The organism is Janthinobacterium sp. MP5059B (assembly GCF_001758645.1).
Taxonomy (GTDB): Bacteria; Pseudomonadota; Gammaproteobacteria; order Burkholderiales; family Burkholderiaceae_D; genus Janthinobacterium; species Janthinobacterium lividum.
In genome coordinates, this window is the sequence record NZ_LRHX01000016.1 from 1,086,388 (window position 1) to 1,199,389 (window position 113,002).

The following is a 113,002-nucleotide window of genomic DNA, read 5'->3' on the forward strand; positions in this document are numbered from 1 at the left end:
ACCGATTTTGCCGCCACTATCCGGCACAGCATTGTCGAGGGACTGGCGCCGCTGACAGGCTTCATTGCCAGCCTGTGGTCGCAGCTGAAAACCACCTTCAGCGGCGGCATGGCCGGCATCACGGCCCTGATTATCAACTGGTCGCCGGTCGGCGTGTTCTATCAGGCGTTCGCAGGTGTGTTGAGCTGGTTCGGCATCGAGCTGCCGGCCAAATTTACTGAGTTCGGCGCCAACATCCTGCGCGGCCTGGTCAACGGCATCACCGGTTCCATGGGCGCCGTCAAGGACGCCATCAGCAATGCCGGTTCCAGCACCATTGCCTGGTTCAAGGAAAAGCTGGGCATCCACAGCCCGAGCCGCGTGTTTGCCCAGCTGGGCGACTACACCATGCAGGGCTTGGCCGTAGGCCTGGACCGCAGCGAGGGCGCGCCCATTGCCAAGGTTTCCGGACTGGCGCAGCGCCTGACGCAACTAGGCGCCGGCATCGCCATCGGCACAGCCACGGCGTTACCCGCCAGCGCCTTCGACACGCGCGCCCCGCTGTCCCAGGGCGGGTTCGGCGCCGGCATGACGATTCAGGGCGACAAGATCGAAATCACCATCCAGGCGCAAGCCGGTTCCGATCCGCAGGCCATTGCGCGCGCGGTGAGCGTCGCGCTCGATCAACGCGACCGTGAAAAGGCGGCACGCATCCGCTCGTCCCTGCGCGACCACGATTAAAGAAAGAAGCACACCATGATGATGATTTTAGGAATGTTCGTGTTCAGCCTGCCGACCCTGGCCTATCACGAGCTGCAGCGGCAAACGGAGTGGAAGCACGCCAGCACGGCGCGCGTGGGCCTGCGTGACGCGCACCAGTACGTGGGGCCCGGCGACGACACGATTACACTGTCGGGCTGGGTAGCGCCGGAACTGACCGGCTCCCTGTATTCGCTCGATGCGTTGCGCATGATGGCCGACACAGGCAAATCGTGGATTCTGATCCAGGGTACCGGCCGCATTCTCGGCTCCTACCGCATCACCAGCATGACGGAGGGGCGCACCCTCCTGGACGGCAGCGGCGGCGCGCGGCGCGTCGAGTTCTCGATTGCACTCAAGCGCGACGACGACGGCGTGCTGGCCATGGTCGGCCTGGGCGACATCGGCGACCTGAAAAACATGCTCAGCATCGACGGCATGACCAGCAGCATTGCCGGCGCGGCCAAGAACGCCGTGGGCAGCGTCGTCGGCAATGTGGTCGGCGGCATCACCTCGAAATACGGCGGCGTGGTCAGCGAGATGAAGGACAAGATCGGCGGCAGCATCAGCAGCGCCATCGGCAGCGCGGCGGACAAGTTCAAATGAGCGAGCATATCCCCGCCTTCAAGGTCAGCATCGAGGACAAGGATTTGACAGCCATCGTCTCGCCGCGGCTAATTAATCTGACCTTGACCCTGTGCCGTGGCGACGAGAGCGACCAGCTCGACATTTCCCTGGATGACAGCGACGGCAAGCTGGCCCTGCCGCCGCGCGGCGCGCAGATCGCCCTCGCGTTGGGCTGGCAAGCCACAGGCCTGGTAGACATGGGCAAGTTCACCGTGGACGAGGTGGAGCACAGCGGCGCGCCCGATACCATCACCCTGCGCGCCAGGTCTGCCAACCTGATCGACACCTTTAAACAGCAGCAGGAACACAGCTTTCACAAGACCACCCTGGGCGCCATCATCGAGGCCATCGCCTTCCGCAACGAGCTGGCGTCGGGCGTGTCGGCGCGCCTACGCGATACCGCCATCGAGCACATCGACCAGACCCACGAAAGCGATGCTGCATTCCTGCGCCGACTGGGCAGGAAATACGATGCGGTGGCTACCGTCAAGAACGACACCTTGCTGTTCATCCCCATCAACCAGAGCCGCACGGCCAGCGGCAAGGCGCTGCCCGTCATTCCCATCACGCGCGCCTTGGGCGACGGCCACCGCTACCACAGCGCCGAAAGCGACGCCTACACAGGCGTGCGCGCCTTCTGGCATGACGAGCGCTACGCGCGCCGCCGCAGCGTCGTGGCCGGCGTGCCCGGCAACAGCAAGCGCCTGCGCACCACCTTTGCCAACGAAACGGACGCGCGTGCGGCGGCCGTGGCCGAATGGCAGCGCATCCTGCGCGGCCTGGCCGCCTTTGAAATGAGCCTGGCCCTGGGCAACCCGGCCGTGTTCCCGCAATCGCCCGTGACCGTGAAGGGGTTCAAACCCGAGATCGACGCCACCGAATGGCTATCGGTCAAGGTCACGCACAGCCTGGGCGGCAGCGGCTTTACCACGCGGGTGGAGTTTGAAACAAAGACGGAAGCGGTGGAGGCCGAGCGCGAGGAAGAAAAAGACCCGGACGAAGGCATCACGGGCGTGGTGGCCAAGTGGAAGGATGTGGCGGCGAAGAAGAAAAAGGCCGGGCAGGAGCAGGCCGGCGCCACGGGCCAGGTCAAGACGCTGGAGCACGTCTACAAGAGCAAGCAGGCCGCGAAGCGGGCGGCCCTGCATGCGTGGCAGCATATCGAAGAGGTGCGGGACATCATCAGGGAGAACAGCGAGGAACCTTAGAAGCCTACGCAAGCTGTGGCCAGCTGAGAACCTGCATGAATGTATCGCGTTTAGCGACGCTCTACGGCTGGATTCGCCCCACTACGAAGGCTAGCTGCGGAAAAATCGATGGTCTGCTGACTAGCATGAAGGCAGATTTAGGCAGTCCGTCACTCGTTTCCTGAATAGTATATATAGCACTTAAGCTCAGTAAGTTCAATTCGTGCCAGTTACTTTACTTACATTACTTTCAGATCGGCAGCTTCCGACGACGGAACTTGAGGCGGATCCTCAACAAGATTAGCTTTGTTCAAATGTTCAAAAGGTTTAGCCTCGGGGTCATTCAAGATAGCATCCCAGTTTCCCCTATTTAGGCCCTCGACGTTTAGCCAAAGAAGAACTAGTTCGTACTGAGATAGTTGGGATTTTATAAGATCGTAATATCGTTTACGCTGAGTTGCGGTTGCCTCGATTTCTGGACTTTGGTCTTTCACGTGTTTAAACAAGTGATACACGGTCCTAAAATAATGCTCGACCTCCCAGCCATTAATTTTAAGGAAGCGCTGATACGCGGTAGTTAGAGGCACTCGGTCTCTCTGCGATATAGCAATAATATTCCGGTAAAAAAGATAGAAGCAATCGCGACCGTATCTAATGGTTGTAACGTTTGTTTTTTTATTGCTTGTTTGTCGATCAATAGACTGTAGTACCGATGCGTGCATCGAAAGCAGGGTAAAGAATTGGTGTTCAAACGCCTGCAGTTTCGCAGCCTGAGTTTGGCTGCGTAAGGTAGCAGCAATCAGAACGACAGAGATCAAGCCAAACAGTGGGTTGAGCAATCCCCCCATGTAGTCGCCGAACTGTCCCCATTCCGCAACAGTGCTAGAGATGTCCGACCTTCTGAAACTCAGAAAAAAAAACCCAAGTAAAACTGCAATTGCAGCTGTTCCATATCTAAAAGGATGACGCAAGAGTTGGTCGCTAATTTTCATATAAGTGGTAGATGGAAGAGAACAAGGCATGCTGCCGGATGTTGTAAATAGAAATGAGCTAGATTAACACGACCAAGAATTCTTGAAAACAAGGAAATTTCTAAGGATGGTGTTACAACTAGCCTCCCACGAAGAAAACGAAATTCGGCACCATATCCATCGGCAGATATTAGGAATATCTGACCAGGTGCGTTCCAAGGAAATATGGCTTAGGATTCTGGCGACAGCAAATCCCGAAACCATTGCAACTGCGCTAAGTACACAGCTCACGCATTTCAACTATCAGGAAGTGCTGCGCCGCAAACAATGCATCTGTCGTCGTTAATGCCCTCGATTAGCGGGAAGCCACATTGCTGGCATATCGCCAGTCGCGCCCACGCACTCAACGGGGACGCTTCCCCTAGATTTTTCAATATGCCCTATCGAGTAGGATTTTCCGGCAATGTAGCACTTACTATCTAAGGAAGAAGTGCTTGACTCCACGCTTACAGGAGACTTGTATAGGAGCCAGCCGCACGCCGCTAAAGACATGCTAAGCAAAATTAAACGTACCCTTGCAGTTCGTTGAAGTTTGCCGATGTTAGCGGCCCGCTCCTCACATACTTGGCAGGCATTATCAGCATTGCCTCCCACAACAGGTCGCGGTAATACAGGAATTTCTGACGGTGGCTTGCGTTGGTCTGCAGGGATATCGGCAGACTTGGCATCTTTTATCCAGGTCTCCAGTAGATTTTTTACTTCCGAGTACCTCTCAAGTGGTAGCTCCTTGATCTTCTTTAAACCGAAGTCTGTAATGATGATTCTGTACACGTCCAAGGGATGGTCGCCCGTAAGTGCGGACAGGTCTTTCACCAGTGCATTGATTCGACGTCGTTGGAAATCGGTAATTAATTCAACGTCAATTTTTTCTGCCCCCAAATGCAGTGTAACTACATTGTTCAGCCGGGGAGCTTCAACAATATTTCCAAAGACATTCTGCCCAACATCGCCGCTAAATTCTGGTCTATCCATTCCGAAATCCACATCTTTACAACTTATAATTTCAATTTAACAACATTTTTCACAAAATGAAGCCCTCTCACTGACTATTGGTGAGGAAAAACACCCCATCAAATGGGTTTCTTTTTACTCTTATTGGGCATTTTTACTGTATTTGGCCCAGTGATATTGCCGTAGATATTTTGTCCAATATCACCATGGTGCACTGGCTGCACAAGGTTTTGCGCCTGGTTCATTCCGCCGATTAAGCCAAGCACGCCAGCCCTTCCGCGAATATCCATCTTGCGGTATCCAGCAACAACTTCACTCTCATCCGCGCTCAAGTTCCCTGGCGTGAATTGGCCCGTTACAACATAGAGCACATCAACCCCAATCGCCGAAACAGCAGCTAAAAACTCCGCGTTTGGTACTTGCTTCCCTTGCTCCCAATCGATCTGCGTACGCTTTGAAGCGCCACCTACTGCCGCAAAATCAGCCTGGTTATAGCCAAGTCGTTCACGCTCAGCCTTAAGACGCACTCCAATAATTTCACGCAATTTCTCACCTTTTACTTTACAAGTGCGATTTTTCGCACTATATTTACGTCATTACCATGTGACGTATACAAATCATACCTTATGACAACTATCGCCCCAGTGACGCGGCAGCCAAAGAATCCGCTTTCGCAGCCCATTCCTATTCGTTTGCTCCCTCCTGAGATTGAGCGCGTAGAAAAGTTTGCGCAACAGGATTCTCGTTCAAGAGCGTCTTTCATGCGCTTGATGCTGCTGCGTGGCCTGAACTCTTACGAAGCCGAACTCGTCCAATTGTCCGTTGTCCATCACGCTTAACTGCACAGGAGCAGGCCCATGTACCCCGATGCAAAACGTATCCGTAAACATAAAGTCATGCTGCGCCTGGACGACTATGAGCACCAACTCGTTTCCTCGATCGCCAACTATCAGGGCGAAGAATTAGCCGTTCTGGTACGTCAGATCGTCATGCGAGAAGCTCTTGCGGCCATTGCTAATGACGACATCGACAGCGTACAGCGTCGCAGCGCTTAAACCGAGTCCCTGAATAGTAACTTTTGAGTAACTGAAAAGCTGCCGAACATGCCCGATCACGAAATTCATATCAATGACGAAGAACTCGCAGCGCTGGAAGTCGTGCGTCAACGGCAAGGACTGGCAAATATCGAGCAAGCGGCTGAATGGCTCGTCAAGTCGCGCTTACGCAAGCAGTCAAAAAACATGACAGGTCGCGGTCGCGCCCTGTACCAAGTGGAAAGAAAGCTGAAATGAGAGTCATCGGCCTGCCCTGCCCGCATTGCGAAAACACCGTCCGCGCCGTCAAAAGCCGCACGATGTCCGCCATGTTCAAGGAAATCACCTACATGTGCCAAAACCCGGACTGCGGGCACTCTTTCGTGGCAGGCCTGGAAGTGCTGCGCACCCTCTCGCTGTCCGCTATGCCCAAGCCGGATATCCGCATCCCGATGTCCCAGCATGCACGCGCGGCGGCCACCAGCCAGCTGGCCCTGGACTTGACTGCAGGCTGCTGATGACTATCCCGACCCTCGCGCCGCCGTAGCCCGGCTACCGTAACTCCCCCTCTTTTGCTGTGCCCTGCTGCGCTCCTTTTTGAGCGTGCGGGATTCGTTCAACCTGAAATAAGGAAAACCGATGGAAACCACGCTGCACGTCACCAGTCATGTCGACAAATCCATGGCATCGAGCACGATCCGCCCGACCTTGCAAAATTGTATTGTCCCCGTGGCACCAACATGTTTTCTGCTGCAAGCCGGCGCGGGCATCGGCATCGCCGCGCTGACCGCCCACATCCATGAGATTGCCAAGACCTATCACGCCTACGGCGCTGCCAATTTGACCTTCATCGTCAGCGATGCGCAGGCACTGGAGCGTGACGGCTTTTTTGCGCCAGCCAAGCAACGCGCCCTGGTAGGCAAGCTGCCCATCGAGGTGAACTACATTTTTGCCACTGAGGCGGGTTCCCGGCACTGCTGCGGCGCATCGCACACGCTCCCGTACTGGGCAGAACACTTTCTCAAGGCAGGGGCACGCTGATGCTGCGCCTGACCAAAACCTGCGGCATCTGGTTGCTGTCGCTCCTGATCGTCATTACCCCTGACGTGCTGCGGGCCATTGGCGCCATCAAGGACTGAACCATGCCGGCGTCCCTTATCGACAATCACTTGTCCTTCCAACCTGCCGCCGAGATTTTGGCAGCGCGCGACAAGGACATGCCGACGCCACCAGGCGCAGGGCATGCGCTGGCCGCCATCGCCGAAGCCAAGGCCCAGCTACGCAGCATCAAGCCGCGCAACCTGGCGCCCTTCATGGCCCAGGCCTGGGGATTGTCGCCGCGTGGCGCGCGCCGCTCCGTGCTGATCGCCGCCGGCATGGACGCCGACCGCTGGGAATCGCCCATCCATTCATTTACCAAGGAAGAGCGCATCGAGCTGCGCGCCGCCACCTCTGCCGCTATCCGCGTGTACGAAAGACTGTTGAATGCAATCTAAACAAATCCTGCTGCCTGCCCCACAGCGTCACGAAGCCTTTTTGCGATCCGCCCAGTTCGCGCCCGAGCTGGCCCGCATTCCGTTCAAGTGGCGCAACCGCGTCATCAACGCGGCCATGGCCAAGATGGCCTGGTCGTCCTGGTACAAAGTCTATGAGTCCGTCGCCACCAGCTTTGTGCGCGAGTTCGCCGAGCAATACGTGCCGGCCGGCGTCGATCTGTCGCAAAGCGACGCCGACATCGTGGCCACCGCCGAGCGCGCGGCGGCCGGCGTGACCAAAATGCTGTGGATGGCCGTGTCCGACACGCACGCCTTGCAGATCATGGAAGACGAATGTGCCTCGTATGGCATCGAGCTGCCCGAGTTTGACGCGCTGGCCGACACCATCGCCCGTCTAGTGGATGCCCGCTGGTGGCGCCGCCAGTTGCGCAAGCGCGTCAAGCGCGCCTTTGAAGCCGGCAATATCCGCCTGGGCTACGTGAACTATCGCGGCGAACCCTACGCAAGCAACGATGCCGTGCTGTCTCGCCTGGCGCAGAACCGCCGCAACGCAGCAGCGCTGGCCGCCACCCTGGTGCAGAACGAGAACGGCCAGCAATTCAGTATCGCCGAGCTGGCCGAGAAAACGACTGCGAATAAAGCCATCCGGCGCGGCGAGCTGATGTTGCGCATCAACGGTTTTGAGCAGATCGCCCGCGAATGCGGCGACCAAGGCATTTTCATCACCTGGACATGCCCATCGCGCTTTCACGCCATGCAGCACAGCGGCAAGCCAAACGACAAGTTCGACGGCTCCACGCCGCGCGAGGCCAATGCATATTTAGGCAAGATGACCTCGCTGTGCCGCTCTGCACTGGCGCGCCGTGGCATCGGTCTGTACGGCTTTCGCATCGCCGAGCCGCACCACGATGGCTGTCCGCACTGGCACTTGCTGCTGTTCGTGCGCCCCACCGCGAAATACAAAACGGCCCACCTGCAGGACGTGGCGGGCCGCGCCATCCGCATCATGAAGCGCTACGCCTGGCGCATAGACCGTGGCGAACCGGGCGCCTTCGCGCGCCGCCTGGACGTGAAACGCATCGACTGGGCCAAGGGTAGCGCTGCCGGCTACATCGCCAAGTACGTGGCCAAGAACATCGACGGCGTGGCCGAGCACAAAACCAAGGAAGGCTATGTCGTCACGGCCGACACCGAAGGCGATGTCGAGCTGACGCCATCGGCGCGCGTCGAGTCCTGGGCCGCGTGCTGGGGCATCCGCCAATTCCAGCAATGGGGCGGCGCGCCCGTCACTGTCTGGCGCGAACTGCGTCGCATCGAGGAAAGCATGCTCAACGAAGCCCCGGCCGCCATGCGCCGCGCCTGGGACGCCGTGCAAAAGATCGACGGCGAAAAGCGCGCCTGCTGGGCCGAGTACCTGCGTGCCCAGGGCGGCGCCCTGGTGCCGCGCAAGGAACTGGTCGTCACCTTGGCCAAGGACGAAAAGACCGTCATCGGGCGCTATGGCGAAACGCAACGCATCACGCCCTACGGCGTGCGATGCAGCGATCTCATCGGCGTGGTCTTCAAGTCCGTGCGCCATACGTGGACGCCGGTACAGGCCACAGGTGCTCACGCGGTGGCTGTTGGGGTTGCCGTTCCTCGGACTCGTGTAAATAACTGTACGCACCCCGACCGCCCTGCCCCGGCCACGCCGCCGGCGGCGCCCATCCCTGACCTGCCTGACGAGGCAAAAACAGCACTGATTGCAGCCTGGGCGGCCGTCAATGCCTGCCCGTATCCCCGGCTGATCGTCCCTGACTCCCCGCCCCTTGAAGGAGGTGGCACATGAGCACCTTTGCCGTGATCGTACGCACGCAAACCGAACGCTTTGAATTTTTTGAGGTTGCCGCGTCCAGCGGCGACGTGATCGACGCTGCCATCGACCGCTACGGCGTGTGCGGCGTTACCGCCAAACTGAAAGGAGCACCGCAATGCTAAACACCCTGACCAATTCGCCGCGGCAAATCGCCTTGGGCGACCGCGTGACATTCGATACCGCTGAGGACCGCCAGTCACGGATCGCCAACGAGCTGCGGGTTTTGCACGAAAAACGGCGTATGGCGTTCGAGTGCAAGGAGGGACTCATAGAGAAAATGCTTACCCAAATGTGTGGAATCCGGAAAACAGGCGTGTGCCAGGCAGATGTTTCTGCCGCACATGCAGACATCCATCAAATCGACGTCACCTTAAACATTCTGTACGCCCAAAAGTTGAAAGGAAGCCTGCAATGCTAAACAACTTGACCATCTCGTCGCCGCAAGTGGCTCGTGGCGACCGCGTAACGTTCGACAGCGATGAGGGGCAGCTGGCAGGCACAGTTAGCGATTTGCGCCGGGACGTAGGCAATGGTGAACTGCACGCCTGGGTACAACTGGACCACCAGTGGCCGGGTATTTTCCGAGCTGTGCCACTGGCGGCAATTGCTCCCGCAGTGATTTAAGGATGCGGCATGGCAAACCACACCACCGCAAATTCCACCTTCCTATCGATGGACGATATTTACGCCCTGACCGGCCGGAAGATGAAAACGAAGCAAATTGAGGCGCTGCGAAAGATGGGCCTCCCCTTTTGGGTAAATGCCATTGGGCGGCCAGTTGTTACGGTTGCTGCAGTAGAGGGGCGCAAGGAAGCGCCAAGGGAAAAAACATGGGTAATGCCAAGGATCAATAAAAATGGGCCGACGAAACACGCGTAATTTGAACATGCCACCAAACATGCACCCGCGCACCCAGCGCAGCGGTAGGGTGTATTACTACATGTACACGAAAGATAAACCACGTAAAGAAATCCCGCTTGGGCCCGACTTCATCCTGGCTCTGAAAAAATATGCTGAGCTGAACATCGTGGTGGAGCATATTGCCAACGCGACGTTCTCCGATGTGGAAACACGCTACCTTGTCGAGGCGGTTCCCAAACTCGCCGCCAGTTCGGCGCGCATGTACCGGTCAGACATCAAGCACCTGTTGGCAGCATTTTCAGAGGCCCCGCTCGAGCAGATCAAACCGATGCACATTCGACAGTTCTTAGATGACCACGCCGACAAGCCGACCACAGCTAACCGTTGCAAGCGAGTTTTCTCAACCATGTGGAACCATGCGCGCGGCTGGGGCTACACCGACTTACCAAACCCTTGCGAGGGCATCCAGGGCCACTCGCTGGCAAAGCGTACCGTCTACATTACGGATGCCGTTTTTTCCGCCGTGCGCATGCACGGCAGCGCACCGCTACGGGATGCGATGGACCTGGCCTACCTGACCGGTCAGCGACCAGCGGATGCGCTGCGCATGACTGAACAAGACATCATCGATGGGCACCTGATCATTACGCAGGAAAAAACTAAGCAGCCGCTGCGCATCACCATCACTGGGGAGCTGGCCAAGCTCATGGAGCGTATCCGAGCGCGCAAGGCAACACACAAGATCGTGACAGGTGCACTACTGACCAATATCCACGGCAAGCGCCTGACCGCGCCAGCGCTTCGCACCCACTTTGACGCGGCAAAAAAGCGGGCGGCGAAACATGTGCCGGAACTGGCTCAGGACATCATGGCATTTTGGTTTTACGACCTGCGCGCGAAGGCGGCCGATGATACTTCGGATGATCGTGGCGACCAGGCGGCCAGCGATCTTTTGGGACACGACAGCGTGAAAACAACCCAGCGGCACTACTTGCGACGAGGCAAGATTGTGGCCCCGACGAAATAGAGTTAAGACTTGGTCGGGTAGATCGTATGGAATTTAAGTACCAATAAATGTCCCTGTTTTACAAGCTTTCGTCGACTCGTACGGCGCGCCGCAACAGTCGCCTATTTGCCGCTGGCGCGCAAATAGGCTTCGGCTTTCGCCTTACGCGTTTGCTGATGTTCCTCATAGATCACAGAACGCTGCGTTCTCAGCGAACTGCCAGTAAGACCGGCTGCTTGTCGCACCGAAGCAAGTGCCAATTCCGCTTGGGCTATTGAAACGGACTTTCGTCGATCACGGTCATGAATTTCACTACTTACGTCAATCCCCATGGAGTTCAACACGTTGATCTGAAAGCGTATCTCGCAGGTTAAATCAATATTTCGCAAAACAGCCAACTGAAATAGTGCCTGAAACTTAGCGATCTCGGACATTTTTTCCACTTATCCACGTCTCCGATTTGGTTGTTTATTGCAAGAGCAACAATATGGCAAAAGAGCACCAATAAGCCACGAAATAGAACGTGGTCAACGCTGTATCGCTGCCCTTACCTGATCAACGGTGAGCCAACGTTTGGAAGAATGCACTACTCTATGGCAATTAGCGCAAAGTAGTGCCAGGTCACTGGCTTTCGTCTTCTCGCCGTCCATTAATAGAGTATGAAGAGGCTTAGTGTGATGAACATCAATAATCCCTGTGGCAATGTCCCCGTACTTTATTGCAAAGTCGAAACCACATGCTTCGCACACTAGCCGACCATGTTTTTTTAAAGCCGCCTTCTTGCATAGCTCGACTAGTGCTCGACTTCGCTCCCGGATACGGTGTATACGGGTAAGAACGCGCCCTTCATCCGCTTCCACAATACCTAGTTCATCCTCGCCGCTCAGTTCACCAGTTTGACAAATTTCCACAGCTACGCGGATTGCACTCACGACATCGCGCAAACGTGGCGCATCACCAGAAAATTCGGCCCAGACCAGTGCTTCGTCTTTATTTCCACGCGTCAGTCCAACTTTGCCATCGCTCGTGTAATCCGGATCAAAACGCCGAAAATTCATCAGCTTCATATAGACGCCATTCGAGTTTCGAAACGTCGCCGTCGTAGTTCGGCTAAGCGCTATGCCCATCCGGTTCAAAAATGCCGAAAGCTCAGCAATCTCCGGACTATCTTTTCCAGGCGGCGAGGCGCGGTATCGGAGGTAAAGATCAAGCGCAAGTATCAGCTCATCTCTAGACCAAGCGATATTTCGATGGGATGGCGTCTCGACCTCATCTGCCTTGAGCGATCCGACACTACTATCAGACCTATCTACCTCCAGGCGAAGGCCCCATTCACCGGAACCGATGCCGTCAATAGAGTAGAACAGCGGCTTGTTCTTAAACCCGTCAGATTCGGCGGCGTGATCCTGAATTGTGCGCTGAATGATTTGCTTCCAACTTCCCGGGAGCGGTGTTGCTCGAATCCGCTTTACCTCTGCATAGAGGTCGTCATAGTGCGCTGATCCACCCAAATTCTTGAGCGCCGTAATTATGTCTTTTTTCCAAGTCGCCATAGAATTTTCGTCTGCTTGATCGCATTGTGGAATGTTCGTCACGCTCATCCTCGACACCTGTTCCGGACAGAAAGCGGCTTCGAAGGATAGCAAGTCGCCAGACGGAAAAATACACACAATGTCACGAAAGAACAGCTCCCCGTGTCTGGTCGAAAATGAAACTATAGGAATTTAGCTCATCCGACAGTCGATGTCAGATTAAGCCCGAGCTGTCGTTTAGTGCAATTTTGTGGAGCGATTTTGACTTTGTGGAGCGGCGAAAACAGGTTTTTCGCCGTTTTTCATTGGAGCGGGTGAAGGGAATCGAACCCTCGTCGTAAGCTTGGGAAGCTTCTGCTCTACCATTGAGCTACACCCGCGAAGCCTGCATTTTACGCGGTATGGCAAGGACTTGGCAAACTTGTGCGGCGCGTCGAATTCATCGGGAATTCTCGCGGAATTAATAAAAAACCAATTCAGCCACATCGGTACGTCAGCGTTTTTTGTCGATAGAGAACAACATCGCGGGTAGCCAGGCACAGTGAATGCACTGGAATACGGCTAAAAAAAAGAAATTATTGCCGCCGCGAACGGTGTGGCGCAGACTAGCAAGAGAAATGTTGCTACAATCGCGTGACAGTTTAGCATTCCCGCTGTTCAACCTAAAAGGATATCCCATGAAGAAAATTCTGATCGCTTCGGCAATCCTGTGCTTCGCTTCCGCACAAGCCATGGCTCAAACGACGGCACCAGTTGGTGGAGCACCTGTTCCACCAGCAGCAGCACCAGCAGCTGGCGCTACCGGCGCTGCCGCCGGCGGCACTATTGCCGGCCTGAGCACGAGCGCCCTGATCGCAATCGGCGCAGCAGTTGCCGTTGTGGCCGGCGCAGCGAGCTCGGATTCGACCACCGCGCACACGACCCCAAGCCACGCCAAGTAATCTGTCGATGCCTTCGGCTGAAACAGACAAGACCAAGCCTGCGGATTGACGTCAAACCGCGAGACGCTGGCCTGGTCCCACGAGAAGCTGGCCTTGTCATACGAAGCGCCACTTCCTCGATAAAAGCCCTTTTCATTTTTTGAAAATGGGCTTTTTATTTTTCTTCAATCATGCGCGCGCTGTTAACGCCAGTCCTGCATATGCCTGATGCCTGACCCTCTCGATGTCCGAGCGATACGCATCTGTTTTCAGAAAGAGTCCCGGCCGTCAGGAACAAGAAACTTCCTGGCCAATCATGCATTGTTAATGAAAAACCTGCCCTTCCATAAACGCATGGGATTTGCCCTGCAAGGCTTGAGTGCCGCCTTCCGCACGGAATCGAGCTTCCGGCTGCAATGCCTTGCTGCCCTCATGGTATTGATCGTACTGGCCTGGAACCGGCCGGCCATGATCTGGTGGGCGTTGTTATTGTTTAACTGTGGCATGGTGCTCGCGGCGGAGCTCTTCAACACGGCACTTGAACATTTGATTGATCACCTCCACCCAGCCATCCATCCCAACATCAAGATCGTCAAGGATTGCGCCGCAGGAGCCGTGTTCATTCTCAGTATCAGTGCCATGTGCGTGTTTGTTGCTTTTTTGCTTGAAAACGTTGTGCGCCAATAAGAACACAGGGGTAGCAAACTACAATACAGGACGAGCTAAAGTACCTGCTTCTCAGATTCCATAGGGTCGGGAGAAAATACAAAGATTCCTGTAATTTATTAAAATATTGTCCCCATTAGCAATATTGATTTTTTTGACAGTACGTGCGCCGCCGCATACGAGCGGGGCAAGCGGGGCAAATTTTAATGCCTGCCGAATGACTGATGATTCAGCGCTATCCAATATTACATTTACATTAAAGCATAAATGACTATCCCCCTCCTACCGGTAATTCTTTGTGGTGGTTCCGGCACACGCTTATGGCCACTTTCGCGCGAGGCATTTCCAAAACAGTTTCTGCGCTTGTCGTCCAAGGGCAGCATGCTGCAACAAACGCTGCAGCGCCTGGCAGGTATGGATGCTGTGACGCCAGCACTACTGGTATGCAACGAATCCTCGCGTTTCATTGTCGCGGAGCAAGTGCGTGAAATCGGCCTGGAAAACAGCCGTATGTTACTTGAACCCATGCGTCGCAATACGGCACCGGCGATCGCCTCAGCCGCCTTGCATGCGATGGAGAATGGCGAAGATCCGCTACTGCTGGTGCTGCCGTCGGATCATGTCATTCTGGATACCCCAGCTTTCCATCGTGCCATCGCACTGGCGCGTACTGCTGCAGAGGCAGGTAATTTGTTAACTTTCGGCATCACGCCAACGGGACCCGAAACAGGATACGGCTATATTCGCGCCGAGGGCGCTGCAAGCGGGCAAGTTCAGCGCATCCTTGAATTCGTGGAAAAGCCGGCCCTGGCGCTTGCGGAACAATATATCGCCAGCGGCGATTACTTCTGGAACAGCGGCATGTTCCTGTTCCGGGCCAGCCGCTACCTGGCAGAACTGGAGCGCTTCCAGCCTGCCGTGCTGGCCGCGTGCCGCGCTGCCATCACTGCCGCAAAGAGCGACCTTGACTTCATTCGCCTGGACAAGGATGCCTACGCTGCCAGCCCCGATATCGCCGTCGACTACGCCGTCATGGAGCGCACCAGCCATGCCTCTACCATCGCCCTCGATGCAGGCTGGAATGATATCGGCTCCTGGAAAGCAGTACTCGAGGTGGCGGAAAAAGATGCCAGTAACAATAGCGCCAACGGCGATGTGCTGATTCAGGATTGCAACGATTGCCTGGTGCACAGCACTAGCCGCCTGGTCACCGCCATCGGCATGCGCAATACCGTTATCGTGGAAACGGCCGATGCCGTGCTGGTCATGGATGCGGATCAGGCACAACAAACAAAAACCATGGTCGCGCAGTTGATCGCCAGGGAGCGTCCCGAGGCCACCATACACCGTGAAGTCTTCCGTCCATGGGGTTCCTACGATTCCATCGGCACTGGCGACCGTTTCCAAGTCAAGCGGATCACTGTCAAGCCTGGCGCCAAGCTGTCATTGCAAATGCATCACCACCGCGCCGAGCACTGGATCGTGGTTTCCGGCACCGCCCAGATCACCAATGGCGACAAGGAATATTTGCTGACCGAAAACCAGTCTACCTATATCCCCCTCGGCGTCGTCCATTCCCTGGCCAACCCGGGCAAGCTACCGCTGGAATTGATTGAAATTCAATCGGGTAGCTACCTTGGAGAAGACGATATTGTCCGCTTTGAAGACCGCTACGGCCGCGCTTGACCGAGCAGAGACGTCATTACCACGCATGCAGCACCGCAAGAATTCACACTGAAGTTTATAAGGTTTAGCAAGTCATCATGAAACCAATCGAAGGCATCTTTTTACAAGAAGTAAAATGGTATTGCAGCAGTAGGGCAGAAAAATATTTTCTCACCTTTGCCGATGCACTTGCCATGCTCCTGGCCTTCTGGCTCGCGGGCAAATGGACGCTCGATGCCAGCGACTTGAACAGCTTCGGGCTGGATAGTTCGCGCCTGCTCAGTTACAGCCTGCTCTCCGTGGTCACTGTGGCGATCTTCAAGCTGAAGGGCCATCATGCCAAACGCCGTCCATACTCGAATGAAATCAAGGAACTCCTGAAGATCGCCATGGTCATGGGTCTGATCGACGCGGCCCTGGTGTTTCTCGACAAGCGAGACTCCTCGCGCGAGGCACTGTTGGCGACCTGGCTGCTGGTGCCGTGCTGTGTCTTGCTGCTGCGCGGCATGGTCAAATACCTGCTGACGAAAGCGGGTGGCTGGATACGCCCCATGGTCATCATCGGATGGGGTGACAATGCCTTGCAAACAGCACGCGCCTTCGATGAAGAAGCGTTGATGGGCTATCGCCTGATTGCGTTTCTGATACCGGAAGGCCAAGACCGCCTGGAACATCATTATGTGAACCGCAGCAAGCAAGCGGTGCCCTCCATTTCGCTGGGTGAGAACCCTGAGCAAACGCTCAAGCTGCTGGGCAATCCGCATACGGTTGTCGCCCTGGAGCAAGGCGGCATTGACGCCTATCAGGGCATGATCCAGCAAGTCAGCCGTTGCGTTGCCAATATGCAAGTTGTACCCGCCGTACGCGGCTTGCCCCTGTACGGCATGGAGGTCAACCATTTCTTTACACATGAAGTCTTGCTGCTGACCATGCGCAACAACCTGGCGCGGCCAGGCTTGCAACTGATTAAGCGCTGCTTTGATCTGGCGGCCTCGATCGGCGTGCTGATCATCGGCGCCCCCATCTTGCTGTGGATCGCAGCCAAGGTCATGGCATCGGGCCGTCCCATCTTCTACGGCCACAAACGCGTGGGCCAAAATGGCAAGCATTTTCTCTGCTACAAGTTCCGCACGATGGCCGTGAACGCCGACGTCTTGCTCAAGGAACTACTGGAGCGCGATCCTGAAGCCCGTGCCGAATGGGACCGTGATTTCAAGCTGAAAAACGACCCACGCATCACCTCGATCGGCCATTTCCTGCGCCGGACCAGCCTTGATGAATTGCCGCAACTATGGAACGTACTGAAAGGCGAAATGAGCCTGGTCGGACCACGCCCCGTTGTTGACGCGGAACTGGAGCGTTATGGCCTCCAAGTAGACTATTACCTGGAAGCGAAACCCGGTGTCACGGGCCTATGGCAAGTCAGCGGCAGGAACGACGTTAGCTACGATACACGCGTTTATCTGGATGCATGGTATGTCAAGAACTGGTCTTTATTCAATGACATTGTCATTCTGCTGAAAACGGTTAAAGTCATTTTCAAGAAAGATGGCGCGTATTAATCACACATAGCACCATTAATCCAACATCGTGACATTTCACAAATACTTATCCCCCTCGCGCTCAAACCAATCAGACGAGGGGGCATTGTGACAATGCTCCAGTAGAAAGATGGCAGCATGATTTTAGTGACTGGCGGCACCGGCTTTATCAGTTCCAACTTTGTACGCGTCGACAAACTGGCCTACGCTGCCAATCTCAGCAATCTGGCAATCCTGAAGCACGACCCGCGACATATCTGTATACGCGGCGATATTTACGATACCGCCCATATCTCCCGTCTGCTGGCAGAACACCAGCCACGCGCCATCCTGCATTTTGCCGCCGAGAACCATGTCGATCTTTCAATCCATATCATTCAACCAACGTCAACGGCCGCTTCAGCCTGCTCAAAGCAGCGCGCGCTTACTGGAGATTAGCGACGTCAACCTATTACTGCCCCTGAAAAAGAAAGCTTATGGTCAATAGCTGCTGCGTCTGTCTGACGACAAGATACTCCAAGATGCTTCTGACCCAGCACTACAGCCGCCGGGTGATTTCAGCCAGGGCAGGCTGTTAATCGTCTGGTGGAGATCATCTCCTCCACCTTGTTGATCATATAATTGCTGGCATAGAGCATCCTGATGACTCAGGGAGCTGGGAAAACCGATTCAATTCACAGCATCGTTTCTTGCACTGATGATTTTTTTTGTGCTTTTTCAATGAAGACACGCATATTTTCCTTGAAAATCGTCACAGAAAATGTTTCTGCGTGCGCACGTATCGCCTGAGAATCAAATTGCGCACGGTTTTGTTCATAATATTGAACAGCATCATTTAGGGACGCAACGGTACTTTCAAAAAAGAACACACCGGTTTTTCCAGCTACTACCGTTTCCATCGCACCGCCTTTACCCAGCGCAATCACCGGACGGCCAGATGCCATCGCTTCCAGGGGTACGATACCAAAGTCTTCCACGCCTGGAAAAATCAAGGCCTGACACTCCGCATACAGCTTTTTAATATTGGCAAATGATTGACGGCCAAGGAAGGTCACATTTGAACCCGCCAGTTTCTTCAGTCGATTCAATTCTTCGCCTTCGCCAACGATAATCAATTTCCTGCCGCTCTGATTGAATGCCTCGACCGCCAAATCAGCACGCTTATACGGCACCAGTTGCCCCAGAAGCAGATAGTAGTCCGATATTTGGGAAGCGATATAAAAATCATCACTGGAAACCGGTGGATGAATAACCTCGGTTTCACGACGATAGTACTTACGAATACGCTCTGCAACAAAACCTGAATTCGCAATAAAATTATCCACTCGCATCGAACTGAGCGCATCCCACATACGGATACGGTGCATCAATATCGGCATCAACAAGCGTTTTAACAAGCCCGCATTTCTTCGATACTCGTGGTACATATCCCATGCATACCGCATGGGAGAGTGGCAATAGCAGATATGCACCACGCCTGGCGGCACCACGATACCTTTGGCCGGGCCACTTTCGCTCGATATAACCAAATCATAGCCACTGAAATCGATCTGTTCCAAGGCCATCGGCATCAATGGCAGATAATTCTGATACAGACGCTTGGCAAACGGCAGACGAGAAATGAACGTCTCATATAATTTGTGACCAGGGAATTCTTTCTGTGCCATTTCCCGATCAATTACATGCGCATAAATATCGGCGTCCGGATACATTTCCGCCAGCGCCTGCAAGACGCGCTCGCCACCGCGCATGGTTAACAACCAATAATGAACCAGAGCCACCTTCATTTTTATTTCATCTTTCAACAAGGTCAGGCGGGATGGTACCGGCGATCATGCGCCAATATAAAAAATCCTACCTGCAATACCACATCCCCTCAGGGAAAATTTGAATATCGTACTTCTCCAGCCAGCTCGGAGGCATACGCAAGAAACACCGACGCACCATGGCCGGCACTCATCGATATTTCTACCTAGAGACACTCGCCAAGGCGCACCTGACTTTTTCGACGGTCGCCGGCCAGGAAAACCTGGCGGCTTGCAGCAGTCCCTTTGCGCTCAGTTCCTTACGCAAGGTTTGATCATTGCAAAGTGCCTCAATACCTTTCCCAATCTCTTCGATGGAATCCGGATTGACCAGCAAGGCAGCATCGCCAGCAACTTCAGGCAGCGATGTCGTATTGGCAGTCAGTACCGGTGTGCCACACGACATTGCCTCAATAACAGGCAAGCCGAATCCTTCGTACAGAGAAGGAAACACAAGACCCATTGCGCCACGATACAACCCTGGCAGATCCTCTTCCGCCACCCTGCCCACAAATACCAAGCGTGACTCGACACCCAGCGAGCGGGCCAGTTGCAACAACTCGTCGGTCGGCTTGCCTGTAAATAACAGGCGAACATCCACATCGATAGCGGCAGCCGCAAAAGCCTTGACGATACGTGGTTCGTTCTTGTGCGGTTTGCGATTACTGACACTCAACAAATAACGAAAGCCCGGCTGATACGCCAGGGCATGAACGTTGTAAGCAGGATCGACGCCATTATCGATATTGATGACCTTGGACGGCGCAATGCCGGCCCAATCAATGATGCGTTGCCGAGAAAATTCGGAAACGGTCAGTACGGCTGCAGCCTTGCGGCAGGCACGCCGCATGATCAGCGAATAATATACCGTTTTCAGGAAGCTGGAATTTTCTGGACGGTCGATATGGTTCAGATCATGAATCGTGAATACGAACGGACGCGATATGAATAATGGCGCGTTATAGCCAGGAGTGAACAAACCTTCACCGGCGGGAATGTTCTTCAGCGAAGCGAACCATAAAAACAGTGTGTCAAGTGGCGACGAAGGCGAGCCTTTGATATCAAGGTGGGGGAGTTGTAATGCCTCGTCCAATACCCGCGCCACACGCCCGATACCATGTTCGCCAATCCAGCGTGCATCATAAAAAAATCTCAAGATATCTTACCTTTATTATCAAACCCATTGAAGAACACAAATCAGCCAATCGCCGTATCTTTTTCTTCGGCACCAAATCTTGAAATTCCGATGGCAAAACCAAGAATAACCCAGATATAAAGGAAATAAAATTGAGTTCCGAAAAATATGCAAATTATCGGAATAAGAGAAATCGACTTGGGAACAGAGTAAATCAGTCTTTTGTAAAAATACCTGAAGGAGAAGGCAAATGCCAAAATTCCGAGCAGGCCATTTTCCACCTGAATTGTATACATGCCTAACCCTGTAAGGTCCCACTGATCGACCACCGGAAACAACCCCAGATAATCCGGATTATTTCGCACCAATGAATAATTTCCCAGTCCGACGCCAAAAATTGGATTATCAAGAATGATATTATAGCCAATAAAAGCACCGCTGATACGTCCCATCACGATATTTGGATCGTCTTCCCGTCCGATCAGAGATTGCTGGATATTCATTGAATCCATGATATATCCCATGACCAGATCACCGTAAAATACATAGCCGACAGCGGCGATCAGGAATGAAAACAGGATCGGAATCAACTTTTTCTTCATGCTTTGCTCGCTGAATAAAGCATAGATAAAGAAATATATCACCAGCAGAAAAATAGCTGCCTTGGATTGTGCAGCCAGGATGACGATGAGGAAAATAATCGACGAGATGGTGACTTTGCGATTCGCGACCAGATCCAGGCATAGCAACGAGGCATAGAAAACACCAAGCGGCCCACCTTCCACAAAAAACCCTTTCAGACGATGGCTTTTTCCATAAGTGAGGCCAAGATCAGCACCAGCATAAGCCAGTACCAGCGCGGCAATGAAAAACAAGCCGAATGCGGCATTTTGCCTCAAAAAAACATTCAAAATATCATGCGCATTCTTCAGCTTGCTGCACAGAATATAAACATAGACAAAAGCAACGGCGCATAACAACAGCTCAATGAAGCGAATCAAGGAAATCACATAAGATTCTTTGAAGAAATTATCTACTGCTGCCGGAGGATAAAAATCCACTATTGGGTTTTTTATCAATGTGCAGACAAACAGGAAAATGAACAGGTAGATGAATACCATGATTTTCGAGTTTTTTATGGCGCCAAGATTCAGTAAAACAAAAGGAAATGCCAGCAGGACAATCATTTCGCCGGCCTTGATGCCGTAAAAACCAACATCGGTTAATTGGCACATCAATACCAGGATAAACACGCCTGGATATTGCAAATCTAGAAAACGCTTGACCATTTTATTATGCCATTCAATATTTTTTTACGGACTCATCAAATTTCAGTGAATTCATGAAAATCAATCATTCCTGCTTTGTATTTCGAAAAACAGGTTGATATATTGATCAATCCATGCTTTTACATCCATAAACCGTGGCGCAGACTGCAATGCCGCCAGTTGCATTGCATCGAGTAATGCCGGCTGGGCCGCAATCTTCCTGATCAAATCAGCCAGTTCCTCCGGCCGGTCGGGGTCAAACAGGAAGCCATTCTTGCCATTCTCAATCATTTCAGGGATACCGCCGCGCGAGCTGCCAATAACAGGTACGCCATTGACCAGCGACTCGAATACCACGGTCGGCAGCGTGTCATTCCACAGCGATGGCACTACCAGCACATCGATATTACTGAAAAAAACTTCCGGCGAGCTGTAGCCCAAAAAGCGGAGATTGTCAGTTTTATATTGTTCCAGTTCGCGAACATAGTCCGATGACCCCGATCCGGCAATCACCAGGCTGATGTCGGTCAACCCGGCCAGATGCGAAAACGTCCGCAATAAAAGTTCCACGCCTTTCGCCGGCACCAGCCCGCCAATATAACCAAAGCGAACATTCTTCCGACCAGCAAAGGGCTTAGGCAAGGAGACGGACTTGAACGACTTTGCATTGATGATGGCGGTCTTGATCTTGGCTTGCGTAAACAGGCCATTGCGTAAATGATGCTTTAGTACAAAATCGCTGACGCCGACGATGCAATCGACATTGTTCGACAGCGTCTTGTGAGGTATTCTGAAAATCTTACACTTAGTACATTGTGTCTCGCAAGGCTGGCCGGCCTTGAACATGTTTGAATTGGGACACAGCGCGTATTGATCATGCAATACCTGAACAATCGGTACGCCGTGCTTCCTGATGACAGGCCAGATTGCCGCTGAGAAACCGACTACATTGTGCGTATTGACGACATCTGGCTGGAATTCGCGCATGATCTTGTCGACCATTGCCGCCATGCCTGCGTTATAAATATCGCGCAGATGCCAGAACAGGCGATGCAGGGCCGGTTTTTTATCAGCCTTGTAATTCCAGTAAATATTCTTGATACCCACCCGTATTACCTTGATGCCATCCACCATCTCGGTATGGATGCCCTCATCGGCACAGGTCGTCAGGACACAGACCTCATGACCGCGCTCTGCAACTCCTTCGACCAGCGACTTCAAAATAACTTCTGCACCTCCTCCAATATGCGGGGAATACAGGGTGTTGATAAATAATATTTTCATTTATTTTTGCTATCTAGCATATTTTCTGAAGGCAATTTTCTTGTGGTTAGCGGCCGCACGCTGATTTTTTTCGCCGGAATGCCACCCCATATTTCATAGGCCGGCACATCTGAAACCACGACGGCGCCAGCAGCAATAATAGCCCCCTGGTGGATGTTGATACCTGGCAGTATCACAGCATGCGAGCCGATCCAAACATCATCACCGATGCTCACGCCACATTTTTCGGTATCCCATGCCTGTTCACGGATCAGCGATGAGGACGTAATGCCATGGTTGCTGCCAATAACGGTAGCAAACTGGCCGAACAGGCAGTTATCGCCGATCTCGATGTGACAGCCCGATGCACGAATATTGCAATACTCATTGATTGCCGTGTTTTTTCCGACCTTCAACGCGGCCGCTGGAGAACCAGTGACGCTGTCCTTAGCAACGATTAACAGCGTCCCTACGCCAACCGATGTGCCTGCCCCCATCCGGAAAACGCAACCGGGATCGACAGCGAGTATCGTACTTCTTGAAATCCGTACGCCTTGCGCGCGCAGGTGAGCGCGACGCCCGGCAGCACGCAGATACGTGGACAGGTCGTGCAGGATCAGGGCAAAAAACAGGAATATGGGCTTCATTCTTATATCGTCAATCCGGGAAGTCGCCTGGCTCGAATTACATTATCTTGCGACAAACTGGGAATCCAGTTTTTCACGCGAATTTTTTGAAATGCCGAGTTTCAACGCGACATACAATGGACTGCTCAATCGCAGCAAGCCGGTCATCTGGTATATTCTGGGGTACGGCCTTAATGCGCCTTTGGCCAATTTGAAACGAAAAATTTCCAGCATTCTATCCCAGCGTTGCAGCCCGCCAAGATTATCTATCTGATAATTTTTATATAAAATAACGTGATCTTCCAAAAACTGCTGGTTCATGCCGGTTGCATTTCTTGCAGCAGAGATTGTGGTCTCGCTGATCCGGTATGCCACCAGGGGCTCGGCAAGATAAGCAAAGGTCTTTTTTTTGGCGAGCAAATTGAGCCACAATGGCCAGTCATCGAGGTGAAAGAATCGCCGATCGATGCCACCTACCTCGTTATAATCGGCGCGTCTGAGCAATATCCCGGGGGCAGGGATCAGGTTTCTTACATACAAGGCTTGCTGCAGCCCGCTTGAAGACCCTGCAATGATCTCGATGTCTTGCTGCCCAGGGATGACCCTATCCTTGGAGACATCTATCTTCGATGAATCAACAAACGGCAGGACCGCCGAGACGACCACGGCGCAATTGGTTTTCTGCGCGAATTCGACATAGCGGGCAATGGCACCGGGGAAAATAAAATCATCACCAGCGATCGGCTTGATCCATGCTCCTTTTGCTTCAGCATAGCCCTTGTGGACATTGCTGCAAATTCCCTGATTCGCTGCCGCGGCCAGTATGACCACGCGCTGAAAATGCTGTTCATTTTCAGCTATCCATTGTGTCGCCACCTCGACGGTATGATCTTTCGATCCATCATCGCAGATAATAATCTCTATTGGTGAATACTCTTGTTTTAACAAGCTATTCAATGTCTCCAGCAGGGTTGCTTCACTATTGAAAGTCAAGACAATAATGGACACCAGGGGGCACGTTTCCATGTCTTGGAATATCTCTTTTCCCGCTACTTCATGCATATTATTACTTTTCCAATCTTCTTTCAGAATACGAGGTACAGCCGGTCGCAATCGTCATCTCCGGAATATTCTTGTTGATCAACGTCGAAGCGCCGACGATGCTGTTGCGTCCAATCTGTACACCTTTAAGCACCGTCACTCTTGCCCCAAGAAAAACATTCTGTCCGATGACTACCGGTTTGGCGGTATGCTGGCCGGTGTGCCGGGTTTCCGGCTTCAAACCATGAAAATCGGAATCAAAAATACAGACTTCAGGGCCCAGCAAGGTGCCTTCCCCGATATGAATCAAACTGCGTTCGGCGATGATGCATGCTGAATTATTGATGTACACACCGTCGTCGATCACTACGTGCGAGCCATCTTCTCTTGCCTCGATATGCATGTAACCGGAGAAGAACAGTGGCGAGGGAAACGAACCCAATGTGCACTTGCCCAGCGTAATCGTGCCTTTTCCTGAAAACAGAACTGGCTGCAAAATCGTGGCGCCATGATCGATAACCACTGCAGTGCTGATCATGCGGTAAAACTTGATGCGCGGCCACTGAATCAAGGCGATCAATTCATGGTACAGGCGCCGTTTTAGACGAACATATAGGGTTTTCTTGCCTTTCATGCCGACTTCCTCTTCAGGCGCCATTCAATAACGATGCAATACATGGTAATGAAATGCAGAACATAGTTGATGGCATAGGCGATTGCCGCTCCCTTGAAACCGTATTCATGCGTCGAAAATAGTGTCAAAAAATACAGCGTGGCGGCAAAGATGATTTCTGTCGCTACCACCATTTTCATCATGGCTTTACCGACAAGAACATAGCCCAGCAGCCAACTGGCGGTCTTGATCACATCGCCAACCAGTTGCCAGCCCATCAATGTAGATACTTCCTGAAAATCCGGCGAGAATAAAATCCTGATCAGGATGTCGCGCAACAAATAGATTGTCAGCGCGATCACGGAGACGACCGGCACAATCAGTTTGAATGCATCGCCGATTTCTTTGCGAAGAACATTATCGTCCTTGACTTCTGAAATACGCGGCAGGTAATAGAGTGACAGAGTAGTGGTGACCAGGGCCAGATAGATCACGCTGATCTTATTGGTAGCATCCCAGTATCCGGCATGGGCGACATCGAAACTGTCGATCAAATGAGATCTGATCAGCATTTGCGCCAGCGGCGTTACAGCTGCCGTCACAACAGCCATCACGATAAACTTGCTCAGCAGCCTGACCGTTTCGCCATCCATGCGCCCGAAAAACACTGACGGACGCAACCAGGACAACTTTCCGCAGGCCAACAGCGTCGTCACTAGGGATAATGCCTGCCCCAAACTTAATGCTATCAGGGCACCACGCAGGCCCATGTACCAGGCCAGTCCACCGGACACCAGCAGGCCAACCAGCGAGCTGGCGATATTGGCCACCACATACCTGCGCACCTCTTTTTGTCCGGCCAGCACTGCCAGTAGCAGCCCATTCAAGCTGATCAACAACAAACACAAGGCGAGCCAAAGCATAGCTTCCGTGTAATCTTTTCCACCAAACAGCCATTGACTGAGCTGCTTGTTAAAAATCACTAACAAGATGCCACCCAGGATGCTCCCTATCAGGGTCAGTGTCCCGGCCGTACGAAACAAGCGTAGTTTCTTCTCCGGCGCGTCATGGTACTCTGCGGCGTACTTGGTCACCCCTGTATTAATGGCGCCTGCAGCAAACGCCGTCACCATGGCGATAAAATTTTGGAGTTGCCCAATTGCGGCAAAACCTCCGGGTCCCAAATAAATAGCAAAAATCTTATTCAAGACCAAACCAGTCCCCATGCGCACGCACACGGCAATACCATTCAACAGGCTGGTTTTTACCAAGCTCATTCAGCAGCCTGGTGCAATACGAAGTTACGAATGACTTCCACCACCTGGTCGACCTCGTCAAATGACATGGTCGGGCCCAGCGGCAAACTCAGTACTTCGGCATGCATCGCTTCCGCAATCGGGAACGCGCCAGCCGTGTAGCCGAGGTGGGCATAAGCAGGCTGCAGATGCGGTGCAATCGGATAGTGAATCACGGTACCGATACCGTGGGCCGACAGGTGCTGGGCCAATTTGTCGCGCTGCGCGTGGCGCACGACGAACAAATGCCATACCGAAGTACAGTTATTGGCCACTTCTGGCAACGTCAAGCCCGGCAGTTCACGCAAGCCAGCCATATAGCGGGCAGCGATCGCAGCGCGGTGGGCATTGCCCGCATCGAGAACAGGCAACTTGACACGCAACAGAGCAGCCTGCAGTTCATCAAGGCGCGAGTTGTAGCCAATCATTTCATTGTGGTACTTGACCTTGGAGCCATAATTGCGCAGCACGCGGATGCGTTCCGCCAGTTCTTTGCTATTGGTGGTAACCGCGCCTCCATCGCCCAATGCACCGAGGTTTTTTCCTGGATAGAAACTCCAGGTCACGGCGTCACCATGTGAACCCAAGCGCTTGCCAGCATATCGTGCACCATGCGATTGCGCGCCATCTTCGATCACTTTCAGATTGTGGGCTCGAGCAAAGCTGATGATCGGCCCCATTTCCGCAGGCTGTCCATATAGATGCACTGGCATGATGGCCTTGGTACGCTCTGTCAGCGCCGCCTTCAGCAGTTGAGGATCCATATTGGCGGTTCCGGTCACCGGCTCAACGGGGACTGGCGTAGCGCCGACATGACTAACAGCGAGCCAGGTAGCAATATAGGTATTCGATGGCACCAGCACTTCATCACCAGGGCCGATATCCAGCGCCCTCAATGCAAGGATCAGCGCATCCAGGCCGTTCGCCACGCCGACGCACTCCGCAGCCTCGCAATACGCCGCATATTCCTTTTCAAACTGCTTTACTTCTTCACCCAGGATATACCAACCGGATTCCAGAACACGGGAAAAAGCGGCCTTAAGCTCTTCGGCCTGTTGTAATTGAATGGATTTGAGATCTAAAAATGGAATCATAATTGTCCTGTCTGTATCGCAACCAGCACCGGGGTTAAGGCGATTGAATTTCTATATTTTTTTAAAATAACCATCATGCAGGTATGCAGCTAGGCAAGCTCGGCAAGAACTATCGCCACTTCGCATACGCTCTCAGCGACTGATAGCGGGCAGCGTTAGCCGGATCAGCTTTCATGTACAAGCGAACTTCGTTCAGAAATGCCCACAGGGTAGCCAATATGGCGGCAGCGACGCCCGCCATCAACACCAGCACGGCGCGCGATGGCTTGGATTTTTTTTCAGGAACAATCGCAGCGTCCAGGACTTGAATCAATGAGCCCTCCTTGGCTTCATCCACTTTTGCAAATTCAAACTGCTTGGCAAACATTTCGAACAGGGCCTCCTGATACTTTACCTCGCGAACAATTCTTGTATATTCCAGGCCCAGTTCCGGCACCGCGCGCACTGCCAGCGAGCTGTCGCCCTGACCAGCATTGACCCCGCTTTCGATCTTGCTCAATTGCATACGCAACCCGGCAAGTTCCTGCTGCGCGCGAATAAATTCAGCGCTTTTATCGGTAACAAAAGTACGCAAGGTACCGATTTCAATTTCCTTCGCAGCGATCATGGCTTTGATCGTGGCTGCAGCCTTGATCGCACCTTCTGCCTGCTCATTGAGTTTGACCACACCGGTTTTTTCTTGCATCGCGCGTAATGCGGTCTCTGCTTGAACCAGGTCAGCTTTGGTCTTCTCCAGCTGTTTCTCAAAGAACAAACGACGCCTGGATGCCTCGGTGATGGCCAGTGTCGACGTCATTTTTTGCATTTCTTCGATATATGCATTCGTCACCGCAGCGGCCAGCTTGGGATCAGTATGGGTAAACTCGATGGAGATCAGGTTTTCCTTGCTGCTCATGATTTTGCTTGCGCTTTGCAGGTACAGGCGGGCATCACTAGCAAACTTGACCCCATACACCTGCTGCAGTTTAAACCGCTCAATCAGGCTGTCGGCCATCGTGCGGCTATTCAAAATACCCAGATAGGTATCGTTCGGGTTTTTCAGCGAACCGCCAGTGAGGCTCCCTAGACTGCCAAGCTGCCCTAGCAAAGCATTGGCGCTCGATTGGGATTGCGGCGGCAATACCTGGGCACGCGCCGTAAATTTATTCGGTATCAATAGCGTAATACCTGCAGTTACCACCATAACAATTATGGTAAAAAACAAGATTTTCTTTTTATTTTTTACAATAATAATCAGCAAATCCAGCAGATTTACATTCGTATCGACTTCCGTAGCAGCCCCGCCACGTGGCAACTGACCGGACTCATTCACTAACGTTTTCTCAATCATTTATTTTCCCATTTCCGTACCAATTACCCAGGTCAGGCATACATCATTCCATTCAGATCATTCTGATACGATACTGAGAAATTCAGAGTAATCACGAATGTAGTCATTCGCATCGTAAGAATGTGAAGCAAATACCAGCAGTACTGCATCTGCAGAGTACTTGTATTGCACACCCCAGGTTTTCGGTGGCAGATAAATACCTAGATCAGGTGAATCGAGCACGAACTCCTGACGTACTTTTCCATCATCGGCGACAACGGAACACGATCCATGTACGCAGATTAAAAATTGATGGCAGGCATGATGAGCGTGCTCACCACGCAACTCTTTGCTGGGTACATCAAACACCAGGAAATAGCGCTCGGTATCGAATGGAATCTGTTTCTGAAACTCGCCGACCGACAGAGAGCCGCGAATATCTTTAATCAGAGGGAATTTATACAGGCGCACGCCAGCGACACGACATAGCGCGCCGTCTTTCGTAAAGGCTGACGCGGTTGGAAGACTGGCAGCCACTGTTTCCGGCGCCATGTCTGTCGAGTTGGTATACCCAACGACGCGGGCGGGGTTGCCCACCACGATGGCGTGGGGCGGAACGTTGCGGGTTACCACGGCACCGGCACCCACCATGGCGTTTTCCGCAATAGTAATACCATGCAGTATCACTGCGCCGGCGCCGATGGAGGCGCCGTTACGTATGATGGTACGGCTGGACTCTTCCGGATGTTGTTTATTTCTTGGAAATTTATCGTTCGCGAATGTTGCATTCGGCCCCACAAACACATCGTCACCGAGCGTGATGCCGTCCCAGAGCTGGACGCCACATTTGACCGTCACGCGGTCGCCAACCAATACATCATTTTCGACAAAAACGTTATCGCAAATATTGCATTGGTTGCCAATTTTTGCACCTGGCAATACATGAGCAAACGCCCACACATTGGTTTCCTCACCGATTGAAGCACCTGGCTCGACAATCGCGTGACTATGAATACGATTTTTTTGATTCATTTTTTTCATTAAATGATTAAGGCTGAATTAATATTGATTATCAGATAACATGAATGCGCCCTGCGATCGGCTGTAACCCGTCAAACGAAGATCATGGGCAAGCAACGGTCGTATTTGCCATTGCATTCGCCATAACGGGGAACGCAATATTCAACAGCTGGCCAGCTTAATCTTTCAACACTTTAAGAGCGGCCGCGCCCAGACCGAATTGATAGAAAATCGATGACCATTCCTTCAGGCTTTGCATGAACGTGCTGCGGTCAATTTTTTCCGGCACCACCACGGTATCGCCAGGATTGAGCTCGGTTCCGCCGATCCCACTGAACCAGCCGGAACTCTCGCCACTTTTCGCTACGCCATCAGCGCGAATCACATACATTTCCGACTTGTCGGCAGTCATGGTGAGGCCGCCAGCCTGTTTGACGTAATCATTGACCGTACGCCGTGGACGATAAACGAAGGCATTCTGCTGGAATACCGATCCAATGACATCGACCGTGCCCGGGCGACGTGGAATGACGATACTATCGCCATCCATCAGCGGTAAATCCGGCAAATTTTTCAGCTGTGTTTCGACGCCGGGCAAATCAAGAACGATGCGTCCCTCAGCCTTGATTTCACGCAGTCTCTCCACAATGCGACGTTGCTGCGTAACTTCCGCAGCCAGCTTGGCGGCATTCGCACCATCGGCCGAAGAACCCATGCGCTGCGACGCGTTCGACTCAAGATCGCGCTCAAAACGATCGGCCGCCTCATTGAGCTTGATCTGTTGTTGGCGACGTACCGATTCACGGTTCAACTGGGTCGCATACAGATAGCCGTTGTCGCTTGCTCCACCGACGCGTGAGACGAGTTCGCGCAGGGTCTCGCCTTTCTTCAGCAAGAAAATTCCGCTTTGCCTGACTTCACCGCCAACGCGCACGTATTCATTCTGGATTTGCGCCTGCACCGGCACGGCGCCTGGCGCGAATACTCGCAGGACATCAGTTGGCTTGACGGGAATAGCAGCCAGTTGGCTGCTATTGATGGCGCGGTCGGCAACCAGTTCGGCGATAGTCTTATACTGATTATCGACATTCTTTTCAACGATGACTTGCTTGGTTTCCGCCGCCGAATCGAAGCCGCCAGCCCAGGTCAGCACATCGGCGAGCGTAGTATTGCCCTTCAATTCGAAGATGGCGGGTACCTTCACGTTGCCGGTCAACGCGACCAGCGGACCCGTTTCCGGAATGTAGATGACGTCGCCGTCGCGCAAAGTTGCATCGCCGCTCTTGTCTCCTTTGACCAGCATGTCGTACAAGTCAAAGTTGCTGATGGTTTGCGCTCCACGCTTGAGCTGGATATTGCGCATGCTACCCGTCGCATCAGGGCCGCCCGATGTGAAGATGGCGTTCAGCAGCGTACTCATGGCGTTCAACGTGTAAGTTCCTGGACGCACTGCATGACCGACCACGTACACCTGCACGGCGCGCGTTTGCGCAATGCTGGCAGTCAGATCAAAATTGGTGTAAATCTTGCCAATGGCTTTCTTCAGATAGCCCTGCAGATCCTTGTATTGCACGCCGCTGACCTTGACGGAGCCGACGCGCGGGATAAAGATGGCGCCACTGCGATCAACCGTGGCGCTGACGTCGATGTCGACCATACCCCAGCCACGGATCTGGAGTTCGTCACCTGTGCCGATGACATAGTCCTGATTAACCTGGGCGCTGTCGAATGGTGCGAACGTGGACGGCACATCGCTGAACAGATCCCTGCCGAAAAGGCCCAGGCTTTGTCCCGTGACACCGGCAACATAACCCTGGAAGGGACCCAATTCTGCTGTACTACGCTTGGCAGGACGCGTCGCGAGGGGAGCGGGAGCCCTGCGTGGCTCGCCGCGGCTGCGGATCGATGGCTGGCCGGTGGTGGTTTCGGAGGTCTTTTCCTTGGCGAGGTCTTCGATATTCAGATCTTGTGCCGCAGCAAACGAAGAGCTTGCCCCCAGCAGGCAAGCCGAGAGAACTAGATGTTTCAAGCTAGACTGGGAAATTCGAAATTGCTTTTTCATGCTGGTCTTTGTCTGGAGAGAATGTTGTGTCAGTGTGCGATTCAAATTCAGAATGCACGCCTTTAGCTTCATGTACCGCTTAATACTTGCCCTGCCAGGTCACGCTGATTTCTTTCGGTCCGGGATTGATCGACAGGCCCGATTTGCTCTGGTCGCGCTGCGCTTGCCACAGCCAGCTGCCCATGGCGTAGCCGATAATGCCGCCGGCGACCGTGTCGGACACCCAATGCTTGCGGCCAAACACGCGGCCGGCGGAACCCACGGCGGCCACGCTGTACAGCCATGGCGCATCGTATTCCTTGGCAAACGGCGTCACGGCAGCAAAGCCGATCGCGGCATGCGCGGATGGAAACGAGGAATTCGAGCGGGAATTGCCGCTGCCGACGCGGCTCCACGTTCCGAGGTCTTCCTCAGGACGGGCGCGGCCAAACGCATATTTGCCGGCCACCGCCACGCCCGTTGCCGCGGCAACCGATTGCAGGGAAATGAGTCCCGTATTTTGCATGCGCTCATCGCCCAGGGCGAAGGCCGCGGCGGCCGCACCGACTGCCGCGTAGGGCATGGCTTTGCCCAGCTTGTCCCAATTGCGGTAGACCTTGGAATCTTCATGTTTCTTGACGAAACGGTCGACGGGTTTGTCGGCCAGCGCGGAAGCCACCACCACGCCGCCGACCAACGCCGTCGCCTTGAGCCATTCAGGGGCGCTAGGCGTAGCGGATGCGGATTGTTCCAGGCGCGCGCGCATGGCGGGCCACGGGCTGACAAACGGCCGGTCTGGCGGATTGACGGCAGGCAGGTGCTGTTCATCCGGGCGCTCGGCAAAGTTACCCAGGCCATCGTAGCTGTGCATGTCGGCGCGCGGGCGCTCGAACATGTCGTACAGGTCGCCTGGCGAAGCCACCATCTGCCCCACGTCGCGCGTCCATGGCGCAATGGCAAAGCCGGCCGTCGATTGCGTATCCATCGGCAACATGCTGTTCAGCGGCACGGACAGGAAGATACCGCGGTCCTGGTACGGCTTCGACGGCGTGCCAGGGCTGGTGATGTCGTTGCCATTCGTATGCGTGTACCAGGCGCCGACTTCGATGCCGGACTGGAAGCGGCGCTTGAATTCCACGCGCACACCCGTGTCTTTGGCCAGGAAGCGGCCTGCGCGCGCCGTCACGGTAATATCGTGCGGCAAGCGGTAATGCAGGGAGCCGATCGCCGTCACCGTCTTGTAGTCGCGCGAATCGAGCAAGCCCTTGAAACCACGCTGCTGCAAGGCATCAACGGCCACGTCGGCCGCCCAGCGGCTATCCTTCGGCAGATATAGCACCTGACCGCCCACACCGCGGAACATGTCTTCATACAGGCCAGCCGACATGCGGGTATACACGCGCTCGGCGGGATTGTTGTATTTGTTCAGCAAGACGCGGCTCAGCGAGAAACGTCCGCCGCGCAAATATTCCGCGATATCGGTACGCACGTGCGGCAAATTGCTGTTCGATGGCTGCTTGACGCCCGATACCGTTTCCAGCAACTGCAGGCTGGCGGCGCTATTCAGGTACAGGCCGTCTCCCAGGCGGCGGTCGTAGTTGGCCACGGCCGAAATCGAATAGCGGAAGGCGCCGCTCGGGTCATTGAAGAAGAAGCCCACCTTGGGAGCGATCTTGAAACGGTTCGCCTCCCGGTCCAGCGATTTGATTTGCACCACGTCGCCATCGACGCCAACGCCCACGGCCAGCTTGCCGTCGTCCTGAACGACATTCGCAGCCCTGGCGGACGGTGGCGCGGAAATGGCGGTTGCAGGTGCTGCAGACGCAATTGGCGCAACGGCAGTCGCGGCAAGCGCCGGCGCGGGCGCAGGTGTGGGCGCGGCGGCAACGACGGGCGCCGGCTTATCGAGGAATTCCTGCAGCCAGCCTTGCTGATCGTCCCGGATGACATCGCTTTTCTCCGGATAGCGCAGCAGTACGACGTCGAGGAAGGCCTTGCGGTCGATCCTGCCTGCCAGATAGTCGTTCAGTTTTGGCAAGTCAAAGAATTCGTAGGTGGCGATTGGCTGGTCCAGCTTGGTATACGTGATGCGCAGGGTCGTCACGCCCTTCGGTGTGAAGGCGACAGCCGTGCGTGCGGCGCGGCCAACGGCCCGCCCCATATTTGAAATACGGCTGTTGGTCAGGCTCAGGCTGAGGACATTGCCTTCTTGCTCGACACGGATGTTCTTGTAGTCCTGTTTTACCAGGGCATTGACCAGGTCGGCGCCATACACTGGGTCGCGGTGCCACTCTTCCTTGCTCGGCAGCGGTGGCGGATTCTTGTCGTCCACGAAATACGGCGGTTCATACACCTTGGGGACGAACTCGCGCTCGCCAAACGGAATGCTGACAAAGGCGTTCACGCTGAACTGGTCGCGGCTGCGTGCCGCTTGCACGGCAAGCCAGCCCCAGCGGTACTCCAGGCCCACGGAAGCGCCCTTGCGGCGCTTGCCGGCGTCCGTTTCACTGGCACGGAAATCGCGCAGATAATTGGTTGTATCGTATTCGGCCACCACCGACCAGCGCGGCAGCGCCGTCGGCGTCCAGCGCGCGCCAGCAAACACGCCGTCCGGGCGTTTATGGGCATAGCCCAGGCTCGCTTCGATATTCTTGCTGGCGCCAAATGTCTTGGTGGCAACGACATATTGCCCCTTGAACAGCTCGGTACCGAACAGATCCGTCATGCCGACGGCAACGGATGGCATCCACTCCGTTTCCGTCCACAGGCGCAATTTACTGTCGACGACTTTATCCTTGTAGCGACCATAGCCACTGCCATATTCACCGGGTACGTTGGTAAAACCAGGGATGCCCGTGATCGACACATAACGTCCCGTCATCTGCAGGAAAGGCAGGATATTTGCCGTGGCCCATAACTGGCCATACGGGCTGTCGTAGCTGTAGCCGACGCTGAAAGTGCCGTCCGTTTCCACCACGGCGCTGGGCATATTGATATAGCCGGACTGGCCTCCATGATTCGGGGTCGCTGCCATCACCGAAGGCGCGCCAAGCACCAGACAGCCACACCAGGTATATTTGATTGATTTTCTGAGTACGCTTAACAAATCCGGCTACCTAAAATATCCTGCACCTGGAGTTCCTGAGAATGTATTCAGAAAATCAATGAGCTTGGGGAAACGTGAATGAAACGAAAAAAGGCCAACCGACGGGCATGTTGCAATGCCGCGCATCAGTTCGCCACTAAAACTGGGCACTCCCGGGCAGCAGATCGTTGCTTAAGCATGCCTCAGGAATGTATGTCGCAGAATTTTAACATTGTTTTCTTGTAGCAAATGCTTAACTTGTTTCCCTTGCGCCACACCTGTCTATTCAGCGCAAACGCCGCCTGGAGCCGTGCGGCACGCTGGAACCATCACTTCAAACTGCCAAACACTTTACCGATAATCTTGCTGCCATACGCAAGCGGATTGCTGCGGATGGCTTTTTCTTCCTCGCCGATCATCAGGTACAGGCCGTCAAGCGCGCGGTCCGTGACATAACCTTCCACCGTCGATTGCTGCTGCGGCACCAGTCCCGTCTTTCCGATCTGGCTCATGGTGCTGTTGTACTTGCTGGCCAGGCCGGAACGGTCGGTAACGGATTTCACGATGGGCAGGAATTTGACGGCCAGCGGTGCCGAAGTCTTCTGGCGGAAGAAATCCGTCACGGAAGTATCGCCACCGGACAGGATGTTTTTCGCATCGCTCACGCTCATCGATTTGACCGCGTCGAGCAGCAAGGGCTTGGCCATGGGCACGGCCGACTCGGCGGCACGGTTCATCGCCACCACCAGGTCGTCCAGCTGCTGGCCGCGGCCCGTCATTTTCAGCAAAGGCTTGGCTTGTTCCAGGATGCCGGGCAACTTGATCTTGACCTTGTCATTGTTCAGGAAGCCATTTTCGATGCCCAGCTTGGCAACGGCAGCGGCCGAACCGGCTTCCAGTGCCGCTTTCAAGCCATTGCTGGCATCCTGGTTGCTAAGGGCATCCAGGGGACCGGCGGCGCCTGCGCCGGACGACAGCAACGCCAGCGCACACAGGATGGCGGCCGGACGGCCAGGGAAAGGGTTCAGGCGCATGGTTTTCCTTTTCTAAAGAATATACAGACCACCTTCTTCTGGAACCTTAGCACATCAAAACTGCAAATACCGCAGCAATTTTAGCGTCCAGGGGGAAACAAGGGGCGCCACAGATGGCGAAGGGAAAGGACTATACAGCACCTGCTGTTGTATCCGCGCACGCTAACGCCGGCGTTCAGCCTGCTATCGCCGCCAGTTGTTCGCGCACCCGCGCCAGATCCGTCTCGCGCATGCGCGCCGCCGTCTGGCGCAAGGATTTTTCCGCGCCCGACACGCCGGCCGCCGCCGCCATCGACAGCCAGATGTAGGCCTGCTGCAAATCGAGCGGGCCACCCTGGCCGCTGGCCGCCATCAGGCCCAGATTCATTTGTGCCCGCGCATGGCCCTGGCGCGCGGCCAGTGCATACCAGTCCCAGGCGGCGGCATAGTCCTGCGGCACGTCCTGGCCATTGTCATGCCGCAGCCCCAGCGCAAACTGGGCCAGGCTGTGGCCCTGCGCGGCGGCACGGCAATAACAGGCGCAGGCCAGCTGGCTGTCGGGCGCAGGACCATCATCGCGGTCGTGCAACACGCCCTGCATGTATTGCGCCGGCGCGTAATCCTGCTCGGCGGCGCGGCGGTACCACTCCAGCGCCAGCGACAGATCCTGCGGCACGCCCTGGCCATGTTCATAACGCAAACCCAGGTCGAACTGCGCCCGCACATGTCCCTGGTCGGCCGCCTTGCGATACCAGAAGATGGCTTCCTGCGCATCGGCAGGCATGCCCTGTCCATGCTCATGCAACAGTCCCAGCTGGTACTGCGCGGCGGGAAAGCCCTGCCCTGCCGCCTGGCGGTAGAACACCTGCGCCCGGGTATAGTCCTGCGCGCCATGCTCATGGTGCAGGCCCAGGTTGTGCTGGGCCGCCGCGTGCCCCTGGCCAGCCGCCTTCACGTACCACTCGAGTGCCGCCTGCTTATCGCAGGGCACGCCCTGGCCATTGTCATAGATCAGTCCCAGATTGAACTGCGAACTGGCGTGGCCCTGCTCGGCCGCGCGCCGGTACCAGGTGATCGCCTGCCTGCTGTCCTGCGGCAGCACGTCGCCATTTTCATAGCGCAGCGCCAGGTTGAACTGGGCCGGCGCATAGCCTTGCTCGGCCGCCTTGCGCATCCAGGCCGTCGCTTGCTGGCGGTCCTGGCGCACGCCCTGGCCATTGTCGTAGCGCAGGCCCAGGTTGAACTGCGCGCGCGCATAACCCTGGTCGGCCGCCTTGCGGTACCAGGCGATGGCTTGCACGAAGTCCTGCGGCACGCCCTTGCCATTGTCATACATCATGCCCAGATTATTCTGCGCGCCCGCGTCGCCCTGTTCCGCCGCGCGGCTGAACCACAGCATGGCTAGTGCGCTATCTTGCGCGAGCCCCTGGCCCTTGGCATACAGCCAGCCCAGGTTGTATTGCGCCGCCGCGTAGCCCTGCTCGGCCGCCTGCTGGTACCAGTGCGCCGCCTGCGCAAAATCCTGCGGCACGCCCTGCCCCTTCTGGCACATCACGCCCAGGTTGTATTGCGCGTGTTCGAGCCCCTGCGCGGCGGCCAGGCCATACCAGTGCAAGGCAAGCGCATAGCTTTGTTCTATCCCCTGGCCATTGAAATGCATGAAACCCAGGCTGTGCTGGGCGTTCGCATTGCCCTTCTCGGCCAGTCCTTTCAGGCGCAGGTAGTCAGCCGTGTAATGAGCAGCCGTGTAGCGGGGGTCGGCAAGCGGCACGGTCAAGCCTCGATGGCCAGCGTCTGGGACAACGCGGGGCCGGCGTTGGCGATCAGGCGGTTCTGTTCCTGCAGCACGCCGATGAAACTGCCCAGCGAAATGGGCCGGTGGTACAGATAGCCCTGCATCGTGGTGCAACCCTTGTCCTGCAGGTAGCGCGCCTGTCCTTCCGTTTCCACGCCCTCGGCGATCAGGTGCAGGCCCAGGCCGCGCGCGATCGAGATGATGGCCAGGATGACGGGGTAGTGCCCGTGCTCGTCGTGGATTTCCTTCACAAACGACTGGTCGATCTTGATGGTGTGGATGGGGAAGCGGTGCAGGTACGACAGCGAGGAATAGCCGGTGCCGAAATCGTCGATGGCGACCGATACGCCCAGCTGGCACAGCTTGTTCAACTGCTCGATCGCATACTGCGGGTTGCGGATGCAGATGTTTTCCGTGATTTCCACTTCGATCTTTTCAGGCGCGATGCCATAGCGCGTCAGCGCGCCGCGCATCTTCTCGAAAAAGTCGCCCCGGTCCAGGTATTGCGGCGACAAATTGAGCGACAGGCGCACGGCTTCGCCGCCGGCCGCGTTCCACTGCACCAGGTCGCGGCACAGGGCGCCCAGCATCCAGTCCGAGATCGGCAGCATCAAGCCATTTTCCTCGGCGAACGGCAAAAATTCGCCAGCCGTCAGCAATCCCCGCTGCGGGTGGTTCCAGCGCATCAGGCCTTCGGCGCCAACGATGCGGCCCGTCATCACGTCCACCTGCGGCTGGTAATACATCTCCAGCTGGTTCAGCTCCAGCGCCTTGCGCAGGCTCTGCTCGAGGGCGATCTTCTGGTGCGACACGTCGAGCATGGACTCGTGATAAAAACTGTGGCCATTCTTGCCCAGCGCCTTGACCTGGTACATGGCGATGTCGGCGTGGCGCAGCAGCTCGTCGATGGTCTCGCCATCGCCCGGATAGATGGCGATGCCGATCGAAGCCGAGATATGCACCTGGTTGCCATCGAGGTCGAACGGCTGGTGCAGGCATTCGAGGAATTTGTCGGCGATCAGGCGCGCATCCTGGCGGTCGCGCAGTTCCGGCAGCACGATGGTGAATTCATCGCCGCCTTGGCGCGCCAGGGTATCGCCGCGGCGCAGACAATCCTTCAGGCGCAGCGCCACCTGCTGCAGCAGTTCGTCGCCCTTCACATGGCCCAGGGTATCGTTGACCAGTTTAAAACGATCAAGGTCGATGAACATCACGGCCAATTCCGTCAGCTTGCGCCGCGCCTGGATCACGGCCAGGCCCAGGCGGTCCTTGAACAGCATGCGGTTCGGCAGGTCCGTCAGGATGTCGTGGTAGGCCTGGTAGGAGATGACTTCCTCGGCACGCTTGCGGTCGGTGATGTCGCGCGCCACGCCGTAGGTGCCGAAGTACTCCTGCTTTTTCGCGTCCTGATCGTGGCTGTGCATGCCGATCGAATTGAGCGGAATCGTCATCAGCGTGTTGTTGAAGGTACGGTCGCTGCCGCTGCCGCTATGGCACTTCAGGCGCAGTTCCACATTGCGCGAGGCCCGCTCGTCGAGGCGGCGCTCATTGAAGGCATAGCGCGCCCGCTCCTGGTCTTCATCGTGCACGAGGATGGAATAATGGCTGCCGATCAGCTCTTCGCGGCTAAAGCCCAGCAACTGGTGCACCCTGTCGTTGATGAAGGTGATGCGGCCTTCGTGGTTCAGGGTATAGATGATGTCGGGCGAGCTGTCGACCAGGTAGCGGTACATCTTTTCCGAGTTTTCCAGCTGCAGCGCGATGCGCTCGTTCTCCAGCGCCAGCTTGCGCTTTTGCAGCGCATTCTCCACCGTCTTGAGCAGCTCCTCGCGGCTGTACGGCTTGCGCAGATAATCGTAGGCGCCACGCTTCAGGGCGCCGATGGCCGCCTCGATGCCGACGTCGCCGCTCATGACGATCACGTCGCCCTCGATGCCGCGCCGGTTGATATGGTCCATGATTTCATGGCCGCTCATGTCGGGCAGGCGCAGATCGAGCAGGATCAGGTCGAAGCGCAGTTTCGACAACTGCGCCAGCGCTTCGCTGCCGCAGGTGGCCGTGTGCAGCTGGTAGCCGCGGTCCTTCAGCAGTTCGTGGAGGGAAGCGAGCAAACGGGGCTCGTCGTCGACCAGCAGGATGCGCGGGCTGTTTTCCAGGTCAAACGGAATGGCGGAGGAGTTCATGGACGTTACGAAGACAAGGCGGTATTGCCCGGCGCGGGCAGCGCGGCTGCAGCGCTCGTCGGCAAGGGAATGGGCAGTAAGATTTCAAACGAGGTGCCGGACTTGCTGCTGCGGCAGCCGATCATGCCATGCAGGCGCGTGACCAGGTCATGCACGATGGACAAACCCAGGCCGTGATGCGCCCCTTCCTTGCTGCTGCGCACAGGGGAAAACAGATTGGCCAGCACGTCGGGAGACAGGCCGGCGCCATTGTCGCTGACGCACAGCTCCAGGTACAGGCGGCGGTCGCGGTTGACGTGGCCACGGTTAGACACTTCGATGCGCCCGCCATCGGGCAGGGCTTCGACGGCATTTTTCAGCAGGTTGAGCAGGATTTGCTTGAGCGTGTCGGCATCGGCCTCCACCTCGCATGGCGCGTCCTGCATGCGCGTGACCACTTCGATCTTCGACGGCAGGAAGTCGGTGGCGCGGAACAGGCGCAGCACGTCGTCGACCACGCGCGCGCAATCGGTGACGCCACTGGCAGCCACCGGCTGCAGATCGGCCAGGCCGCTGATCAACTGGCCGACCCGGTCGATTTCCTCGTTCAGGATCGACATCTCGCCCGTGACCGGCTCCTGCTTCTCCAGCTTGTGATCGAGCACGCTCAGGTAATTCTTGATGATGGACAGCGGGTTATTCACTTCATGCACGACGCGGCGCGACGCGGCGCGGTATTCCTCGGCCACGTGATCGAGCTGGCGCCGCGCCAGACCGCGCGCGCTGATGGCCGTTTCCAGCGCCGTGGCGGCCTGGTTGGCATACGCGCGCAGGAAACCCTCGCGCTTCTGGCAAGCGGGAATCTGCCACGCCGCCACGCCGCCAATCAGCACGCCCAGGCTGCGCTGGCCCGCCACCAAAGGCACGCAGACCAGGCTGTCGGTACCGAGAATGCGGAACAGCTGCTCCTCGACGATGCCCAGCGCCGGCATGTCGCGTTTCAGGAACGCCAACTGGCACTCCAGCGCCGAGGCGGCCAGCGGGCCGCCCTTGGCCAGCGGGATCGAGAACCCCGCCAGACGCTGCTGATGCTCGCCCGCCGCCACGCCCACCAGCGCATGACCGGTGGGGTTTTGCAGCAGGATGATGGCGGTGTCGAAATCGAACAGGATGCGCGCCGAGCGCGTGATGGCTTCCAGCAGGCTGCTCTCGCCCTGTTGGCGGGCGAAAGTCTGCCCCACTTCGGACACCAGCACCATGTTGCGCACTTCGTCGGACAGGCGCTGCTGCACCGGATCGACGGACGGCGGCGCATACGCGGGCGGCGTGGCGATATCATCCGCGCCGGCCAGGTCGATGCCCAGGTGCTGCGCGGCCTGCTCCACCTGGCGCGCGACGCTGCCGGCCAGGTCTTCCAGTACCTCGACATCCAGCGCGCACAGGCTTGCCGCCTGCGTGATGGACTCGGCCTCGTCCGCATCGTCGGCATGGCTGCACAGCAGGTGTGCCAGGCGCACGATGCGGATCAGGGGATGGCTCGCTTCCAGGCGCGCCAGCGGTTCATGGTGATACAGCACGCTGTCGGCCAGGAAGGAATCGAGATGCCAGCGCTCGATCAGCCAGGCGCCCGCTTCGGCATGCGTGATCTGCAAGGTGCGCTGCTCCACCGCACACAGGGCGGCATCGTCGCGCGCCGTGAAATTGAAGGCGTATTCCTTCGGCGCCGTGGCCAGCAAGGCAAGGCGGCCCACATTGTGCAGCAATCCTGCCAGATACGCTTCCTCGACATGCGGATAGGCCATGGCCTTGGCCAGCGCGCGCGCCATGACGGCGGCCGACAGCGAACTTTTCCAGAAGGCGCGCAAATCCGTGCTGCCGGAATGGGGGAAGCTGTTGAAGGTCTGGAAGACGGATTCGCTGATGACCAGCGTCTTGATCATGTCCGTGCCCAGCGAGACGAGCGATTGTTCCAGGCTGACGACCTTGCTCTGGCGATGATAGGCCGAGCTGTTGGCCACGCCGAGGATCTTGCTGGTCATGCCCGCATCCTTGGCAATCAGGGCGGCCAGCTCCGGCATGCCGGCATCGTCGGCCTGCAGGTGGGCGATCAGCTTGAGGAGGATCTGCGGCATGGCCGGCAGGCGGGCAATCAGCAGGCGATTGCGAATATCTTGATCAGATTGATGCATCGTATCAGGCATTGCCGGTTCGAAAAGGATGAGCGCTCAGCAGCGAAGCGCGGCCACGTTCAGAGGAATCCTCCACTCCTGTAACCAAAAAATCTATTGCCTGAGAGGATGCCGGGAAAGAACTCATCTTATCATAAGCGCCGGATATTACTTGCAATATAGAAAATTAAGTTGAAATAAATCCAGCGTTCTACAGTGGAAACTTATGCCTTGAAGGAACCTAGCAAACGGTGGCGGAAGCGCCGCGATATCAGCCACAGCGCCAGCGCCAGGCCCGTAAACGCCAGTTGGCCCGAGGCCAGCCACAGCACGGAACTGGACAGCAGCGGCGAGATCACGCCGGCCACCACGGCGCCGAGCATGGTGCTGGCAAACGACTGGCACGAGGCCACCGTGCCGCGGATATGCGGGAACAGATCGAGCGCCAGCAGGGTCGCGCCGGGTCCCACCAGCGACATGCCGAAAGTGTAGAAGAACAGGGGCAGCACCGACCAGGGCAAGGATGGCGGCAGGAACAGGTGATACACGACATTGACGCTGGCGGCGCACAGCAGAAAGGCAAAGCCGATGCCGATCTGGCGCGCGAACGTGACCTTGCCGGCGATGCGGTTGGCCGCCGCAGCGCCCATGAAGATGCCGCTCACGCAGGGAATGAACAGCCAGCCGAATTGCGATGGCCCCAGGCCCAGCTGCCTGGGCAGCATTTCCGGCGCGGCCGTGATGAACAGGAACAGGCCCGCGAAATTGAGGGCGACGATGCCGGCCTTGATGTGGAACAGGGGCGAGCGCAGGATCTGGCCATAGCTCGATGCAAGGAAACGGGGATTGAACGGCTGGCGCTTGGCCAAAGGCAGGGTTTCGGGCAGGCGCCAGTAGCAGAACGCCAGCAGCACCACCGTGTAAAAGGCGAGGAACAGGAAGATCGAGCGCCAGTCGAACCAGATGACGATCCAGCCGCCGAGAATCGGCGCCACGGCCGGGGCGATGGAAAAGATCATCGTCACCAGCGACAGCAGCCGCGCCGCCGCCGCATCGGCATACAGGTCGCGAATGATGGCGCGGCTGATCACCACGCCGGCGCCGGCCGAGACGCCCTGCATGATGCGGAAGAACCACAGATAGTGCACCGTGTGCGCCGAGGCGCAGCCGAGCGAGCCGATCGCAAACATCAGCAGGGACACGAGAATGACGTTGCGCCGGCCGAAGGTATCCGAGATCGCGCCATGCCACAGCACCATGCCGGCAAAGGCCAGCATATAGAACGTCAGCGACTGCTGCACTTCCAGCGGCGACGCCTGCAGCGAACCCTGGATCGCCCCAAACGCGGGCAGATACGTGTCGATCGACAGGGGCCCCAGCATCGACAGCCCGGCCAGCATCATCGCCAGCGCACCGCGGCTCAGCGGCGCCATGTGGCTCGGCGTGGGAGGCGGAACGGGGGTAACCGGGTCGGGCGGCACATCGGCCGGAGGGGTGGGAAACATGGCGGGTCCAAAGTGGCGCGCGGACCAATTTCAGTCCGCGCGCGGGGTTACTGCGGGTGTCTTACGGTGAACGCTTACTGCTGTGGTTTGGGCTTGGCTTCTTCACGGCGGTTGTAGCCTGCGACCATGTCAAAGCGGAACAGACGGCATTCCAGCGCGCCATTGAAGAAAGGCGTCTTGCGCGCTTCCTTCAAACGCAGCAGCTTGGGCAGGCCCAGGTCGGCCGTGAACAGGAACACGGTCCAGCCGGCGAAACGCTGCTTCAGGGTCGTGCCCATGGCTGAATAGAAGGAAGTCGACAATTCATCTTCCGGGATGGTGCTGTCGCCACGCACGCCGATACGCTCGCCGTACGGCGGGTTGGTCAGCATGATGCCCGGCACCTCGCTTGGCGGCTTGACTTCCTGCGCCTCGATCTGTTTCAAGGGCACGTCGAAGCGCACGCCGGCGCAGCGCAGGTTATGCCGCGTCATGGCGACCATGTCGCCCGAGATGTCGCTGCCGAAAATGGTCGGTTCGGCTGGCAGCGGATTGACCTTGATGGCGTTTTTCATGGCATTCCACGGCGCCGGATCGAAGTCGTGGAAGTTTTCAAACGCGAACTGGCGCGAGGCGCCCGGTGGAATCCCCTGCAGCATTTGCGCCGCTTCGGCCAGGATGGTGCCGGAACCGCACATCGGGTCGAACAGCACCATGCCGGGCTTCCAGCCCGACACGCGCAGCAGGCCGGCGGCCAGGTTTTCGCGCAGCGGCGCGTCGCCCGTCTCTTCGCGCCAGCCGCGCTTGAACAAGGCCTCGCCCGAGGTGTCGAGGTAGACGGTAAACGTGTGTGCGTCGAGGAAGCCGACGATGCGCATGTCCGGCGTCTTGGTGTTGACCGATGGGCGCTCGTTGAACTGGTCGCGGAAGCGGTCGCAAATCGCATCCTTGATTTTCAAGGTCGTGAATTCCAGGCTGCGCAGCGGCGATTTGACGGCCGTGACGTCGACGCGGATCGTGTGGTGCACGCCGAACCAGTCTTCCCAGGATTGCGCCAGGGTCAGGTCATAGATATCGTTTTCCGTCTTGTAGCCGGAATGGGCCATGCGCATCAGCACGCGCGAGGCGATGCGCGAATGCAGGTTGATGCGATAGGAGTCCAGCAGGTCGCCCGAGCAGTGTACGCCGCCCGGTACCTGGTTGTGGACCTTCATGGTCGCACTATCCTGGGCGATCTCGCCCAGTTCCTCGGCCAGCGCCGCTTCCATGCCGCGCGGGCATGGGCAAAAATATGAAGCCATGGTGTACCTTTTATCCGTTGAAAAACAATTAACTAAAAATTTCAAAACCTGTCGGATTACGCGCGCAGCGCTAATCCGATCTACAACTTCTCCAGCGCCCGTTCGACAAAATCGAGGCGGTCCTGGCCCCAGTACCCTTCGCCATCGACGATATACCACGGCGAACCGAAGACGCTGGCGGCGGTGGCCGCTTCCGTATTGGCATCGTATTCGGCCTGCACGCTGGCCGTTTCCGACGTTTTCAGCAACTGGCGGCCATCGAAACCGGCATCCAGCGCGATCTGCACCAGGGTTTCCTCGTCGCCGATGTTGCGCTCTTCAGCCCACAGGCCGCGCATGATGGCGTGCGCCAGGTTCAGCGATGCTTCCACGCCGTGCGCCAGGCGCGTGGCGATGATCAGCTTGGCAGAAGCTTCCGGCGACACGGGGAAGAACTTGGGCTGCAAGGTCAATGGCACCTGCAAAAAGGCCGACCAGCGCGCCAATTCTGCCAGGCGGTACGCCTGGCGCTGCGGTGCGCGCTTGGCCAGCGGCAGGCCGCCCGAGACACTGAAGACCTTGCCCAGGTCAAAAGGGCGCACGTCGATCTGGGCACCAGTCTTCGCGGCAATGGCCATCAGGCGCGCATGACCCAGATAGGTCCATGGCGAGTGGGGGGCGAAGAAATACTGCACGACTTTGCTCTGACTTGCACTCATCTCGACTCCCTTAGAAAGGCTTGACCACGACCAGCACGACGACGGCCAGCAGCATCACCACCGGCACTTCATTAAACCAGCGGAACCAGGTGTGGCTGCGCTTGTTGAGACCTTTTTCAAACTTGCGCAGGATGGAACCGCAGGCATGGTGATAGCCGAGCAGCAGCACCACGAACGTCAGCTTGGCGTGCATCCAGCCCGGCATCTTCATGCGGCCCTCGCCCCCGCCGTACAGCATCCACATCAACGCCAGCCCCAGCACCATGGCCGGCAGCGCCAGCAGCGACATGAAACGGTACAGCTTGCGCGCCATCAGCAGCAGGCGCTCGGTGGCCACCGTTTCCGTCTCCATCGCCAGGTTCACGAAGATGCGCGGCAAGTAAAACAGGCCGGCAAACCAGGACATGACGAAGATGATGTGGAAGGCTTTGGTCCAGAGAAAGAGCATGGGGTTTCCAGTGTCGGAGGTGGAGAGAAACGAGAGCACGGGCCGCCTTGTGGGCAGCCCGCGAAAGAGACTATTTACGTACTTCGCCGTGGCCAAAGACCACGTACTTGAGCGAGGTCAAACCTTCCAGTCCCACCGGGCCGCGCGCATGCAGTTTGTCGTTCGAGATGCCGATCTCGGCGCCCAGGCCATATTCGAAGCCGTCGGCGAAACGCGTCGACGCGTTCACCATCACCGAGGCGGAATCGACTTCGCGCAGGAAGCGCAGCGCATCGCTGTAGTCTTCCGTGATGATCGATTCCGTATGCTTGGACGAATACTGGTTGATGTGGTCCATCGCTTCGTCGATGCCGTCGACCACTTTCACCGACAGGATCGCCGCCAGGTATTCGGTGGACCAGTCTTCCTCGGTGGCGGGCACCAGGTGCGGATAAGCGGCGGCAGCCAGGATCGCATGGCTTTCCGGATCGGCGCGCAGTTCCACCTGCTTGGTCAGGTACAGTTCGGCCAGCTGCGGCAGCACGGTAGCGGCGATGGCGCGCGACACCAGCAGGGTTTCCATGGTGTTGCAGGTGCCGTAGCGGTGGCACTTCGCGTTGAAGCCGATATCGATCGCCTTCCTGATATCGGCCTTGGCGTCGATGTAGACGTGGCAGATGCCATCGAGGTGCTTGATCATCGGCACGGTAGCCTCGCTCATCAGCCGCGCGATCAGGCCCTTGCCGCCACGCGGCACGATGACGTCCACGTACTGCGGCATGGTGATGAGAGCGCCGACGGCGGCGCGGTCGGTGGTGTCGATGACTTGCACGGCATCGGCCGGCAGGCCTGCTCCCTGCAAGCCCTCGGCCACCAGCTTGGCCAGCGCGCGGTTGCAGTGTATCGCTTCCGAGCCGCCGCGCAAGATCGTCGCGTTGCCGCTCTTGATGCACAGGCCGGCCGCGTCCACCGTCACGTTCGGACGGGCTTCATAGATGATGCCGATGACGCCCAGCGGCACGCGCATCTGCCCCACCTGGATGCCCGTTGGGCGGAATTTCATGTTCGAGATTTCGCCGATCGGGTCGGCCAGCGACACGATCTGCGTCAAGCCCTCGACCATGGTGGCAATGGCAGAGTCGGACAGGGTCAGGCGGTCGAGCATGGCCGGCGCCAGGCCGGCGGCGGCGGCCGCATCGAGGTCGCGCTGGTTGGCCGCGCGCAGCAGATCGGCATCGCGCACGATGGCGGCGGCGATCAGGCTCAAGGCACGGTTGCGCGTGGCGCTGTCGGCACGCGCCATGGCGCGCGAGGCGGCGCGCGCGCGCGTGCCCACGTCCTGCATATATTCTGTGATGTCCATGCTCGTATCCATATAGTAAAAAACTAGCCTCGGGCGATCTTCAGGCCCAGCTGCAGCATGGCATCCCAGGCATCGCCCGCGTAGCCCTTGGCGCGCAAGCCCTTGATCATCTTGTCCACCTGCGCCGCCTGCTGCAGCGCCGCTTCCAGCACGGGTAGCGAAATGCGCCGCAGAGCCGGTTCCATCATCCGCTCGCGCGGCCCCCAGATGCGGTATTCCTTCAGCAGCGCGCCCAATGGACGCCCTTGCGCCATGCCGGCCTTCAATTTTAACAGCGTGCGGATTTCTTCGGAGACGGCCCACAAGACCAGCGGCAGCGCCTCGCCCTCGCCTTTCAAGCCTTCAAGCATGCGCACCAGGCGCGCCGGGTCGCCGGCCAGCATGGCTTCGGACAGCTTGAAGACATCGTAGCGGGCCACGTTCAGCACCGCGTCCTGCACTTGCTCGTACGTCAGCTTGCCCGCGGCATGCAGCAAGCCCAGTTTCTGGATTTCCTGGTGCGCCGCCAGCAAATTGCCTTCCACCCGTTCGGCGATGAAGTCGATGCTGGCACGTTCGGCGCTTTGCCCCTGCGCCGCCAGGCGCTGGGATATCCAGGCAGGCAACTGCGCCCGTTCCACATTCGGAATGTCGATATACACGGCCGCCTGCTGCAGGCTGGCGACCCAGGCCGCCTTTTGCGTCGCCCAATCCAGCTTGGGCAAGGTGATCAGGGTCAGGTTGTCTGGACTGAGATTTTTCGCGTAGCTTTGCAGCGCCGCTCCGCCATCCTTGCCCGGCTTGCCGGTGGGGATGCGCAGCTCGATCATTTTCTTGTCGCCGAACAGCGACAGCTCCTGGTTCGCGGCCAGCAATTCTCCCCACTTGAAGCTGCGCTCCACCGTCAGCACGTCGCGCTCGGAGTACCCCTGCGCACGCGCCGCGCGGCGGATCTTGTCGGCCGCTTCCAGCGCCAGCAAGTGTTCGTCGCTGGTGATCACATACAGCTGCGCCAGCGGCTTGGCCACATGCCCATCGAGCGCGTCTATCCGCAATTGCATGGCGTCCCCGTTACTGCTGCGGCGCGACCGGCGTCACGGGCGCCACGGGCGCCACCGACATGGCCGGCAGCACCGGCTTGATGGCTGCCAGGCGGCGCATGATCTGCTGCACCAGGTCGTTGCGCATGTCGCGGTACAGCGCCGCTTCTTCCGTTTCCTTGGCCAGTACCTGCGATTCGTCGAAGGTAATCGGGCGCACCAGGCTGATGGTCGTCGGTGCCAGCAACTGGTTGCCGGCCTTGTCCACCACGCGGAAATTGATCGAGTAGCCGAGTTGGTACTCTTGCACGCGGCCGTTAGGGTTCAGCGACAAAATGGTCTTGGTACGATTCCTCTCCGGGTCGTTGAGCACTTCAAGGACGGCGTCGGCGCCATCCTTGGTGTTCACCACCTCCGTGCTGCCAATGGCGCGGATATAGCGTTTCAGGCTGATCGCCAGCGGCGACGTGTCGGGCAAGCCGATGTACATCGTCGCGAACGGCAGCATGAAACTGCCGTTCGAGCCGCGCAAGTGAAAGCCGCAGGCCGACAGCAGGACAGTCAGGCCCAGCGCCAGCACGGCACGGCGGCCCAACAGCGATACTTGAGAGGAAGTCGTCATGATTACACCACGATGCTGATTAACTTGCCTGGCACGACGATGATCTTCTTCGGCGTGGTCTCGACGTACTTCTGCACACTTTCGCAGGCCAGCGCAGCCGCTTCGATGCTGGCCTTGTCCGCATCCTTGGACACCGTGATCGAGCCGCGCAGCTTGCCGTTCACCTGGATCATCATCTCGATCTCGGACTGTTCCAATGCTTGCGGGTCGACCTGCGGCCAGGCGACGTTCAACAGGTCGCCGTGCACGCCAGCGTAGCCCAGTTCCTGCCACAGCACGTGGGTGATGTGCGGCGCGACGGGGTTCAGCAGGCGCAGGAAGATGGAGAAACCTTCGGCGATCAGCGCTTTCGACTGCGCGCTGTCATCGAGCTTGGCCGATTCCAGGGTGTTGAGCATCTTCATGCAGGCCGACACCACGGTGTTGTACTGGATGCGCTTCAAGTCGTAATCGGCTTGCTGCAGCAGCTTGTGCAATTCGCGGCGCAGGTTTTTCTGCGCGTCGCCCGTGGCAGGTGCGGCGCCGCCAGCCAGTGCGGCCTGGATCGTGGCCGACTGGGCGTAGCCGAAGTTCCACACGCGGCGCAGGAAGCGGTTCGCGCCTTCGACGCCGCTGCCCGACCATTCCAGCGTCTGTTCCGGCGGCGAAGCGAACATGGTGAACAGACGGGCCGTGTCGGCGCCGTACTGCTCGATCTGCGCTTGCGGGTCGATGCCGTTGTTCTTCGACTTCGACATTTTTTCCGTGCCGCCGATTTCCACCGGCTGGCCGTCGGCCACCAGGACGGCGCTTTGCGGACGGCCCTTGTCATCGAGGGACAGGCGCACGTCGTCCGGGTTGAACCAGGTAGTCTTGCCCACCGCGTCCTTGCGGAAGTAGGTTTCGTTGAGCACCATGCCCTGCGTCAGCAGGTTGACGAACGGCTCGTCGAACTTGACCAGGCCGAAGTCGCGCATGATCTTGGTCCAGAAGCGCGCGTACAGCAAATGCATGACGGCATGTTCGATGCCGCCGATGTACTGGTCCATCGGCATCCAGTAGTCATTGCGCGCGTCGACCATGGCGTCATTGCTGCCTGGCGAGGTATAGCGCATGTAGTACCACGACGAATCGACGAAGGTATCCATGGTGTCCGTCTCGCGGCGCGCCGGCTTGCCGCACTGCGGGCAGTCGCACTTGAGGAAAGCTTCGTATTTGTTCAGCGGATTGCCCGTGCCGTCCGGCACGCAGTCTTCCGGCAGCACCACCGGCAAGTCTTTTTCCGGCACCGGCACCACGCCGCAATCGGCGCAATGGATCATCGGGATCGGCGTGCCCCAGTAGCGCTGGCGCGAGATGCCCCAGTCGCGCAGGCGGAACGTGGTTTTCTTTTCGCCCAGGCCCAGTTCGGCCAGGTCGGCGGCCACCGCATCGACGGCGGAAGCGAAATGCAGGCCGTCGTATTTGCCGGAGGCGACGCAGACGCCATCCTTGCTGCCATACGATTCCTGCCACGCGTCCGTCGAAAATTCCTGGCCCTTGACTTCGATGACTTGCTTGATCGGCAGGTCGTATTTCTTGGCAAAGCCGAAATCGCGCTCGTCGTGCGCCGGCACGCCCATCACGGCGCCATCGCCGTAGGTGATCAGCACGTAGTTGCCGACCCACACTTCCACCTGTGCGCCCGTCAGCGGATGGGTGACGAACAGGCCGGTCGGCATGCCCTTCTTCTCCATCGTTGCCATATCCGCTTCGATCACGGAACCGAGCTTGCATTCGGCGTTGAAGGCGGCCAGCGCAGGATTGCTTTGCGCGGCGTGGATGGCCAGCGGGTGCTCGGCGGCCACGGCGCAGAAGGTCACGCCCATGACGGTGTCCGGACGCGTGGTAAACACATACAGCTTGCCGTCGCCGATCAGGGCGCCATTCGCGTCCTTGATCTCATGCGGGAAGGCGAAGCGCACGCCCGTCGACTTGCCGATCCAGTTGGTCTGCATGGTGCGCACGCGCTCGGGCCAGCCCGGCAGCTTGTCATCCACATAGGCCAGCAATTCTTCCGCGTAATCGGTGATGCGCGCGTAGTACATGGGGATTTCGCGCTTTTCGATCAGCGCGCCCGAACGCCAGCCGCGGCCGTCGACGACTTGCTCGTTGGCCAGCACGGTCTGGTCGATCGGATCCCAGTTCACGGTACCGGTCTTTTTGTAGATGATGCCTTTTTCCAGCATCTTGAGGAACATCCACTGGTTCCATTTGTAGTATTCGGGCTTGCAGGCGGTCATTTCGCGCGACCAGTCGATGGCCAGGCCCATCGATTCCATCTGCTGCTTCATGTGGGCGATATTCGAGTACGTCCATTGCGCGGGCGGCACGTTGTTGGCCATGGCCGCGTTTTCCGCCGGCATGCCGAAGGCATCCCAGCCCATCGGCATGAGCACGTTGTAGCCATTCATGCGCAGGTAGCGGTACATCACGTCGTTGATCGTATAGTTGCGCACGTGACCCATGTGCAGCTTGCCCGAAGGGTAAGGCAGCATCGAGCAGGCAAAATACTTGCCTTTTGGGAAACGCGGGTCGTGTTCGACGGCTTTATAGGCGTCGATCGCCTTCCAGTGCGATTGGGCGGCTTGTTCGACGTCGGCGGGACTATATTTATCTTGCATGATGTGCGGCCAATAGTGGATATGAACCGAGCATTATACTGGTTGTCGCCGCCCGATAGCGCGGCGCGCTGGCGGCCCGGTCTCGCATATTTTGACGGGCGCACAATTATGCTGTGTCGTATGCAACAATACATATGCAACAATATTCTTCTTTACTTCAAGTCCGGCCATGATCGTCTACCAGGAATATCCGCCCATCCCCGCCCTGCGGCCCTGGCTGGACTGCGTCTGGACGTGCCGCGTGCGAACGGGCGCCACGCCCCTGACGCACCAGGTCTTGCCCGACAATTGCATCGACATCCTGTGCCAGGACCAGCAGGATGCCAGCTTTGCCGTCGGCATGATGACGGCGCCGATCGCCGTCGTCAGCCAGGGCCTCGTGCAAACGGTGGCGGCCCGCTTCAAGCCGGGCGCGGCGGCCCGCTTCTTCCAGCTGCCCTTGTGTGAACTCAGCGATGGCCGCACGGGATTGCAGCAGCTGTGGGGCCGCGAACTGGCGGCGCGCCTGGCTGACGCCCTGTGGAGCGAGCCCTTGTCCAATGCGCAAAGAATTTCTATTTTGCAAGACTATCTGCTGCTGCGTCTGCGCAGCGCGCCGCCACGGCGTCAGCCCGGCGCGGCCGAACATGCCATCGCGGCCATCGAGCGCGCATGCGGCCAGGTGCGCGTGGATGGCCTGGCGCGGCAACTGGGCGTGTCGCGCCAGCACCTGGCGCTGCAATTTCGCCAGCAAGTGGGCATCAGCCCCAAGCTGTTTGCCCGCATCTGCCGCTTTCGCGCCGCCAGCCAGGGACTGACAAGCCTGGCGGGACAGCCGGACTGGGCGCAAGTCGCCTTGCAATTTGGCTATTTCGACCAGTCGCACCTGATCCACGATTTCCAGGATTTCGCCCGCAGCTCGCCCGAGGCGTGGCTTATGCACCGCCACCATTGAAACCTTCCATTTTTACAATCGCCACGCGCGCGCCGGTGGCATGATGGCGTTATTCTTCATTTACCAGGAGCAGAACATGATCAAGGGCTTGCGCACCGTCACCTATCCCGTCCCCGACCTGGACAAGGCCAAGGCCTGGTACAGCCAGGTATTCAATACCACGCCCTACTTCGACCAGCCGTTCTATGTCGGTTTTGCCATCGGCGGCTTCGAGCTGGGCTTGCTGCCAGACGGCCAGCCTGGCACCCAGGGCAGCGTGACGTACTGGGGCGTGGACGGCATCGAGCAGGAAGTCGAGCGCATCGTGGCACTGGGCGGCAGCCTGCACCACCCGATCACCGACGTGGGCGACGGCATCCGCACGGTGGAATTGCTCGATCCGTTCGGCAACCAGATCGGCCTGATCGACAATCCCCATTTCGATACCGGCAAGGTCGTTTAGGCGGCTTCACCCTGCAGCCATGCGCGCAATTGCTGCAGGGCCGTCTTTTCATGCGCCGTTTCAGGCGTGATCAGGTAATACGCCCGCTGGCCGCGCAGTGGGCGCTCGCATGCGATGCGCAATTCGCCACGCGCCAGCTCCGCTTCAACCAGCATGCGTGGCAGCAAGACCACGCCCTGCCCCTGCACGGCCGCCATGGCCAGCATGGAAAACAGTTCATAACGGGCGCCATAGTGCGCCCCATCGCGCCCCTCTCCCTCGACCTGCATGGCGTCAAACCACTGGCGCCAGGCGCCCGGGCGCGTACTTTGTTGCAGCAAGGTCAGTTCCAGCAAATCCTGCGGCTGCCAGGCGCTGCGCGCCGCCAGAAGGCGCGGACTGGCAACGGGCACGATTTCTTCATGCATGAGCAAGGTGGCGCGCGTCCCGGGCCAGCGCGCCAGCTGCTCGGGCGTGCCCGCGTACAGGGCGCCGTCGTATTCCGTATCGGCAAACATGAACGGTTTTGTATACGCGTCGATATGCACGACGATATCCGGGTGCAGTTGCGCCAGCGAAGACAGCCGCGGCATCAGCCAGCGCGTGGCAAACGTGGGTACCGAAGCCAGCTGCAAGGCGCCGCCGCCGCCCTGGCGCGCCATGGTGTCGAGCGTGTCGCGCTCCAGGCCGTCGAGACGGGCCGCGATCTGCCGCGCATACGCGGCGCCGGCGCTGGTCAGCAACACGCCATGGCGCGTGCGCTGAAACAATTGCACGCCAAGAAAAGTTTCCAAGGATGAAATCTGCCGCGACACGGCGCTTTGCGTCAGCGACAGTTCGCGCGCCGCATGCGTGTAGCTCTGGTGCCGCGCAGCCGCCTCGAAGCAGTTCAGGGCTTGCAGCATGGGAATTTTGCGTGACATGGGGGTATCCGGCCGGTGAAAGGTCCCTAGTATGCCGCAAGATATGCGCAACACGCATGTCTGGGTGCGAAAAAATCGTTTGCGCAAGGCTAGGCAAAAACCTACCATGAGCCATATTCAATCTTGCGCCGATCACCGGCGCTCACCTGCGAGGCCTGTGATGAGCAAAACCGTATTCAACTGGAATTCCCCCCTGCTGCTGGAAGAACAACTGACGGGCGACGAACGCGCCGTGCTGGAAGCGGCCCGCGATTATTGCCAGGGCAGTCTGGTGCCCAGGGTCCTCGAATCGTTCCGCCATGGCCGCACGGATGCCGCCATCTTCCGCGAAATGGGAGAGCTGGGCTTGCTGGGCACGACCATTCCCGAAGAATACGGCGGGGCCGGCCTGAACTATGTTTGCTACGGCCTGGCCGCGCGCGAAGTCGAGCGCGTCGATTCGGGCTACCGCTCGATGATGAGCGTGCAATCGTCGCTGGTGATGGTGCCGATCAATGCCTTCGGCAACGAGGAAACCAAGCAGAAGTACCTGCCGAAACTGGCGACGGGCGAATTCATCGGCTGCTTCGGCCTGACGGAGCCGAACCATGGTTCCGATCCTGGCAGCATGGTCACGCGCGCGCGCAAGGTACCGGGCGGCTATAGTCTCTCCGGCGCCAAGATGTGGATCACCAACAGCCCCATCGCCGACGTGTTCGTCGTCTGGGCCAAGGACGATGAAGGCGCGATCCGCGGCTTCGTGCTGGAAAAAGGCTGGAAAGGCCTGTCGGCGCCGGAAATCCACGGCAAGGTCGGCTTGCGCACCAGCATCACCGGTGAAATCGTCATGGATGAAGTGTTTTGCCCGGAAGAAAATGCCTTCCCCGACGTGCGCGGCCTGAAAGGCCCGTTCACCTGCCTGAACAGCGCCCGCTACGGCATCGCCTGGGGTGCGCTGGGCGCGGCAGAAGACTGCTACCTGAAGGCGCGCCAGTACACGATGGACCGCCAGCAATTCGGCCGCCCGTTGGCAGCGAACCAGCTGGTGCAAAAGAAACTGGCCGACATGTTGACGGAAATCACCATGGGCTTGCAAGGCTGCCTGCGCCTGGGCCGCATGAAGGATGAAGGCTCGCCCGCCGTGGAAATCACCTCGATCATGAAGCGCAACAGCTGCGGCAAGGCGCTCGATATTGCCCGCATGGCGCGCGACATGATGGGTGGCAACGGTATTTCCGACGAGTTCGGCGTCATCCGCCACCTGGTCAACCTGGAAGTGGTCAACACCTATGAAGGCACGCACGATGTGCACGCGCTGATCATCGGCCGCGCCATCACCGGCATCGCCGCGTTCAACTAATGGACGCCTTGGCTTCCACCCTGCGGCCCGCGCCGCTGACCGGCTTGCGCGTGCTGGACCTGTCGCGCGTGCTGGCCGGCCCGTGGGCCGGGCAAATGCTGGCCGACCTGGGCGCCGACGTCGTCAAGGTTGAACAGCCGGGCCGCGGCGACGACACGCGCTCCTGGGGCCCACCATACCTGAAAGATGCAGATGGCCGCGACACCGCCGAGGCTGCCTATTTCCAGTGCGCCAACCGCAACAAACGTTCCTTGTGCATCGACCTGGCCGCGCCCGAAGGGCAAGCCCTGGTGCGCCAGCTGGCGGCCGAAGCGGACGTGCTGCTGGAAAATTTCAAGCTCGATGGTTTGAAGCAATACGGCCTCGATGCGGCCAGCTTGCTGGCACTCAACCCGCGCCTCGTCTACTGCTCCATCACGGGCTTTGGCCAGGATGGGCCGTACGCGGCGCGCGCCGGCTATGACTTCCTGATCCAGGGCATGGGCGGCTTGATGAGCATCACGGGCGTGCCCGACGGCCAGCCGGGCGCGGGTCCGCAAAAAGTGGGCGTGGCGCAGACGGACATCCTGACGGGCCTGTACGCCACCATCGCCGTGCAGGCGGCGCTGGCCGAACGCGAACGCTCGGGCCTGGGCCAGCATATCGACCTGGCCTTGCTCGACGTGCAAGTGGCCGCGCTGGGCAACCAGGCGGCCAATTACCTGTGCGGCGGCAAGGTGCCGCAGCGCATGGGCAATGCCCATCCGAACATTGTGCCCTACCAGGACTTCCCCACGGCCGACGGCGACATGATTTTGGCGATCGGTAACGATGGCCAATTTTCGCGCTTTTGCGCCGTCGCCGGCCACCCGGAATGGGCGCAGGACGAACGTTTCGCCACCAATCCGCAGCGCGTGGCACACCGGGCGATCTTGATCCCCCTGATGCGCCAGACCACGGTCATGCGCACGACGGCCGAGTGGATCAGCGCCTTCGAGGCGCAAGCCGTGCCGTGCGGTCCCGTCAACCGCATCGACCAGGTCTTTGCCGACCCGCAAGTGGTGGCGCGTGGCTTGAAAGTGGAAATGCCGCATCCCACGGCGGGCACGGTGGCGCTGGTGGCCAATCCCGTGCGCCTGTCGGCTTCGCCGGTGCAATACCGCTTGCCGCCGCCATTGCTGGGGCAGCATACGGACGAGGTGCTGCAGCAGTGGCTGGGCCTCGATGGCGGCCAGATTGACGGCTTGCGCGAACGCAAGATCGTGTAAATGTTGGGTATGTCGGATTACGCGCTTGCGCGCTAATCCGACCTACTTCAATACCAGCTTCAACGCCGGCTTCTCGCCATAATCGTCATAGCGCTCATTGATGCCGGCGATACAGAACGTGATTTCTTCCAGCAAGTCCGGCACTTGCGCCTTCATTGCTTCCGCATCCTGCACAACAATGTCGAGCACTTCGTTCGGCTTCAAACGGAACTGCGTCATGTTTTCGTCATCGCGCAGATAGCTGAGGCAATCAACCCAGGCGTCCATGCTGTTGCCGTAGAACTCGGGGAAGCCGAAGGCTTGCACGCATTGCGCGTGAAAGCTCGCTGCGTCGGTAATCTCTTTGCCGTTCAGTATTGCAGTGGCCATGGTCTTCCTCAGTTCTTCAGCGACAGCACATCCTGCATGTCGAACAGGCCGGTCGGCTTGTCGGCCAGGAAACGCGCGGCGCGCAGGGCGCCGTGGGCGTAGGTGACGCGGCTGCTCGACTTGTGGCTGATCTCGATGCGCTCGCCGATGCCGGCAAACAGCACCGTATGATCGCCGACGATATCGCCGCCGCGGATGGTGGCAAAGCCGATGGTCGACGGGTCGCGTTCGCCCGTCACGCCTTCGCGGCCGTACACGGCGCATTCCTTCAGGTCGCGGCCCAGGGCGCCGGCCACCACTTCGCCCATTTGCAGGGCGGTGCCCGATGGCGCATCGACCTTGAAGCGGTGATGCGCTTCGATGATCTCGATATCGTAGCCTTCGGACAGGCTTTTCGCGGCCAGTTCCAGCAGCTTCATGGTGACATTCACGCCCACGCTCATGTTCGGCGCGAACATGATGGCCGTCTTTTCGGCGGCGGCGGCAATGGCGGCCTTGCCCGCATCATCGAAACCCGTGGTGCCGATGATCATCTTGATGCCATGCTCGGCGCAATACGCCAGATGCTGCAAAGTGCCTTCGGGACGCGTGAAGTCGATCAGGTAATCGGCGCCGGCCAGGCCGGTGGCCAGATCGGATGCGATCAGCACGCCGGCAGGCTTGCCCAGGAAGGCGGCCGCATCCTGGCCGACGGAAGGCGAACCAGCGCGGTCGAGGGCGCCGGCCAGCACGGCGTCAGGCGCATTGCTGACCGCTTCGATCAGGATATGGCCCATGCGGCCGCTGGCGCCAGCGATGGCAATTTTCAGTTCAGTCATTTTATTCTCTTACAGCAACTTATTTGGTGGGTTCGGCAGCAGGTGCAGGCTCGGCGGCAGGCGCAGGCGTCACTTCCGGCTTACTCACAGGAATGGCGGGCGCGGCATCGGCCGGCACGGGCACGGCGCTTGGCGCCACGGGCGATGGCACGGCGGCGGCAGGCACGTCGGCCTTGGCAACCTTGGCGAACGGCGACGGGCCGGCGATACGGTCGATGTATTCTTTCTCCGTCGGCAAGTTGCCGCCTTCGAAACGTTCAACCTTGCCATCCTTGCCGAAGTACACGACCACGCGGCTGCTGGTGGTTTCGCCACTGCCCCGGGCCAGGCGGAATGGATAATCCCAGCGGTCGGCATGGAAGATATCGGTCAGCAGCGAGGTGCCGAGGACGAAACGCACCTGGTCGCGCGTCATGCCCACTTTCAACTGAGCCAGCATCTCTTCGGAGACAAAGTTGCCTTGTTGAATGTCAGGACGGTAGGGCGAGAAAAACCACATGAATTTTTGCAGTGGCGTAATGGTGGTCGTTTGTGCGCCCTGTTCGGGGACCAGTTCCTTGCCTTCTTTTTGAGCAGCTGCCGGCTTTTCGCCAAGGATGCCACGGCTGGCGCAGCCGGACATGGCCAGCGCGACACAGACCATGCCTGCCACGACTGGTGCTCGAAATGAAATACGGTGCCAGAGAGATGGCAATACAGCCGGTGTTACGCGCATAAATGACCTCAATTTGATGAACAAAACGCCAGGAGTGGCCGGCCTGCCAAAAAATGCATATTTTGGCACTCCCCGCTAAAACGCTATATGATAAAGCACCTGACCCACATACGAGCAACAAACATGAGTAACAATCCTAGTGATCTCAAGGCAAGCGGCCTGAAAGCCACCCTGCCACGGCTGAAGATACTCGATATCTTCCAGAGTAGCCCGGTACGCCACCTGACCGCGGAAGACGTCTACAAGATTCTGCTGGCCGACAATATGGATGTCGGCTTGGCAACTGTCTACCGCGTCCTGACGCAATTCGAACAGGCAGGCTTGCTCAACCGCAACCATTTTGAAACCGGCAAGGCGATTTTCGAGCTCAACGAAGGTTCCCACCACGACCACCTGGTGTGCCTCGACTGTGGCCGGGTCGAAGAATTCTTCGACGAAGACATCGAAGTGCGCCAGCAAAAGGTAGCCGAAGAGCGCGGCTTCAAGATCGCCGAACACGCCTTGGCCATCTATGGCAACTGCATCAAGACGGCTTGCCCGCACAAAACCGCCTGACCACAGCTGGCCGCTCCCACGGGGCGGCTGGCGCGCCAGGCAGTACGATCAATGATGGCTGAGCGCGCTTGACAGCAACTTGGCCGTGATATCGACAATCGGGATGACGCGCTCGTAGGCCATGCGCGTCGGTCCGATCACTCCCAGCGTGCCCACGATCTTGCCGTTGACTTCATACGGCGCCGTCACCACGCTCATCTCATCCATCGGCACCAGGTTCGATTCGCCGCCGATGAATATCTGCACGCCCGTCGCCTTGCTCGATACGTCGAGCAGCTGCATCAAACCCGTTTTTTGCTCGAACATGTCGAACATCTGGCGCAGCGAATGCATATTCGATGACAGATCGCTCACGCTGAGCAAGTTGCGCTCGCCGGAAATCACCATGTCATCGCTATGGTCGGCCATCGCTTCGCTGCCCGCTTCCACGGCCGCCTGCATCAGGCTGCCCATATCGTCGCGCAACTGGCGCAATTCACCCTGCAGGCGCACGCGCACGGCATCGAATGACAGGCCGCCATAATTCTGGTTGATGTAATTGGCCGATTGCACCAGTTGCGCCGGCGTATAGTCGGCCTCCGTCAGCAATAAACGGTTCTGCACGTCGCCGCCGGGGGCGACGATGACGAGCAGGATGCGTTTTTCGGACAGGCGCAGGAATTCGATTTGCTGGAATACGGATTCGCGGCGCGGAGTGAGCACGACGCCGGCAAACTGCGACAGCGATGACAGCATCTGCGCCGCGTTGGCAATGGTTTTTTGCGGTTGCGGCGTCTGCAGGCGCATGCGCGACTCCACCAGATGCTCGTCCAGGTGCCGGACGGTCAGCAAGGTATCGACAAAGATGCGGTAGCCGCGCGGCGTGGGGATGCGTCCGGCCGAGGTGTGAGGGCTGGACACATAACCGAGTTCTTCCAGGTCGGCCATGATGTTGCGGATCGTGGCCGGCGACAGGTCCAGGCCGGAAATTTTCGACAAGGCGCGCGAACCGACCGGCAGGCCGTCGGCGATATATCGCTCGACCAGGGCTTTCAGCAGTGTTTGGGCACGTGTATCGAGTTGCATGGTGTTTTATTTAAGCAAGTATGTTGTTAAGCAAGCGGCAACGAAAGCGGCCGAACGTGCATCAACAGCACCTATTATGCACGTTCGCCCGCCCCGCGGCGATCAATCTTCCAGTTGCCCCTGCAGCCACAGCAGCAATTCATCGAAGTTGGCGCAGATGGCGTCGGGCTGCACGCCGGCGGCCAGATGCGCGTCGCTGCCCTTGCGGTTCATCCACACGGCGCGCATGCCCGCTCCTTGCGCTCCCGTGACGTCGAAATACAGGTCGTCGCCCACATACACGGCCTCATGCGGCGCCACGCCCAGCGCGGCGCAAGCGGCCAGGAAGATGCTCGCGTCAGGCTTGGCCACGCCGAAATCGCTGGCGGCGATGGAGACTTTAAAATGCTGTGCCAGGCCGATAATTTCAAGGTCCGCATTGCCATTCGAAATCGAGCCGACCAGCATGCGCTGGCCCATCCAGGCAAGGCCAGGCAAGACGTCGTCATACGGCTGGACGCGATGGCGCGCAGCCAGGAACTGCGCGATGGCGCCATCGACCAGGACAGGATCCTCGCCGGCCGCCTCGAAGGCGGCCAGCAAGCCGGCGCGGCGCAACTCGATCAGGTTGCCATGGAAATGCGGTTGTTCATGGAGCATGGCCAGGCGGTGCTGGCGCAGCACCTCGATGGAAAACTGCTGCGCCACCTTGGGCGCATGCGTGGCCAGCCAGTCGTGCAGCAGGGTTTCCGCTGCGGCAATCACGGGCGCGATGGGCCACAAGGTATCGTCGAGGTCGAACAGGATGGCCTTGGGCGGCACGGCAGGTTTTACAGGGGCAAGAGACATGGGATTCACGGTGGATGCCACGCCACAGTGCGCAGCCTGCCTCTATTGTCGCATTGATCGCCGCCGCCGGCATGGCTGCGCCTCCATGAAATGGGGCCGGGCCAGCGCTTCCCGGCGAAAAATTGTTACAGGGTGATACAAGGCAAGATCATTCAGCTTGCCAGATAGACTAAAATAGGCGCCATTCCAATGCGGCGCCAGCGTCCGCGTTGCGCTACCCAACCTAATTCGTTTTGGAGAATGTATGAAAAATTTGTACCTGCGCTCGATGCTGGCGGCGGCTTGCGCCGTCACACTGGCAGCCTGCGGTGGCAGCGGCGGCAACCTGTATCTGCAAGGCCAAGTCGTCGGCCTGGCCAAAGATGGCCTGATTCTCCTGAATGACGGGGAAAGCTTGCCGATTCCTGCGGGCCAGGCCAGCTTTGTTTTCACCAAGCTGGTCAAGAACGATGACCGCTACAATATCACTATCGCACAACAGCCCAAGGGTGCCGTTTGCACCATTATCAATGGCGTCGGCAAGGCATCGAGCTACTCCGTGACTACAGCCCAGGTGAACTGCCAGACCAACGCCTACCCGTTGAGCGGCACGGTCACGGGCCTGACCACGGATGGTTTGCGCCTGGTGATGGGCCCCAACGGCACCACCCTGCTGGCTGGCGCCACAACCTACGAATTCAAAAGCGTTGATGACGGCGCCTCGTACGGCATTTCCATACTGGCTCAGCCAACGGGCCTGACATGCCGCTTCCAGGGTTCCAGCAGTGCCGATGGCAGCGATACGGTCGGCAAGATGGGATCTGCCGCCACGACCGCAGCCACACTTGACTGCAAGCCGCAGTAATCCTTGCGATCCGTCACCTATTTTTGGAGAAATACATGAAGTTATCCTGCTTGCGCCCTATCGCCGCACTGCTGCTGACCTTGGGACTGGCCGCTTGCGGCGGCAAGGCCTCGTATGATGTCAGCGGCACGATCTCAGGCTTGAACAATGAAGGACTGATCCTGGTCAATAGCGGCGACTCCCTGCCGGTTCCTGCGGGGAAAACAGCGTTTACCTTTGCCAAGCGCATCGACTATGGTACCGACTACAACATCACCATCCAGCAGCAACCGGCGCACATGACTTGCAGCATCAGCGGTGGTTCCGGTTCGGCTGGTCATTACCTCACTATCAGCGCCGCTGTTGCTTGCGCGCAAAACAGATATACCGTGGGTGGCACGATTTCCGGCCTGACGGTGGACGGTCTGGTGCTGATTAACGGTAGTACAACAACAACAGTGGTCAAGGACTCCACGACCTTTACCATGGCCGGCTCCGTCGCCTATGGCGATACCTATGGCGTCAGCGTCTCCGTGCAGCCGAAGGGTCTGCTGTGCGTTGTACAGCCGGGCACAGGCGGCGGCACCATGGGCGAAGCGAATGTGACATCGGTAAAGGTCGCCTGCAATCCAGCCTAAGTTGCAGTAACGGTAGCCGCCAGGCGGCTACCGGGAAGAGATATCATGAAAATCTATATTTGATATTCAAAATATAAATTGGAGTTATATGTGGCGATGCAGCATAATGCATCTGTCTCCTCCAACTCTTCCAAGAATTGGATTTAGCCCGCTTTTACCAGCGGGCTTTTTTTTTGCCCAAAATTCCTCAGCCGGGTTTGTTCAAGCCCGGCTGCAGCATTTGCACGATGCTGGAGAAATCCTGCTGCGCATAACCGGCTTGCGCATGCATCTGATACAGCTGGCGCACCAGACCGCCCAGGGGCGTGGGCGCATTCGCCGACAGGGCCGACTGCTGCGCCAGGCCCAGGTCTTTCAGCATCAGCGCCGTGCCGAAGCCGCCCGTGTAATTGCGCGAAGCGGGCGTGCCGTCCATGACACCGGGCCACGGGTTGTACACTTCCAGGGTCCAGTTGCGACCCGAACTCTTGGCCATGATGTCGGACAACACTTTCGGGTCCAGGCCATGCGCCACGCCCAGGTTCAGGGCCTCGGCCGTACCGGCCATCAAAATACCCAGCAGCATGTTGTTGCAAATCTTCGCCACCTGGCCCGCACCCGCCTCGCCCGCATGGAAGATATTCTTGCCCATCTTCTCCAGCAAAGGCCGCGCCTGCTGCAAGGCCGCTTCGCTGCCACCGACGATAAAGGTCAGGGTGCCGGCCGCCGCGCCCGCCGTGCCGCCCGAGACGGGCGCATCGATCATGGCAAAGCCCCGCTCGCTGGCCGCCTGCGCCACCTGGCGCGCCACGTCGGCAGCGATGGTGCTGCAATCGATGAACAAGGCGCCCGGCTTGGCCGAGTCCAGCACGCCACCGGCCGCCAGGTACAGCTCCTGCACGTGCTTGTTGGCCGGCAGCATGGTGATGACGGCGTCGGCCGTCTGCACGGCCGCGCTGGCGGACGCCGCCGCCGTGGCGCCCGCCTCGACCAGCGAAGCCACTGCGGCTGGCGCCAGGTCGAACACGGACACGTGGAAGCCGGCGGCCACCAGATTGCGGGCCATCGGCGCGCCCATGTTGCCCAGGCCGATAAAAGCGATATGTTGCATGGTGAAAGTCTCCAGTTATTCTTTTATTTAATGTAGATCCGCCAATGGATGCTGTGTCCACGGCGCCGCAAAATACTCGTCCAGATGCGCTGCGCTGATGTCGGCCAGGCTTGCCGGCTGCCACTGCGGCGCGTTGTCCTTGTCGATCAGCAAGGCGCGCACGCCTTCGCGGAAATCGGCATGGGCGCAGCATTGCACGGCAACGATCAATTCCAGCTGGAACACCTGCGCCAGGCTCAGATGCCGCGTGCGTTCGCGCATGGCCCACACCAAAGCGGCCGAAGTGGGCGCGCCCTTGTCCAGCGAGTGGGCCGCCTTTTGCAGCCACGCCGAATCGCCGTCATACGCGGCAATGGCGGCCACCACTTCAGGCAAGGTGGGCGCTTGCGTCAGCGCGGCGATGGCGTCGAAGTTGGCGCGCACTTCCGAGACGGGCAACACCGTCGTTGGCGCCGAAAAGCCGCGCAGCAAGCGGTCCAGCTGTTCGCTGTTCTCCTGCGGGCTGGCTTGCCATTGCGCCAGTGCCAGCGCGTCGAGCACCATGGCCCGCTCTTCCTGGCGCAGGAAATAGTCGCCGAGACCCGCAAACAGGGCATCGGCCGCGTTCAATGGCGCGCCCGTCAAGCCCAGGAACAGGCCGCTGCGTCCCGGCATGCGGCCCAGGAACCAGCTGCCGCCCACGTCGGGAAACAGGCCAATGGTGATTTCCGGCATGGCGATGCGCGTGCTTTCCGTCACCACGCGGTGGCTGGCGCCGGCCATCAGGCCCAGGCCGCCCCCCATGACGATGCCGCCGCCCCACACCATCAGCGGCTTTGCATAGGTATGGATGCGGTGGTCGAGCCGGTATTCCTCGGCAAAGAAGGCCAGCGCCTGCGGGTTAGGCACGACGCCCGGCTGCTCGACGATGGCCGTGCGCAGGCTGCGCACGTCGCCGCCCGCGCAGAAAGCCTTGTCGGTCGACGATTGCAGCACCACGCAGGCAATGGCAGCGTCGCTGGCCCAGCGCACGAGAGCGCCATCGATGGCGCGGATCATGTCCAGGGTCAATGCATGCAAGGACTTTGGCGCATCGAGGGTGATGACGCCCAGCTTCATGCCGCCGGGACAGTCGCGTTCCTCGATTTTCACAGTTTCAATCAGGGTACTTTCAGCCATTCTTCCACTCCGCCGGACGTTTTTCCAGGAACGCTTGCACGCCTTCTTTCTGGTCTTGCGTATCGAACAGGCCCAGGAACAGGGTGCGTTCATCGGGCAGGGAGTTGACCAGCGGATGGCTGCGCGCGCCCTGGATCAGGGTCTTGCACGCCGTCACGCTGCTGGGGCTTTGACGGGCCACCTTGGCGGCCAGGGCCAGCGCTGTGGCGGCAGCCTTGCCGGTTGGCACGACTTCCTCGACCAGGCCGATAGCCAGCGCCTTGGCCGCATCGACCCGTTCGCCACATAAAATCATGCGCTTGGCCCAGCCTTCGCCTACCAGCCACGGCAAGTGCTGCGTGCCGCCCGCGCACGGCAGCAAGCCGACGGAGGCTTCCGGCAAAGCCATCTGCGCATGTTCTTCAGCAATACGGATGTCGCAGGCCAGCGCACATTCGAGTCCGCCGCCCATGGCATAGCCATTGATGGCGGCGATGCTGACGCCGCGAAACGCGGACAACGCCTCAAAAGCTTCGCCAAACACGGCGGCCATGGCGAACGCCTTGTCCTTGTTGCCATCGGCAAACACCTTCAGATCGGCACCGGCAGAGAAGAACTTGGCGCCGCCGCCCGTGATCACGAGAGCGTACACGTCCGGGTCGGCATTCAGGTCGGCCACCAGTTGCGTCATCGCGTTCAGGCTGGCCTGGGTCCACGTATGGGCGGGCGGGTTGTCGAGCGTCACCAGGGCCGTATGGCCATGGCGTTCCAGCAGCAAATTTGTATACACTTTGGTCATCGCAGATTCTCCGTGGCGCCGTCTTTCAAAATCGCTCGCGCGACGATCAGGCGCATGATTTCATTCGTCCCTTCCAGGATCTGGTGCACCCGCGTATCGCGCACATGGCGCTCGAGCGGGTACTCGCGGATGTAGCCATAGCCGCCATGCAATTGCAGCGCATCGTTGGCAACATTAAAACCCACATCCGTGGCGAAACGTTTTGCCATGGCGCAATATGCCGTGGCGTCGGGACTTTCCTGGTCCAGTTTCCACGCCGCCAGACGCACCATCTGGCGCGCCGCCACCAGTTCCGTCAGCATGTCGGCCAGCTTGAATTGCAAGGCCTGGAATTGCGCCAGCTCGCGGCCGAACTGCGTGCGCTCCTTCATGTACGCCTGCGCCCGCGTGAGGGCCGCCTGCGCCGTGCCCACCGAGCACACGGCGATATTGATGCGCCCGCCATCGATGCCCTTCATGGCAATGGCAAAGCCTTCGCCTTCCGCGCCCAGCAAGTTCGCTGCCGGCACTTTCACCTGGTCAAAGCTGATGATGCGCGTGGGCTGGCTGTTCCAGCCCATCTTTTCTTCCTTCTTGCCATACACGATGCCGGGCAGATTGGCCGGCACGGCAAAGGCGGAAATACCGGCCGCGCCCTCGCCGCCGGTTCTCGCCATGACGATCAGCATGTCCGTCTGGCCCGCACCCGAGATAAACGCTTTCGTGCCGTCGAGAACATAAAAATCGCCCTCCTCGTCGTTCACCCTGCGAGCCTTGGTGCGCAGGGAGGCCGCGTCGGAGCCCGACTGCGGTTCCGTCAGGCAATAGCTGGCCAGTTTCTGGCCGGCGGCCAGGGCCGGCACCCATTCGTCGCACAGGGCTTCCTGTCCCCAGCGCGACAGCATCCAGGTAGCCATGTTGTGGATGGTGATATAGGCCGTGGTCGAGGTGCAGCCACCGGCCAGCTCTTCAAACACGATGGCCGCATCCTGGCGGGAGAGGCCAAGGCCGCCCCAGCGCTGCGGCGTGTACAGGCCGCAAAAGCCCATCTCGCCCGCCTTGGCGATGGTTTCCACGGGAAAAATCGATTCCGCGTCCCAATGGGCCGCGTGCGGCGCCAGTTCGCCTTCGGCAAACGCGCGCGCCGCCTGCTGGAACTCGCGCTGCTCGTCGCTCAGTTCAAAGTCCATGCCAGCTCCTTATTTCAGGCTGATGGTGGTATTGACCTTGCCCACCGAGGCCGCGTCCGTGAACCAGCGCTGGGTGATCGTTTGCGTCTGCGTGTAGAACAGCACGACCTGCTTGCCGAACGGGCCCAAATCGCCCAGTTTCGAGCCGCGCGAACCCGTAAAGCTGAACAGGGGAACGGGCACGGGGATGGGCACGTTGATGCCAACTTGCCCCACGTCGATTTCTTCCTGGAAGTAGCGCGCGGCCGCGCCGCTTTGCGTAAACAGCGCCGTGCCGTTGCCGTTCGGATTTGCGTTCACCAGGGCAATCGCTTCATCCAGGGTATCGACTTCGACGACGATCAATACGGGGCCAAAGATTTCCTGGTCATACACGACCATGCCGGGTTTCACGCCGGACAGAATCGTCGGGCCGACGAAGTTACCGTTCGGATAGCCATCAACCTTGACGTCGCGGCCATCGAGGGTCAGCACGGCGCCCTGTTCGATACCCTTGGCGACCAGGCTGAAGACGCGCTCTTTCGCCGCGCACGAGATGACCGGGCCCAGGTCCGGATTGTCCTTGCCCGCGCCGACCGTCAGGGTTTGCGCCTTGGCCGACAATTCCGGCAGCCATTCACGCGCTTCGCCCACCAGCACGGCCACCGATGCCGCCATGCAGCGCTGGCCGGCGGCGCCGAAACCCGCACCCAGCAGCTGGTTCAGGGTCTGTTCTTTATTTGCATCCGGCAAGACGACGGCGTGGTTCTTGGCGCCCATCATGCATTGCGCGCGCTTGCCGTTCAGGCTGGCGCGCTGGTACACATGCGTGCCCACCTTGCTGGAACCGACGAAGGAAATCGCCTTGATGTCCGGGTGGTCGCACAGGGCGTTGACCACGTCTTCGCCGCCGTGAATGACGTTCAGCACGCCAGCCGGAATACCCGCCTGCAAGGCCAGGCGCACGAGCTTTTCCGTCACGAGCGGATCTTGCTCCGATGGTTTCAAGACAAACGTATTGCCGCAGGCAATCGCCATCGGGAACATCCACAGCGGGATCATGGCGGGGAAATTGAACGGGGTAATGCCGGCGCACACGCCCAGCGGCTGCATCACGCTGTAGGTATCGACGCCGCCAGCCACGTTTTGCGCGTATTCGCCCATTTGCAGGGTGCCGATATTGGCCGCATGTTCCACCACTTCCAGGCCGCGGAAGACGTCGCCTTCCGCATCGAGCAGGGTCTTGCCCTGTTCCATCGTCAAGGTGGCGGCCAGGTCGGCCATGTTTTCGCGGATCAGCTGCTGAAGCTTGAGGAAGATGCGCGCACGCGCGCCGATCGGCGTCTTGCGCCAGGTTTTGAAGGCCCGCTGGGCCGAGGCGATAGCCGCGTTGACTTCCTCCGGCGTGGCGAACGGCACCTTGGCCAGTACTTCCTGCGTGGCCGGATTGACGACGTCGCGCCAGACGGTGGTCTGGGATTCAACCCACTCGCCGTTGATCAAGAGGGGAACAGTTGGAATAGCGTTTTGCGTGGTCACTCGAAGTCTCCTGGTGTGGGTATAGGTCTGTTTGCATTATTCGCACAATAGCCGCCACAAACAAGGCGTGAAAATGCGAGATAATGCAAAGCTGAATCTGTTAATCTGCAAATGTTGTAAATTTGCAGATTCCACAAACCGGGGAAGAGGAAACGCGATGGCAAAGGTTTTCATGGGCGTGCGCCTGCAGCGGCTGCGCGAGGAACGGCGCATGACGCAGGTGGCGCTGGCCAAGTCCCTGGGCATTTCACCCAGCTACCTGAACCAGATGGAACGCAACCAGCGTCCGCTGACGGTGCCGATTTTATTGCGCATCGGCACCGTGCTGGGCGTCGATCCGCAAATCTTTTCCGAACACGACAGCGCCAGCCTGGTGGCCGACGTGCGCGACGTGTTCGGCGAATTACCCGATGCGCCGCCCACGTCGATGGCGGAACTCAAGATGCTGGTGGAAAACATGCCGGAGCTGGCGCGCTCGATTTTGCTCTTGCAGCGGCGCTACCGGGTCATGGCGGAACGGGCCGACACGCTGGCTGCGCGTCTCGACGACGGCAGCCGCGGCGCCAGTTCGGCGGCCCCATCCACGGACGAGGAAGTGCGCGAATACCTGAACCGGCGGCAGAACTACATCGATGAACTGGACCGGGCGGCGGAGCTGGTGGCCGGGGAATTCGATCCCGCCCTGCGCACGCCCGATGCGCTGCAAGGCCGCTTGCTGGAGCGCCACGGCGTCAAGGTGCAACTGTCCGATGGCGACGCGGGCATGGTGCGCAAGCACCGCTACGATGCCCAGCAACAGATATTGTGGCTACCCGACACCCTGACGGGCGGCCAGCGCGCCTTCCAGATGGCGGCGCAAATCAGCTTGCTCGAGCACAGCGACCTGATCGATGCCCTGGTGCTGGCGGCAGGATTCTCCGGTGCGGCCGCGCAAACAAGCGCGCGCCTGGCGTTCTCGAACTATTTCGCCGGCGCCCTGTTGATGCCCTACCAGCGCTTCTTGCAGGCGGCGGAAGCGCGCGCCTACGATATCGAGCGTCTGGCGCACCAGTTCGGCGTGGGCTTCGAAGCCGTGTGCCACCGCCTGAGCACCATGCAGCGCCCCGATGCGGCGGGACTGCCATTCTTCTTCGTGCGCGTCGACCGCGCCGGCAATGTCTCGAAGCGCCAGTCGGCCACGGACTTCCATTTTTCCAGAGTGGGCGGCACGTGTCCGCTATGGATCGTGTACGACGCCTTCAGCCATCCGGGGCAAGTGCTGACGCAGGTGGCCAGCATGCCGGACGGCTGCACATACCTATGGATAGCACGCCAGGTCAGCACGGCGTCGCCGGGCTTCCGGGCACCGGGCAAGACCTTTGCCGTGGCGCTGGGCTGCGACATCTCGCAGGCGCACCGATTGATCTATTCGAAGGGACTCGATTTGCACGACCCGAGCAGCGCCACGCCGATCGGCACGGGCTGCAAGGTGTGCGAGCGGCAGGCGTGCCCGCAGCGGGCGTTTCCATCCTTGCTGCTGGCGCCGCCACCCGCCTCGGCTTAAGAAGCGTCGACGACGCGCATGCGCAGCGCGTCGAATTCGCGCGTGAATTCCGCGCGCCAGTCGCGCCGCGTGGATTCATCGATCCAGGCCGCGTCGAGGCCATTCAGCATGAAGCCGCGCATGTCGTCCAGGCCGAAGCCGAATTCGCGCATCATCATCCAGGCGCCCGTCGGCGTCACGTGGTGCAGGGTCGGGTCGTCCGTGTTTGGGTGCAGTTTCAAGCCCAGCTTGGCCATGGCGCGGATCGGGTGGTCCAATGCCCAGCGCTCGGGCGCCAGGGTGCGCAGGTAATACGAATTGGTCGGCACCACGGTAAACACGAGGCCCCGCTCCACGCAGCGCTGCGCCAGTTCCGGATTGTCGACAATCGTGTAGCCATGGTCGACCCGGTCCACCTGTAATTCGTCGATGGCCGTCGCCACGTTCATCCACGGCATGCCGAATTCGCCCGCGTGCGCCGTGCATTTGAAGCCGGCCTCGCGTGCGGCGCGGTAGGCTTCGATGAAGAGCTCGGGCGGGCGGTCGTTTTCGCGGTAGTCGATGCCGATGCCGATGACTTCCGGCGCGCGGTGCGCCTTCATCCATTCCACCATCTGCACGGCTTCCGCGGGAGCGGCTTCGCGGTCGATGCTGGGAATCAAACGGCCGATCACGCCAAAATCGCGCTGCGCGTCGCGGATGGCGGCCACGATGGCGTCTTGCGCCGCGTCATAGCGGATGCCCGAGACGCGCACGGTGCCGGTGGGGTTCCAGAAGAACTCCGCATAGCGCACGCCATGGCCATGCACGTCTTCCAGGTATTCGTAGGCGAGGCAATACAGGTCGGTCGGCGAGACGATCAGGTGCGCGTCGAGCGCGCGCAGCACGCGCAGCACGCCGACGGGCTTGTCGCCGCGCGTATAGAACGCGTCGATGTCCTCGGGGGTGACGACATTGCCCGTCTTGGCGGCCAGCGCGCGGAAAGTAGCCTGGCGCACCGTGCCAAACAGGTGGCAATGCAGCTCCACTTTCGGCATGGCGCGTAAAAACTGTTCAATGCTCAGGGGTGAATTAGACATGAAACTCGTTTCGTAATGAAGTGAATCAGGCGAGAATGCCGGCCAGGCGCTGCATCAGCAATTCAATGGCGGCCGGGCCATCGGCCAGCATCGCCACCTGCGTGTTGATGGGGGCGCGGCGCGGCACGCGGAACTCGCACACCGTCATGCCGCGCGTCAGCTCGCCCGTCAATTCGATGGCCACGTGGGCCGGCTGGAACTGGAACAGCTGCGGCGCTTCCAGGTACAGGGCCACCACCGGGTCGTACATCGGCATGGGAACGGAACCATCGCTGCTGCGGATGCGCACATACGCTTCCAGGTAGCCAGCCAGCCGCTGGGCGCGCGGCGTGCCGATGGCGCGCAGCTGCGCCACCTCCAGTTTAGTGACCAGCAGCTGGCGGCACAGATTCAGGCCGAACATGCGCAGCGGGATGCCGGCCTGGAAGACCTGGGCAGCCGCTTCCGGGTCCGCATAGATATTGAATTCCGCCGCCGCCGTGTGGTTGCCCTGGTCGGTCGAGCCGCCCATCAGGATGATTTCAACGATTTTTTCCGCGATGTCGGGCGCGCGGCTCAAGGCCGTGGCCAGGTTGGTCATCGGCGCGATCGCCATGATGGTGATCTGGCCGGGATGCTTGCGCACGGCGGCGATCAGGGCGTCGACGGCGTGGCCGGCAGCGTCACTGGCCGCGCCGGGCGGCAGGATCTCGCCAGTGGTGGGCATGCCGCTGTCGCCCAGGATGCGCTGCGCCGTTTCGATGACGCCGGCCAGCGGCTCTTCGCAGCCGCGGTAGATGGGCACCGTCAAGCCATCATGGGCCTTGATGCGCAAGGCGTTGTCGTAGGTGATGTCGACGGGCGCATTGCCCGCCACCACGCTTACGCCCAGCCACTCGATACCGGGATTGCTGCCCAGGAGCAGCATCGTCAGCCAGTCGTCGAAACCGGGATCGGTATCGAGCCAGATCTTTTTCAAGGCTTGGGTCATGATGGTTTCCATTCAGAAATCAGGCGCCCAGCCACAGGGCGCTGTCGGACGGCAGCACGAAGGACACGGCCGTGCCCTCGCGCCAGGCGGCGCCGCCGGCCGCGCAAATGCCCTTGACCTGACCCAGCGGCGTTTGCAGCAGGTATTCGACGGTGTCGCCGAGGAAGCCGCGTGCCAGCACGGTGCCAGGGTATTGACCGGCCGCGTCGTCGGCCGCGCACACGCGCACCTTGTCCGGACGCCAGCCCAGCACCGTGGTGCCGGCAGCAACAGGAGACGTGTACGGCAGGCTGGCGCCCGCGTGGTGCAGCGCGCCGTCGCGGTAGTCGAACAGGTTTTCAAAGCCCATGAAGTTGGCAACGAAGCGCGTCGACGGCGTATTGAAGACGGCTTCCGGCGCGGCCAGCTGCTCGATGCGCCCGCCGTTCATGACGACGATGCGGTCGGACAGGGCCAGCGCTTCTTCCTGGTCATGCGTCACGTACAGCATGGTGATGCCCAGTTCGCGCTGGATGCGGCGCAACTCGGCGCGCATCTGCACGCGCAGCTTGGCGTCCAGGTTCGACAGCGGTTCGTCCAGCAGCAGCAGGGCCGGTTCGACGACGATGGCGCGCGCCAGCGCCACGCGCTGCTGCTGGCCACCGGACATCTGCGCCGGCAAGCGCGTTTCAAAGCCCGTCAGGCCGACGGCGGCGATCACGGCTTCCACCTTCGTTTTCAGCAGGGCCGGCGCCACCTTGCGCAGGCGCAAACCAAAAGCGATATTGTCATACACGTTCAGGTGCGGAAACAGCGCATACGACTGGAAGACCATGCCGATATTGCGCTTGTTCGGCGCCAGCTTGCCGATTTCGCGGCCGTCGAGCACGATGCGGCCCGACTGCAGCGGCATCAGGCCGGCGATGGCGCGCATGGTGGTGGTCTTGCCGCAGCCGCTGGGGCCCAGCAGGGAAATCAGTTCGCCCTGCTCGACGTGCAAGTCCAGGTCTTTCACGGATGTCGTGTTCTTGGCGTAGCCGAGGTTCAGCTTGTGCAGTTCCAGATAACTCATGGTGTGTTGCCTCTTACATGTATTTAGAAATGCCCAGCACCTTCTCGGTCACCATCACGAAGGCCATGGTGAACAAGACCAGCAAGGTCGACAGGGCAGCGATCGACGGATCGAAACTGTTTTCCATATGGCCCAGCATCTCGATCGGCAAGGTGCTGATGCCAGGGCCCGTCAGGAACAGCGAGACGGGCACCTGGTTGAACGAGGTGACGAAGGCGAGGAAAAAGGCGGCGATCACGGCGTTGCGGATATTCGGCAGCACGATCATGAAGAACGCCCGCAGGCGCGACGCGCCCAGCGTGATGGCCGCATCCTCGATATCCACGCGCAAATTCACCAGGCTGGCGTACACCACGCGCACCGAATAGGGAATCAGCAGCGCGATATGGCCGATCAGCAGGCCCACGTAAACGGGCGCGTTGATGGTCAGCACCAGGTGGTGCAGCAAGCCCAGGCCGACAAGGATGGCGGGAATGATCAGCGGCGACGTCAGGATCTGCCGGATGGCGCCGATGCCCGGCGGCGGCATGCGCGAAAACGCATACGCGACGGGTATGCCCAGCAGCAGCGCGATGACGGTGGCGATCAGGCCGATTTCCAGGCTGGTCTGGAAGGCGCGGCGGAACTCGGGCGCCGACCACACTTCGATGATCCAGCGCAACGAGTACGACTCGGGCGGGAACGCCAGCGTCTCGCCGCCGCTAAAGCCGGCCAGCACGACGATGGCGAATGGCCCCAGCAGGAACAGGAATACCAGCCATAAAACGGCACGTGAAAACAGGCTTTCTTTCATACGGAACTCCGGCTCGAGGAAATACGTTTAAGGCCGGCATTCACCAGCAAAGTCATGCAGACGAGAATGACGGCGATGACATTCGCCGCGCCAAAATCGCTCTCCACGCTGACCTTCTGGTACAGCAGGGTTTCCAGCATCAGCACCTTGGTGCCGCCCAGCAGTGCCGGCGTCACATAGGCCGTCACGCAGCCCGTAAACACCAGGGTACCACCGACGACCAGGCCTTCCTGCGTCAGCGGCAGGGTGACCTTGCAAAACACTTGCCATGGATTGGCGCCCAGGGTGGCGGCAGCTGGTTCCACGTCGCGCGGCAGGTTTTCCAGCGCGCCCGCCAGCGACATCAGCATCAATGGCAGCAGCAGTTGCAGCAGGCCGACAAACACGGCGAATTCGCTGAACAGCAAACGCAGCGGCTCTTCCGTGAAGCCCATGTTGACGAGTGCCGCGTTGACGGCGCCATTCCGGCCCAGCAGCACGATCCAGGCATAGGTACGCGCGATCGGCGAGACCATCAGCGGCAGAATCATCATGCCCACCACCAGCCCGCGCCACTTCGGCGACACGCGTGCCACAGCTTGCGCGGCCGGGTAGCCGAGGATGATCGACGCCAGCGTCACCAGCGCGGCAATGCGCAGGGTGCGCCAGAAGATGGTGCGGTTGAATTCCTGCGAGAAGAATTCGATGAAGCGGTCGAAGCCCCACTGCATGCCGTCACCGACACGGAAGGCGTCGACCAGCAAAGCCAGCACGGGCAGCAGGAAGCAGACGACGATAAAGATCAGCGCCGGCAGGACCAACAGCAGTCCCAGACGCTTTTTTGGATCAGCAAACATGGTGTTTTCTCCTCGTCACCACTATTTGCTCATGGCCTTGTTCCACTGCGTCATCCAGTTCGTGCGCTGCTTGAGGATGGTTTCCGGCTTGACGAATTTCAGCGAATTGATCTGATCGGCGCCATAGGTATTGAATTGCGCGGCCGCCACCGACAGGCGCACGTCCTTGTTGACGGGCGAGTCGACCAGGTTGGTGGCCAGCTGCGTCTGCACTTCCTTGGACAGCCAGAAATCCATCAGCTGGTAGGCCAGGTCCGCATTCTTCGAACCGGCGACGATGCCCATCACGTTCATGCCGGCCGCCTGGCCTTCGGCCGGGATGCTCCATTTCAGGGGCAGGCCCGTCTTGAGCATTTGCGACCACGTAAAGCGCGCCACGGGCGCGGCCCAGATTTCATCCTGGGCGAACAGGGCCGCCAGCTGCGCGCTGTTTTTCGAGAACGTGACGACGTTGCCCTTCATGCCGACGATCTTGGCAAAGCCGGTGGCGTAGTCGTCCGTCTTGCCGCCCCAGGCCGCATCGGCCATGCGCAGCATCAGGGGACCCTGCGTGGTGCTCACGTCGGGGAAGGCCACGCGGCCCTTTAGTTCAGGGCGCCACAGGTCCTTCCAGGACGTCAGCGGGGCGATCTTGTCGCTGCGGTACACCAGGCCGACCGAGTACAGCGTGTAGCCGACGGCGAAATTGCCGCCGATGGGGTTTTTCGCCACGTCGTACAGGGCTTTGTAATTGCTCAGCTTGGAGTAATCCATGGGCTGGATCACGCCCTTTTGCGCCGCTTCCAGCATGCCGGAATCGGACAGCAGCACCAGGTCGATCACCGGGTTCTTGCTGTGCACGACCAGCTTGGCGATACGGTCCGCGTTATTCCCCGTTTCCACCTTGATATCGCAACCGCATTTGGCCTTGAACGGCTCGTACACATACTTCATGAACAAGGGCTGGGCAATCGGATAGGCCGAAATGACCAGCTCGCGTTTTTCCGCGTGGGCGGCGTTAGCCAGCAAGCCTAGGCTCAACGCCAACATGAGGTGCTTTTTCAAGATGCTTCCTTTCAGGGGACGGCGCTGGGGGACAGCGCCTGTAAAGATGAATCAGACTCAGAAATAATGTCGCATGCCAACGATCAGCACGCTTTGCGTCTTGCCGCCCGAGGCGCCGAAGCCGAACACGCGGGCGAACGTCGCGTCGCCGGCCGCTTTCTGGTAGCTCCAGGTGATGGCGACATCGGTGCGCTTGGACAGGAAGTAATCGGCCTGGAAGTTGACCTGATGCCATTTCGGCGTCTTGTTGATCACGTCATATTTACCGGTGGTAAAGAAATACGACGCGCCCAGGTTCAGCGCTTCCGTCAGCTTGTGATTCACGTTCAAGTCCACGTTTTGCAAGGTCAGATTGCTTTGATCCAGGTAGTGGTAGCGCACGTTGGTGTACAGCGCGCCAAACTTGGTCTTGCCCACATTATAAAAGCCTCCCGTGCCGGCGATGGCCTGGCTGTCCACGCCCGCGCCCTTGACGGCGCTCTTGTTGAAAATCAACAGGGAGCTGCCATAGTCATTGCCGATGGCGCCATTCGGCGCATCGGGGCTGTTCGGGCGATCCATCTTGGTGTAGGCGACGGCCCAGCTGAAGGCATCGACCTTGTAGCCGGCACCCATGCTGTAGACGCGGTTGCGGTTGGAATCTTCCGGGTTTTCGCTGAAGCCGTACAAGCCCGTAAACGACAGGTTGCTGATGTTCGGGCTGACATACTTGACGGCATTTTGCACGCGCAGGTTGTTGTAGCCATTATCGTTGTCGCCGATATGCACGCCATTGCTGGCAATGACGACCGGGCCCAGCAGGTCCTTGACGGCTTCGTACTGGCGCCCCAGGGTCAGGGTACCCTTGTCATTGCTGGACAAACCCACATACGACTGGCGGCCAAACAGGCGGCCGCTTTGCGACGCCGTGCCCGTCATGACGTTAAAACCGTTTTCCAGCACGAAGATGGCCTTGGTGCCGTTGCCCAGGTCTTCCTGGCCGCGAAAACCGATGCGGGGATTCTGATTCGTGCCGCTCAACGCATGCGTGCGGCTGCCCTTGCCCTCATCCGACACATAGCCGATACCGGCCGACAGCAAGCCATACACTTGCACGCTGCTTTGCGCCTGCGCCACACCCTGCGCCGCCAGCAAGCCACCCACTACCATCGTTCCCGTCATCCATTTGTTCATCGCCGCCACCCTAAAAAGAAAAACCCTGAGTTTTTTTGGAATTATTTTATTGATGCGTCCCTTGCATGGCGTGCTAGCGCGAGTACCGGCGCCGCCTGGCAAGCGCTTCTCTGAAGATTGTTGCCTTCAAGACAAGTAAAGACCAGTCCAGAATATGGTAAATTGCGGGATAAGAAAATTTGTTTATTTTTATAAATCCATTACTTTTTCTAATAAGCAAACCCATGCATGAGTTGAGCAAGAAGATTTCCTTACGACATTTACAAGCGTTTTCCACCTTAGCCCGGGTAAACAGCTTCAGCAAGGCTGCACAGGAATTGTGCGTGACCCAGCCAGCCCTCAGTGCGTCGATCAAGCTGCTGGAAAATCAACTGGGGAAAAAGTTGTTTAACCGCACAACCCACCAGCTGGAACTGACGCGCGAAGGCAAGCTGGCGCTCGATTACGCCACGCATTTATTAAATACGGCGAGCAATACTTTTGCCGATATCCAGCGCGCCATCGGCAGCGGCCGGCACCGCATCCGCATCGGCGCCATCCCATCGGCCATGGCGATGACAGCCGTCGTGGTGGCACGCTACTGCGAGCAGCATGGCGACGAAGTGGAAATCGTCCTGTCGGACATGCCCAACGACGGCTTGCTGCACGCCCTGCATTCTGGCCAGCTGGACTTTTGCGTGGGTATCGAGGTGCCCGGTTCCGTGTCGCTGGAAAGCGTGGGCCTGTTCGAAGACGAGCTGGTGCTGGTGACGGCGGGGCGCCATGCGCTGGCGCCGCTCAAGGAAGTGCGCTGGGAGCAATTGGCGGGGCAGGAAATCGTCGTGTTTACCAAGGGCAGCATCTGGGAGTTCGCTTCGAGCGCCCTGCGCCAGCATGGCTTGAGCCCGTCGAGCCTGTACCAGATGATCCACAGCGAGTCGCTGTATGGCGTGGTGCGCGCCGGCATCGCCGTCGGCATCATGCCCAGCCTGTACACAACCTTCCTCAACGACGAGGACCTGCACGTGGCACCGCTGCGCCAGCCCACCTGCAAGCGCAAGATCGCCTTGATGCGGCGCAATGAGATCAGCCGCAACCACCATGTCGACGACTGTTTCTCAGCCCTGCGGCAGGATCTGCAGCAGGTCGACCAGTGGTTTTGAGTTAAACCGGGGGCTTAGGCCGGCGCCTTCAGCAAATTCGCCAAAGCCACATATTGCTCCAGGCCCACGGTTTCCGGACGCAGGGTCGGATCGATGCCGGCCGCCTTGACCTGCTCTTCCGTAAACATCCCGGCCAGGCAGTTGCGGATCACCTTGCGGCGCTGCGAGAACGCCTTCATGACGACCGCTTCCAGGGTGGCCTGGTCGCACGCCAGACGCTCGGCCACGGGGATCATGCGCACGATGGCCGATTCCACTTTCGGCGGCGGATCGAAGGCCGTCGGCGGCACGATGAACAGCAGCGACATGTCATAGCGCCATTGCAGCATCACGGACAGGCGGCCATATGCCTTGCTGCCCGGCTCGGCCACCATGCGCTCGACGACTTCCTTTTGCAGCATGAAATGCTGGTCCTGTACCAGCGGTGCGAAGTCCGCCAGGTGGAACAGCAGCGGGCTCGAAATGTTGTACGGCAAGTTACCCACGATGCGCAGCTTCTGGCCGGCCGGCACGGGGATTTGCGCGAAATCGAATTTCAGCGCGTCGCCCGAGTGGATCGTCAGCTTGGCCGGATTGAACGTCTTTTCCAGGCGCACGATCAGGTCGCGGTCCAGTTCCACCACGTGCATCTGCTTCAAATGGCGCAGCAGCTGCTCCGTCATGGCGCCCAGGCCGGGGCCGATCTCGACCATGGCATCGTCCGGCTGCGGCCCGATGGCGGCCGTGATGTCGTCGAGGACGAAGCGGTCATGCAGGAAGTTCTGGCCAAAGCGTTTGCGGGCAACGTGTTTCATATTCTGTTTTTCTATTCTAGGGGCGGTGTAGCGAGGTAAAACCGGTGGGCGATCAGGCGCGGCTGCTGGCGCGCAGCATGTCGAGCGCCGTTTGCAGGGCTTGCTCCATGCTGTGGCAATCGGCCAGCCCCAGCCCTTGCGCGGCCAGGTCCAGCGCCGTGCCGTGGTCGACCGAGGCGCGGATCAACGGCAAGCCCAGGGTGATATTGATGCCGCGCCCGAAGGTCGCGTATTTCAGCACGGGCAAGCCCTGGTCGTGGTACATGGCCAGCACGCAATCGGCATCGGCCAGGTATTTGTGCTGGAACAAGGTGTCGGCCGGATACGGCCCGCGCGCATCGATGCCGCGCGCTTGCGCCGCGGCAATCGCAGGGGCGATGACATCGATTTCCTCGCGTCCCAGATACCCGCCCTCGCCCGCGTGCGGGTTCAGGCCGGTGACCAGGATGCGCGGCGCGGCGATGCCGAATTTCTGTTGCAAGTCCGCCTGGATGATATCCAGGGTGACGGCCAGGCTGTCCATGGTGATGGCAGCGGACACGTCCTTCAATGGCAGATGCGTGGTGGCCAGCGCCACGCGCAGGGTCGGTTCGCCATGGCCAGGTTCGCCGGCCAGCATCATCACCACTTGCGGCGTGCCGGTTTTTTCTGCCAGGTATTCCGTATGGCCGGAAAAGGCCACGCCGGCATCGTTGATCGTGCTTTTTTGCAAGGGCGCCGTGACCATGGCGCCAAACCAGCCGGCCTGGACACCTTCCACGGCCGCGTCCAGGGTCGCGAGCACGGAACGCCCGTTTTCCTTGTCGAGTACGCCAGGAATGACATTGTTAACAGTGGGAATATCGATCACGGCCAGGCGGCCAGACCCGAACTGGGGCAGGCCGCTGTTGCGCACGGCTTGCAGCGACAGCGCCGCCAGGCGGATGTCCGGATCGATCAGGCTGGCCGTCAGCGCCAGGAAGGCGGCGTCGCCCAGCAGGATGCAGTTGACTTCATTGCGCATGGCCCAGGCCGCGCGTATGGAGATTTCCGGGCCGACACCAGCCGGCTCGCCACAGGTAATGGCGATGGCAGGCCGGCGTGCAAGGGGCAAGTTACTCATGCGCAATGAATCAGCCGCATTACTGGTCGTCCGCGCGGAATTCGACGTAGGCACGGTCGCGCACTTCGCGCGCCCAGTTTTCCGTCGCTTCTTCCAGCTTGCGTTCGCGCAAGGCATTGCGCGCAGCGGCGCGCTGCTTCTCTTTCGAGACGTCATCACTCTTGCGTTCCAGCACTTCGATCAGGTGGAAGCCAAAGCTCGATTCGATCGGCTCGCTCACTTCGCCCGGTTTCAGCGCATTCATCGCCGTTTCGAATTCCGGTACGGTATCGCCTGGATACAGCCAGCCCAGGTCGCCGCCCTTGGCGGCCGAACCGTCGTTCGAGAACAAGCGGGCCAGGTCTTCGAACTTGGCGGCCTTGTTATCGAGACGCTCTTTCAATTCCGACAATTTGCGCTTGGCTTCGGCCGCCGACAAGGTCGGCGTTATTTTCAGCAAGATATGGCGGGCATGCGTCTGCTGCACGGCGGCGACGGCTTGTGCCTCGGCAGCACTGCGGCGGTCCACCAGCTTGAGGATGTGGAAGCCCGTATTGCTCTTGATGATAGGCGTGATCTGGCCCGGCTTCAATTTCAGCAACTGTTCCGTGAACAGGGGCGGCACGCGGTCGCTATGGCGCCAGCCGATATCGCCGCCGCTCAGCGCATCGCTGGCGTCGGAATAGGTGGCAGCCATCTTGGCGAAATCGGCGCCCGTGCGCAGCTGGCGGCTGACTTCTTCGGCGCGCGCGCGGCGTGCGGCGATCTGTTCGGGGCTGGAATTTTCCGGAATGCGCACGAGAATCTGCGCCAGGTTCAGTTCCACCTGTTCGCTGGCGGCCGCTTTTTCCGCTTCCAGGAAGTTATCCACTTCGGAATCGGAAATCTGGATCTTGGCGTCGACTTCATGCTCGCGCAGGCGCTGCATGATGATTTCATCGCGGATTTCTTCGCGGAAGGTCGCAAACGGCGTGCCTTCTTTTTCCATCTGGTTGCGCAGCTCTTGCACCGTCATTTTTTGCTGTTCAGCAATACGGCCAATCGCGCGGTCCAGGGTCAGGTCATCCACGCGCACGCCCATTTCCTTGGCCAGCTGCATTTGTGCGCGTTCAACAATCATGCGCTCGAGCAATTGACGACGCAGGTCGGCAGGATCGGGCAAGGGCACGTTCTGCGCCTTCATGCGCTGCTCCACGCTCTTGATACGGGCCGCCACTTCATTGCGCGTAATCACCTCGTCATTGACGACGACGGCAATGGAATCGATGGTCTGGCCACTGCTCGAGGCCGGTGGCGTAAACCCCTTGACCGGCGCCGCGGCAGCGGGCTTGGCGGCAGGCGCTGGCGCAGCCTGTTGCGCCCAGACACTACTGGTCGTGGCGCCGGAAATGGCGCACAACAAGACCGTTGCAATTTTGAGTTGGTGCATACTGGCATTACGCATAATGTGTAGAGCGCTCATGAGTTCAGGTGAATAAAAAAACCGGTTTGTGCCGGCGCCGGGAACACCGGCGGCGGCAACGGTGCCTATCTTAACGGAGTGGCTGGCTCAGTGTCTGGTAACCGGGGATGGTTTTTGTAAAAGTTTCCAGGCCATTCGCGCCCAGACCCAGGCCATTCGACAAGCCCGTCAATTCCAGCTGGAAGAAGATCGGCGTCGAGACAGTCTTGTTCGTCGTCACGAAACGCTGCGCGCCCATGCGGAACACCCAGCAGTCGCCCTTGTATTCCAGGCCGACCAGGCTTTCCAGCATGCTGCGATCCTTCACGGAGTAACTGATGCGGCCTACGCCATACAGGCGGTCCGTCAACGGCCATTGGGTCGACACTTCAACATTGCGCCAACCAGCATCTCCACGCTGGAAACGATTGCCAAAATTCAATACCTTCTTGGCACCGGGCTGATATTGCAAGGCGTAGTTGTAGCTGACCAGCTGGCGGTCGCTGGGATTGTACTGCACCAGGCTGTCGGCGGTCCAAGTCTCGGACACGCGGCCCGTTGCTGCCAGCAGGATATCCGAACGCGACTGGTTGACGGGTGTGCTCGAATCGAGTTGCACGCGCTGGTCGGCAAAATAGAAACGCTGGCCGAAAGTCAGGCGCATGCGTTCCGTTCCATCGGACTGCAGGAAACGCGATACCAGGGCGGCCGTGACCTGGTTGGCATCGCCGATGCGGTCGCTGCCGACAAAACGGTTTTCCGTGAAGATCTGCGTCAGGTTGAACGTGCCAGCGGCCGTATCGAACGTCGGAAACTTCGACTGGTCGCGGTACGGCGTGTAGACGTAGAACAGGCGCGGCTCCAGGGTTTGCGTGCCGCCCTTGGCGCCAAACAGATTCGTGTCGCGTTCAAACACCAGGCCGCTGTCGACCGAGAAGGTTGGCACGGCGCGCGTAAACGACGTATCCGCAAACTTCGCCTTGGTCCTGGCGTCGTTATCGAGCTGATACGCGCTGGCATTGAGCATCAGCTTGGGCGTGACGAAGTAGCCAGGGCGCACGATGGGGAAACTTACCTGCGGCACGGCCACGAGGCGCGACCCCTGCACCAGGGTCGGGTGGGCGAAGCGCGTCGCTTCCGCGTCGAAGGTCCAGTCGAAGCCGCCCCAGACGTCGTATTTGCCAGCGTGGAAATTCACCGCCGGCAAGCGGTCATACGGGCGCGTAACGGTCAGGCTGGGATTGTTGACCGCATCGGGATCCTGCAGCACCTGGTAATTCTGCACGCGCGCCGTCAGGCTCCAGTCCTCGGTGCGGTAATCGGTGCGCAATTCGCGCAGCAACTGGCGCTCGGTAGCGGTGGCGACGGTTTTCGAAAAATCGTTCGGGTAATTATTGTCGGACGCCTCGCGCAGATCCCAGCTGTAACTCCAGCCCTTGGCCAGCGCCTGCTCATGCTTGGACTTGATCATGTAGCGGTTGGTCTTGGTCTGCTTGTCGTTAGGCAAGAACTCAAACGACGTTTCGCCCTGGTACAGGCCTGCATCCGTCTCGCCCATGTAGCGGCCCGCCGCACCGAGCTGGATGCCGCGCCGCTGTATGTAGCGCGGGAACAGGGTCAGGTCGCGGTTCGGCGCGATGTTCACGTAATACGGCATCAGCAGCTCGAAACCGTTCTTCGAGGCAAAGCCCGGCGTGGGCGCCAGCCAGCCCGAGCGGCGCGCACCCGACAGCGAAAACGAAATGCCAGGCGTGCCCAGGATCGGCACGTCCTTGAAATAGATGATGGTCTTGCTGCCGGTGCCCACGTCGCGGCCCGTATCGAGGTTCAAGGTGCTCGATTTCAGGTACCAGTCCGGATTCGGCCCTTCGCAGGTACTGTAAGTACCGTCGATAACAGTGGCTTCGTCGGGGTTGATGAAGTCGACGCGCTCGGCCTTGCCCTGGCCGCCGCCCACTTCGAAGCGGTACGTCGGGTTGAGCAGGAAACCCTTGCCGGTCTCCATGTTCAGCTTCAAGACGTCGCCCGTGTAGTAATCGCCGAAACGCCACATCTTGATATGGCCCTCGGCGTCGAACTGATCTTCAACTTGTTTGTAACAAGCTGTATCTGCCGTCATTTTTGTGGTTTTTCCGCGTTCAATCACGACATTTTTATCGAGATTGATCTCCCTTTCGGGGCGTCCGTTCATGCTGTTCGCCGTCATGACGGTGGGCGCGTCGGGATCTTCCACATGAACCGGGCGCGGCGCTTTCTGGGCGTGGACAGGCACCGTCGTGGCGGCGACGAGCGCGCTGATGGCGAAAGCCCAGCGCTGCGAAGGGGGGGAGGCCGAAAACCAGCTCATGAATTGGAAGGGGCAAGCACCATGACAGGCGATTTTTTGATTTGAATCCCTTATTATATGGGAATCTGCACCATCAACCCGATTCCACAGGCCGCTTAATGTCATTCTCCCCCAATTCCTCCACCGCGCCGGCCTTCGCCGACGCTCGCCTGACCCTGTTGAAAGCCTGGTTGACCTCGCTTAACCTCGTCGCGCCCGAATCCGCCCGTCCCGCTTCCAGCGATGCCAGCTTCCGCCGCTACTACCGTCTCGATGTGCTGCCAGGCAATGCAACATTGCCAGGAAGCACACTGATTGCCATGGATGCGCCGCCCGAGCGTGAAAACGTGCCCGCCTTTGTCAAGGTGGCCGGCTTGCTGAAAGGCGCCGGCGTGTCCGTGCCCGAGATCATCGCGCAAGACCTGGAGAATGGCTTCCTGCTGCTCTCCGACCTGGGCACGACCACCTATCTCGACGCCCTGAACCACGATAACGCCAGCGTGCTGTACGCAGAAGCGCTCGAGTCGCTGATGAAAATCCAGCTGGCCAGCCAGCCCGATGTCTTGCCCGAATTCGACCGCGCCTTCATCCTGCGCGAAATGAATCTGTTCCCGGAATGGTTTATCGGCAAACACCTGGGCGCCACCTTGACGGATGTGCAACAGACCCAGCTGGACAAGGTTTTCGAAGCGATCACGGCGAATATCTTGTCGCAGCAGCAAGTGTTCATGCACCGCGACTACCATTCGCGCAATTTGATGCACATCAACGATGGTTCCATCCCCAATCCCGGCATCCTCGACTTCCAGGATGCCGTCTTCGGCCCTGTCACCTACGACATCGCCTCGCTGCTGCGCGACGCGTATATCCAGTGGGATGAAGAACTGGTGCTCGACTGGGTGATCCGCTACTGGCAGCGCGCCAAGCAGCTGGGCTTGCCAGTCAATCCCGATATCGACGCCTTCTACCGCGATTTCGAATTCACGGCCCTGCAGCGCCACCTGAAAATCCTCGGCCTGTTCGCGCGCCTGAATTACCGCGACGGCAAGGATCTGTACATGGGCGACCTGCCAACCGTGCTCGACTACGTGCGCAAGACAGCCAACCGCTATACGGAACTCAAGCCGCTGGTGCGTTTGTTGGACGCCCTCGAAAACAAGACGCCGCAGGTCGGCTATACGTTTTAGGCACTTTCCCGCTGCGCGGCATACCCGCGCAGCCGACTTACCGATACTGAAAACGAATCCCCATGAAAGCCATGATCTTTGCCGCAGGCCGCGGTGAACGGATGCGTCCGCTTACCGATACCTGTCCCAAACCGCTGCTGAAAGTACGCGGCCGTCCGCTGATCGTCTGGCATGTGCTGAACCTGGTGCGCGCCGGCATCACGGACATCGTCATCAACCATTCTCACCTGGGCCACCTGATCGAGGAAACCCTGGGCGACGGCAGCGCGTATGGCGCGCGCATCGCGTATTCGCCCGAGACCACGCCGCTGGAAACGGCGGGCGGCATCGCCCAGGCGCGCCACTTGCTGGGCGAGGAGCCATTTCTCGCCATTTCAGGCGACATCTATTGCCCCTACTTTGATTTCAAGCAAGTACTCGACGTGCTGGCAGACAAGGATGTGCTGGGCACGCCGTATCCGGCCGACCAGCGCGACATCGCCTGGACTTACCTGGTGCCCAATCCCGAATTCCACCCACAGGGCGACTTCGGCTTGACCTTGTTCGCGATCAACAATACGGACGACACCAAGTGGACCTTCGCCAATATCGGCGTGTACCGCCCTGAGATGTTCGACGGCATCGCGCCCGGCAGCCACGCCAAACTGGGCGATTTGCTGCGCCGGTACGCGGACCAGGGCCGCGTGGGCGGCGAAGTCTATCCGGGCGAGTGGACGAATGTGGGCACGCCGGCGCAGCTCGACGTGCTCAATGGCGTTGCAGCGAAGGCGCCGGCGGCATGATGGCCAACTACGCGGCCCGGCGCGCGGCGCTGCTGGCGCAGATGCTGCCGGGCAGCGTGGCCATCCTCGCCACGGCGCCCGAAGTGCCGCGCAACAGCGATTGCGACTATCCGTATCGCCACGACAGCTATTTCTATTACCTGAGCGGCTTTACGGAACCCGATAGCGCCGTGGCCCTGGTGGCCGCCAGCGCCACGGCGCCGGCGCGCGCCATCCTGTTTTGCCGGGCAAAAAACACCGAACGCGAAATCTGGGACGGTTTCCGCCACGGCCCCGAGGCGGCGCGCGCCAGCTTCGGTTTTGACAGCGCCTTCCCCATCGAGGAACTCGACGTGGAAATGACGCGCCTGCTGGCCGACGTCCCCGCCATTTACTACGCGCTGGGCGGCAGCCTCGATGCGCAAGTCAAGGTCTGGCGGCACAACGTGCGGCAAAAGGCCCGCAGCGGCGTCACGGCGCCCGCCATCGCGCATGACATCAATGGCATGCTCGACGCCATGCGCCTGCTGAAAGACCCGGAAGAACAAGGCCTGATGCGCCGCGCGGCCGCCATTTCCAGCGCGGCCCACGTGCGCGCCATGCGCGCCACGCAGCCCGGCATGCACGAATACGCGCTGGAAGCGGAGCTGCTGTACGAATTTCGCCGCAGCGGCGCGCAGTTCCCCGCGTATTCCTCCATCGTGGCGGGCGGCGGCAACGCCTGCATCCTGCATTACAGCGCCAACAACGCCGTGCTGCAGGACGGCCAGCTGGTACTGATCGACGCCGGCTGCGAACTCGATGGCTATGCCTCCGACATCACGCGCACCTGGCCCGTCAACGGCCGTTTCAGCGGCCCGCAGCGGGCGCTGTATGAACTGGTGCTGGCGGCGCAACAGGCGTCGCTGGACATGGTGCGCCCCGGCTTGCCGCACAGCGCCATCCACGAGGCGGCCGTGCAAGTGCTGGCGCAGGGCATGCTGGACCTGGGTTTGCTGGACCGGCAGAAAAACGGCAGCGCGCAGGACGTCATCGCCGACAAGGCGTATATGCCCTTCTACATGCACGGCACCAGCCACTGGCTGGGCATGGACGTGCACGACGTGGGCGCCTACCGCGACACGGGTGCTCCGGGCAAGCCGTGGCGCGCTTTGGCACCGGGCATGGTGCTGACGGTGGAACCGGGCATCTATGTGCGCCCCGGTGCGGGCGTGCCGGAACAGTTCTGGCACACCGGCATCCGCATCGAAGACGATGTGCTGGTCACGCCGCAAGGCCATGAAGTCTTCAGCACGGCGCCCAAGAGCGTCGCTGAAATCGAACAACTGATGTCACAGGATTAACGCCGCCGCATGCATACACCGTCCACTTTCGATCTCGCCATCTGCGGCGCCGGCCCCGTCGGCATGGCGCTGGCCGCCCTGCTGGTGCAGCGCGGCAGCCGCGCCGCCGGCATCGCCCTGCTCGACGCCAAATCCATCGAGCAAGCCAGGCGCGACCCGCGCACCATCGCCCTGTCGCACGGCAGCCGCCAGATTCTCGAGGAAGCGGGCGCCTGGCCCGTGGAGGCGACACCGATCCACCAGATTCACGTCTCGCGCCGCGGCCAGTTCGGGCGCAGCCTGATGGACAGCAGCGAGCATGGCGTCGAGGCGCTCGGCTATGTGGCCCGTTACGGCGCCGTCGTCAGCGCGCTGGCCGACGTATGCGAACGCCTGGGCGTGGCCAGCCTGCGCCCGGCGCTGGTGACGGGCAGTGCCGAGGATGCCGATGGCGTGGCCGTGCAGATCGAACAGGACGGCGCGGCGTCGAGCTTGCGCGCCAGCCTGCTGGTGCAAGCCGAAGGTGGCCTGTTCGGCCAGCAGCAGGAACGCGCCGTCAGCCGCGATTATGGCCAAAGCGCCATCATTGCCCATGTGCGCACAAGTGCCCCCATCGCGCACCGCGCGTATGAGCGCTTCACCGACGAAGGCCCGCTGGCCCTGCTGCCGCAGGACGACGGCTACGCGCTGGTATGGTGCGTGCCGCCCACGCGCGCCGAACAATTGCTGGCGCTGGACGACGCTGCCTTCCTGGCCCGCCTGGGCGCCGCCTTCGGCAGCCGCCTGGGACGCTTTACCCACACGACGTCGCGCCTGGCCTATCCGCTGGGCCTGAACGCGCAGGGAGGCGGCACGGCGCGCACGGTCGCCATCGGCAATGCGGCGCAAACCCTGCACCCGGTGGCGGGACAAGGCCTGAACCTGGGCTTGCGCGACGCCGCCGTGCTGGCCCGCGTGCTGGGGCAGGACAGCAGCCCGGCCGGACTGGAACGCTACGCCAGCCTGCGCCAGGCCGACCGGGGGCTGACCGTGCGCGTCACCGACACCATGGCGCGCATCTTCACGGGCAGCGCGCCCACGCAAGGCTTGCTGGGCCTGTCGCTGGGCTTGCTGGACGCCTTCAGCCCGGCGCGCAAGAGCCTGGCCGAGCTGATGATGTACGGCCGCCGCTGAGTCTTGACAATAAGGAAAGAGCACGGGCGAAAAAGAAACAGGCGGGCGATCCGGCATGGAGTAAACGGCCCGCGGATGCGACAATGGCTGTCACCTGGCTTTTGGCGACCGTTCCATGACAGATGCTTTGCCCGCAGCACCGCCTGCCGCTCTTCCCGAAGTCCTCTTTTCCCGCCTGCTGGAAGACGCCCTCGACGCCGTCATCATCATCGACGAGCAGTGCCGCATCCGCTATATCAATGGCGCCATGCAGGCACTGTCGGGCTATGCCAGCGGTGAATTGCTGGGCCAGACCCTGAACGGCCTGCTGCCCGACGCCGTCGGCGCGCAGCACGACAACCACGTGATCAACTACATCCGCAGCTCGCGCACTTCCAGCGTGCTGGGCAAGATACGCGAATTCGCCATCCGCCACCGCGACACGCAAATGATCCCCATCGAAATGAAGGCGCTGGACCTGGGCGTGGTCGACGGCATGCGCTATTTCGGCGCCTTTTTGCTCGACGTGCGCGAACGGCGCGAACTGGCGGCGAAAAACGCCAGCCTGCTGGCGCAGCTGGAACAGCAGGCGCTGCACGATGCGCTGACGTCGCTGCCCAACCGGCGCGCCTATGAAGCGCAGGCCGAACAGGCGATGGCGCGCGCGGCGCGCAGCGGCGCCGCCCTGAGCGTCGGCGTGGCCGACCTCGACCACTTCAAGAAGATCAACGACCGCTATGGCCATGCCGTGGGCGACGCCGTGCTGCGCACGGTGGCGCAGGCGCTGCGCGACACGGGGCGCATCACCGACGTGGCGGCGCGCCTCGGTGGCGAGGAGTTCGGCCTGCTCTTCCCCGACGCCAGCCTGCAGCAGGCACACCAAGTGGCCGAGCGCATCCGCGCCGCCGTGGCGGCGGCGGTCACCGTGCTGCCCGACGGCGGCGAGCTGCATGTCACCATCAGCATCGGCGTGGCGCCGCTGGTGCAGGGCGCCAGCCTGGACGCGGCCATATCGGATGCCGACAAGGCCCTGTATGTCGCCAAGCACCAAGGACGCAACCAGGTCGTCGCGGCAGCGGCCAGCCAATAAAAACGGCCCGCGCAAGGCGGGCCGTACGGTCGCCGCAAGCGGCGTTTATTCGATGGCTTTCAACATATCCTCGATCACCTTTTTCGCATCGCCAAACACCATCATCGTGTTCGGCTGATAGAACAGGTCGTTGTCCAGGCCCGCATAGCCGGACGCCATCGAGCGCTTGTTGACGATGATGCTCTTGGCTTTATACGCTTCCAGGATCGGCATGCCGGCGATCGGCGATTTCGGATCTTTCGCCGCCGGGTTGACCACGTCATTCGCACCCAGCACCAGCACCACGTCCGTCTGGCCGAATTCGCCATTGATGTCTTCCATCTCGAAGACCTGGTCGTAGGGCACTTCCGCCTCGGCCAGCAGCACGTTCATGTGGCCCGGCATGCGCCCCGCCACCGGGTGGATCGCATACTTGACGGTGATGCCCTTGTGCGTGAGCTTCTCCACCAGTTCTTTCAGCGAGTGCTGCGCGCGCGCCACGGCCAGGCCGTAGCCGGGCACGATGATGACGGTTTCCGCATTGCCCATGATGAAGGCGGCATCGTCGGCCGAACCCGATTTCACGGGACGCTGTTCCTGCGCGCCCGCCACGCCAGCGGCTGGCGCATCGCCGCCGAAGCCGCCCAGGATGACATTGAAGAACGAGCGGTTCATGGCCTTGCACATGATGTACGACAGGATCGCGCCCGAGGATCCCACGAGCGAACCGGCGATGATCAGCATCGAGTTATTCAGCGAAAAACCGATGCCGGCCGCGGCCCAGCCCGAGTAGCTGTTGAGCATCGACACCACCACCGGCATGTCGGCGCCGCCGATGGGGATGATGATCAGCACGCCCAGCGCAAAGGCGATGACGGCCATGACGATGAACGGCGTCCAGGCCGGCTCCACCCCGTCGGCGAAGCAGAACACCAGGCCCAGCCCGATCATCACCAGCGCCAGCGCCAGATTGAGCATGTGCTGGCCCTTGAAGCTGACGGGCGCGCCCTGGAACAGGCGGAACTTGTATTTGCCCGACAGCTTGCCGAAGGCGATCACCGAACCGGAGAACGTGATGGCGCCGACAAAGGTGCCGATGAACAGCTCGAAGCGGTTCCCGATGGGCAGCGCCTGTCCATGCTCGGCGATATTGAAGGCCCATGGTTCGGACACGGCCGCCACGGCGATGCACACGGCCGCCAGGCCGATCAGCGAATGCATGGCCGCCACCAGTTCCGGCATCTTCGTCATTTCCACGGTTTTCGCCAGGTAGGCGCCGATGGCGCCGCCCGTGACGATGCCGATGATGACGAGGGTCAGGCCCATGCCGCCCGCTTGCTGTTCCTTCAGTTTCAGGATCAGCGCCACGGTGGTGACGGCGGCAATGGCCATGCCGCTCATGCCGAAGGCATTGCCGCGGCGCGCCGTCGAGGGCGAGGACAGTCCTTTCAGGGCCTGGATGAAGCACACCGAGGCGATCAGGTACATCATCGTCACCAGGTTCATGGTGACGAAGCTCATGGCATGACTCATTCTTTTGCTCCTTGCTTGGCTTTCGGTTCTTTTTTACGGAACATCTCGAGCATGCGCTGCGTGACGAGGAAGCCGCCAAACACGTTGACGGCGGCCAGCGCCACAGCCAGGGTGCCGGCCGCCTGCGCCAGCGGGCCTTGCGTCAGGCCGGCCGCCAGCATGGCGCCGACGATGATGATGGCGGAAATGGCATTGGTGACGGCCATCAGCGGCGTATGCAATGCCGGCGTGACGGTCCAGACGACGTGGTAGCCGACATAAATGGCCAGCACGAAGATGATCAGGTTAATGATGGTGTGACTGATTTCCATGATGTTGTTCTCTCCGGCGCCGCGTTATTTACGTAAGATTTCACTGCCTGCACACACCAGGCTGGCCTTGATGATTTCATCCTCGCGGTCGATCAGCAATTGGTCGTCCTTGTCGATGATGAGCTTTAAGAAGTCCAGCACGTTGCGCGCATACAGGGCCGAGGCATCGGCCGCCACCAGGGTCGCCAGGTTCGGTTCGCCCACGATGTAGACGCCGTGTTTCAGCACGGTCTTGCCCAGTTCGGACAGGGGGCAGTTGCCGCCCTGCTCCACGGCCAGGTCGACGATGACGGAGCCCGGTTTCATGGCCTTTACCGTTTCTTCGGAAATGAGCACGGGCGCGGCGCGGCCGGGGATCAGCGCCGTGGTGATGATGATGTCGGCCAGTTTCGCCCGTTCGTGCACCAGTTCGGCCTGGCGGCGCATCCAGTCGGCCGGCATGGCCCGCGCATAGCCGCCCGAACCCTTGGCGATCTCTTTTTCTTCATCGGTGAGGAAAGGCACGTCGAGGAACTTGGCGCCCAGCGACTCCACTTGTTCCTTGACGGGCGGGCGCACGTCGGACGCCTCGATGACGGCGCCCAGGCGCTTGGCCGTGGCGATCGCCTGCAAACCTGCCACGCCCACGCCCATGATCAGCACGCGGGCCGCCTTGACGGTGCCGGCCGCCGTCATCAGCATCGGCATGAAGCGCTGATAGGTATTCGCGGCCACCAGCACGGCCTTGTAGCCGGCGATGTTCGCCTGCGACGACAGCACGTCCATCGACTGCGCGCGCGTGATGCGCGGCACGGCTTCCAGCGCGAAGGCGGACAGGCCGGCCGTGGCCATGGCGGCGATATTGTCCGCGTCAAACGGGTTCAACATGCCGATCAGCACCGTGCCGCTGGCCATCAGGGCCCGTTCCGCGGCATCGGGCGCGCGCACCTTGAGCACGATGGCGCAGCCATAGGCTTCCTGGGCGGTGCCGATCTGCGCGCCGGCGGCGGCATACGCGTCGTCGGGAATCGAGGCTTGCAGGCCCGCTCCGGACTGCACGACGATCTGATGTTTGGCTGCCAGCTTCTTGACTGTCTCGGGCGTTGCTGCCACCCGTGTTTCACCAGGCCGTGTTTCGGCCGGTATGCCTATCCTCATGATGCCTCCGCTAATTGATAAACTGACTAGAATCTAACACGGAAAGCAGCGCGTTAAACGTTTGTGAACCAGCAACTTTTAGTCGTACGACACTAATTTGACCAGCATCCCACGATTCGTTTCACCATGCGGCGCGGCGACCATATTGTGGGAAAGGTGTGTCAATCTCACCACAGTCGAGCACGTGTGCGCGCTTGTTTTGACCACAGGGAAAGCCTATATTAGCGGGCGTTTCCTGCCATCTTGCCGCCAATGCCCCCATGCTAGTGCGCTCCCCGGGAAAGACGTAAGTACCTCCCACCGCTATTTGCTAAAACGTTGTCATTTATCAATATGTCCGCGCAACAGAAGGCCGGCTTCAAACCGCGCGCGCAGAACAAGATAAAATGTCGGCTCTTTCAAGGATGGAATCATGCCGAGAATCTGGAAACCCTCTGTCACCGTTGCCGCCATCGTCGAGCGCGACGGCCTGTTTTTACTGATTGAAGAAGAGACCAGCGAAGGCATCAAGCTCAACCAGCCGGCCGGTCATCTCGATCCGTTCGAGTCGCTGGAGCAGGCGGTGATCCGCGAAACGCTGGAAGAAGCGGCCTACGATTTCATCCCCACGGCACTGGTCGGCATGTACATGTCGCGCTATCAGTCACTGCGCACGGGCGAGGACGTGACCTATCTGCGCTTCACCTTTTGCGGCACGGCCGGCGCCGAGCATGACCGCCCGCTGGACGAAGGCATCATCCGCACCCTGTGGATGACGCGCGACGAGCTGGCGGCGTGCCAGGAACGCCACCGCAGCCCGCTGGTGCTGCAGTGCGTAGACGAATACCTGGCCGGCCGGCGCGCTCCGCTGGCCCTGCTGCACACGCATGCGTCCGTTTTCAATAGCGCATAGCAATATTATTAAAGTAACTGGAAAGCAAGATGAGCAAGAAGAAAGTCGTTATCGGCATGTCGGGCGGGGTCGATTCCTCGGTCGCGGCATGGATGCTGAAGGAACAAGGCTATGAAGTCATCGGCCTGTTCATGAAAAACTGGGAAGATGACGACGATTCGGAATACTGCTCCACGCGCCAGGACTGGATCGACGCGGCCAGCGTGGCCGACGTCATCGGCGTCGATATCGAAGCCGTCAATTTCGCCTCCGAATACAAGGACCGCGTGTTCGCCGATTTCCTGCGCGAATACCAGGCCGGCCGCACGCCCAACCCGGACGTGCTGTGCAACGCCGAAATCAAGTTCAAGGCATTCCTCGACCATGCCATGACCCTGGGCGCCGACCTGATCGCCACCGGCCACTACGCGCGCGTGCGCCAGGCGCCCACCGATGCGGGCCGCTACGAGCTGCTGAAAGCCGTCGACGCCAGCAAGGACCAAAGCTACTTCCTGCACCGTTTGAACCAGGCGCAGTTGTCGAAGACCTTGTTCCCTCTCGGTGAAATCCCGAAGACGCAAGTGCGCCAGATCGCCGAGAAACTGGCCCTGCCGAACGCGCAGAAGAAGGATTCAACGGGCATCTGTTTTATTGGCGAACGCCCGTTCCGCGAATTTTTGAACCGCTACCTGTCCTACAAGCCGGGCCCGATGAAGACAGCCGATGGCAAGACCGTGGGCGAACACGTGGGACTGAGTTTTTATACCCTGGGCCAGCGCAAGGGCATCGGCATCGGCGGCGTGAAGTCGTACCAGAACGCGGACGGCAGCAGCGACGCCTGGTATGTGGCGCGCAAGGATATCGCCAACAACACCCTGTGGGTGGTGCAGGGCCATGACCACCCGTGGCTGCTGTCGCCATCCCTGACGGCCGACCAGGCCAGCTGGGTTGCCGGTGTGGCGCCGCAAGCGGGCGCATTGAGCGCCAAGACGCGCTACCGCCAGGCCGACGTGGCTTGCCAGCTTCTGCCGGATGGGAATGAACACTTCAGCCTGGCGTTTGACCAGGCGCAATGGGCCGTCACGCCCGGCCAGTCGGCTGTGCTGTATGACGGCGACGTGTGCCTCGGTGGCGGCATCATCGCCAGCGCCACGGGCCTGAGCGGCGTCTAGGAATTGCCTTGCGCGGCGGCGGCGAGTGCCTGCTGCTTGCGCACCATGGCAATCACCGTGTTGCGCACGGTTTTCAGGACCGTGTCGGCCATGAACGGTTTCACGATGAAGCCCGACACGCCCATGGCGTGGGCCGCCTGCAGCGAAGCGGCATCGATGCCGCCCGAGACCATGAAAATGAGCGTCTTCGGATACTGGGCGCGGATGGTTTGCACCACATTGCTGCCGTCTTCCACCTGCTCGCGCGCGATGCACACGAAATGCGGGTGGTGCTTGACCAGCAGCGCCAGCCCCAGCGCGCTGGTATGCGTCTGCCCGCAGACATCGTAGCCGCCATCGGTCAGGACCGTGTTCAGCAGGCCGCGCGCCACGGCGCTGCTATCGATCAGGACTGTCTTTAACATCATGATTACTTCCCTTGCTTGATTTGTTCCGTGTTCTGGCCAAAAGCGCTCTATTTTTCCCACACGAGCTTGTTCCAGGTCACGCCTAACGTGACATCCGTTTTCAGCGCCACTAACTTTCTTGAAAGATACAGTATTTCCCGCTCTTTTCGCAGGCTTTCGCCCAGCGCGCCCGGCAAAATGCCCGCGCCGGCCATCACGGCATCGATATTGCCGTAGGCGCGCAACAGTTTCGCGCCCGTCTTCAGGCCGATCTTCGACACGCCGGGGATGCTGTCGGTGACGTCGCCCATCAGCGCCAGCAGGTCGGGCAGCAGTTCCGGCGGCACGCCGAACTTTTTCTCGACCCAGGCGTGGTCGTGCCAGACACCCTTGAAGTGATCCCATACCAGCGCGCCGTGGGCGATCAGGCCATGCAAATCCTTGTCGGTGGTGGCGATGACGGCCGCGCCGCGCCCCTCGTGCAGCCAGCGCATGACGGCCGTGCCGATCACGTCGTCGGCTTCGACCTCGGGGATGCTGACCACGTGCATGCCGAAGCTGGCCAGCGTGGCGTAAAAGCCGGGCAAGGCGTCGCGCAGCACCTGCGGCATGGGCTGGCGCCCTTCGCGGTAGCCGGCATACAGGGCATGGCGCCAGGTCGGGCCGCCGAAGTCGAAGGCCGGCAGGATATGCGTCGGCTCGTGGTCGTTGATGAGGGTGCGGAACGACGACAGCGCATGGCGCAGCGCGATCTCCGCCTTCAGGTCGGAGTCGGGTTCAGGACTGGCTTCGTAGACGCGGCGTACGATATTCAAGCCGTCGATAGCGAGGAGTCTGGCCATGCGGTAAGTGGATACTGGTTGAATCGGGCATTTTACCGTATGGTTCCCCGCACATCGGGCTTGAATGCCGCTTATTTGGCGAAATCGTAGGGTCCGCCACGCTCCAGGGCACGCTGGTAGGCCGGGCGCGCATGGATGCGCTGCAGGAAGGCCGTCAGCTTCGGCAGGCGCTCGTCGAGTCCGCCGCGCATGGCCGCCGCTTCCAGCGGAAAGCTCATCTGGATGTCGGCCGCCGTGAATTCATTGCCGGCAAACCATTTGGTTTTCTCCAGCTCCGCTTCCATGTAGGCCAGCTGGCTGTTGATATTGGGCAGGATGAAGCTGCTCTTGACCCTGCCGGCGATGCCGCGCGCGATGGGTTTGACGAAAAACGGCATCGGCGACGATTCGACCTTGTCGAACACCAGCTTCATCAGCAGCGGCGGCATGGCCGAGCCTTCCGCGAAATGCAGCCAGTAGGTCCAGCGCAGCTTGTCCGGCGTGCCGGCCGCCGGGATCAAGCGGCCATTGCCATAGCGCTCTACCAGGTAGTCGATGATGGCGCCCGATTCGGCGATGGTGTTGGCGCCGTCCGTGATCACGGGCGACTTGCCCAGCGGATGCACGGCCTTCAGCGAGGCGGGCGCCAGCATGGTCTTCGGGTCGCGCTGGTAGCGCTTGACCTCATAGTCGAGGCCCAGTTCCTCGAGCAGCCAGAGCACGCGCTGCGAGCGCGAGTTGTTCAGATGGTGGACGACGATCATGGTTTTCCCGTTACGCGATGGTTGAGTTCCAGTATAGCCGGGACGGCCGGATCGGGTCGGCACAAGCGGATCGGCGAAAAAATTGCGAAAAACAGTATTTTCAATTGATAACTTTTCAATATTCCCTTATCTTGTTTTGTTTCCAATAAGTAAGGAAACCCCTGTGGATTTCGACGCAAACAACACTCCTCCCCGACAAGAAGCCATCACCTTCAGCGCCACCGGCAGCGAATACTTCCGTATCTGGATCGTCAACCTGCTGCTGAGCATCGTCACCCTGGGCATTTATTCCGCCTGGGCCAAGGTGCGCCGCAACCGCTATTTCTATTCCAGCACCCACCTGGCGGGCAGCAGCTTCGAATACCACGGCAATGCCGTGGCCATCCTGAAAGGCCGCATCGCCGCTGTGGTGCTGATCGCCGGCTACAACATCGCCTTCCAGGTCTCGCCCGTCGTCGGCTTGCTGATGTTCGTGCTGCTGGCCGCCATCCTGCCCTGGCTGGTCTGGAAAAGCCTGCAATTCAAGCTGTACAACACCAGCTACCGCGGCATCCGCTTCGGCTTTGGCGGCAGCGCCAGGGAAGCCTACAAGTACTTCCTGTGGCTGCCCATCCTGAATACCTTCACGGGCGGCCTGATGACGCCTTTCCTGCACCAGCGCCTGAAGCGCTTCCAGCACACGCAAAGCCGTTTCGGCGCCACCCATTTCAGCTTTGACGCCACGGTCGGCAGCTTCTACAAAACCTACCTGCTGTTCTTCGCGCTGCTGCTGGGCGGCTTGCTGGTGCTGATTTTCGTCGTCTTCGGCAGCGTGTTCGCCTCGTTTGCGGCCAATGCGAATGACAAGACCAAGGTTGGCAGCCTGCTGTTTGCCATCGGCGCCTTGTACCTGTGGGCGTTCACCGTGCTGCCGCTGTTCCTGACCATGATCCAGAACCTGATCTGGAACCACACGCGCTTGCAGCAGCACCAGTTCCAGTCGCAGCTGACATGGGGCCGTACCACCTTCGTCATGCTGAGCAACCTGCTGGGCATCGTCGTCACCCTGGGCCTGTTTACGCCATTCGCCCATGTGCGCTGGCTGAAATACCGCCTGGAAGCGACCTCCATGCTGGTGCATGGCAGCCTGGACGAGTTTGTCGCCGCCACGGGCCAGCAAGTGTCGGCCACGGGCGAAGGCATGGTCGACCTGCTGGACTTCGACCTGTCGCTGTAGCATGACGCTCGATCACGACGCGCCGGGCGCGGCCCCCGTGCCCGCGCGCTATTTCGACGGCCAGACCTCGCGCCTGTACCACGTCACGCTCAGCGTGCGCGATGGCATGGCCGTGCTGGCCGGCGACATCGAGCGCAGCTGCCCGCTGGACGAGCTGCACGTATCCGAACGCAGCAGCCATGCCGTGCGCAAGGTCAGTTTTGCCGATGGCGCCTACCTGGAAATCGCCGACCAGGCGGCCTTCAACAGCCTGCTGCACGACACGGGCCACCGCGACGGCTGGGTGGTGCGGCTGCAGCAAAGCTGGCGCGGCGCCCTGCTGGCCACCGTGGCGACCATCGTGGCCCTGTGGCTCAGCTATCAATACCTGCTGCCGCTGGCGGCCAAGGGCATCGCGTATGCCCTGCCGCAGTCGGTCGAACGGCAGTTGGGCCAGGGCGTGCTCGACATGCTGGACCGCCATGTATTCGCGCCCAGCCAGCTCGATGGCGCGCGCCAGCAAGCCTTGCGCGCCCAGTTCGCGCGCCTGGCCACGCCCGGCGACAGCACGCCCGCGCACCGCATCGTGTTTCGCAAGAGCAAGATCGGCCCGAACGCGTTTGCCCTGCCGTCCGGCGACATCGTGCTGACGGACGAAATGATCGCACTGCTGCCGGACGACCGGGCCATCATGGGCGTGCTGGCGCACGAGCTGGGGCACCTGCAGCAGCGCCACCTGACGCGGCGCATCATCCAGACCTCGGCCGTGGGCGCCGGCGCGGCGCTGCTGTTCGGCGACGTCTCGACGGTGGTGGCCACCCTGCCGCCGCTGCTGCTGGACTTGAAGTATTCGCGCGATGTCGAACGCGACGCGGACGACTACGCGATCGCCATGCTGCGCCAGAACGGCATCCCGCTGGAACACCTGGCGCAAGTATTTGTCGCCCTGGGCAAGCTGGACCACGGCACGCCGTACCTGTCGAGCCATCCGGCCAGCGCCGAACGGGTCGAGCGCATCCGCGCCGCACAGCGCTAAGCCAGCGCGGCGCCTCCGGGCGCCGCGTTCTTTCCAGCCAGCACGTTCCGTGAATCGAAGGTAGACTCATCAGTTATCAGTCTGACTTCCCCGGAGTGCCCATGCACCTAGTACCATTTCGCTACCTGACCTTCATTGCGACGGCAGCCATCTTTGTCCTGTCCCTGTTTTACTACGATCATTACTGGCTGCCCGTGCTGGCCGGTGCGCTGACCCTGGTCGGCATCAGCGACCTGCTGCAAACGAAGCGCGCCCTGCGCCGCAACTACCCCATCCTCGCCCATTTCCGCTTCTTTTTTGAGAGCATCCGCCCCGAAATCCGCCAGTATTTCCTGGAAAGCGACAGCGAAGCGACACCGTTCTCGCGCAGCCAGCGCAGCATCGTCTACCAGCGCGCCAAGGAGCAGACGGACAAGCGCCCGTTCGGCACCCAGCTCGACGTGTATGAAGCGGGCTATGAATGGATCAACCATTCCATCGCCCCCGCCAAGGTGACGGGCCACGATTTCCGCATCGAGATCGGCAACCATCCCGACTGCCCGCGCGAAAAGCCGTATTCGGCCAGCGTCTTCAATATCTCGGCGATGAGCTTTGGCGCCCTGTCGGCCAATGCCATCCTGGCCCTGAACGGCGGCGCGCGCAGCGGCGGCTTCATGCACGACACGGGCGAAGGCAGCATCAGTCCTTATCACCGCGAAAACGGCGGCGACCTGGTATGGGAAATCGGCTCCGGCTACTTCGGCTGCCGCAACCAGGACGGCACGTTTTCGGAAGAGCGCTTCATCGCCAACGCCAGCTCGGAGCAGGTGAAAATGATCGAGCTGAAAATGTCGCAGGGCGCCAAGCCGGGCCACGGCGGCGTGCTGCCCGGGCCGAAAGTGACCATCGAGATCGCCACCACGCGCGGCGTGATGGTGGGCGAGGATTGCGTCTCGCCGGCCGCGCACAGCGCCTTTTCCACGCCGCTGGAAATGCTGCACTTCATCGACCGCCTGCGCACGCTCTCCGGCGGCAAGCCGACGGGCTTCAAGCTGGCCATCGGCCACCCGTGGGAATTTTTCGCCATCGTCAAAGCCATGCTGGAAACAGGCATCACGCCCGACTTCATCGTCGTCGATGGCAGCGAAGGGGGCACGGGCGCGGCGCCCCTGGAATTCACGGACCACGTGGGCACGCCGCTGCAGGAAGCGCTGGTGCTCGTGCATAACACCCTGGTGGGCGCCAACCTGCGCGAGCGGATCAAGATCGGCTGCTCGGGCAAGATCATCACGGCCTTCGACATCGCCCGCCTGCTGGCGCTGGGTGCCGACTGGTGCAATTCGGCGCGCGGCTTCATGTTCGCACTGGGCTGCATCCAGTCGCAAAGCTGCCACACGGACCGCTGTCCCACGGGCGTGGCCACGCAAGACCCGCAGCGCCAGCGCGCGCTGGTGGTGTCCGACAAGATCGCCCGCGTGGCGCACTTCCACCAGAACACCATGAAGGCGCTGGCTGAACTGATCGCCGCCGCAGGCCTCGCGCATCCGCAGGAACTGCGTCCGCACCACCTGGTGCGCCGCATTTCGCCGAACCAGGTGAAACTGGCGTCGGCCCTGCTGCCCTTCCTGGAAGCGGGCCAGCTGCTCGACCCGAGCCAGCTGCCGCAACTGCCGCCCGTATTCGGCCTGTACTGGCCCATGGCGCAATCGGCATCGTTCCAGCGCCTGGATTGAAGCCGGCATTGCGCAAGTGGAGCAATACCACTTAATAACCACTTGCGCAAAAACCCAAATCCAATACAATACCAAAACAAGTACAAAACCAAGGCAGCTTGTCCGGTGACCGCCACGATGCGCCACCACGGTGCCAGAATACGTATGCCGTCGTCACAATACATACCGGAGGAGTTGCAGCATGGAGCAGGGTTTGCGCGAGAAAGTAGGACAGTTGTTCATGGTGGGTTTCGACGCCCTGCAGGCGGACGAGCATATCAAGACCTTGATACGCGGCAAGAAGGTGGGCGGCGTGATCCTGTTCCGCCGCAACGTGCACACGCCCGCGCAAGTGTCCGCCCTGTGCCGCGAGCTGCAGGAGATCAATGCGGAAGTGTCCGACATTCCGCTGCTGATCTCCATCGACCAGGAAGGCGGCATGGTCATGCGCATCGAGCAGGGCGTCACGCCGATTCCCGCCGCGATGGCCTTCCAGGCGGCCGGCTCCATCGACGACTGCGAACGCATGAACCAGATCAGCGGCGATGAAATGCGCCAGGTGGGCATCAACATGCTGCTCGCCCCCGTGCTGGACGTAAACAACAACCGCAACAACCCCGTCATCGGCGTGCGCGCGTATGGCGAGGATGCCGCCACCGTCATCGACTACGGCATGGCGGCCATGCGCGGCCAGCGCGCCAGCGGCGTGGCCGTCACCGCCAAGCACTTCCCCGGCCACGGCGACACGGCCATCGATACGCACTACGCCATGGCGCTGGTCCCGCACGACAAGGAACGCCTGCGCGCCGTGGAGCTGGCGCCCTTCCGCGCCGCGATTGCCGGCGGCGTCGACGCCATCATGACGGCGCACGTGGTCTTCCCCGCCTTCGAGGCCGACACCAGCGTACCAGCCACCCTGTCGAAAGGCGTGCTGACGGACCTGCTGCGCGGTGAAATGGGCTACAAGGGCGTCGTCATCACCGATTGCCTGGAAATGGCGGCCATCGCCGACGGCATCGGCATCGCCCAGGGCGCCATCGCCACCCTGCAGGCAGGCGCCGACATCGTCCTCATCTCGCACCGCGAAGCGCAGCAGACGGCCGCCATCGACGCCGTCATCGCCGCCGTGGAGCGCGGTGACATCTCGCTCTCCCGCATCGATGCCGCTTCTGCCCGCGTGGCTGAACTCAAGCGCAACCGCGCCGTGCGCGACTGGCGCGCGCGTCCAATCACCCCGCCGGCGCTGATGCAGCCAGCCGCGATGGCCCTGTCGCAGCTGCTGCAAAAAGCCGCCTTGCGCGTGCAGGGCGACTACCGCCCGCTCGACGCCAGCCTGCCCGTGACCCTGCTGACGGTGGAAGTGCGCTCGCGCAGCGAAATCGACGAAGTGGCGCTGGGCCGCAACAAGGAAGCGCGCAGCTCGATGCTGCCGGCGCTGCTCGAAGCGGGCCTGGACGTGCGCGAGTACGCCTTGTCGGCCGAAGCGCTGGACGACGAGGTGAACGAGGCCATCGCCTTTGCGCAAGGCGCGCAGCAGATCGTGCTGCAAACGTATAACGCCATGTTCGTCGGCGGCCAGCGCCGCCTGGTCGAGGCCCTGCCGCAGGATAAACTGTGGCTGGTGGCGGGCCGCCTGCCCTACGACCTGGACCTGGCGCCACACGCGCAAGGCCGCCTGGCCGCCTTCGGCTGCCGCCCGGCCGCGCTGGTGCCCGTGGTGGACAAGCTGGCGGGCAAGGCGTAACGCCACGCCCCCTCCTGCACATGCCGGGCCTTGCCCGGCGTTTTATATGCCGCGTCGCAATCGAAGCGCACGCCCGTCATCTGTTCGCTCAGCGTCCATAGCCGGCGCGCCTGCCCGGGATCGATGGCCCAGCGCCGCACGCCCGGCCCCATGCTGTCGTCCTCCACCAAGGGGGCGATATCGCCATCCTCGCAATACACGCCGCCGATGCCCTCAAGCTGCGCGCTGGTGGCGCACCAGACGGTGGTGGCCGCTCCCTGCGCCACATTCTTGAAACCCGACTGCGGCGGCGGATTCACCTTGCCATCCTCATCGAGCGCACCCACGCGGCGCAAGTCGTCGAAGTCCAGGTGGCGCACCAGCGGCGTCAGGATGGCGCCCGGATGCAGCGAGTAGGCGCGCACGCCGTACGCCGCACCGCGACGGTCCAGTTCCACGGAAAACAGCGCATTGGCGCTTTTCGACTGCGCATACGCGCGCCATTTGTCGTACGGCTGGCGTAGAAAATGCGGGTCATCCAGGTCAACGCCCGCCTGCCGGTGTCCCAGCGACGACACGCACACCACGCGCGCACCCTGCGCCTGCCGCAAGACGGGCCACAGGCGCGCCGTCAGCTGGAAATGCCCCAGGTGATTCGTCGCGAACTGTGCCTCGTAGCCGCGCGCATCGCGCAGCAAGGGCGTGGCCATGATGCCGGCGCCGTTCACCAGCAGATGCAGGGCGCGGCCGGTGGCAAGGAAGGCGGCCGCGAATGCGTCGATCGATTGCGGATCGAGCAGGTCGAGCGCCGCGACCTCCACGCCAGCCATACCATTCAAGGCCGCTTGCGCCTGATGCTGGTCGCGCGTCGGCACCAGCACCCTGGCGCCGGCGCCAGCCAGTACGCGCACCGTTTCCAGCCCCAGGCCCGACGCGCCGCCCGTGACGATGGCCTGCACGCCGGACAGGTCGCGGCCGGCCAGCACCTCGCTGGCGGTCGTGGCCGCGCCGAAGCCGGAATGAAGGGGAATTTGCCTGTGATCGCCGTGTGTCATGTCTGCCTCTGCATGTGGGTGGCCAGCGCGGGATGGCTGGCGACATGCTTATTTTGCGCGAACCGTTCTGGACGGTGAATGGCGTAAAATCTTCATTACTATCGCCATCGTCCAGAATTGCCGCCACCATGGATTTGCTCTCCGATGTACTCTCGCTGTTTGATACGCGCAGCTCCTACTTTGCCGGCCTGAAGGCGGGCGGCGAGTGGGCCATCGACTTTCCGCCGCCGGACGGCATCAAGTTCAACGCCGTGATCGAAGGCGCTTGCTGGCTGACGGTCGCGGGCATCGACGCTCCCGTGCCGCTGCAGACGGGCGACTGCTTCCTGCTGGCGCCGGGACGCGCGTTCACCCTGGCCAGCACGCCCGGCTTGCCGGCCGCGCCAGCGCTGGAAGTGTACCGGCACACGCAACAGGGCGTGGCCCGCCACGGCACGCCGCAGCACGATTTCTTCCTCATCGGCGGACGCTTCCACTTTGGCGACGAAGCGGCCATCCTGCTCGACTGCCTGCCGCCGCTGCTGCACGTGCGCGGCGATACGGACCAGGCCAGCGTGCTGCACTGGGCCTTGCAACGGCTGGCACAGGAACTGCAGGCGACGGCGCCCGGCGCGGCGCTGATGACGCGCCACCTTGGTCACATGATGCTGTTGCAAATGCTGCGCCAGTATCTTGAAGCGCAGGCCTCGCACCCGGTGGGCTGGCTGTTCGCGCTGGCCGATCCACGGCTGCGCGCCGCCATCGAGGCCATGCACGCGCAACCGGCGCGGCGCTGGACCTTGTCGCAGCTGGCCGCCGTCGCGGGGCAGTCGCGCTCCGCCTTTGCCTTGCACTTCAGGAAGCGGGTGGGCGTGACGCCGCTCGACTATCTGCTGCGCTGGCGCATGCGCCTGGCCACGCGGCGCCTGAAGGGCGGCAGCGCATCCATCACCTTGATCGCACAGGCACTGGGCTACGATTCCGACAGCGCCTTCAGCCACGCCTTCAAGCGCGTCATGGCCTGTTCGCCGCGCCAGTACCGGCTGCGCCACGCGGGCGGGCAGGCGTAAAAAAACCCGCGCTTGCGGGTTTTAATAGTACAAGGTCAGCGCGCCGGCACGGGCGGCAAGGCTGCCACCGCCAGCAAAGCAAACGGTCCGAAGAACAGGCCGATGCCGAACCAGAGTCCCCCGTGGCGGCCGCGCCGGCTGGCCAGCAGCCAGGTGGCGACCGCAAACAAAAACATGAAGATCAACAGTATCGCCATTGCCACTCCTTGCCATGCGGAAAGCCCAGTGTAGCCCACGGGCGCGCCCATGGCTACACTGAAATACAAGCCCTAGCGCTGCACCTGCATCAGGATCACGCGCTTGCTGCTGCCGTCGGCCGGCGGCGTGTTTGACGGTGGCGGCGGGCTGTCGCAGGAACCGCAGGAACCGCAGCCGCTGCCGCAGCCCGGCGCCACCTTGAAGAAGGTCGACAGCTTCGCCTCATCGAGGCCGCAGCACACCAGGCCGCGCACGATGGCGCGGCGCACGCCCGCCGGCAGGTACTTGGTCGAAAAATGCAGCAGCGCGGCTGCGACGATCAGGGCGACGATGAGGGTTTGCCACATGGTTTTCTCCTAAGCGCCCAGCATCAGGGCGACGCGGTACGTGATGAACGAGGCGGCATACGCCAGGGCGAACATGTAGCCGGCCATCAGCAGCGGATAGCGCCAGCCGCCCGTCTCGCGTTTCACCACGGAGAGGGTCGACAGGCACTGCGGCGCAAACACATACCAGGCCAGCAAGGAAAGCGCGGTGGCCATCGACCACGAATGGGCGATCAGCGGTTCCAGGGTGGTCGCCAGCGCATCGCCCGTTTGCGACAGCGCGTACACGGTGCCAAGGGCGCCGACGGCCACTTCGCGCGCCGCCATGCCCGGCACCAGCGCGATGCAGATCTGCCAGTTGAAACCGATGGGCGCGAAGATCACTTCCAGGCCGCGGCCCAGGATGCCGGCCAGGCTGTAGTAGATCGGCGGGTGGATCGCATTGTCCGGCGGGCCGGGGAAGGTACTGAGGAACCACAGGATGATCATCAGGCTCAGGATGATGGTACCGACGCGCGTCAGGAAGATCTTCGCACGCTCCCACAGGCTGACGGCCAGGTTGCGCAAATGCGGCCAGTGATAGGCCGGCAGTTCCAGCATCAGCGGCTGGTTGCCGCGCACGCCCATGCCGCGCTTCATGACCCAGGCCACGGCCATGGCCGAGATGATGCCGGCGAAGTACAGGACAAACAGCACCAGGCCTTGCAGGCTCAGATAGCCCCACACCTGGCGTTCCGGGATGAAGGCGGCGATGATCAGCGCATACACGGGCAGGCGCGCCGAACACGTCATCAGCGGCGCGATCATGATGGTGACCAGACGGTCGCGCGGGTTCTGGATGGTGCGCGCCGCCATCACGCCGGGGATGGCGCAGGCAAAGCTCGACAGCAGAGGAATGAAGGCGCGGCCGGACAGGCCCACGCCGCCCATCAGGCGGTCCAGCAGGAACGCCGCGCGCGGCAGATAGCCGCAGTCTTCCAGCGCCAGGATGAAGAAGAACAGGATCAGAATCTGCGGCAGGAACACCAGCACGCTGCCGACGCCGCCGATGATGCCTTCCACCAGCAAGCTTTTCAGGTGGCCGTCTGGCATGTTCGCCGTCAGCACGGCGCCCAGGTGGCCCACGCCATCGGTGATCATTTCCATCGGCGTGGCGGCCCAGGCAAACACGGCCTGGAAGATCAGGAACATCAGCACAGCCAGGATGATGGGGCCGACGATGGGATGCAGCACCACGTCGTCGATTTTCTCCGTCAGGTTGCCCTTGTCGCTCGTGTCATTGCTGACGGCGGCCAGGATGCGGCGCACTTCGCGCTGGGTTTCTTCAACGGTGACGGCATCGATGGCCGCCAGCGGTTTCGCTTCCACGACCGGCAGCGGCAGCATGGCGTCAATGGCGTTCAGCAAGGCTTTTTCGCCATCGTGCTGCACCGCCACGGTTTCCACCACGGGCATGCCCAGTTCCTGCGACAGTTTGGCCGTGTCGATCAGCATGCCGCGCTTGCGCGCCACGTCCGTCATGTTCAGCGCCAGCAGCATGGGCAGGCCCAGGCGCTTGACTTCCAGCACCAGGCGCAGGTTCAGGCGCAGATTGGTGGCGTCGACGACGCAGATGATGGCATCCGGACGCGGGTCGCCGCGGCGCAGGCCGCCCACCACGTCGCGCGTGATGGCTTCATCGGGCGTGGTGGCGGACAGGCTGTAGGCGCCCGGCAGATCGAGCACGCGCACGGGTTTGCCGGCTGGCGAGGTGAAATGGCCTTCCTTGCGCTCGATGGTCACGCCGGCGTAGTTCGCCACTTTCTGGCGCGCGCCCGTCAAACGGTTGAACAGGGCCGTCTTGCCGCAGTTCGGATTGCCCAGCAAGGCAATTTGTGGCTGATGCGGCGGCTTGTGCACGCCCGCATCCACGATAGTTTCGACAGCACCCATGGTCATTCCGGTTGAAGCAGCGGTTGAATCGTAATCAGCGCCGCTTCGAAGCGGCGCAGTGCGAACGTGGCATTGCCCACCTTGATGGCCAGCGGATCGCCACCGGGAATGCCGCGCTTGAGCATGCGGATGCGTTCGCCGGGAACGAATCCCAGCTCCATCAGGCGACGGGGCAGGTCGACGCCGTCCTCCGTCTGTCCTGCCGTGTGGGGCGTGATATGCAACACCGTGCCGCTCTGGCCGACTGCCAGCGCATCGAGCGTCATCATGGGTGGAACTAGAGTCATGAGCAAATTCCGTTCAAATTAAGAACACCTGATACCGGCTGCGGCGCGGGGCGCCTTGCGCTGGTTCCAGGTTTGTGAGGTAAAACGCCACTGTTGCGCATTACCGACAAGCGGCCATTCCATCTGTCCAGACGGCAACCGTCCGAGACAATACCAGCATTATAAACATGAATGCGAATAGTTTTTATTTAGCCCGGAGAGCCGCCCCCATCAAGGGCTGCGACATGCGCGCGAATCGCATATCAAGCTGCGGCGCCAGGCTGCCAAGTGCCGCACACTTGATCAAAATCGCTTGCATTGTCCCCCACTTTGCGCGACAATGAAACGTAATGATAATGATTCTCATTAAAACACTAGCAACAATGCTTCCCAGCACTAGTGTCTGTTCATCCTCCAGCCAGAAGGTGTATCAATGATTGTATGTGTCTGCAACAACATATCTGATCGTGAAATCCGTCAAGCCGTCGATCTTGGCCTGTCCAGCATGGCCGAACTGCGCCGCGACCTGGGCGTGGCCACCTGCTGCGGCAAATGCCACACCTGCGCGCGGGAAGTGCTGAACGATCACCTGAACGCCACGGTGGCGCTGCAAGAAACCGTATTGATGCGAGCTGTACTGACAAACTAAAGAAAGCGATAAACGCCATGACGATGATGCCCCCGCCCGTAACGGTGCAGGCCGTGCAGCAATTTGCCGACTTCGACAAGAAGCGCAACAAATTCGCGCCGCTGATGGCCATCGTCGTCCTGCATCTGGCCGGGTTCTACGCGATCCAGAGCGGCTTGCTGAGCAAAGTCGTCACGGCGGCCATGCCGACCATCACCACCATCAGCATCATCGCCCCGCCGGCGCCGCCCAAGCCGCCGGCGCCATCCGTACCGAAAACCGTGGAATTGAGCGCTCCCGTGCCACGCGCCGTGATCCCGCCGCTGCCGCTGATCGCCGTGGCACCGAGCGAGCCGACGATCACGCCGCCGCAGCCGACGCGCGCCGAAGCGGCACCCGTTGCCACCGCCGCGCCGACAGCGCCATCGACACCGTCGCCGACGCCCCCAGCGCCGTCAACGCCGCGCACCGTCAGCAGCGTCGAATACATCAAGGCACCGCAACTGATCTACCCGAATCTGTCGCGCCGCCTGGGTGAAAGCGGCACCGTGGTGCTGCGCATCCTGATCAATGAAAAGGGCTTGCCCGAGCAAATCCTGATCCAGAAATCGACCGGCTACAACAACCTCGATGAAGCAGGCCGCCAGGCCGCCCAGCGCGCGCTGTTCAAGCCGATGATCGAAAACGGCAAGCCCGTACCTGTCTACGTTCTAGTACCGCTGACCTTCCAACTGAGCTAGCCTTCCGGCGGCCCTTGCGCCGCTGCCAGCCCGCAAGCACCGCACCACGTGCCCTGCTTGCTTTTTTGCGCCCTGTTTTTAGTCAAGCGATTTGCTTGTTTCAGTCTGCCAGCCTACATCCCCGGGCCAGGCAGACTTTTTTTTGGGGGTCAGCCCCGAGGGGGGAATGGGCCCCAATGGGGCCCATTCCGCTCGCGCAGCGACTGACCCTTTTTACATCTCCGCCCACATCCGCAGCAGGTTGTGATAATGCCCCGTCAAGCCCACCGTCGCCGGTGAATCGCCGTGCTCTGCGCGCACGCTCTGGATGTTCTGATCGAGCTCGAACAGCATGCTGCGTTTCCAGTCTTCGCGCACCATGCTTTGCGTCCACAGGAAGGAACAGATGCGCTCGCCGCTGGTGACGGGCAGCACCTGATGCACGCTGCTCGACGGATACACGATCACGTCGCCGGCCGGCAGTTTCACTTCGTGCGTGCCATACGCATCGACCACCACCAGCTCGCCGCCTTCGTACTCGTCCGGCTCGCTCAGGAAGACGGTCGACGAGACGTCGGCGCGCATCGACTGCATGCCGTTTTTCGGCGTGCGGATGGCGCCGTCGATATGCAGGCCATAGTGCTCGCCACCCGCATAGCTGTTGAAGAATGGCGGCAGGATGCGCAGCGGCAGCACGGCGGCAAAGAACAGCGGATTGGCCATCAGCGCGCGGCTGACGATCTCGCCCAGTTCCAGCGCCAGCGGCGAACCCTCGGCCAGCTGCCGGTTGCGCTTGACTTGCGCGCCTTGCGCCCCGACGCTGGCGCGCCCGTCGACCCAGTCCGTCTGCGCCAGGCGCTGGCGAAAATGCGTGACCTGTTCCGGCGTCAGCACGCCGGGTATATGCAGCATCATCTTGCTATCCTTTTTCAGTAAACATCGCTGCCTGATTATCGCATCGCCGGCAGCGGCCAAGAAGACACAAAAGCAAGAACGGAGCAACATTTCCCGCCTTTTCAGCGCGGCCGTGCGCGCGCGCCAGCGGCAGCAAAACAGCACCGGGAACGCGAATGAGAATGGCCTTCATTTTCCTTAACAAATAAAAAACGGAAAAATGTGGCAATCCATTTGAGAATGGGTTTTATTCGCACGATATTTACGTTAAAAAGACGGAAAAATGCCGTTTACCGCCCGAAATCGCCCATATTTTGCGCTATCATGCGGGCATAGCGAAACCGGCAACCTGCGCGCCACCAGGCAGCCAAAGCCACCCGGCAGTGAACGCCAGCAGCCTCCGGTTTCATCATCGAACGCACTACAGAACAAAGGAAATCCCATGAAGGGCGATAAAGAAGTCATCCGCATGCTCAACGCACAGCTCACCAACGAACTGTCGGCCATCAACCAGTACTTCCTGCATGCGCGCATGTACAAGCACTGGGGCCTGGAAAAGCTGGGCAAGAAAGAATACGAAGAATCGATCGGCGAAATGAAACACGCCGACAAGCTGATCGACCGCATCCTGATGCTCGACGGCCTGCCGAACCTGCAAGCGCTGCACAAGCTGCTGATCGGCGAGAACACGCCGGAAATGCTGGAATGCGACTTGAAGCTGGAACGCGCCGCGCACGCCACCGTCAAGGAAGGCATCGCCATCAGCGAAAAAGCGGGCGACTACGTCTCGCGCGACCTGTTCCTGATGATCCTGGAAGACACGGAAGAGCATATCGACTGGCTCGAAACGCAGATCGACCTGATCGCCAAGATCGGCATCCAGAACTACCTGCAAAGTCAGATGGCTGTTGAGGAATAATTTTTTCGGCATGCATAAAAAAAACCGGCAACCTGCCGGTTTTTTTACGTGTGCCCTCAAGTCTTTGTGGCCTGCGGCGGGCGCAGCTTGACGAACAGCACCGCCACCGCCGCGCACAGCAACAGGGCGCCGGCCAGCCGGATGACGTTCTCCGGATTGCCGCCCAGCCAGCTGCGGTAATACAGCGGCAGGGTGAAGATCTGGATGATCATCGGGATGACGATGAACATGTTGAAGATGCCCATGTAGACGCCCGTGCGCTCGGGCGGAATGCAGCCGGCCAGCATGATGTAGGGATTGCCCATGATGCTGGCCCAGGCCAGGCCCACGCCCAGCATGGGCAGCAACAGCAGCGCCGGGCTGTGGATCAGCGGGATGCTCAGCATGCCCACGCCGGCCGCGCACAGGCACAGGCTGTGCATGCGCTTGGGGCCGAAGCGGCGCGTGAACGGCACCAGCGCAAAGGCAGCGACAAAGGCGACGAAATTATAGAAGGCGCCCACCTGCCCGTTCAGCAGGCCCGCGTCGCGAAAGCCTTGCGACGCCGGATCCGTCGTGTGAAACAGCGTCGCCGCCAGCGACAGCGCAATGTACTGCCAGTAGCAGAACATGGCGTACCACTGGAACAGGTTGACGATGGCCAGCTGCTTCATCGTCGGCGGCATGTCGCGCAGGGCCGCGCCGATATCGGCCAGCGTGTGGCGCCAGCCCGGCGGGCGGCTGCGGATGGCCGCCAGCTCGGCCGCCGTGAGGGGGTTTTCCGGCGTCGTCTTCAGGGTCCACAGCACCGAGGCGAGGGAAAAGACGGCGCCGATCAGGAAGGCGGCGATGACGATGTGCGGGATATGGCTGCCATTGACGGCATCCTTGTTCATGCCCAGCATGACCAGCAGCGACGGCGTCAGGTAGGCCAGCGTTTGCCCCAGTCCCGTAAACGCGCTTTGCGTGAGAAAACCCAGCGAGTGCTGCTTCTTGTCGAGCTTGTCGCTGACAAAGGCGCGGTACGGCTCCATCGTCACATTGTTGGCCGCGTCGAGTATCCACAGCAGGCTTGCGGCCATCCACAGGGCGGGACTGAACGGCATGGCCAGCAGGCCCAGGCTGCACAGGATGGCGCCGATCAGGAAGTACGGCGTGCGGCGGCCCCAGCGCGTCACCGTGCGGTCGCTCATGGCGCCGATCAGCGGTTGCACGAGCAGCCCCGTCATGGGACCGGCCAGCCACAGGTACGGCAGGCTCGCTTCATCTGCGCCCAGGTATTTGTAGATGGGGCTCATGCTGCTTTGCTGCAGACCAAAGCTGAACTGGATGCCGAAAAAACCGACATTCATGTTGACGATCTGCCAGAACGACAGATGCGGACGGTGCGCGGTGGCGTCGCTCATGCTGGTTCCCTTTCCAGCCACAGCATATGCCATGGCTGCAGGCCCACGGTGCCGGCCAGCACGCTGCCATCGAGGCTGTTGCGCCATTCGCCCGCGGGCAAGGTGAAACGCTGGCTGGCGCCGCTGAAATTGCTCAGGTTGAGAAACGCGTCGCCGCGCAGCAGCGCCAGCACGGCCGGCGTGTCGGCGGGCAGCACGCTGCGCGGCGCAGCGGCGGCCAATGCCGGCAAGCGCCCGCGCGCGTCGATCAGCTGGCGCAGCGCCAGGTACAGCCGGCCGCTGGCGCTCACGCCATCGTGGCGCCATGCCAGCAAGCTGTCGTCGAACGCGGGACGCTGCAGCCAGCGGCTGTCCATCGCCCGGTCGGCGCGCTGCGTGTAGCTGTCGTCGTTGGTCATGCCCAGTTCATCGCCCATGTACAGCACCGGCAAGGCGCCAAAGCTCAATGCCAGGCCATGCAGCAGCAGCAGGCGCCGCAACGCGTATTCCTGCTCCTGCACCGTGGTGGCGCTTTGCAGGCCGGCCAGCGAGGCGGCCATGCCGTTGCTGCCATGCGCCTTGTCGGCGCTGCTGCTCTGGAAGGCGGCGCCGCGCGCATAGCTGCCGGCAGCACCGGCAAAGAACTGCGCAATGCGCGCCAGGCGCGCCGGCCCGTCCGCGCCCGCTTCATTGAGCAGCACGTTCCAGCCGATGTCGTCGTGGCAGCGCACATAACTGAGCCAGCTTGCGGCCGGCGGCAGCGGCGGCGTGGCGGCGATCACCTGCCGCAGCAAGTCCGTGCTTTCCTCCGCCAGCGCGCCCCAGCCGGCGGCCATCAGGCTGCTGTGATAAGCGATATGGCATTCGGGCGCGCTATCGCTGCCAAAGTAGGCGGGCAGCTTGGGGGTGGGCACGATGGCTTCGGCCTTGAGCAGCACGCCAGGCGCGACGATGGCGGCGATGGCGCGCAAGGCTTGCAGCAGGCTGTGGGCTTCGGGCTGGTTCATGCAATCCGTGCCTTCGCGCTTCCACAGAAAGGCCGTCGAGTCGAGGCGGAACACCTCGATGCCCTTGTTGGCCAGGCCCAGCATGGCGCCGGCCATGGCCGCGAAGACGGCCGGATTGGCGTAGTTCAAGTCCCACTGATAGGGATAAAACGTGGTCCAGACCCAGCGCTGGAGCTCCGGCACGAAGGTGAAATTGCCCGGTGCCGCCTGCGGGAAGACCTGGCCAACGGTGCGCTCGTAACGGTCCGGCTGCGCGCGGTCGGGATAGGTGTGGAAAAAATCGCGCAGCAGCGGATCGCCCGCCTTGGCGCCCAGCGCCCACGCATGGTCGTCGGCCACATGGTTGAGGATGAGGTCCGAGCACAGGCTGATGCCGGCCGCGCGCAGCTGCGCCGTCAACGCCAGCAAGTCGGCATTGCTGCCCAGCGCAGGGTCGACTTCCTCAAAGCTGGCGACGGCAAAGCCGCCATCGCTTTCGCCGGCACGCGGCCGCAAAAACGGCAGCAAATGCAGATACGTCACGCCCAGCTCGCGCAGATGGGCAATGCGCGCCGCCACGCCCTGCAGGCTGCCGCCGAAGCGCTGCACGTAGGCGCTGTAGCCCAGCATGGACTGGCTGGCAAACCAGTCCGGCTGCGCTTCGCGCTGCGCATCCTGCCGCAGCAGCGCAGGTGCGCGCGCCGCGTACAGCCGTCCCACGCTTTCCATCAGGTCGCCCAGCCAGGGCAGGAAGTCAGGCCGCTGGCCATACAGGCTGCCCAGGCGGTCGAGCAGGACCGCCTCCTGGCGCGCATAGCGGCGCGCCGCATCGTCGCGCAAGTGCGAGGGGAGCGGCGCCAGCAGGCGCGCCAGGGGGCTACGTATCGACATCATGAATCCTATCCTTGCTTAAAATGCGTATTTCAGGCTGACCTTGACGGCGCGCCCCGTGATCGAGCGGGCCGCGTGGCCATCGCCCTCGACTTCCGTATAGCCGATCTTGTTGAGCAGATTGTTCGCCGTCAGCGCCACCTGCATCTGCGGCGTAAGCTGGTAATTGACGAAAGCGTTGAGCACCTGGTAGGCGGGCAAGGTGATCGTGTGCGCATCATCGCCCCACGACTTGCCCGTACCGACCAGGCTGGCGCCCAGGGTGGCAGGTCCCCATTCATAGGTGGGCGCGAGCTGGTACACGACACGCGCCTGGCGCCGCGGCGTATTGCCGATCAGCGCCACGTCGGCCGCGGTCGTGCCCGTGATCTCGGCATCCGTGAACGTCAATCCGCCATTGATGCGGAAGTCGCCGGCGCTGTAGGCCGCTTCCAGTTCCACGCCCTTCGCTTCATAGCTGTTGGCCGTGCGCAGCTGCGTCGTCGCCTCGTAATTGCTTTCCTTCGTCTTTGCCTGGAACACGGTGACGAAGGTGCTCAGGGGGCCCCGCCGCCATTTCACGCCGCCTTCTAGCTGGCGCACGGTGTTGATCGCCACCGGCACGC

Annotated in this window: 109 protein-coding genes, 1 tRNA gene and 1 pseudogene (2 of these 111 running past the window's edge); 43 read left to right on the forward strand and 68 right to left on the reverse strand. The window is 60.3% G+C overall.

Annotation, left to right across the window (positions count from 1 at the left end; translation table 11 throughout):
• The 3 genes in view from JAB1_RS21970 to JAB1_RS21980 are tightly spaced (at most 15 nt apart) and all read left to right on the forward strand, a layout consistent with a single transcriptional unit that may run on beyond the window.
• Positions 1–720: the 3' portion of a phage tail protein gene (locus tag JAB1_RS21970; protein WP_139144630.1), read on the forward strand. It extends 2,136 nt beyond the left edge of the window; the window shows 720 of its 2,856 coding nt (coding positions 2,137–2,856); the start codon falls outside the window, past its left edge; it ends in the stop codon at positions 718–720.
• Between the two features lie 15 nt (positions 721–735).
• Positions 736–1,344 (forward strand): phage tail protein, encoded by a 609-nt coding sequence (locus JAB1_RS21975; RefSeq protein ID WP_070281738.1) that lies wholly within the window; start codon positions 736–738, stop codon positions 1,342–1,344.
• Positions 1,341–2,573, forward strand: coding sequence for a phage late control D family protein (locus tag JAB1_RS21980; RefSeq protein WP_070281739.1), 1,233 nt, complete (start codon positions 1,341–1,343; stop codon positions 2,571–2,573). The genes JAB1_RS21975 and JAB1_RS21980 overlap by 4 nt, the downstream gene beginning before the upstream one ends.
• Positions 2,574–2,791: 218 nt before the next feature.
• Here the strand turns inward: JAB1_RS21980 and JAB1_RS21985 are convergent, their stop codons facing one another.
• The 3 genes from JAB1_RS21985 to JAB1_RS28930 form a co-directional block, all read right to left on the reverse strand.
• The gene (locus JAB1_RS21985) at positions 2,792–3,544 is read right to left on the reverse strand and encodes a putative phage abortive infection protein (RefSeq protein WP_070281740.1); all 753 of its coding nucleotides are present in this window, start codon (positions 3,542–3,544) and stop codon (positions 2,792–2,794) included.
• A 321-nt stretch (positions 3,545–3,865) separates the two neighbouring features.
• Positions 3,866–4,555 (reverse strand): hypothetical protein, encoded by a 690-nt coding sequence (locus JAB1_RS29680; RefSeq protein WP_139144631.1) that lies wholly within the window; start codon positions 4,553–4,555, stop codon positions 3,866–3,868.
• A 98-nt stretch (positions 4,556–4,653) separates the two neighbouring features.
• Entirely contained in the window at positions 4,654–5,079 is a 426-nt protein-coding gene (locus JAB1_RS28930; protein WP_254672186.1) for a helix-turn-helix transcriptional regulator, read from the reverse strand.
• Between the two features lie 312 nt (positions 5,080–5,391).
• Here JAB1_RS28930 and JAB1_RS28935 point away from each other — a divergent pair, with 312 nt between their 5' ends.
• The 10 genes from JAB1_RS28935 (at position 5,392) to JAB1_RS22035 (ending at position 10,807) form a co-directional block, all read left to right on the forward strand.
• Positions 5,392–5,589: a hypothetical protein gene (locus tag JAB1_RS28935; RefSeq protein ID WP_071653391.1), complete on the forward strand. Its 198-nt coding sequence runs from the start codon at positions 5,392–5,394 to the stop codon at positions 5,587–5,589.
• A gap of 48 nt (positions 5,590–5,637) precedes the next feature.
• The gene (locus JAB1_RS28940; RefSeq protein ID WP_071653392.1) at positions 5,638–5,826 is read left to right on the forward strand and encodes a hypothetical protein; all 189 of its coding nucleotides are present in this window, start codon (positions 5,638–5,640) and stop codon (positions 5,824–5,826) included.
• Complete coding sequence (locus tag JAB1_RS22000; protein ID WP_070281743.1) at positions 5,823–6,086, forward strand: ogr/Delta-like zinc finger family protein; 264 nt, start codon at positions 5,823–5,825, stop codon at positions 6,084–6,086. Before JAB1_RS28940 ends, JAB1_RS22000 begins: the two co-directional genes overlap by 4 nt.
• A 121-nt stretch (positions 6,087–6,207) precedes the next feature.
• Positions 6,208–6,609 carry a hypothetical protein gene (locus JAB1_RS22005; protein ID WP_070281744.1) on the forward strand — a complete coding sequence of 134 codons (402 nt, stop codon included), beginning with the start codon at positions 6,208–6,210 and terminating at the stop codon, positions 6,607–6,609.
• A 101-nt stretch (positions 6,610–6,710) separates the two neighbouring features.
• Positions 6,711–7,064 carry a hypothetical protein gene (locus JAB1_RS30380; RefSeq protein ID WP_070281745.1) on the forward strand — a complete coding sequence of 118 codons (354 nt, stop codon included), beginning with the start codon at positions 6,711–6,713 and terminating at the stop codon, positions 7,062–7,064.
• Complete coding sequence (locus JAB1_RS22015) at positions 7,054–8,892, forward strand: replication endonuclease (RefSeq protein WP_083299847.1); 1,839 nt, start codon at positions 7,054–7,056, stop codon at positions 8,890–8,892. Before JAB1_RS30380 ends, JAB1_RS22015 begins: the two co-directional genes overlap by 11 nt.
• Positions 8,889–9,041: a hypothetical protein gene (locus JAB1_RS29995; protein ID WP_175445091.1), complete on the forward strand. Its 153-nt coding sequence runs from the start codon at positions 8,889–8,891 to the stop codon at positions 9,039–9,041. Before JAB1_RS22015 ends, JAB1_RS29995 begins: the two co-directional genes overlap by 4 nt.
• Positions 9,035–9,337, forward strand: a complete 303-nt coding sequence (locus JAB1_RS22020; protein WP_070281746.1) for a hypothetical protein — start codon at positions 9,035–9,037, stop codon at positions 9,335–9,337. Before JAB1_RS29995 ends, JAB1_RS22020 begins: the two co-directional genes overlap by 7 nt.
• A gap of 215 nt (positions 9,338–9,552) precedes the next feature.
• The gene (locus JAB1_RS22030) at positions 9,553–9,798 is read left to right on the forward strand and encodes a DUF4224 domain-containing protein (RefSeq protein ID WP_070281748.1); all 246 of its coding nucleotides are present in this window, start codon (positions 9,553–9,555) and stop codon (positions 9,796–9,798) included.
• Positions 9,799–9,859: 61 nt separating this feature from the next.
• A complete protein-coding gene (locus JAB1_RS22035; protein WP_343216000.1) occupies positions 9,860–10,807 on the forward strand; it encodes a tyrosine-type recombinase/integrase in 948 nt (315 codons plus the stop codon).
• 101 nt (positions 10,808–10,908) lie between these two features.
• Here JAB1_RS22035 and JAB1_RS29685 read toward each other — a convergent pair whose 3' ends face one another.
• The 3 genes from JAB1_RS29685 to JAB1_RS22040 all read right to left on the reverse strand — a co-directional run bounded on the left by JAB1_RS29685 (position 10,909) and on the right by JAB1_RS22040 (position 12,698).
• Positions 10,909–11,220, reverse strand: coding sequence for a hypothetical protein (locus JAB1_RS29685; protein WP_139144632.1), 312 nt, complete (start codon positions 11,218–11,220; stop codon positions 10,909–10,911).
• 93 nt (positions 11,221–11,313) lie between these two features.
• Positions 11,314–12,387, reverse strand: a complete 1,074-nt coding sequence (locus JAB1_RS28945) for an HNH endonuclease (RefSeq protein WP_217494310.1) — start codon at positions 12,385–12,387, stop codon at positions 11,314–11,316.
• A gap of 237 nt (positions 12,388–12,624) precedes the next feature.
• A tRNA-Gly gene (locus JAB1_RS22040) sits at positions 12,625–12,698 on the reverse strand.
• A 165-nt stretch (positions 12,699–12,863) separates the two neighbouring features.
• On the opposite strand from JAB1_RS22040, the gene JAB1_RS29690 reads away from it, so the two are divergent.
• The 5 genes and pseudogenes from JAB1_RS29690 to JAB1_RS28950 form a co-directional block, all read left to right on the forward strand.
• The gene (locus JAB1_RS29690; protein ID WP_217494311.1) at positions 12,864–13,259 is read left to right on the forward strand and encodes a hypothetical protein; all 396 of its coding nucleotides are present in this window, start codon (positions 12,864–12,866) and stop codon (positions 13,257–13,259) included.
• Positions 13,260–13,565: 306 nt separating this feature from the next.
• Entirely contained in the window at positions 13,566–13,925 is a 360-nt protein-coding gene (locus JAB1_RS22045) for a diacylglycerol kinase (RefSeq protein ID WP_070281750.1), read from the forward strand.
• 246 nt (positions 13,926–14,171) lie between these two features.
• On the forward strand, positions 14,172–15,590 hold the full coding sequence (locus JAB1_RS22050) for a mannose-1-phosphate guanylyltransferase/mannose-6-phosphate isomerase (protein ID WP_070281751.1): 1,419 nt from the start codon (positions 14,172–14,174) through the stop codon (positions 15,588–15,590).
• Between the two features lie 77 nt (positions 15,591–15,667).
• On the forward strand, positions 15,668–17,131 hold the full coding sequence (gene wbaP / locus JAB1_RS22055) for an undecaprenyl-phosphate galactose phosphotransferase WbaP (protein ID WP_083299849.1): 1,464 nt from the start codon (positions 15,668–15,670) through the stop codon (positions 17,129–17,131).
• Positions 17,132–17,248: 117 nt separating this feature from the next.
• Positions 17,249–17,541 (forward strand): annotated as a pseudogene (locus JAB1_RS28950) (GDP-mannose 4,6-dehydratase); the annotation flags it as partial.
• Between the two features lie 243 nt (positions 17,542–17,784).
• Here JAB1_RS28950 and JAB1_RS22065 read toward each other — a convergent pair.
• The 25 genes from JAB1_RS22065 to leuS all read right to left on the reverse strand — a co-directional run bounded on the left by JAB1_RS22065 (position 17,785) and on the right by leuS (position 51,399).
• Complete coding sequence (locus JAB1_RS22065; RefSeq protein WP_070281753.1) at positions 17,785–18,897, reverse strand: glycosyltransferase; 1,113 nt, start codon at positions 18,895–18,897, stop codon at positions 17,785–17,787.
• Between the two features lie 181 nt (positions 18,898–19,078).
• Complete coding sequence (locus JAB1_RS22070) at positions 19,079–20,071, reverse strand: glycosyltransferase family 1 protein (protein WP_217494312.1); 993 nt, start codon at positions 20,069–20,071, stop codon at positions 19,079–19,081.
• Positions 20,072–20,112: 41 nt separating this feature from the next.
• Positions 20,113–21,339, reverse strand: coding sequence for an O-antigen ligase family protein (locus JAB1_RS22075; RefSeq protein WP_070281755.1), 1,227 nt, complete (start codon positions 21,337–21,339; stop codon positions 20,113–20,115).
• Positions 21,340–21,399: 60 nt separating this feature from the next.
• Complete coding sequence (locus tag JAB1_RS22080; RefSeq protein ID WP_070281756.1) at positions 21,400–22,602, reverse strand: glycosyltransferase family 4 protein; 1,203 nt, start codon at positions 22,600–22,602, stop codon at positions 21,400–21,402.
• The gene (locus JAB1_RS30565; RefSeq protein ID WP_070281757.1) at positions 22,599–23,228 is read right to left on the reverse strand and encodes an acyltransferase; all 630 of its coding nucleotides are present in this window, start codon (positions 23,226–23,228) and stop codon (positions 22,599–22,601) included. The genes JAB1_RS22080 and JAB1_RS30565 overlap by 4 nt, the downstream gene beginning before the upstream one ends.
• Before the next feature lie 42 nt (positions 23,229–23,270).
• On the reverse strand, positions 23,271–24,269 hold the full coding sequence (locus JAB1_RS22090) for a glycosyltransferase (protein ID WP_070281758.1): 999 nt from the start codon (positions 24,267–24,269) through the stop codon (positions 23,271–23,273).
• A 4-nt stretch (positions 24,270–24,273) separates the two neighbouring features.
• On the reverse strand, positions 24,274–24,882 hold the full coding sequence (locus JAB1_RS22095) for an acyltransferase (protein ID WP_070281889.1): 609 nt from the start codon (positions 24,880–24,882) through the stop codon (positions 24,274–24,276).
• Positions 24,879–26,138 (reverse strand): O-antigen translocase, encoded by a 1,260-nt coding sequence (locus JAB1_RS22100; protein ID WP_070281759.1) that lies wholly within the window; start codon positions 26,136–26,138, stop codon positions 24,879–24,881. Before JAB1_RS22100 ends, JAB1_RS22095 begins: the two co-directional genes overlap by 4 nt.
• Positions 26,135–27,250 carry a DegT/DnrJ/EryC1/StrS family aminotransferase gene (locus JAB1_RS22105; protein ID WP_175445092.1) on the reverse strand — a complete coding sequence of 372 codons (1,116 nt, stop codon included), beginning with the start codon at positions 27,248–27,250 and terminating at the stop codon, positions 26,135–26,137. The genes JAB1_RS22100 and JAB1_RS22105 overlap by 4 nt, the downstream gene beginning before the upstream one ends.
• 109 nt (positions 27,251–27,359) lie before the next feature.
• A complete protein-coding gene (locus JAB1_RS22110) occupies positions 27,360–28,580 on the reverse strand; it encodes a Wzz/FepE/Etk N-terminal domain-containing protein (protein ID WP_070281761.1) in 1,221 nt (406 codons plus the stop codon).
• A gap of 57 nt (positions 28,581–28,637) precedes the next feature.
• Complete coding sequence (locus JAB1_RS28955) at positions 28,638–29,600, reverse strand: WxcM-like domain-containing protein (protein WP_343216001.1); 963 nt, start codon at positions 29,598–29,600, stop codon at positions 28,638–28,640.
• A gap of 157 nt (positions 29,601–29,757) precedes the next feature.
• Positions 29,758–31,641 (reverse strand): SLBB domain-containing protein, encoded by a 1,884-nt coding sequence (locus tag JAB1_RS22120; protein WP_070281763.1) that lies wholly within the window; start codon positions 31,639–31,641, stop codon positions 29,758–29,760.
• Positions 31,642–31,720: 79 nt separating this feature from the next.
• Positions 31,721–34,654, reverse strand: a complete 2,934-nt coding sequence (locus tag JAB1_RS22125; RefSeq protein WP_071653395.1) for a YjbH domain-containing protein — start codon at positions 34,652–34,654, stop codon at positions 31,721–31,723.
• A gap of 380 nt (positions 34,655–35,034) precedes the next feature.
• Positions 35,035–35,739: a DUF4197 domain-containing protein gene (locus JAB1_RS22130; protein ID WP_034778751.1), complete on the reverse strand. Its 705-nt coding sequence runs from the start codon at positions 35,737–35,739 to the stop codon at positions 35,035–35,037.
• Between the two features lie 175 nt (positions 35,740–35,914).
• Positions 35,915–37,489, reverse strand: coding sequence for an SEL1-like repeat protein (locus tag JAB1_RS22135; RefSeq protein WP_070281890.1), 1,575 nt, complete (start codon positions 37,487–37,489; stop codon positions 35,915–35,917).
• Positions 37,490–37,491: 2 nt separating this feature from the next.
• On the reverse strand, positions 37,492–39,696 hold the full coding sequence (locus JAB1_RS22140; RefSeq protein WP_070281765.1) for an EAL domain-containing protein: 2,205 nt from the start codon (positions 39,694–39,696) through the stop codon (positions 37,492–37,494).
• Between the two features lie 5 nt (positions 39,697–39,701).
• Complete coding sequence (locus JAB1_RS22145) at positions 39,702–41,864, reverse strand: HDOD domain-containing protein (protein WP_070281766.1); 2,163 nt, start codon at positions 41,862–41,864, stop codon at positions 39,702–39,704.
• A 203-nt stretch (positions 41,865–42,067) separates the two neighbouring features.
• On the reverse strand, positions 42,068–43,348 hold the full coding sequence (locus tag JAB1_RS22150; RefSeq protein WP_217494313.1) for a multidrug effflux MFS transporter: 1,281 nt from the start codon (positions 43,346–43,348) through the stop codon (positions 42,068–42,070).
• A gap of 74 nt (positions 43,349–43,422) precedes the next feature.
• Positions 43,423–44,595, reverse strand: a complete 1,173-nt coding sequence (locus JAB1_RS22155; protein ID WP_070281768.1) for a class I SAM-dependent RNA methyltransferase — start codon at positions 44,593–44,595, stop codon at positions 43,423–43,425.
• A gap of 113 nt (positions 44,596–44,708) precedes the next feature.
• Positions 44,709–45,326 (reverse strand): 2-hydroxychromene-2-carboxylate isomerase, encoded by a 618-nt coding sequence (locus JAB1_RS22160; RefSeq protein WP_034778761.1) that lies wholly within the window; start codon positions 45,324–45,326, stop codon positions 44,709–44,711.
• 10 nt (positions 45,327–45,336) lie between these two features.
• The gene (locus tag JAB1_RS22165) at positions 45,337–45,774 is read right to left on the reverse strand and encodes a CopD family protein (protein WP_034745744.1); all 438 of its coding nucleotides are present in this window, start codon (positions 45,772–45,774) and stop codon (positions 45,337–45,339) included.
• Positions 45,775–45,844: 70 nt separating this feature from the next.
• On the reverse strand, positions 45,845–47,116 hold the full coding sequence (locus tag JAB1_RS22170; RefSeq protein ID WP_070281891.1) for a glutamate-5-semialdehyde dehydrogenase: 1,272 nt from the start codon (positions 47,114–47,116) through the stop codon (positions 45,845–45,847).
• A 23-nt stretch (positions 47,117–47,139) separates the two neighbouring features.
• A complete protein-coding gene (holA, locus tag JAB1_RS22175; RefSeq protein ID WP_034778765.1) occupies positions 47,140–48,156 on the reverse strand; it encodes a DNA polymerase III subunit delta in 1,017 nt (338 codons plus the stop codon).
• A gap of 10 nt (positions 48,157–48,166) precedes the next feature.
• The gene (lptE, locus tag JAB1_RS22180; protein WP_070281769.1) at positions 48,167–48,757 is read right to left on the reverse strand and encodes an LPS assembly lipoprotein LptE; all 591 of its coding nucleotides are present in this window, start codon (positions 48,755–48,757) and stop codon (positions 48,167–48,169) included.
• Between the two features lie 2 nt (positions 48,758–48,759).
• A complete protein-coding gene (leuS, locus tag JAB1_RS22185; RefSeq protein ID WP_070254710.1) occupies positions 48,760–51,399 on the reverse strand; it encodes a leucine--tRNA ligase in 2,640 nt (879 codons plus the stop codon).
• A 169-nt stretch (positions 51,400–51,568) separates the two neighbouring features.
• Between leuS and JAB1_RS22190 the strand changes: the two genes are divergently transcribed.
• Positions 51,569–52,333: a helix-turn-helix domain-containing protein gene (locus JAB1_RS22190; protein ID WP_254672190.1), complete on the forward strand. Its 765-nt coding sequence runs from the start codon at positions 51,569–51,571 to the stop codon at positions 52,331–52,333.
• Positions 52,334–52,373: 40 nt separating this feature from the next.
• Complete coding sequence (locus JAB1_RS22195) at positions 52,374–52,775, forward strand: VOC family protein (protein ID WP_231958488.1); 402 nt, start codon at positions 52,374–52,376, stop codon at positions 52,773–52,775.
• Here JAB1_RS22195 and JAB1_RS22200 read toward each other — a convergent pair.
• Positions 52,772–53,677 (reverse strand): LysR substrate-binding domain-containing protein, encoded by a 906-nt coding sequence (locus tag JAB1_RS22200; RefSeq protein ID WP_070281770.1) that lies wholly within the window; start codon positions 53,675–53,677, stop codon positions 52,772–52,774. The genes JAB1_RS22195 and JAB1_RS22200 overlap by 4 nt on opposite strands.
• Positions 53,678–53,837: 160 nt before the next feature.
• Between JAB1_RS22200 and JAB1_RS22205 the strand changes: the two genes are divergently transcribed.
• Both JAB1_RS22205 and JAB1_RS22210 read left to right on the forward strand, forming a co-directional pair.
• Positions 53,838–55,016, forward strand: a complete 1,179-nt coding sequence (locus JAB1_RS22205; protein ID WP_070281771.1) for an acyl-CoA dehydrogenase — start codon at positions 53,838–53,840, stop codon at positions 55,014–55,016.
• Positions 55,016–56,263 carry a CaiB/BaiF CoA-transferase family protein gene (locus tag JAB1_RS22210; protein WP_070281772.1) on the forward strand — a complete coding sequence of 416 codons (1,248 nt, stop codon included), beginning with the start codon at positions 55,016–55,018 and terminating at the stop codon, positions 56,261–56,263. The genes JAB1_RS22205 and JAB1_RS22210 overlap by 1 nt, the downstream gene beginning before the upstream one ends.
• A gap of 42 nt (positions 56,264–56,305) precedes the next feature.
• On the opposite strand, the gene JAB1_RS22215 is transcribed toward JAB1_RS22210, so the two are convergent.
• Genes JAB1_RS22215 through JAB1_RS22225 form a run of 3 tightly spaced genes read right to left on the reverse strand, consistent with a single transcriptional unit; the run spans position 56,306 to position 58,093 of the window.
• A complete protein-coding gene (locus JAB1_RS22215; RefSeq protein WP_034778777.1) occupies positions 56,306–56,632 on the reverse strand; it encodes a barstar family protein in 327 nt (108 codons plus the stop codon).
• Positions 56,633–56,640: 8 nt separating this feature from the next.
• On the reverse strand, positions 56,641–57,450 hold the full coding sequence (gene dapB / locus JAB1_RS22220) for a 4-hydroxy-tetrahydrodipicolinate reductase (RefSeq protein WP_070281773.1): 810 nt from the start codon (positions 57,448–57,450) through the stop codon (positions 56,641–56,643).
• A 19-nt stretch (positions 57,451–57,469) separates the two neighbouring features.
• The gene (locus tag JAB1_RS22225; RefSeq protein ID WP_070281774.1) at positions 57,470–58,093 is read right to left on the reverse strand and encodes an outer membrane protein assembly factor BamE; all 624 of its coding nucleotides are present in this window, start codon (positions 58,091–58,093) and stop codon (positions 57,470–57,472) included.
• A gap of 195 nt (positions 58,094–58,288) precedes the next feature.
• Here JAB1_RS22225 and fur point away from each other — a divergent pair, with 195 nt between their 5' ends.
• Positions 58,289–58,720 (forward strand): ferric iron uptake transcriptional regulator, encoded by a 432-nt coding sequence (gene fur / locus JAB1_RS22230; RefSeq protein ID WP_034778781.1) that lies wholly within the window; start codon positions 58,289–58,291, stop codon positions 58,718–58,720.
• 48 nt (positions 58,721–58,768) lie between these two features.
• Here fur and hrcA read toward each other — a convergent pair whose 3' ends face one another.
• Together hrcA and JAB1_RS22240 are read right to left on the reverse strand one after the other, a co-directional pair.
• Entirely contained in the window at positions 58,769–59,785 is a 1,017-nt protein-coding gene (gene hrcA / locus JAB1_RS22235; RefSeq protein ID WP_034778783.1) for a heat-inducible transcriptional repressor HrcA, read from the reverse strand.
• Between the two features lie 102 nt (positions 59,786–59,887).
• Positions 59,888–60,613, reverse strand: coding sequence for an HAD family hydrolase (locus tag JAB1_RS22240; RefSeq protein ID WP_070281893.1), 726 nt, complete (start codon positions 60,611–60,613; stop codon positions 59,888–59,890).
• Positions 60,614–60,857: 244 nt separating this feature from the next.
• Between JAB1_RS22240 and JAB1_RS22245 the strand changes: the two genes are divergently transcribed.
• Together JAB1_RS22245 and JAB1_RS22250 are read left to right on the forward strand one after the other, a co-directional pair.
• The gene (locus tag JAB1_RS22245) at positions 60,858–61,457 is read left to right on the forward strand and encodes a hypothetical protein (protein WP_070254715.1); all 600 of its coding nucleotides are present in this window, start codon (positions 60,858–60,860) and stop codon (positions 61,455–61,457) included.
• A gap of 35 nt (positions 61,458–61,492) precedes the next feature.
• Positions 61,493–62,074, forward strand: a complete 582-nt coding sequence (locus tag JAB1_RS22250) for a DUF4369 domain-containing protein (RefSeq protein ID WP_070281775.1) — start codon at positions 61,493–61,495, stop codon at positions 62,072–62,074.
• Between the two features lie 187 nt (positions 62,075–62,261).
• Here JAB1_RS22250 and mmsB read toward each other — a convergent pair whose 3' ends face one another.
• Genes mmsB through JAB1_RS22275 form a run of 5 tightly spaced genes read right to left on the reverse strand, consistent with a single transcriptional unit; the run spans position 62,262 to position 67,787 of the window.
• Positions 62,262–63,164, reverse strand: a complete 903-nt coding sequence (gene mmsB, locus JAB1_RS22255; protein ID WP_070281776.1) for a 3-hydroxyisobutyrate dehydrogenase — start codon at positions 63,162–63,164, stop codon at positions 62,262–62,264.
• A 27-nt stretch (positions 63,165–63,191) separates the two neighbouring features.
• Positions 63,192–64,322, reverse strand: a complete 1,131-nt coding sequence (locus JAB1_RS22260; RefSeq protein WP_070281777.1) for an enoyl-CoA hydratase/isomerase family protein — start codon at positions 64,320–64,322, stop codon at positions 63,192–63,194.
• Positions 64,315–65,100 carry an enoyl-CoA hydratase gene (locus tag JAB1_RS22265; protein WP_070281778.1) on the reverse strand — a complete coding sequence of 262 codons (786 nt, stop codon included), beginning with the start codon at positions 65,098–65,100 and terminating at the stop codon, positions 64,315–64,317. The genes JAB1_RS22260 and JAB1_RS22265 overlap by 8 nt, the downstream gene beginning before the upstream one ends.
• Positions 65,097–66,269: an acyl-CoA dehydrogenase family protein gene (locus JAB1_RS22270; RefSeq protein WP_070281779.1), complete on the reverse strand. Its 1,173-nt coding sequence runs from the start codon at positions 66,267–66,269 to the stop codon at positions 65,097–65,099. Before JAB1_RS22270 ends, JAB1_RS22265 begins: the two co-directional genes overlap by 4 nt.
• Before the next feature lie 9 nt (positions 66,270–66,278).
• Entirely contained in the window at positions 66,279–67,787 is a 1,509-nt protein-coding gene (locus JAB1_RS22275; protein WP_034778805.1) for a CoA-acylating methylmalonate-semialdehyde dehydrogenase, read from the reverse strand.
• A gap of 157 nt (positions 67,788–67,944) precedes the next feature.
• Here JAB1_RS22275 and JAB1_RS22280 point away from each other — a divergent pair, with 157 nt between their 5' ends.
• Positions 67,945–69,330 carry a short-chain fatty acyl-CoA regulator family protein gene (locus tag JAB1_RS22280; protein WP_070281780.1) on the forward strand — a complete coding sequence of 462 codons (1,386 nt, stop codon included), beginning with the start codon at positions 67,945–67,947 and terminating at the stop codon, positions 69,328–69,330.
• Here JAB1_RS22280 and JAB1_RS22285 read toward each other — a convergent pair.
• From JAB1_RS22285 to JAB1_RS22315, 7 genes are read right to left on the reverse strand one after another with little or no spacing between them, the layout of a single operon-like run.
• On the reverse strand, positions 69,327–70,388 hold the full coding sequence (locus tag JAB1_RS22285; RefSeq protein WP_070281781.1) for an adenosine deaminase: 1,062 nt from the start codon (positions 70,386–70,388) through the stop codon (positions 69,327–69,329). The genes JAB1_RS22280 and JAB1_RS22285 overlap by 4 nt on opposite strands.
• Before the next feature lie 25 nt (positions 70,389–70,413).
• Positions 70,414–71,358: a nucleoside hydrolase gene (locus JAB1_RS22290; RefSeq protein WP_244517451.1), complete on the reverse strand. Its 945-nt coding sequence runs from the start codon at positions 71,356–71,358 to the stop codon at positions 70,414–70,416.
• 19 nt (positions 71,359–71,377) lie between these two features.
• Positions 71,378–72,409 carry an ABC transporter ATP-binding protein gene (locus JAB1_RS22295; RefSeq protein WP_034778812.1) on the reverse strand — a complete coding sequence of 344 codons (1,032 nt, stop codon included), beginning with the start codon at positions 72,407–72,409 and terminating at the stop codon, positions 71,378–71,380.
• A 13-nt stretch (positions 72,410–72,422) separates the two neighbouring features.
• A complete protein-coding gene (locus tag JAB1_RS22300; RefSeq protein ID WP_034778814.1) occupies positions 72,423–73,202 on the reverse strand; it encodes an ABC transporter permease in 780 nt (259 codons plus the stop codon).
• Positions 73,199–74,038, reverse strand: a complete 840-nt coding sequence (locus JAB1_RS22305; protein ID WP_070281782.1) for an ABC transporter permease — start codon at positions 74,036–74,038, stop codon at positions 73,199–73,201. Before JAB1_RS22305 ends, JAB1_RS22300 begins: the two co-directional genes overlap by 4 nt.
• 21 nt (positions 74,039–74,059) lie before the next feature.
• Positions 74,060–75,082, reverse strand: a complete 1,023-nt coding sequence (locus tag JAB1_RS22310; RefSeq protein ID WP_034778817.1) for an ABC transporter substrate-binding protein — start codon at positions 75,080–75,082, stop codon at positions 74,060–74,062.
• A gap of 57 nt (positions 75,083–75,139) precedes the next feature.
• Complete coding sequence (locus JAB1_RS22315) at positions 75,140–76,255, reverse strand: porin (RefSeq protein WP_254672191.1); 1,116 nt, start codon at positions 76,253–76,255, stop codon at positions 75,140–75,142.
• A 224-nt stretch (positions 76,256–76,479) separates the two neighbouring features.
• On the opposite strand from JAB1_RS22315, the gene JAB1_RS22320 reads away from it, so the two are divergent.
• On the forward strand, positions 76,480–77,397 hold the full coding sequence (locus JAB1_RS22320; RefSeq protein ID WP_070281784.1) for a LysR family transcriptional regulator: 918 nt from the start codon (positions 76,480–76,482) through the stop codon (positions 77,395–77,397).
• A 14-nt stretch (positions 77,398–77,411) separates the two neighbouring features.
• Here JAB1_RS22320 and rsmA read toward each other — a convergent pair whose 3' ends face one another.
• The 4 genes from rsmA to JAB1_RS22340 form a co-directional block, all read right to left on the reverse strand.
• Entirely contained in the window at positions 77,412–78,191 is a 780-nt protein-coding gene (gene rsmA, locus JAB1_RS22325; protein ID WP_070281785.1) for a 16S rRNA (adenine(1518)-N(6)/adenine(1519)-N(6))-dimethyltransferase RsmA, read from the reverse strand.
• A 52-nt stretch (positions 78,192–78,243) separates the two neighbouring features.
• Positions 78,244–79,293, reverse strand: coding sequence for a 4-hydroxythreonine-4-phosphate dehydrogenase PdxA (pdxA, locus tag JAB1_RS22330; protein ID WP_070281786.1), 1,050 nt, complete (start codon positions 79,291–79,293; stop codon positions 78,244–78,246).
• Between the two features lie 19 nt (positions 79,294–79,312).
• Positions 79,313–80,701 carry a peptidylprolyl isomerase gene (locus JAB1_RS22335; protein ID WP_230520394.1) on the reverse strand — a complete coding sequence of 463 codons (1,389 nt, stop codon included), beginning with the start codon at positions 80,699–80,701 and terminating at the stop codon, positions 79,313–79,315.
• Positions 80,702–80,804: 103 nt separating this feature from the next.
• Positions 80,805–82,766 (reverse strand): LPS-assembly protein LptD, encoded by a 1,962-nt coding sequence (locus tag JAB1_RS22340; protein WP_254672193.1) that lies wholly within the window; start codon positions 82,764–82,766, stop codon positions 80,805–80,807.
• Between the two features lie 6 nt (positions 82,767–82,772).
• On the opposite strand from JAB1_RS22340, the gene JAB1_RS30390 reads away from it, so the two are divergent.
• The 6 genes from JAB1_RS30390 to JAB1_RS22365 all read left to right on the forward strand — a co-directional run bounded on the left by JAB1_RS30390 (position 82,773) and on the right by JAB1_RS22365 (position 88,551).
• On the forward strand, positions 82,773–83,105 hold the full coding sequence (locus tag JAB1_RS30390) for a hypothetical protein (RefSeq protein ID WP_230520392.1): 333 nt from the start codon (positions 82,773–82,775) through the stop codon (positions 83,103–83,105).
• A gap of 53 nt (positions 83,106–83,158) precedes the next feature.
• Positions 83,159–84,226 carry a phosphotransferase gene (locus JAB1_RS22345; RefSeq protein ID WP_070281789.1) on the forward strand — a complete coding sequence of 356 codons (1,068 nt, stop codon included), beginning with the start codon at positions 83,159–83,161 and terminating at the stop codon, positions 84,224–84,226.
• A 62-nt stretch (positions 84,227–84,288) separates the two neighbouring features.
• Positions 84,289–85,008: an N-acetylmuramate alpha-1-phosphate uridylyltransferase MurU gene (gene murU, locus JAB1_RS22350; RefSeq protein ID WP_070281790.1), complete on the forward strand. Its 720-nt coding sequence runs from the start codon at positions 84,289–84,291 to the stop codon at positions 85,006–85,008.
• On the forward strand, positions 85,008–86,330 hold the full coding sequence (locus JAB1_RS22355; protein WP_070281895.1) for an aminopeptidase P N-terminal domain-containing protein: 1,323 nt from the start codon (positions 85,008–85,010) through the stop codon (positions 86,328–86,330). The genes murU and JAB1_RS22355 overlap by 1 nt, the downstream gene beginning before the upstream one ends.
• Before the next feature lie 9 nt (positions 86,331–86,339).
• Entirely contained in the window at positions 86,340–87,482 is a 1,143-nt protein-coding gene (locus JAB1_RS22360; RefSeq protein ID WP_070281791.1) for a UbiH/UbiF/VisC/COQ6 family ubiquinone biosynthesis hydroxylase, read from the forward strand.
• Between the two features lie 115 nt (positions 87,483–87,597).
• Positions 87,598–88,551 (forward strand): sensor domain-containing diguanylate cyclase, encoded by a 954-nt coding sequence (locus JAB1_RS22365; protein ID WP_083299855.1) that lies wholly within the window; start codon positions 87,598–87,600, stop codon positions 88,549–88,551.
• 45 nt (positions 88,552–88,596) lie between these two features.
• Here the strand turns inward: JAB1_RS22365 and JAB1_RS22370 are convergent, their stop codons facing one another.
• From JAB1_RS22370 to JAB1_RS22380, 3 genes are read right to left on the reverse strand one after another with little or no spacing between them, the layout of a single operon-like run.
• On the reverse strand, positions 88,597–90,051 hold the full coding sequence (locus JAB1_RS22370; RefSeq protein WP_034778839.1) for an NAD(P)(+) transhydrogenase (Re/Si-specific) subunit beta: 1,455 nt from the start codon (positions 90,049–90,051) through the stop codon (positions 88,597–88,599).
• An 8-nt stretch (positions 90,052–90,059) separates the two neighbouring features.
• Positions 90,060–90,374, reverse strand: a complete 315-nt coding sequence (locus JAB1_RS22375; protein WP_034778841.1) for an NAD(P) transhydrogenase subunit alpha — start codon at positions 90,372–90,374, stop codon at positions 90,060–90,062.
• Between the two features lie 24 nt (positions 90,375–90,398).
• Positions 90,399–91,511 carry a Re/Si-specific NAD(P)(+) transhydrogenase subunit alpha gene (locus tag JAB1_RS22380; RefSeq protein WP_034778843.1) on the reverse strand — a complete coding sequence of 371 codons (1,113 nt, stop codon included), beginning with the start codon at positions 91,509–91,511 and terminating at the stop codon, positions 90,399–90,401.
• 412 nt (positions 91,512–91,923) lie between these two features.
• On the opposite strand from JAB1_RS22380, the gene JAB1_RS22385 reads away from it, so the two are divergent.
• Together JAB1_RS22385 and mnmA are read left to right on the forward strand one after the other, a co-directional pair.
• Complete coding sequence (locus JAB1_RS22385; protein ID WP_010401817.1) at positions 91,924–92,403, forward strand: NUDIX hydrolase; 480 nt, start codon at positions 91,924–91,926, stop codon at positions 92,401–92,403.
• 29 nt (positions 92,404–92,432) lie between these two features.
• Complete coding sequence (gene mnmA, locus JAB1_RS22390) at positions 92,433–93,554, forward strand: tRNA 2-thiouridine(34) synthase MnmA (RefSeq protein ID WP_070281793.1); 1,122 nt, start codon at positions 92,433–92,435, stop codon at positions 93,552–93,554.
• Here mnmA and JAB1_RS22395 read toward each other — a convergent pair.
• The 3 genes from JAB1_RS22395 to JAB1_RS22405 form a co-directional block, all read right to left on the reverse strand.
• Positions 93,551–93,958, reverse strand: a complete 408-nt coding sequence (locus JAB1_RS22395; RefSeq protein WP_034779039.1) for a response regulator — start codon at positions 93,956–93,958, stop codon at positions 93,551–93,553. The genes mnmA and JAB1_RS22395 overlap by 4 nt on opposite strands.
• 50 nt (positions 93,959–94,008) lie before the next feature.
• The gene (locus JAB1_RS22400) at positions 94,009–94,782 is read right to left on the reverse strand and encodes a 5'-3' exonuclease H3TH domain-containing protein (RefSeq protein ID WP_034778849.1); all 774 of its coding nucleotides are present in this window, start codon (positions 94,780–94,782) and stop codon (positions 94,009–94,011) included.
• A 71-nt stretch (positions 94,783–94,853) separates the two neighbouring features.
• Positions 94,854–95,525, reverse strand: coding sequence for a glutathione S-transferase (locus tag JAB1_RS22405; protein ID WP_034778852.1), 672 nt, complete (start codon positions 95,523–95,525; stop codon positions 94,854–94,856).
• Between the two features lie 163 nt (positions 95,526–95,688).
• Here JAB1_RS22405 and JAB1_RS22410 point away from each other — a divergent pair, with 163 nt between their 5' ends.
• The 4 genes from JAB1_RS22410 (at position 95,689) to nagZ (ending at position 101,191) form a co-directional block, all read left to right on the forward strand.
• A complete protein-coding gene (locus tag JAB1_RS22410; protein ID WP_034778854.1) occupies positions 95,689–96,741 on the forward strand; it encodes a YjgN family protein in 1,053 nt (350 codons plus the stop codon).
• 1 nt (position 96,742) lies between these two features.
• Positions 96,743–97,756, forward strand: a complete 1,014-nt coding sequence (locus JAB1_RS22415; protein ID WP_070281794.1) for a M48 family metallopeptidase — start codon at positions 96,743–96,745, stop codon at positions 97,754–97,756.
• 101 nt (positions 97,757–97,857) lie between these two features.
• Complete coding sequence (locus tag JAB1_RS22420; RefSeq protein ID WP_070281795.1) at positions 97,858–99,468, forward strand: FMN-binding glutamate synthase family protein; 1,611 nt, start codon at positions 97,858–97,860, stop codon at positions 99,466–99,468.
• A 181-nt stretch (positions 99,469–99,649) separates the two neighbouring features.
• On the forward strand, positions 99,650–101,191 hold the full coding sequence (nagZ, locus tag JAB1_RS22425; protein ID WP_070281796.1) for a beta-N-acetylhexosaminidase: 1,542 nt from the start codon (positions 99,650–99,652) through the stop codon (positions 101,189–101,191).
• Here the strand turns inward: nagZ and JAB1_RS28960 are convergent.
• Positions 101,086–102,225: an oxidoreductase gene (locus tag JAB1_RS28960; RefSeq protein WP_071653396.1), complete on the reverse strand. Its 1,140-nt coding sequence runs from the start codon at positions 102,223–102,225 to the stop codon at positions 101,086–101,088. The two genes, nagZ and JAB1_RS28960, sit on opposite strands and share 106 nt — an antisense overlap.
• Positions 102,226–102,269: 44 nt before the next feature.
• On the opposite strand from JAB1_RS28960, the gene JAB1_RS22435 reads away from it, so the two are divergent.
• Positions 102,270–103,274: an AraC family transcriptional regulator gene (locus tag JAB1_RS22435; protein WP_254672197.1), complete on the forward strand. Its 1,005-nt coding sequence runs from the start codon at positions 102,270–102,272 to the stop codon at positions 103,272–103,274.
• 35 nt (positions 103,275–103,309) lie between these two features.
• Here JAB1_RS22435 and JAB1_RS30000 read toward each other — a convergent pair whose 3' ends face one another.
• The 4 genes from JAB1_RS30000 to JAB1_RS22450 all read right to left on the reverse strand — a co-directional run bounded on the left by JAB1_RS30000 (position 103,310) and on the right by JAB1_RS22450 (position 106,017).
• Positions 103,310–103,471, reverse strand: a complete 162-nt coding sequence (locus JAB1_RS30000; RefSeq protein WP_175445093.1) for a hypothetical protein — start codon at positions 103,469–103,471, stop codon at positions 103,310–103,312.
• A 72-nt stretch (positions 103,472–103,543) separates the two neighbouring features.
• Positions 103,544–103,819, reverse strand: a complete 276-nt coding sequence (locus JAB1_RS22440; protein ID WP_070281799.1) for a hypothetical protein — start codon at positions 103,817–103,819, stop codon at positions 103,544–103,546.
• Between the two features lie 9 nt (positions 103,820–103,828).
• Positions 103,829–105,730: a ferrous iron transporter B gene (locus JAB1_RS22445; RefSeq protein ID WP_070281896.1), complete on the reverse strand. Its 1,902-nt coding sequence runs from the start codon at positions 105,728–105,730 to the stop codon at positions 103,829–103,831.
• A 2-nt stretch (positions 105,731–105,732) separates the two neighbouring features.
• Positions 105,733–106,017, reverse strand: coding sequence for a FeoA family protein (locus tag JAB1_RS22450; RefSeq protein ID WP_034778868.1), 285 nt, complete (start codon positions 106,015–106,017; stop codon positions 105,733–105,735).
• Between the two features lie 412 nt (positions 106,018–106,429).
• On the opposite strand from JAB1_RS22450, the gene JAB1_RS22455 reads away from it, so the two are divergent.
• Positions 106,430–106,645, forward strand: a complete 216-nt coding sequence (locus JAB1_RS22455; RefSeq protein WP_034745611.1) for a (2Fe-2S)-binding protein — start codon at positions 106,430–106,432, stop codon at positions 106,643–106,645.
• A 17-nt stretch (positions 106,646–106,662) separates the two neighbouring features.
• A complete protein-coding gene (locus tag JAB1_RS22460; protein ID WP_052139928.1) occupies positions 106,663–107,364 on the forward strand; it encodes an energy transducer TonB in 702 nt (233 codons plus the stop codon).
• A gap of 213 nt (positions 107,365–107,577) precedes the next feature.
• Here the strand turns inward: JAB1_RS22460 and JAB1_RS22465 are convergent, their stop codons facing one another.
• Complete coding sequence (locus JAB1_RS22465) at positions 107,578–108,258, reverse strand: Fe2+-dependent dioxygenase (RefSeq protein ID WP_070281800.1); 681 nt, start codon at positions 108,256–108,258, stop codon at positions 107,578–107,580.
• Positions 108,259–108,679: 421 nt separating this feature from the next.
• Here JAB1_RS22465 and bfr point away from each other — a divergent pair, with 421 nt between their 5' ends.
• Positions 108,680–109,156: a bacterioferritin gene (gene bfr / locus JAB1_RS22475; protein WP_034778875.1), complete on the forward strand. Its 477-nt coding sequence runs from the start codon at positions 108,680–108,682 to the stop codon at positions 109,154–109,156.
• Between the two features lie 56 nt (positions 109,157–109,212).
• Here bfr and JAB1_RS22480 read toward each other — a convergent pair whose 3' ends face one another.
• The 3 genes in view from JAB1_RS22480 to JAB1_RS22490 are tightly spaced (at most 15 nt apart) and all read right to left on the reverse strand, a layout consistent with a single transcriptional unit that may run on beyond the window.
• A complete protein-coding gene (locus tag JAB1_RS22480) occupies positions 109,213–110,541 on the reverse strand; it encodes an MFS transporter (RefSeq protein ID WP_070281802.1) in 1,329 nt (442 codons plus the stop codon).
• Complete coding sequence (locus tag JAB1_RS22485) at positions 110,538–112,400, reverse strand: alpha-amylase family glycosyl hydrolase (protein WP_254672198.1); 1,863 nt, start codon at positions 112,398–112,400, stop codon at positions 110,538–110,540. Before JAB1_RS22485 ends, JAB1_RS22480 begins: the two co-directional genes overlap by 4 nt.
• 15 nt (positions 112,401–112,415) lie before the next feature.
• Positions 112,416–113,002, reverse strand: the 3' portion of a protein-coding gene (locus JAB1_RS22490; protein ID WP_070281803.1) for a TonB-dependent receptor. It continues 1,708 nt past the right edge of the window; only the last 587 of its 2,295 coding nucleotides appear in the window; its start codon lies beyond the right edge, outside the window — the gene reads right to left on this strand; its stop codon occupies positions 112,416–112,418.

Bases quoted from the DNA above. Each gene is read 5' to 3' on its own strand.
- JAB1_RS21975 (WP_070281738.1), top strand. From the start codon at position 736: ATGATGATGATTTTAGGAATGTTCGTGTTCAGCCTGCCGACCCTGGCC.
- JAB1_RS21980 (WP_070281739.1), top strand. From the start codon at position 1,341: ATGAGCGAGCATATCCCCGCCTTCAAGGTCAGCATCGAGGACAAGGAT.
- JAB1_RS21985 (WP_070281740.1), bottom strand. From the start codon at position 3,544: ATGAAAATTAGCGACCAACTCTTGCGTCATCCTTTTAGATATGGAACA.
- JAB1_RS29680 (WP_139144631.1), bottom strand. From the start codon at position 4,555: ATGGATAGACCAGAATTTAGCGGCGATGTTGGGCAGAATGTCTTTGGA.
- JAB1_RS28935 (WP_071653391.1), top strand. From the start codon at position 5,392: ATGTACCCCGATGCAAAACGTATCCGTAAACATAAAGTCATGCTGCGC.
- JAB1_RS28940 (WP_071653392.1), top strand. From the start codon at position 5,638: ATGCCCGATCACGAAATTCATATCAATGACGAAGAACTCGCAGCGCTG.
- JAB1_RS22000 (WP_070281743.1), top strand. From the start codon at position 5,823: ATGAGAGTCATCGGCCTGCCCTGCCCGCATTGCGAAAACACCGTCCGC.
- JAB1_RS22005 (WP_070281744.1), top strand. From the start codon at position 6,208: ATGGAAACCACGCTGCACGTCACCAGTCATGTCGACAAATCCATGGCA.
- JAB1_RS30380 (WP_070281745.1), top strand. From the start codon at position 6,711: ATGCCGGCGTCCCTTATCGACAATCACTTGTCCTTCCAACCTGCCGCC.
- JAB1_RS22015 (WP_083299847.1), top strand. From the start codon at position 7,054: ATGCAATCTAAACAAATCCTGCTGCCTGCCCCACAGCGTCACGAAGCC.
- JAB1_RS29995 (WP_175445091.1), top strand. From the start codon at position 8,889: ATGAGCACCTTTGCCGTGATCGTACGCACGCAAACCGAACGCTTTGAA.
- JAB1_RS22020 (WP_070281746.1), top strand. From the start codon at position 9,035: ATGCTAAACACCCTGACCAATTCGCCGCGGCAAATCGCCTTGGGCGAC.
- JAB1_RS22030 (WP_070281748.1), top strand. From the start codon at position 9,553: ATGGCAAACCACACCACCGCAAATTCCACCTTCCTATCGATGGACGAT.
- JAB1_RS22035 (WP_343216000.1), top strand. From the start codon at position 9,860: ATGTACACGAAAGATAAACCACGTAAAGAAATCCCGCTTGGGCCCGAC.
- JAB1_RS29685 (WP_139144632.1), bottom strand. From the start codon at position 11,220: ATGTCCGAGATCGCTAAGTTTCAGGCACTATTTCAGTTGGCTGTTTTG.
- JAB1_RS28945 (WP_217494310.1), bottom strand. From the start codon at position 12,387: ATGAGCGTGACGAACATTCCACAATGCGATCAAGCAGACGAAAATTCT.
- JAB1_RS29690 (WP_217494311.1), top strand. From the start codon at position 12,864: ATGCACTGGAATACGGCTAAAAAAAAGAAATTATTGCCGCCGCGAACG.
- JAB1_RS22045 (WP_070281750.1), top strand. From the start codon at position 13,566: ATGAAAAACCTGCCCTTCCATAAACGCATGGGATTTGCCCTGCAAGGC.
- JAB1_RS22050 (WP_070281751.1), top strand. From the start codon at position 14,172: ATGACTATCCCCCTCCTACCGGTAATTCTTTGTGGTGGTTCCGGCACA.
- wbaP (WP_083299849.1), top strand. From the start codon at position 15,668: ATGAAACCAATCGAAGGCATCTTTTTACAAGAAGTAAAATGGTATTGC.
- JAB1_RS22065 (WP_070281753.1), bottom strand. From the start codon at position 18,897: ATGAAGGTGGCTCTGGTTCATTATTGGTTGTTAACCATGCGCGGTGGC.
- JAB1_RS22075 (WP_070281755.1), bottom strand. From the start codon at position 21,339: ATGGTCAAGCGTTTTCTAGATTTGCAATATCCAGGCGTGTTTATCCTG.
- JAB1_RS22080 (WP_070281756.1), bottom strand. From the start codon at position 22,602: ATGAAAATATTATTTATCAACACCCTGTATTCCCCGCATATTGGAGGA.
- JAB1_RS30565 (WP_070281757.1), bottom strand. From the start codon at position 23,228: ATGAAGCCCATATTCCTGTTTTTTGCCCTGATCCTGCACGACCTGTCC.
- JAB1_RS22090 (WP_070281758.1), bottom strand. From the start codon at position 24,269: ATGCATGAAGTAGCGGGAAAAGAGATATTCCAAGACATGGAAACGTGC.
- JAB1_RS22095 (WP_070281889.1), bottom strand. From the start codon at position 24,882: ATGAAAGGCAAGAAAACCCTATATGTTCGTCTAAAACGGCGCCTGTAC.
- JAB1_RS22100 (WP_070281759.1), bottom strand. From the start codon at position 26,138: ATGAGCTTGGTAAAAACCAGCCTGTTGAATGGTATTGCCGTGTGCGTG.
- JAB1_RS22105 (WP_175445092.1), bottom strand. From the start codon at position 27,250: ATGATTCCATTTTTAGATCTCAAATCCATTCAATTACAACAGGCCGAA.
- JAB1_RS22110 (WP_070281761.1), bottom strand. From the start codon at position 28,580: ATGATTGAGAAAACGTTAGTGAATGAGTCCGGTCAGTTGCCACGTGGC.
- JAB1_RS28955 (WP_343216001.1), bottom strand. From the start codon at position 29,600: ATGAAAAAAATGAATCAAAAAAATCGTATTCATAGTCACGCGATTGTC.
- JAB1_RS22120 (WP_070281763.1), bottom strand. From the start codon at position 31,641: ATGAAAAAGCAATTTCGAATTTCCCAGTCTAGCTTGAAACATCTAGTT.
- JAB1_RS22125 (WP_071653395.1), bottom strand. From the start codon at position 34,654: ATGGCAGCGACCCCGAATCATGGAGGCCAGTCCGGCTATATCAATATG.
- JAB1_RS22130 (WP_034778751.1), bottom strand. From the start codon at position 35,739: ATGCGCCTGAACCCTTTCCCTGGCCGTCCGGCCGCCATCCTGTGTGCG.
- JAB1_RS22140 (WP_070281765.1), bottom strand. From the start codon at position 39,696: ATGAACTCCTCCGCCATTCCGTTTGACCTGGAAAACAGCCCGCGCATC.
- JAB1_RS22145 (WP_070281766.1), bottom strand. From the start codon at position 41,864: ATGCATCAATCTGATCAAGATATTCGCAATCGCCTGCTGATTGCCCGC.
- JAB1_RS22150 (WP_217494313.1), bottom strand. From the start codon at position 43,348: ATGTTTCCCACCCCTCCGGCCGATGTGCCGCCCGACCCGGTTACCCCC.
- JAB1_RS22155 (WP_070281768.1), bottom strand. From the start codon at position 44,595: ATGGAAGCGGCGCTGGCCGAGGAACTGGGCGAGATCGCCCAGGATAGT.
- JAB1_RS22160 (WP_034778761.1), bottom strand. From the start codon at position 45,326: ATGAGTGCAAGTCAGAGCAAAGTCGTGCAGTATTTCTTCGCCCCCCAC.
- JAB1_RS22165 (WP_034745744.1), bottom strand. From the start codon at position 45,774: ATGCTCTTTCTCTGGACCAAAGCCTTCCACATCATCTTCGTCATGTCC.
- JAB1_RS22170 (WP_070281891.1), bottom strand. From the start codon at position 47,116: ATGGACATCACAGAATATATGCAGGACGTGGGCACGCGCGCGCGCGCC.
- holA (WP_034778765.1), bottom strand. From the start codon at position 48,156: ATGCAATTGCGGATAGACGCGCTCGATGGGCATGTGGCCAAGCCGCTG.
- lptE (WP_070281769.1), bottom strand. From the start codon at position 48,757: ATGACGACTTCCTCTCAAGTATCGCTGTTGGGCCGCCGTGCCGTGCTG.
- leuS (WP_070254710.1), bottom strand. From the start codon at position 51,399: ATGCAAGATAAATATAGTCCCGCCGACGTCGAACAAGCCGCCCAATCG.
- JAB1_RS22190 (WP_254672190.1), top strand. From the start codon at position 51,569: ATGATCGTCTACCAGGAATATCCGCCCATCCCCGCCCTGCGGCCCTGG.
- JAB1_RS22195 (WP_231958488.1), top strand. From the start codon at position 52,374: ATGATGGCGTTATTCTTCATTTACCAGGAGCAGAACATGATCAAGGGC.
- JAB1_RS22200 (WP_070281770.1), bottom strand. From the start codon at position 53,677: ATGTCACGCAAAATTCCCATGCTGCAAGCCCTGAACTGCTTCGAGGCG.
- JAB1_RS22205 (WP_070281771.1), top strand. From the start codon at position 53,838: ATGAGCAAAACCGTATTCAACTGGAATTCCCCCCTGCTGCTGGAAGAA.
- JAB1_RS22210 (WP_070281772.1), top strand. From the start codon at position 55,016: ATGGACGCCTTGGCTTCCACCCTGCGGCCCGCGCCGCTGACCGGCTTG.
- JAB1_RS22215 (WP_034778777.1), bottom strand. From the start codon at position 56,632: ATGGCCACTGCAATACTGAACGGCAAAGAGATTACCGACGCAGCGAGC.
- dapB (WP_070281773.1), bottom strand. From the start codon at position 57,450: ATGACTGAACTGAAAATTGCCATCGCTGGCGCCAGCGGCCGCATGGGC.
- JAB1_RS22225 (WP_070281774.1), bottom strand. From the start codon at position 58,093: ATGGTCTGTGTCGCGCTGGCCATGTCCGGCTGCGCCAGCCGTGGCATC.
- fur (WP_034778781.1), top strand. From the start codon at position 58,289: ATGAGTAACAATCCTAGTGATCTCAAGGCAAGCGGCCTGAAAGCCACC.
- hrcA (WP_034778783.1), bottom strand. From the start codon at position 59,785: ATGCAACTCGATACACGTGCCCAAACACTGCTGAAAGCCCTGGTCGAG.
- JAB1_RS22240 (WP_070281893.1), bottom strand. From the start codon at position 60,613: ATGTCTCTTGCCCCTGTAAAACCTGCCGTGCCGCCCAAGGCCATCCTG.
- JAB1_RS22245 (WP_070254715.1), top strand. From the start codon at position 60,858: ATGAAAAATTTGTACCTGCGCTCGATGCTGGCGGCGGCTTGCGCCGTC.
- JAB1_RS22250 (WP_070281775.1), top strand. From the start codon at position 61,493: ATGAAGTTATCCTGCTTGCGCCCTATCGCCGCACTGCTGCTGACCTTG.
- mmsB (WP_070281776.1), bottom strand. From the start codon at position 63,164: ATGCAACATATCGCTTTTATCGGCCTGGGCAACATGGGCGCGCCGATG.
- JAB1_RS22260 (WP_070281777.1), bottom strand. From the start codon at position 64,322: ATGGCTGAAAGTACCCTGATTGAAACTGTGAAAATCGAGGAACGCGAC.
- JAB1_RS22265 (WP_070281778.1), bottom strand. From the start codon at position 65,100: ATGACCAAAGTGTATACAAATTTGCTGCTGGAACGCCATGGCCATACG.
- JAB1_RS22270 (WP_070281779.1), bottom strand. From the start codon at position 66,269: ATGGACTTTGAACTGAGCGACGAGCAGCGCGAGTTCCAGCAGGCGGCG.
- JAB1_RS22280 (WP_070281780.1), top strand. From the start codon at position 67,945: ATGGCAAAGGTTTTCATGGGCGTGCGCCTGCAGCGGCTGCGCGAGGAA.
- JAB1_RS22285 (WP_070281781.1), bottom strand. From the start codon at position 70,388: ATGTCTAATTCACCCCTGAGCATTGAACAGTTTTTACGCGCCATGCCG.
- JAB1_RS22290 (WP_244517451.1), bottom strand. From the start codon at position 71,358: ATGACCCAAGCCTTGAAAAAGATCTGGCTCGATACCGATCCCGGTTTC.
- JAB1_RS22295 (WP_034778812.1), bottom strand. From the start codon at position 72,409: ATGAGTTATCTGGAACTGCACAAGCTGAACCTCGGCTACGCCAAGAAC.
- JAB1_RS22300 (WP_034778814.1), bottom strand. From the start codon at position 73,202: ATGAAAGAAAGCCTGTTTTCACGTGCCGTTTTATGGCTGGTATTCCTG.
- JAB1_RS22305 (WP_070281782.1), bottom strand. From the start codon at position 74,038: ATGTTTGCTGATCCAAAAAAGCGTCTGGGACTGCTGTTGGTCCTGCCG.
- JAB1_RS22315 (WP_254672191.1), bottom strand. From the start codon at position 76,255: ATGAACAAATGGATGACGGGAACGATGGTAGTGGGTGGCTTGCTGGCG.
- JAB1_RS22320 (WP_070281784.1), top strand. From the start codon at position 76,480: ATGCATGAGTTGAGCAAGAAGATTTCCTTACGACATTTACAAGCGTTT.
- rsmA (WP_070281785.1), bottom strand. From the start codon at position 78,191: ATGAAACACGTTGCCCGCAAACGCTTTGGCCAGAACTTCCTGCATGAC.
- pdxA (WP_070281786.1), bottom strand. From the start codon at position 79,293: ATGAGTAACTTGCCCCTTGCACGCCGGCCTGCCATCGCCATTACCTGT.
- JAB1_RS22335 (WP_230520394.1), bottom strand. From the start codon at position 80,701: ATGCACCAACTCAAAATTGCAACGGTCTTGTTGTGCGCCATTTCCGGC.
- JAB1_RS22340 (WP_254672193.1), bottom strand. From the start codon at position 82,766: ATGTGGCGTTTCGGCGATTACTACACGGGCGACGTCTTGAAGCTGAAC.
- JAB1_RS30390 (WP_230520392.1), top strand. From the start codon at position 82,773: ATGGCCCTCGGCGTCGAACTGATCTTCAACTTGTTTGTAACAAGCTGT.
- JAB1_RS22345 (WP_070281789.1), top strand. From the start codon at position 83,159: ATGTCATTCTCCCCCAATTCCTCCACCGCGCCGGCCTTCGCCGACGCT.
- murU (WP_070281790.1), top strand. From the start codon at position 84,289: ATGAAAGCCATGATCTTTGCCGCAGGCCGCGGTGAACGGATGCGTCCG.
- JAB1_RS22355 (WP_070281895.1), top strand. From the start codon at position 85,008: ATGGCCAACTACGCGGCCCGGCGCGCGGCGCTGCTGGCGCAGATGCTG.
- JAB1_RS22360 (WP_070281791.1), top strand. From the start codon at position 86,340: ATGCATACACCGTCCACTTTCGATCTCGCCATCTGCGGCGCCGGCCCC.
- JAB1_RS22365 (WP_083299855.1), top strand. From the start codon at position 87,598: ATGACAGATGCTTTGCCCGCAGCACCGCCTGCCGCTCTTCCCGAAGTC.
- JAB1_RS22370 (WP_034778839.1), bottom strand. From the start codon at position 90,051: ATGAGCTTCGTCACCATGAACCTGGTGACGATGATGTACCTGATCGCC.
- JAB1_RS22375 (WP_034778841.1), bottom strand. From the start codon at position 90,374: ATGGAAATCAGTCACACCATCATTAACCTGATCATCTTCGTGCTGGCC.
- JAB1_RS22380 (WP_034778843.1), bottom strand. From the start codon at position 91,511: ATGAGGATAGGCATACCGGCCGAAACACGGCCTGGTGAAACACGGGTG.
- JAB1_RS22385 (WP_010401817.1), top strand. From the start codon at position 91,924: ATGCCGAGAATCTGGAAACCCTCTGTCACCGTTGCCGCCATCGTCGAG.
- mnmA (WP_070281793.1), top strand. From the start codon at position 92,433: ATGAGCAAGAAGAAAGTCGTTATCGGCATGTCGGGCGGGGTCGATTCC.
- JAB1_RS22395 (WP_034779039.1), bottom strand. From the start codon at position 93,958: ATGTTAAAGACAGTCCTGATCGATAGCAGCGCCGTGGCGCGCGGCCTG.
- JAB1_RS22400 (WP_034778849.1), bottom strand. From the start codon at position 94,782: ATGGCCAGACTCCTCGCTATCGACGGCTTGAATATCGTACGCCGCGTC.
- JAB1_RS22405 (WP_034778852.1), bottom strand. From the start codon at position 95,525: ATGATCGTCGTCCACCATCTGAACAACTCGCGCTCGCAGCGCGTGCTC.
- JAB1_RS22415 (WP_070281794.1), top strand. From the start codon at position 96,743: ATGACGCTCGATCACGACGCGCCGGGCGCGGCCCCCGTGCCCGCGCGC.
- JAB1_RS22420 (WP_070281795.1), top strand. From the start codon at position 97,858: ATGCACCTAGTACCATTTCGCTACCTGACCTTCATTGCGACGGCAGCC.
- nagZ (WP_070281796.1), top strand. From the start codon at position 99,650: ATGGAGCAGGGTTTGCGCGAGAAAGTAGGACAGTTGTTCATGGTGGGT.
- JAB1_RS28960 (WP_071653396.1), bottom strand. From the start codon at position 102,225: ATGACACACGGCGATCACAGGCAAATTCCCCTTCATTCCGGCTTCGGC.
- JAB1_RS22435 (WP_254672197.1), top strand. From the start codon at position 102,270: ATGCTTATTTTGCGCGAACCGTTCTGGACGGTGAATGGCGTAAAATCT.
- JAB1_RS30000 (WP_175445093.1), bottom strand. From the start codon at position 103,471: ATGGCGATACTGTTGATCTTCATGTTTTTGTTTGCGGTCGCCACCTGG.
- JAB1_RS22440 (WP_070281799.1), bottom strand. From the start codon at position 103,819: ATGTGGCAAACCCTCATCGTCGCCCTGATCGTCGCAGCCGCGCTGCTG.
- JAB1_RS22445 (WP_070281896.1), bottom strand. From the start codon at position 105,730: ATGGGTGCTGTCGAAACTATCGTGGATGCGGGCGTGCACAAGCCGCCG.
- JAB1_RS22450 (WP_034778868.1), bottom strand. From the start codon at position 106,017: ATGACTCTAGTTCCACCCATGATGACGCTCGATGCGCTGGCAGTCGGC.
- JAB1_RS22455 (WP_034745611.1), top strand. From the start codon at position 106,430: ATGATTGTATGTGTCTGCAACAACATATCTGATCGTGAAATCCGTCAA.
- JAB1_RS22460 (WP_052139928.1), top strand. From the start codon at position 106,663: ATGACGATGATGCCCCCGCCCGTAACGGTGCAGGCCGTGCAGCAATTT.
- JAB1_RS22465 (WP_070281800.1), bottom strand. From the start codon at position 108,258: ATGATGCTGCATATACCCGGCGTGCTGACGCCGGAACAGGTCACGCAT.
- bfr (WP_034778875.1), top strand. From the start codon at position 108,680: ATGAAGGGCGATAAAGAAGTCATCCGCATGCTCAACGCACAGCTCACC.
- JAB1_RS22480 (WP_070281802.1), bottom strand. From the start codon at position 110,541: ATGAGCGACGCCACCGCGCACCGTCCGCATCTGTCGTTCTGGCAGATC.
- JAB1_RS22485 (WP_254672198.1), bottom strand. From the start codon at position 112,400: ATGATGTCGATACGTAGCCCCCTGGCGCGCCTGCTGGCGCCGCTCCCC.